The sequence below is a fragment of the Photobacterium lutimaris genome, assembly GCF_003025555.1.
Lineage (GTDB): Bacteria > Pseudomonadota > Gammaproteobacteria > Enterobacterales > Vibrionaceae > Photobacterium > Photobacterium lutimaris.
In genome coordinates this window covers 230,687-330,217 of record NZ_PYMH01000005.1, presented here as the reverse complement: position 1 = coordinate 330,217, position 99,531 = coordinate 230,687, and the positions used below count along the sequence as shown (strand labels likewise).

The 99,531-nt window shown below is 49.7% G+C and carries 67 protein-coding genes and 1 pseudogene (1 of these 68 running past the window's edge); 24 read left to right on the top strand and 44 right to left on the bottom strand.

Annotated elements, in window-relative coordinates:
- The first annotated feature begins 282 nt into the window (after nt 1-282).
- Entirely contained in the window at nt 283-822 is a 540-nt protein-coding gene (locus tag C9I99_RS13270) for a hypothetical protein (protein WP_107349360.1), read from the top strand.
- 565 nt (nt 823-1,387) lie between these two features.
- Here C9I99_RS13270 and C9I99_RS13265 read toward each other — a convergent pair.
- The 12 genes from C9I99_RS13265 to agaR form a co-directional block, all read right to left on the bottom strand.
- Entirely contained in the window at nt 1,388-2,113 is a 726-nt protein-coding gene (locus C9I99_RS13265) for a CBM9 family sugar-binding protein (protein ID WP_107349359.1), read from the bottom strand.
- Between the two features lie 100 nt (nt 2,114-2,213).
- Nucleotides 2,214-3,293 carry a glycoside hydrolase family 88/105 protein gene (locus tag C9I99_RS13260; RefSeq protein WP_107349358.1) on the bottom strand — a complete coding sequence of 360 codons (1,080 nt, stop codon included), beginning with the start codon at nt 3,291-3,293 and terminating at the stop codon, nt 2,214-2,216.
- Nucleotides 3,294-3,304: 11 nt separating this feature from the next.
- Nucleotides 3,305-4,069, bottom strand: coding sequence for a 2-dehydro-3-deoxy-D-gluconate 5-dehydrogenase KduD (kduD, locus tag C9I99_RS13255; RefSeq protein ID WP_107349357.1), 765 nt, complete (start codon nt 4,067-4,069; stop codon nt 3,305-3,307).
- 79 nt (nt 4,070-4,148) lie between these two features.
- Nucleotides 4,149-4,979 carry a 5-dehydro-4-deoxy-D-glucuronate isomerase gene (gene kduI / locus C9I99_RS13250; RefSeq protein ID WP_107349356.1) on the bottom strand — a complete coding sequence of 277 codons (831 nt, stop codon included), beginning with the start codon at nt 4,977-4,979 and terminating at the stop codon, nt 4,149-4,151.
- Nucleotides 4,980-5,022: 43 nt separating this feature from the next.
- Complete coding sequence (gene nagA, locus C9I99_RS13245) at nt 5,023-6,171, bottom strand: N-acetylglucosamine-6-phosphate deacetylase (RefSeq protein WP_107349355.1); 1,149 nt, start codon at nt 6,169-6,171, stop codon at nt 5,023-5,025.
- Between the two features lie 2 nt (nt 6,172-6,173).
- Complete coding sequence (gene agaF, locus C9I99_RS13240) at nt 6,174-6,617, bottom strand: PTS galactosamine/N-acetylgalactosamine transporter subunit IIA (RefSeq protein ID WP_107349354.1); 444 nt, start codon at nt 6,615-6,617, stop codon at nt 6,174-6,176.
- A gap of 171 nt (nt 6,618-6,788) precedes the next feature.
- Nucleotides 6,789-7,679, bottom strand: a complete 891-nt coding sequence (locus C9I99_RS13235) for a PTS system mannose/fructose/sorbose family transporter subunit IID (protein WP_107349353.1) — start codon at nt 7,677-7,679, stop codon at nt 6,789-6,791.
- On the bottom strand, nt 7,669-8,436 hold the full coding sequence (gene agaW / locus C9I99_RS13230; RefSeq protein WP_107349352.1) for a PTS N-acetylgalactosamine transporter subunit IIC: 768 nt from the start codon (nt 8,434-8,436) through the stop codon (nt 7,669-7,671). The genes C9I99_RS13235 and agaW overlap by 11 nt, the downstream gene beginning before the upstream one ends.
- A 48-nt stretch (nt 8,437-8,484) precedes the next feature.
- The gene (gene agaV, locus C9I99_RS13225; RefSeq protein WP_107349351.1) at nt 8,485-8,985 is read right to left on the bottom strand and encodes a PTS N-acetylgalactosamine transporter subunit IIB; all 501 of its coding nucleotides are present in this window, start codon (nt 8,983-8,985) and stop codon (nt 8,485-8,487) included.
- Between the two features lie 35 nt (nt 8,986-9,020).
- The gene (locus C9I99_RS13220) at nt 9,021-10,181 is read right to left on the bottom strand and encodes an SIS domain-containing protein (RefSeq protein WP_476742306.1); all 1,161 of its coding nucleotides are present in this window, start codon (nt 10,179-10,181) and stop codon (nt 9,021-9,023) included.
- Nucleotides 10,182-10,194: 13 nt separating this feature from the next.
- Nucleotides 10,195-11,472, bottom strand: a complete 1,278-nt coding sequence (kbaZ, locus tag C9I99_RS13215) for a tagatose-bisphosphate aldolase subunit KbaZ (RefSeq protein WP_107349349.1) — start codon at nt 11,470-11,472, stop codon at nt 10,195-10,197.
- A gap of 66 nt (nt 11,473-11,538) precedes the next feature.
- Complete coding sequence (agaR, locus tag C9I99_RS13210) at nt 11,539-12,315, bottom strand: transcriptional repressor AgaR (protein ID WP_107349348.1); 777 nt, start codon at nt 12,313-12,315, stop codon at nt 11,539-11,541.
- 446 nt (nt 12,316-12,761) lie between these two features.
- On the opposite strand from agaR, the gene C9I99_RS13205 reads away from it, so the two are divergent.
- From C9I99_RS13205 to C9I99_RS13195, 3 genes are read left to right on the top strand one after another with little or no spacing between them, the layout of a single operon-like run.
- Nucleotides 12,762-14,315 (top strand): sulfatase-like hydrolase/transferase, encoded by a 1,554-nt coding sequence (locus C9I99_RS13205; protein WP_243734625.1) that lies wholly within the window; start codon nt 12,762-12,764, stop codon nt 14,313-14,315.
- A 59-nt stretch (nt 14,316-14,374) separates the two neighbouring features.
- Nucleotides 14,375-15,106: a DUF6250 domain-containing protein gene (locus C9I99_RS13200; RefSeq protein WP_107349346.1), complete on the top strand. Its 732-nt coding sequence runs from the start codon at nt 14,375-14,377 to the stop codon at nt 15,104-15,106.
- Between the two features lie 19 nt (nt 15,107-15,125).
- Nucleotides 15,126-16,658 (top strand): sulfatase family protein, encoded by a 1,533-nt coding sequence (locus C9I99_RS13195; RefSeq protein WP_107349345.1) that lies wholly within the window; start codon nt 15,126-15,128, stop codon nt 16,656-16,658.
- A 140-nt stretch (nt 16,659-16,798) separates the two neighbouring features.
- On the opposite strand, the gene C9I99_RS13190 is transcribed toward C9I99_RS13195, so the two are convergent.
- From C9I99_RS13190 to C9I99_RS13165, 6 genes are all read right to left on the bottom strand, one after another.
- Nucleotides 16,799-17,467 carry an SPOR domain-containing protein gene (locus tag C9I99_RS13190; RefSeq protein ID WP_133638248.1) on the bottom strand — a complete coding sequence of 223 codons (669 nt, stop codon included), beginning with the start codon at nt 17,465-17,467 and terminating at the stop codon, nt 16,799-16,801.
- A 229-nt stretch (nt 17,468-17,696) separates the two neighbouring features.
- Nucleotides 17,697-19,037: a patatin-like phospholipase family protein gene (locus tag C9I99_RS13185; RefSeq protein WP_107349343.1), complete on the bottom strand. Its 1,341-nt coding sequence runs from the start codon at nt 19,035-19,037 to the stop codon at nt 17,697-17,699.
- Nucleotides 19,038-19,370: 333 nt separating this feature from the next.
- A complete protein-coding gene (locus C9I99_RS13180; protein WP_107349342.1) occupies nt 19,371-21,632 on the bottom strand; it encodes a hypothetical protein in 2,262 nt (753 codons plus the stop codon).
- A 265-nt stretch (nt 21,633-21,897) separates the two neighbouring features.
- Nucleotides 21,898-24,915, bottom strand: a complete 3,018-nt coding sequence (locus C9I99_RS13175; protein WP_107349341.1) for a chondroitinase family polysaccharide lyase — start codon at nt 24,913-24,915, stop codon at nt 21,898-21,900.
- A gap of 71 nt (nt 24,916-24,986) precedes the next feature.
- Entirely contained in the window at nt 24,987-28,127 is a 3,141-nt protein-coding gene (locus C9I99_RS13170; RefSeq protein WP_166645457.1) for a chondroitinase family polysaccharide lyase, read from the bottom strand.
- Nucleotides 28,128-28,148: 21 nt separating this feature from the next.
- On the bottom strand, nt 28,149-29,408 hold the full coding sequence (locus C9I99_RS13165) for an autotransporter outer membrane beta-barrel domain-containing protein (RefSeq protein WP_107349339.1): 1,260 nt from the start codon (nt 29,406-29,408) through the stop codon (nt 28,149-28,151).
- Nucleotides 29,409-29,695: 287 nt separating this feature from the next.
- Between C9I99_RS13165 and C9I99_RS13160 the strand changes: the two genes are divergently transcribed.
- Entirely contained in the window at nt 29,696-31,198 is a 1,503-nt protein-coding gene (locus tag C9I99_RS13160; protein WP_166645458.1) for an OprD family outer membrane porin, read from the top strand.
- A 45-nt stretch (nt 31,199-31,243) separates the two neighbouring features.
- Here the strand turns inward: C9I99_RS13160 and C9I99_RS13155 are convergent, their stop codons facing one another.
- From C9I99_RS13155 to malI, 4 genes are all read right to left on the bottom strand, one after another.
- Complete coding sequence (locus C9I99_RS13155; RefSeq protein WP_107349378.1) at nt 31,244-31,876, bottom strand: CatB-related O-acetyltransferase; 633 nt, start codon at nt 31,874-31,876, stop codon at nt 31,244-31,246.
- Nucleotides 31,877-32,339: 463 nt separating this feature from the next.
- Nucleotides 32,340-32,897, bottom strand: a complete 558-nt coding sequence (locus C9I99_RS13150) for a YceB family lipoprotein (protein ID WP_107349377.1) — start codon at nt 32,895-32,897, stop codon at nt 32,340-32,342.
- Nucleotides 32,898-33,116: 219 nt separating this feature from the next.
- Nucleotides 33,117-34,229, bottom strand: coding sequence for an NADH:flavin oxidoreductase (locus C9I99_RS13145; protein ID WP_107349376.1), 1,113 nt, complete (start codon nt 34,227-34,229; stop codon nt 33,117-33,119).
- A gap of 75 nt (nt 34,230-34,304) precedes the next feature.
- Nucleotides 34,305-35,333, bottom strand: a complete 1,029-nt coding sequence (gene malI, locus C9I99_RS13140; protein ID WP_107349337.1) for a Mal regulon transcriptional regulator MalI — start codon at nt 35,331-35,333, stop codon at nt 34,305-34,307.
- A 298-nt stretch (nt 35,334-35,631) separates the two neighbouring features.
- On the opposite strand from malI, the gene malX reads away from it, so the two are divergent.
- The 10 genes from malX (at nt 35,632) to C9I99_RS13090 (ending at nt 48,091) form a co-directional block, all read left to right on the top strand.
- A complete protein-coding gene (malX, locus tag C9I99_RS13130) occupies nt 35,632-37,203 on the top strand; it encodes a maltose/glucose-specific PTS transporter subunit IIBC (RefSeq protein WP_107349335.1) in 1,572 nt (523 codons plus the stop codon).
- A 112-nt stretch (nt 37,204-37,315) separates the two neighbouring features.
- Nucleotides 37,316-38,488, top strand: a complete 1,173-nt coding sequence (locus C9I99_RS13125) for a MalY/PatB family protein (protein ID WP_107349334.1) — start codon at nt 37,316-37,318, stop codon at nt 38,486-38,488.
- A gap of 630 nt (nt 38,489-39,118) precedes the next feature.
- Nucleotides 39,119-39,268, top strand: a complete 150-nt coding sequence (locus tag C9I99_RS27210) for a hypothetical protein (protein ID WP_166645459.1) — start codon at nt 39,119-39,121, stop codon at nt 39,266-39,268.
- Between the two features lie 720 nt (nt 39,269-39,988).
- The gene (locus C9I99_RS13120; RefSeq protein ID WP_107349333.1) at nt 39,989-41,989 is read left to right on the top strand and encodes an alkyl/aryl-sulfatase; all 2,001 of its coding nucleotides are present in this window, start codon (nt 39,989-39,991) and stop codon (nt 41,987-41,989) included.
- A 263-nt stretch (nt 41,990-42,252) separates the two neighbouring features.
- A complete protein-coding gene (locus C9I99_RS13115) occupies nt 42,253-43,023 on the top strand; it encodes a hypothetical protein (RefSeq protein WP_107349332.1) in 771 nt (256 codons plus the stop codon).
- Between the two features lie 66 nt (nt 43,024-43,089).
- Nucleotides 43,090-43,347, top strand: a complete 258-nt coding sequence (locus C9I99_RS13110) for a KH domain-containing protein (protein WP_107349331.1) — start codon at nt 43,090-43,092, stop codon at nt 43,345-43,347.
- 97 nt (nt 43,348-43,444) lie between these two features.
- On the top strand, nt 43,445-44,620 hold the full coding sequence (locus C9I99_RS13105) for an amidohydrolase (RefSeq protein WP_107349330.1): 1,176 nt from the start codon (nt 43,445-43,447) through the stop codon (nt 44,618-44,620).
- Nucleotides 44,621-44,729: 109 nt separating this feature from the next.
- Nucleotides 44,730-46,076: an MATE family efflux transporter gene (locus C9I99_RS13100; protein WP_107349329.1), complete on the top strand. Its 1,347-nt coding sequence runs from the start codon at nt 44,730-44,732 to the stop codon at nt 46,074-46,076.
- A 219-nt stretch (nt 46,077-46,295) separates the two neighbouring features.
- Nucleotides 46,296-47,177, top strand: a complete 882-nt coding sequence (locus C9I99_RS13095; protein WP_107349328.1) for an NAD(P)-dependent oxidoreductase — start codon at nt 46,296-46,298, stop codon at nt 47,175-47,177.
- 212 nt (nt 47,178-47,389) lie between these two features.
- Nucleotides 47,390-48,091: a hypothetical protein gene (locus tag C9I99_RS13090; RefSeq protein ID WP_107349327.1), complete on the top strand. Its 702-nt coding sequence runs from the start codon at nt 47,390-47,392 to the stop codon at nt 48,089-48,091.
- 76 nt (nt 48,092-48,167) lie between these two features.
- Here C9I99_RS13090 and C9I99_RS13085 read toward each other — a convergent pair whose 3' ends face one another.
- Both C9I99_RS13085 and nadS read right to left on the bottom strand, forming a co-directional pair.
- Nucleotides 48,168-49,658 (bottom strand): SulP family inorganic anion transporter, encoded by a 1,491-nt coding sequence (locus tag C9I99_RS13085; protein ID WP_107349326.1) that lies wholly within the window; start codon nt 49,656-49,658, stop codon nt 48,168-48,170.
- Between the two features lie 337 nt (nt 49,659-49,995).
- On the bottom strand, nt 49,996-50,211 hold the full coding sequence (gene nadS, locus C9I99_RS13075; RefSeq protein WP_107349324.1) for a NadS family protein: 216 nt from the start codon (nt 50,209-50,211) through the stop codon (nt 49,996-49,998).
- 192 nt (nt 50,212-50,403) lie between these two features.
- Between nadS and C9I99_RS13070 the strand changes: the two genes are divergently transcribed.
- Together C9I99_RS13070 and C9I99_RS13065 are read left to right on the top strand one after the other, a co-directional pair.
- Nucleotides 50,404-50,757 carry a hypothetical protein gene (locus tag C9I99_RS13070; RefSeq protein WP_107349323.1) on the top strand — a complete coding sequence of 118 codons (354 nt, stop codon included), beginning with the start codon at nt 50,404-50,406 and terminating at the stop codon, nt 50,755-50,757.
- A 65-nt stretch (nt 50,758-50,822) separates the two neighbouring features.
- Nucleotides 50,823-51,104 carry a helix-turn-helix domain-containing protein gene (locus tag C9I99_RS13065; protein ID WP_107349322.1) on the top strand — a complete coding sequence of 94 codons (282 nt, stop codon included), beginning with the start codon at nt 50,823-50,825 and terminating at the stop codon, nt 51,102-51,104.
- 151 nt (nt 51,105-51,255) lie between these two features.
- Here the strand turns inward: C9I99_RS13065 and C9I99_RS13060 are convergent, their stop codons facing one another.
- The gene (locus tag C9I99_RS13060) at nt 51,256-52,203 is read right to left on the bottom strand and encodes a LysR family transcriptional regulator (protein WP_107349321.1); all 948 of its coding nucleotides are present in this window, start codon (nt 52,201-52,203) and stop codon (nt 51,256-51,258) included.
- A 135-nt stretch (nt 52,204-52,338) separates the two neighbouring features.
- On the opposite strand from C9I99_RS13060, the gene C9I99_RS13055 reads away from it, so the two are divergent.
- Nucleotides 52,339-53,151, top strand: a complete 813-nt coding sequence (locus C9I99_RS13055; protein WP_107349320.1) for an enoyl-CoA hydratase/isomerase family protein — start codon at nt 52,339-52,341, stop codon at nt 53,149-53,151.
- A gap of 171 nt (nt 53,152-53,322) precedes the next feature.
- On the opposite strand, the gene C9I99_RS13050 is transcribed toward C9I99_RS13055, so the two are convergent.
- The 11 genes and pseudogenes from C9I99_RS13050 to C9I99_RS13000 form a co-directional block, all read right to left on the bottom strand.
- Nucleotides 53,323-53,709: a hypothetical protein gene (locus tag C9I99_RS13050; RefSeq protein ID WP_107349319.1), complete on the bottom strand. Its 387-nt coding sequence runs from the start codon at nt 53,707-53,709 to the stop codon at nt 53,323-53,325.
- A gap of 190 nt (nt 53,710-53,899) precedes the next feature.
- Nucleotides 53,900-54,181 (bottom strand): hypothetical protein, encoded by a 282-nt coding sequence (locus C9I99_RS13045; protein WP_107349318.1) that lies wholly within the window; start codon nt 54,179-54,181, stop codon nt 53,900-53,902.
- Between the two features lie 258 nt (nt 54,182-54,439).
- Nucleotides 54,440-54,784 carry a hypothetical protein gene (locus C9I99_RS13040; protein WP_107349317.1) on the bottom strand — a complete coding sequence of 115 codons (345 nt, stop codon included), beginning with the start codon at nt 54,782-54,784 and terminating at the stop codon, nt 54,440-54,442.
- Between the two features lie 189 nt (nt 54,785-54,973).
- On the bottom strand, nt 54,974-56,101 hold the full coding sequence (locus tag C9I99_RS13035; protein WP_107349316.1) for an anhydro-N-acetylmuramic acid kinase: 1,128 nt from the start codon (nt 56,099-56,101) through the stop codon (nt 54,974-54,976).
- A gap of 47 nt (nt 56,102-56,148) precedes the next feature.
- On the bottom strand, nt 56,149-57,141 hold the full coding sequence (locus tag C9I99_RS13030; protein ID WP_107349315.1) for a M23 family metallopeptidase: 993 nt from the start codon (nt 57,139-57,141) through the stop codon (nt 56,149-56,151).
- A gap of 9 nt (nt 57,142-57,150) precedes the next feature.
- Nucleotides 57,151-57,534: a PilZ domain-containing protein gene (locus C9I99_RS13025; RefSeq protein ID WP_107349314.1), complete on the bottom strand. Its 384-nt coding sequence runs from the start codon at nt 57,532-57,534 to the stop codon at nt 57,151-57,153.
- Nucleotides 57,535-57,800: 266 nt separating this feature from the next.
- Nucleotides 57,801-59,011: pseudogene (fabV, locus tag C9I99_RS13020) on the bottom strand (enoyl-ACP reductase FabV).
- Nucleotides 59,012-59,160: 149 nt separating this feature from the next.
- Complete coding sequence (locus C9I99_RS13015) at nt 59,161-59,622, bottom strand: methylated-DNA--[protein]-cysteine S-methyltransferase (protein WP_107349313.1); 462 nt, start codon at nt 59,620-59,622, stop codon at nt 59,161-59,163.
- Entirely contained in the window at nt 59,619-61,031 is a 1,413-nt protein-coding gene (locus tag C9I99_RS13010) for a DNA-3-methyladenine glycosylase 2 family protein (RefSeq protein WP_107349312.1), read from the bottom strand. The genes C9I99_RS13015 and C9I99_RS13010 overlap by 4 nt, the downstream gene beginning before the upstream one ends.
- Nucleotides 61,032-61,138: 107 nt before the next feature.
- Entirely contained in the window at nt 61,139-61,453 is a 315-nt protein-coding gene (locus C9I99_RS13005; protein WP_107349311.1) for a YbjQ family protein, read from the bottom strand.
- A gap of 144 nt (nt 61,454-61,597) precedes the next feature.
- Complete coding sequence (locus tag C9I99_RS13000; RefSeq protein WP_107349310.1) at nt 61,598-62,341, bottom strand: dienelactone hydrolase family protein; 744 nt, start codon at nt 62,339-62,341, stop codon at nt 61,598-61,600.
- A 153-nt stretch (nt 62,342-62,494) separates the two neighbouring features.
- Here C9I99_RS13000 and C9I99_RS12995 point away from each other — a divergent pair, with 153 nt between their 5' ends.
- Nucleotides 62,495-63,484: a glycosyl transferase family protein gene (locus tag C9I99_RS12995; RefSeq protein WP_275937929.1), complete on the top strand. Its 990-nt coding sequence runs from the start codon at nt 62,495-62,497 to the stop codon at nt 63,482-63,484.
- Between the two features lie 87 nt (nt 63,485-63,571).
- Entirely contained in the window at nt 63,572-63,940 is a 369-nt protein-coding gene (locus C9I99_RS12990; protein WP_107349308.1) for a hypothetical protein, read from the top strand.
- A gap of 37 nt (nt 63,941-63,977) precedes the next feature.
- Here the strand turns inward: C9I99_RS12990 and C9I99_RS12985 are convergent, their stop codons facing one another.
- Entirely contained in the window at nt 63,978-65,987 is a 2,010-nt protein-coding gene (locus C9I99_RS12985; RefSeq protein WP_107349307.1) for a methyl-accepting chemotaxis protein, read from the bottom strand.
- A gap of 546 nt (nt 65,988-66,533) precedes the next feature.
- On the opposite strand from C9I99_RS12985, the gene C9I99_RS12980 reads away from it, so the two are divergent.
- The 4 genes from C9I99_RS12980 (at nt 66,534) to C9I99_RS12965 (ending at nt 72,040) form a co-directional block, all read left to right on the top strand.
- The gene (locus C9I99_RS12980; RefSeq protein ID WP_107349306.1) at nt 66,534-69,122 is read left to right on the top strand and encodes a family 20 glycosylhydrolase; all 2,589 of its coding nucleotides are present in this window, start codon (nt 66,534-66,536) and stop codon (nt 69,120-69,122) included.
- Nucleotides 69,123-69,823: 701 nt separating this feature from the next.
- Nucleotides 69,824-70,789, top strand: coding sequence for a TDT family transporter (locus C9I99_RS12975; RefSeq protein WP_107349305.1), 966 nt, complete (start codon nt 69,824-69,826; stop codon nt 70,787-70,789).
- A 146-nt stretch (nt 70,790-70,935) separates the two neighbouring features.
- Nucleotides 70,936-71,322, top strand: a complete 387-nt coding sequence (locus C9I99_RS12970; RefSeq protein WP_107349304.1) for a DUF2799 domain-containing protein — start codon at nt 70,936-70,938, stop codon at nt 71,320-71,322.
- Nucleotides 71,323-71,860: 538 nt separating this feature from the next.
- A complete protein-coding gene (locus tag C9I99_RS12965; protein ID WP_107349303.1) occupies nt 71,861-72,040 on the top strand; it encodes a hypothetical protein in 180 nt (59 codons plus the stop codon).
- Between the two features lie 353 nt (nt 72,041-72,393).
- Here the strand turns inward: C9I99_RS12965 and C9I99_RS12960 are convergent, their stop codons facing one another.
- The 7 genes in view from C9I99_RS12960 to C9I99_RS12930 are tightly spaced (at most 28 nt apart) and all read right to left on the bottom strand, a layout consistent with a single transcriptional unit that may run on beyond the window.
- Nucleotides 72,394-73,098 carry a 4'-phosphopantetheinyl transferase family protein gene (locus C9I99_RS12960; RefSeq protein WP_107349302.1) on the bottom strand — a complete coding sequence of 235 codons (705 nt, stop codon included), beginning with the start codon at nt 73,096-73,098 and terminating at the stop codon, nt 72,394-72,396.
- Nucleotides 73,091-73,897, bottom strand: coding sequence for a thioesterase II family protein (locus C9I99_RS12955; protein ID WP_166645461.1), 807 nt, complete (start codon nt 73,895-73,897; stop codon nt 73,091-73,093). Before C9I99_RS12955 ends, C9I99_RS12960 begins: the two co-directional genes overlap by 8 nt.
- A 28-nt stretch (nt 73,898-73,925) precedes the next feature.
- Nucleotides 73,926-74,966 carry a linear amide C-N hydrolase gene (locus C9I99_RS12950; protein WP_107349300.1) on the bottom strand — a complete coding sequence of 347 codons (1,041 nt, stop codon included), beginning with the start codon at nt 74,964-74,966 and terminating at the stop codon, nt 73,926-73,928.
- Nucleotides 74,967-74,978: 12 nt separating this feature from the next.
- Nucleotides 74,979-78,854: a type I polyketide synthase gene (locus C9I99_RS12945; RefSeq protein WP_166645462.1), complete on the bottom strand. Its 3,876-nt coding sequence runs from the start codon at nt 78,852-78,854 to the stop codon at nt 74,979-74,981.
- Nucleotides 78,844-91,200: a non-ribosomal peptide synthetase gene (locus C9I99_RS12940; protein WP_107349298.1), complete on the bottom strand. Its 12,357-nt coding sequence runs from the start codon at nt 91,198-91,200 to the stop codon at nt 78,844-78,846. Before C9I99_RS12940 ends, C9I99_RS12945 begins: the two co-directional genes overlap by 11 nt.
- Nucleotides 91,197-97,868, bottom strand: a complete 6,672-nt coding sequence (locus C9I99_RS12935) for a type I polyketide synthase (RefSeq protein ID WP_107349297.1) — start codon at nt 97,866-97,868, stop codon at nt 91,197-91,199. Before C9I99_RS12935 ends, C9I99_RS12940 begins: the two co-directional genes overlap by 4 nt.
- Nucleotides 97,865-99,531, bottom strand: partial view of a non-ribosomal peptide synthetase gene (locus tag C9I99_RS12930; RefSeq protein ID WP_107349296.1) — the end only. Its footprint extends 2,506 nt past the window's final position; the window shows 1,667 of its 4,173 coding nt (coding positions 2,507-4,173); the start codon falls outside the window, past its right edge — the gene reads right to left on this strand; its stop codon occupies nt 97,865-97,867. Before C9I99_RS12930 ends, C9I99_RS12935 begins: the two co-directional genes overlap by 4 nt.

The window sequence follows — 99,531 nt, the reverse complement described above, 5'->3', positions numbered from 1 at the left end:
ATAACCAATCTTCGTTACATTGTCAGAGCCGCTACTTTATTCAGGCTCCTAGGTTCATCTGGTGATACAGATGGTTCACTCGTTGAGCGGTGAACAGCGCTTCATACGACCTCACGTCGCACGCCCCAAAACGTTTTAGTCGAGCTAACCGGGATCGTAAAGTAGATAGGTAAGTCTATTGTCTTGTATAACATCGACATCCATCAGGATTTATCACCCATCATTTGACATGAGTTTATGGCGTGAGTAGCATTCCTGAAACCTACTTAAGTCTATGATAATATGAAATTTAATATCCTAATACTCCTTGCTGTGCTTTCCGGCTGCAAACCTGCTCCAACCACAGACTTGGAGGAATTATTCGGTATACATATTGGTAAACCTTTACCTGAAGAGTATTCAAATACTGAAGTAACTGAATACCCAACGAAACTATTAAGCATAAAGATAAATAGTCATATAGATCTGGCAGAATTTTTTCATAATATCTCAGTTCAAGTTATTGCATCTGATAATCGAGTCTACTCAATAACTGCAGAAAGAGAGATAGTGAATATGACTGAATGTCAAAAAAAACACTTAAAACTTAGCAAGATTTTAGATAGGACTTACAAAGATTTAAGACAGCATCGCGAAGTAGAGCTAGGTGGCAAAGTAAGAAAAGTCGATGATGGATATAGATCTCTCGATGGAAGAAAACATTTACGTACAACATGCTCGATTACAGATAAAGACGTTGTAAAGCAATCTATATCTCTATGGGAGACTGAGCTAGCGAATTATTCAAAGGAGCTTTGGGATGAGTATTTGGCTCAAAACTAGCATTTTTGGTTATCGCAATTACCCCAATAAATTTGAACTAAACAATGATAAGTAAGTGTTTTTAAATTAGAGGTGATTTGTTATTTACTAAGGCCTGTAACTCAGAATTGTCCAGCGTCGTGCCAGCCTCTTCATCTGGCACACACACATCTAGCCTGTGTGTGATCCGATAGAACATCAATTGTCAGAAAGCCTAATTGGCTGAATATGACAAAAGCCTTCATATAGAAGGCTTTAACTTTTCCATTCACCGTTAATGAACACAGCTCATGTAGTTTTCACTGGCTGCGGCTTCGGGAATATTTGTGGCTGTTGTTGTCGCAGCCATATCCGGATACATCGGAATGGCAAGGGCGTTATTCTGTAGAGCTTATTTTCTTGTTTTATCCCTATACCCTGCGAGTGCTTTTTCCAATGCCTTGCGGTGCATCTTCTGTCTTAACTCTTCAAAGTCCATTTTTATCTTCACGTCGTTAGCGCTAAAAATATAAAAGCCCCTGCACTGCGTCACCCTCACAGTCGCACACTACAAAGGCCCCCCATCAAAATGCCTACTTGAAACCGGTTACTTCACTAGCTTACAGCTACCGAAGGTACCTGGGTTATGGAAGTTTGGTTTTGGCGTATTTGGATCAACCCAAGTCATCCAGCCCATATCCAGGCTGCCGTCAGGTTGGGGAGTAAACTCGGCGCGCATTAGGGCACACAGTAGCTCTGACTTGTTGTCATCCTGCCACAGCCCCAATTTGTCCAACGTCGCAAGCGGCAACTTGCCTTCTACGATATAGCCGTCATCTTTGATACTTGCTTTGGTTTCCAGCCCCGGCCATTGCCAGCTGCTATCAAGCGACGCGCGCTTCTTGGCTTCCATGTCATACGATGCCTTGGCGCTGAATACGCGGGCTTTCGGGTCGATTTCCATGGTGTAGTAGCTTGATAGCGTTGCATCTTTGGCTAAGAAGATTTCCGCACGGTCAGAGTCCAAAATAGCGCGTTCTGGATCGGTGCCAATTGCCAGGTGCTTATCGGCCACACGGTAGCGGAAGTACATTGCCTGCTCATCCCACAGCGCCTTGAACTCGGTTGCCGGTGCCATTTCACTACGCCAAGGGAAAGTAAACTGGGTTAACGTTTTTGCCCCTGCCCATGCACTATCTTCACCCTTGCCGTCAATCACTGGCGCTTGCTCGGTATATTGAACGTAATAGGTTGGCTGTCCCTCTTCTGCTGCCGCCTGACCGGCAACCATGCTACCCACTAACAGGGCTGATATTCCCAACAGCTTTTTCATTGTTATATCCTTCTTTTGGTAATTATAAAAAAGCTGACCTTATTGCGTTGAATAACATCAGCTTTTCTTGTTCACGTTTTGGTTAGTTATTCCTAGGCCGTTATTCCACCAAGGAAGCCATTTCTGTTGCCGCCAGCAGGAAGGCACCAGCGCCATAGTCAATGTTATGTTCGAACTTCACATCGCGCGGGTTGAATGCCGGTAGCTGCACCCAGCCCATCATGCCGTTGTCATGGATACAGCTTTCCAAAGCCGCCCATGCTTTTTCGACAACGGGCAGGTAGGTTTCACGGTCAAGGTGGCCATGATTGATCCCCCACGCTAGTCCATAGCAGAACAAGGAGGTCGCGCTGCTCTCTGGGGCTGGGAAACTGTCTGGGTCAAGCAGACTGGTACGCCAGAAGCCATCGGCCTGCTGGTACTTGATAACCTCGGCGGCTAAGTTTTTGAACAGATCAAGGTACGGTTGCTGCTGATCAAACTCGGCCGGGAATCGCGCCATCAAACGCGGAACAGAAGCCAGCATCCAGCCAATACCGCGTGACCAGAACACCTTCTCGCCGTTCGCTTCGCGAAGCTCTGCCCCACCGTCACCGAACTCATCACGGTACTTCTGGCCTATCTCGGTTGGCATGTAGCGGTAATCACGGTAAAACAGCTTGGTATCCGGATCGTAAAGGTGATCAACCGAGTCCCAGAACGCCGTATGCATGTAATCGACATACTTACGCTCACCCGTCACTTTCGACAGCGCGGCAAAGGCCGGTGGTGCCATGAACAGGGAGTCGACCCACCACCAGTCGCGATGACCCGGTTTCGGCTCATCGAGCATGATGTCGAATGCCTTAATGGTCGGCTCCAGCGCTTCAGGAATGTTGATTGTCGGGTAAACATCCAAATAGGCTTGGGTACAAACATGATCATCAGCAAAGCGCGGAAATGCCCCAGTACGGAAGCCGGTATGCAAGGTATAGCCCATCACCCCGTCAAGGTATTCGCTATCGTCCGTCGCCTTCCAGGCTTCCGCTACACATGACCAGAATACCCCACGCTCCCAGTCTGTATCCTTGATAAAACGGGTCGCGCCACTGCGGCGAATTACCGAACGAGTCTGGTTTGCGGCTTGGTAGCGGTAGACACGTTTTAGCTGCTTTAATACATTTTCTTTCATCAACGTCATGTCATCACCTATTATCGAGCCAGCCAGCCGCCGTCAACTGCAAGCGTGTAACCGGTTACGTAATCTGAAGCTGAGGAAGCCAGGAAGATTACAGGCCCGGCCATATCAGAAGGCAGCCCCCAACGCCCCGCGGGAATACGCTCCAAAATGGCCTTGTTGCGCTCTTGATCTTCACGCAGTGCCTGAGTGTTATTGGTTGCCATGTAACCCGGGGCGATGGCATTCACAGTGATATTATGCGGAGACAGTTCAGTCGCTAGGGCACGGGTGATCCCCATGACCGCAGACTTAGACGCCGTGTAGGAAATAACCCGGATACCACCTTGGAACGATAGCATCGACGCAATATTGATGATCTTGCCGCCATTACCTTGCGCAATGAAGTGTTTGGCAACTGCCTGAGACAGGAAGACAACCGCTTTTTGGTTAATAGCGATAACGTCATCCCAGTTCTCTTCAGAGAAGTCCACCAGATCTTCACGGCGAATAATGCCGGCATTATTTACCAGAATATCAACACGGCCCATTTCAGTTACCGCGTGATCAACCAGTGAGGTCAGTGCTTCTTTGTTCGAATCAGAAATCAGGTTGGCTGTGATATAGCGGAACTTACGTCCCAGCGCTTCAACTTTCTCGCGCGTTTCTTCAGCTGGGACATAACCAATACCCAGAATGTCAGCACCCGCCTGTGCAAGGCCAACCGCCATGCCTTGACCAAGGCCCGTATCACAACCTGTAACGATGGCAACTTTGCCTGATAGATCAAACATATTCATTAGGAGTTCCTATTTATTAGCGGGCAGCATGGCAGGCAGCGGAGGTTAGCTGTGCCATACCGCAAATTGTTAGGGAGGGTTATTTCAGGTCGCTCATCGCAACATGGTCCATATCGTGGAAGGTCTGGTTCTCACCGACCATACTCCAGATAAAGGTGTAAGCTGCCGTCCCCACACCAGAGTGAATCGACCAGCTTGGGCTGATCACCGCTTGCTCGTTACGGATCACGATATGGCGTGTTTCCTGCGGCTCTCCCATGTAATGGAACACCACGCTATCGTCCTGCATATTGAAATAAAGGTAGACTTCCATACGGCGCTCGTGGGTATGGCAAGGCATGGTATTCCATAGGCTTCCCGGTGCCAGTTCGGTCAACCCCATAGAAAGCTGGCAGGTCGGCAGTACCGATGGGTGCAAATACTTATTGATGGTACGGACATTACAGTTTTCTTGATTGCCCAAGGTCTCAGGAGCCGCTTGTTCACGGGTGATCTTGCGGGTTGGGTAGGCATGATGGGCCGGTGCACTGTTAATGTAAAAACGTGCCGGCTTTTGTGGTGAAATGCTGCTAAATTTTACTTCTTTGGCCCCTTTACCGATATAAAGCGCTTCACGAGTACCAATTTCAAATGTTTCGCCATCGACCAACATCACGCCCGGCTCGCCGATATTGATCACGCCAAGCTCCCGGCGCTCCAAAAAGTAATCAACACCCAGGGCTTTGCCACCCTCTAGCTCAAGCGCGCTGTCGGTCGGCACCGCGCCACCGACAACAATACGGTCAATGTGGCTATAGGTCAGGTTAAGCTGACCGGCCTGAAACATCTCTTCGATCAGAAACTGCTCACGCAGGCCAGCGGTATCTAACTGCTTGGCATGCGCACTGTGGATAGGTTGACGAATGTCCATTTTTACCTCTGTTATCATGATTATCAAAGCCAGCAGTCTGGGCCTACGCCTTAAATGCCCACTGCCCTTTGATCAGTGTTCCTTGCACATGAAGGTCAGCGTCCATAATGGTCAAGCTGGCCTCCATTCCCTGGGCAACGGTGCCCAAGCGTTCTGTCAGTCCTAGGTAAGTTGCTGGCACATGCGATGCCATTTGCACCGCTTCCCATACCGGTACACCGGTTAGGTTAACCATATTGCGCACCGCCTGATCCAAACTACAGGTACTGCCTGCCAGCGAACCACAAGGACTGCGAGCTTCACCGTTGGTCACGCTAATCATCTGGGCACCAAGTTGGTACTCACCATCACTCAGTCCACCGGCCCGCATGCAGTCGGTGATCAGGGCAATTCCCTGATATCCCTTGATTCGATAGGCCAAGTTCATCATCACCGGATTCACGTGCACACCATCGGCAATCAGTTCCGCCAGCATGTCGTGATACAACACCGCGCCACAGCAACCAGGCTCACGGTGATGAAGCCCCCGCATGCCATTAAACAGGTGCACCCCGCAGTCAGCACCGCGCTGGTGCGCTTCAGTGACTTGTTCATAGGTTGCATCGGTATGTGCAACGGAAGGCTGGATACGGTGTGTCGATAACCAACTGATCGCGTCCATCGCCCCTTCGGCTTCAGGGGCCAAAGCGGCCCTCAGTAGCGACGATCCCGCACTCTCTTTCAGCTGTTCCAGCTCAGCAACGCTAGGTGCTTTCAAAAAGGCCGGGGGATGAGAGCCACGGTGAGGCTCGGTGAAATACGGCCCTTCCAGAAAGCTGCCCAGCAACTCGGCACCCTGCTGCTGCGATTGCTCGGTAAATTGTCTAACTGCTGCCAAGGCATCGATAATGTCCTGCCAAGGAGCAGTCACTGTTGTACCGACCCAGGCCACGACACCGGTTTGTGGTAGCGCATCAGAGATAGATTGCAGTGCCTGATCGGTCGCATCCATCACATCAAAGCCGTTTCGGCCGTGGATATGGATATCGACAAAGCCCGGCATAATGGATTGCCCGGCTAAACGAACCACCTCGCAATCTGTCGGTATGGATGATGTAACATCAGCAATCAGGCCATCTTCAACAATCACCACGGTATCGGTTTGGATACCCGTAGGGGTAAAGACCTGATCAGCAAGCAAGGCATAACGCATAATTACAGTCCGTCTTCACATTCCAGTTCAGGCTCAGGTGCCATCACAGCTTCCAGCTCTTTACGCATGTTTTGTAGGCATGAGCCACCAATTTCCAGCAAGATCTCAACCAATTCGACCAACTCTGCGCCATCGCGCTCAAACGCCGCATTGGCTATCATTGGCAGGTTCACCCCAGCAATCAGCTCGATGTTGTCAGTGTCCATCATGATGGTCATTGCGCGGTTACACGGTGAACCGCCCGGAATATCGGTCAAGAACAGCACCCCTTCGCCGCCATCGACCTGCTTGGCAGCATCACGCAACGCCACTTCCAGCTCATCGGTTGACATTGACTCGACAAAATCCACAAATGCCATCTGATCTTGGTCGCCCGCGATGGCTTTAACGGCTGACGCCATGCCTGACGCGAAGTTGATATGGCCAGAAACTACAATCCCAATCATTTTTACATCCTTGAAACTCAATACTTAGGGCTCAATACCCTGAGACTAAAACCGTGAAGTGAATATCTTGAAGTTAGTACCTTGAAGGCCTGAACCTTTAAGCTAATAACTTGCAGCAAATAGTTTGAAAAATAGGGGGAGTTGCCTCCCCCTAGCGTTGACTTACATCACTTAAAGAATGCCGAAGAAGTGGCCTACCACACCCGCAGCAAGGGTGGAGAAGATGAGTACCGGAGGCTTGGCCCAGAAACCGGTGCCTTTCACCATCTTGAACATGAAGAACACCAAGCACAGCGGCAACAAGTTCGGCATAATCTTGTCAAACAGGGCCCCTTGCAGATCGACAACCTTGCCTCCGAGCTCCAGCGAAGCGGTCGTCTGCACCTTGATAAAGGTTGCCGACAGCGCACCAATCACGAAAATACCCATGATATTGGCTGCTTTGGCTAGCTTCTCGGTTGCATCACTCATGTTCACCATGGCTGCAGTACCGGCCTTATAGCCCATAAACATCAGGCCAAAGTACACTGCAAAGTGAACAATCTGGTACAAGAAGAAGAATACAAATGGACCGGCAATCGAGCCTTCCATCGCAATCGACGCACCCAGCGCAAGTGTCAGCGGCATTAGGGTCATATGGTCAATCGCATCACCAATACCGCCTGTTGGACCCATACCGGCGACTTTCATGACGTTAACGGTTGATGGCTTTTCCTTGTTCTCTTCCATAGCAATCGCAGTGCCGAGCAGGAAGGTGAACAGTTTCGGACTTGCATTAAAAAACTGCAGATGGTTCTTCAACGATTTCGCAAAATCACGCTTGTTGTCACCGTGGATCTTTTTAAGCGCCGGAATAATAGAGTAAGCAAAACCACCCGCCTGCATACGTTCGAAGTTAAAGTTACCTTCCATGAACAGACCGCGCAGTGAACACATCCATAGGTCACGCTTGGTGATAACTTTACGTGGCGTCGTGTCTTCGTATGAATCAATATCATCAACCAGACTTTCTACCTTGGTGTTTTTATCGGCTAGCTTGCCTGCAGTGATATCAGATGCCATCTTCAAATTCCTCGACTTGGTTGTTGTTAGATCCGTTGTTACCGCTGAAGAAGTAGTACAGTGCTGCTGCGGATGCGCCTAGGACTGCCACAGCCATGATTGGTAGCTTGAGGTAGGTGGTCATCACGAAGCCGATAAAGAACACACCCGCCACCTCTTTCGACCACATGATTTTAAGCAGCATGGCGAAACCGATAGCCGGAACCATCTTGGCCCCAATACCCAGGCCTTCTAGCAACACTTTTGGCGCGTTTTCATCAATCCAGCTTGCCGCATGCTCACCGAAGTACACCGTAATAAAGGCAACGAGTGAATACATAAGGGCACGCAGCGAAATCGTTGTGATCAATAAGCGATCAATGCCGTCGGAGTCGCCCTGCTCGGCAAAGCGGTCTGCTTTACCCATAGTGAAGGCTGTCAAAGCGAAGAAACCGATTACCAACATCTGCATCAGTACTGCGATAGGCATACCCACACCCATTGCGACTTCTGCTGACTGACCCGTCATAACAGCGAAGGCAACGGCGGCAATAGTGCCCAACGTTACATCAGGCGGCTGAGCACCGGCGTTAGGCACTAAGCCCAACCAAGCCAATTCCAGGGTAGCACCGGCAATCAAGCCGATTTGCATATCACCCATGATCAACCCGACAACCGGGCCGGTAATGAGCGGACGGTGGATGTTCAACGCGACATCGTATTTATCGATACCACAGAAGAACGCCCAGATTGCGACCAGCGTAGCTTCAAAAAACATGATTTATTCCTTTTGTAAATCTCTGTTTAGCGTGAATGTTAACTGCACTTAGGCAGTTTCTTTGGCCAGTTCAAGAACATTTACTGGCGTTTGATCAGGAGTGTTCTGCACCGTACATGCCACCCCACGGGCAACCATACGCTCGAACGCATCGATATCTTTGCTATCTACCGATACAGTTTTGGCGATCTGACGCTTGCCTTCATGAAAGTGCATATTGCCAACGTTGCAGTGAGTAAGAGGGACGCCACCTTCAACCAAACGGGCAACATCGGTCGGGTTGTTACACAGAATAAAAATTTTCTGTTTAGGCGATGCTTTGTGGATCACGTCGATGGTTTTCTGGATAGAGAAGAATCGCACAGCATATTCCCCACCCGCCGAAGCCTTCATGCCTGCCTGCATAAAGGCAGCGTTAGGGCCATCTGCAGCATCATCGTTAGCAACCAGAATTAAATTCGCCTCAGTATGTTTTCCCCAAGTAATACGAATTTGACCATGAAGAAGACGTTCATCGATACGCGTCCATACAATGTTAGGTGACGTCATAGTAGTTAACCCTTTTTTATTTATTTTGTGTGCTATTAATTAAGTTCGTGAATTGTTACACCCTGAACAACACGATTAACCTCACCGGTCGGACATGGGTTATCAGGCGTATTACCTAATATCAGTGATTGATGAAAAGCATAAATTTGGGCAATGATTAAATATGGGAAAATCAATTCAACATCGCTAGCGTTTTCCATACCATCAATATTAATAAAGTCTCCATTAATAACGACATCATCTTGCTGGGCCGTAATTGCTAATACTTGATTAGCAATTTTATCGCGACGCAATTCAGCTAATAAATCCAAATCATACTTACGCGTATAAGGATTATTCGAAATAAAGACGACGACTAATGTTTCATTATCAACGATCGATTTTGGTCCATGTCTAAAGCCAAGAGGTGAATCAAAGGTTGCCACAACCTTCCCTGCAGTCAGCTCCAGCAACTTAAGTGCCGATTCCTGAGCTAACCCTTGCAGGCTTCCACTGCCCAAATAAATAACTCGTTTTGCATTCTTATTAGCGATTATACTGATTGAAGAATTAATTTCTTTGATCAAAGCCTCAGATTGCTTACAAACACTTTCAATTTCTTTCGTGTAATCGTTATTACACGTCAATACCGAAAATGCGGCCAGCATCATCGAAGAGAAACTCGAGGTCATAGCGAACGACCGATCATTGGTTTCTTCTGGCATCAAGATCGCTAGTGAACCCTTGTCATTGCGGCATTCCTCATACAATTGACCTTCACTGTTACAAGTCAATACGAGGTGGTAGCACTCGGACAACAGTTGGTTAGCGAGCTCGACAGCGGCGACACTTTCGGGACTATTGCCGGAACGAGCAAATGAAACCAATAACGTTGGGATATTTTCGGCAAAATACTGATAAGGATTAGACACAATATCGGTAGAAGCTATAGCTTCTACCCGGCGATTTAGCACTTTCGACAGCGCCGGGGCCAATGCCCGTCCGGCAAATGCCGATGTCCCTGCACCCGTCATCACAATACGCAAGTTTGGCTTAGCATAGAGTGGCTCCAAAAATTCTTTGGTTACCGCTTTGCACTCCGTTACGATTGACAAGGTTTTTTTCCAACAGTCAGGTTGCTGTTGGATCTCTTTTGCAGTCCAAAAAGCTTTTAAGCTTTCAAGATCTTTATTATCAAGATCTAAATATTTCATGATACGCCCTATTATATTAAAACTGACAAGCTGCAGAATAAACACGAAGTACTTGCTGTACTTTATTAATTACGAAATCTTTAGGTGTATTTTCTATTTCACCGTTTCTCAGGGCATGGAATTGCTCAGGCAAATATTGACTGATTAAAGGCAATGGCATAGTTTGTTGCGACAAGTTACTAAATAACTTATCTTGTGCCTGCTGAATATTTTTATCCGGCCAGTAGTAACGAATACGGTCACTAAAACTATAACTGCGGGCAAAACGTTGCTGATTAGCATCACCATGATAGTATTTCTTCCAGAAATCGGGATCGATACACATAGTTTGTTCAATATGCTCTTTCAAATTAGAGCAATGAGCTTTCGGCACCATTTCTTCTTCGATAGCACATAAGTTAAACAGTGCTTCTCGCATCGCAAATGTCAGGGCTGGGCCCACTTTCAAAATAGAGAAATGATCTCGTACTAAATCTTGGTACGCCTTCTCAGGCTGATAATCGGTCGAGTGCGCCTCAAACACCAAGTGGTCATACTCTTCAACCACTCGGCTCAACGCTTGTGCCTTCTCTGGACAGTAATCAATCACACCGGTGTGATCAAACTCCACTCCAGGCTGTACGACCAGCCCAATAACACGCTGCCAGCAATCAGCAATACCCGCTTGCTCTAAGGCCGCTAGATGGCTCCGAATGGTCTTTTGTGCGGCTTCAGGATGAGTGACTGCGACGCCTTCCAACAGCTCAGCCGCCCCACCTGGTACCGGGACTTCTGTACCAATCACATATACAACATCACTTTTACCGAACGAGTTCACAGCCGTTTCTTCAGCGATCTTGGCAAGGCGCGCAGCACGTTCAGCCACAACGTCATCGGCCAGCGGTACCGGGTCACCAGAACATGACATACTGCAATCTAGGTGAATTTTCTTAAACCCTGCAGCCACGTAGGCTTTAATTAGCGCATCGGCATTCGCCATTGCCTCATCAGCAGATAAATCCTGCCAGCGGTTCGGTCCTAGGTGATCGCCCCCCAAAATCAACTGATCAGAGGGGTAATTAAGTTGCTCAGCAAGATCGAGAACAAAGTTGCGGAAATCAACAGGGGTCATGCCAGTATAGCCGCCGAATTGATCCACTTGGTTTGACGTTGCTTCAATCAGCAACGGAGAATGATCTTGCTTCGCCTGACGTATCGCAGCTTCAATCACAAAAGGATGCGCCGAGCAGACAGAATAAATACCATTTCTGCCGCCAGCCTTGTGACGCTTTACGATATCAAGAAGGGTGTTCATGTACTAACTCCACAATCAGCATCTGGGCTGCTGCTATGGAGTTAGCGCATCGCTTAGAGGAAGGAACTAATCTGTCTTATCAACAATGACCACATTCACTTTCATGTCTCGCAATCCTTGTAGATACTCTTCCGGAATACCGGAATCGGTCACCAAGGTGTCAATATGCCCAAATTCTCGGATCATATGACAACTGCGTTTGCCAAATTTACTGGAATCCGCAATAGCAACAACATGTTCGGAAATTTCACACATTAAGCGGTTTAGACTCGCTTCCTGCTCATTGTGAGTTGTAATTCCCGATCTAAGGTCAAAGCCATCCACACCCAAGAACACTTTATCAAAGCGGTAGTTTTTCAACCCGTTCTCGGCCTGTGAACCCGAAAAAGACAGCGCCTTCTTACGAAGTACACCACCTGTCATCAATACCTCAATACCCGGTTTTGACGACAACTCCATAGCCACATCCAGACCATTGGTCATTACCACTACATCCTCAACATTACTCAGGTTTGAGGCAATCTCGCGTGTAGTAGTACCCGAATCTAGAATGACTGTGTCACCATCTTCAATCAGCTCCGCCGCTGCTTGTCCCAATACCGTTTTCAAACCGGCATTTTGACGACGCTTTTCATGGACGGTTAGCTCTGCAATCACCCCAGTATTTGGAATCGCGGCACCGTGCGAACGCACAACATAACCGTTCTTTTCCAAAAAGCTCAGATCACTGCGAATAGTGACACTGGAGACACTAAATCTCGAAGCTAGGTCCTCGACACGCGCTTTACCTTCTTGGTTCACCACGTTGACGATTTCCATTCGCCTTTCGACAGCACTTTTCATTACTTAGTCTCCTGCTGAAACCAGACTTTCGTTTGGTTTCGATATAAGCTTACAATCAAAAACAAAAGGCACAATGGGCAGAATACAAACTTGCGATCTCTTTCACATACTTTCGTTAATTTGCCAGTTTATTTACACATACTTTCGATTCAAAGAAAAAAACAGCACTCCGAAAGAGCTCACTTGCCATAATGCATAAATAGTTGCCAGTAATAGTAAATTTATCGCAAATCAAACCGTAAAGCAAAACATACCCAGTTTCACTTTGAAAGCATACGACAGCTTGATGTTATCTTTTGTGATCAACAACAGAGTCAGCAAACTTTCGATAGTTTACGATATTAATATAAAAGCACCTAAACGTAAGAAAAAGAAACACTTTTACTTTCTTTTACCACTTACATCACACTTTATATGCAAATTGTAGCTTACTTTAAAGGAGACAAATGATGTCCATATCACGCCGTGACCTTTTGAAAGGCATAGCAGTCACAGGGGCGGTAGCTGCCACTCCGGCCTGCAGTTCATTGACGGGCAGTCAGCCCGCTGTAACCGCCAAAGCCGAAGGCAAAAAGCCTAATCTCTTGATTATCTTCCCCGATGAATTTCGAGCCCAGTCACTTGGCTTTATGGATCAGGACCGTTCATTGACTCCATATCTGGATAAATTTGCCAAGCAGAGTGTGGTACTGGATCAGGCTGTGTCCAACTTCCCATTATGTACCCCGTTCCGCGGTATGTTGATGACAGGACAGTACCCAAATCGTAACGGGATCCAAGGCAACAGCCATACCGCAATGCCTGGTAATTTCGGTGGCAAAGATTTCGGTATCGAGCTGAAAAAGAATACCCTGACTTGGTCCGACATAATGAAAAAGCAGGGCTACAGCATGGGCTATATCGGCAAGTGGCACCTCGATACGCCTGAAGCTCCTTTCATTCCAAGCTATAACAATCCAATGGAAGGGCGTTATTGGAATGACTGGACGGCCCCTGACCGTCGCCATGGTTTCGACTTCTGGTACTCATACGGGACCTATGATCTACACATGAACCCGATCTACTGGACCAACGAAACACCAAGGGACAAACCGCTTCAGATTAACCAATGGAGCCCAGAGCACGAAGCCGATATTGCGATTAAATACTTACGAAACGAAAATGGTCAGTACCGTGACAATGACAAGCCCTTTACTTTAGTTGTCTCAATGAACCCTCCGCATTCCCCTTATGACCAAGTTCCACAAAAATACTTAGACCGATTCAGCGGTGAAACGTCCGAATCACTCAATACCCGTCCAAATGTCGTGTGGGACAAGGACTACCAAGAAGGTTACGGACCAAAATACTTCAAAGAATACATGGCAATGATCAATGGTGTGGATGAACAGTTCGGCCGTATTATCAACGAGCTTGATCGGCTCAACCTTTCTGAAGACACACTGGTTGTCTTCTTCTCTGATCATGGTTGCTGCTTGGGTGCCAACGGCAAACCCACGAAGAATGTCCACTATGAAGAATCGATGCGGATACCGATGATCTTCCGCTGGCCGGGTAAACTTTCTCCTCGCCAAGATAACCTCTTGTTCTCAGCACCGGATATCTTCCCGACCATGTTCGGCCTGATGGGCATGGACGAATATATTCCAGACACTGTCGAAGGGGGTAATTTTGCCAACACCCTCCGTGGTGAAGCTGGTGATATCCGCCCTACCTCGCAGTTGTATACCTTCGTCCCTTACGGAGCGCAGTCTTACGGCCGCCGTGGCATTCGTACTGATCGCTATACCCTGATGATCGACCGGAAGATCGGCAAGCCGTTGACCTACGTCTTGCATGACAACGCTAACGACCCCTATCAGATGGCGAATATTGCCGAAGGAAATGATGCGTTGATCAGCCGGTTAATCGAAGAGGAGCTTATCCCTTGGCTTGAACATACTGGCGATCCTTGGCGCCCGGCCGAAGTGCCGGCCAGTGTGCTTAATGCCTATACCTAATCCATAACTCCCAGCCGCATGCTGGGAGTTACAGTTCACCAATAAGCCTAGAGAATAAAATGAATAGACTTAATATTGCTCTATTAGCAATCGCTATGGGAAGTAGCCTACCGACTTTTGCGATTGATAACCCTGAATCACTGATCAAAAAAAATGGAACTTTACTTTTCAGCGATGATTTCAGCCAAAACCTATCTCAGTGGGTGATTGAAAAAACAGATGCATCCGACGTGGGTATCAAGCAAGAGGCGCTCGACATTGATGACGGTGCCGGTGTTACGGTGTGGTTTAAGCACGACATTACCACACCGTCAGTGATTGAATTTGAAGGTACGGTAGTCATGGCTAACGGCCCAAACGACCGTGGTACTGACCTTAACTTCTTCTGGATGGCCCAAGAACCTGGGAGCCAAGATTTCTTTGCTAAGTCTGACTGGCGTGCAGGTGACATGCGAAAATACGATCCGATGCAACTCTACTATATCGGTTACGGTGCCAACGACAACAGCACCACTCGTTTTCGTCGCTATCCCGGGGATGGTACCCGCCCGTTGCTGCCTGAGTATGATGTAACAGACAAGCAGTTCATGAATATTCCCAACCACCCGACCAACATCAAGATCGTTAGCCTCGACGATCAAATTCTGGTGTTTAGCAATAACAACAAGCTCTATGAGATCAACGATAAAGAGCAGTTTAAATCCGGTAAGTTCGGTTTCCGGACATGGAAGAGCCACCTGAAAATCGACAATTTCAAGGTCTATTCACTCGATATGAAGCAACAAGGCTAAGTTTATAAGGAAGTAAACAATGTCACTCACTCGCCGAAACTTTATCAAAGGTGTCGCCGGTGCCGCCGCTGCTAGCAGTACATCTGCTGTAGTACTTACCCCATCCTCGGCTATGGCATCCCCGGCCACTCAAACAATCAGCAAACCCAAAAACATCCTGATCATTACCGCCGATCAGCTATCTCGCCATGCGATTGGCGGCTATGGCAACAGCGATGTATCCACCCCTACTATCGACAGCCTCATCGCCCGAGGGACGCGTTTCAACGCCGCTTATACCGCCTATCCTCTATGTGGCCCTTCCCGAGCCTCGTTCTGGACTGGCCGACTGCCGCATCAAAATGGTGTACATGGTAATAACAGTCCAAACATTCCTTCATCTATGCCGACCCTCGGCCAATTGTTCCGCGATGCAGGCTATGATGCGGTCCATTTCGGCAAGCGTCATGACTTTGGCTCCTTGCGTGGTTTTGACTGTGCGGAGCAAATCGAAATGGAAATGGATGCCCCCGAAGCGTTTCCGGTGAACTACGACTCGCGGGAAGATCTATACGCTGAACAGGAAAGTGTGGCGTTCTTGCACAAAAAACACGATAAGCCTTTCATTATGGCCGTTGACTTCAATAACCCGCACAATATTTGTGGTTGGGTCGGCGCGTTTGCCGGGCCTCATAATGAAATCCAAGGCATCGGCCCGCTACCGCCATTGCGTGATAATTTTGAAAACCTCGATCCTATCACCAACCGGCCACCAGCCGTCCAGTATCTGTGCTGCGGCCATCATCGCATGCACGAAGCCGCCCATTGGAGCCCGCTCAATTATCAGCAGTATCTGGCGGCCTACTACCACTACACCCGCATGGGCGACAATAGTATCAAGAGGGTTCTAGATGCCCTCGCGCAGTCAGATGCCGCCGACAATACGCTGATTGTCTTCTTCAGTGATCACGGCGATGCCATGGGTAGCCACCGTCAAGTCACCAAAATGAACTTTTTCTATGAAGAGGCAACCAACGTTCCTTTTGTGATCACAGGCCCTGGGATCCCACAAGGCCAACAAAATGATGAACTAGTTTCGCTGTGTGATCTTCTTCCTACCTTGTGCGACTACGCGGGCTTAAGTATTCCCGAGCAACTCTATGGCCGAAGTGTGCTACCGCTTATGGACGGAAAATCGCCTGATGACTGGCGCGAAGCCGTCGTCAGCCAATGGTACACCAGCCGCGAAACAACCATCGAGCCGGCTCGGATGTACCGCACAAAAAACCATAAATACACCGTCTACCAAGAGGGAGGTGAAGAACTGTTCGACCTAGTTCGTGATCCAGGTGAGCGCCAGAACCTGGCCAACGATCCGGCTTACCGTGACTTGCTTGACCAATACCGAGAAGGTTTTACGCATTACACCCACGAGCAAATCGATCCCTTCAAGACCCAAGCTGTCAATATCGACCCAGCCTGGCGCCACCATACACCGGGCTACCAACATCATCACGGCGACTGTGCCCTAGACGCCTACCTCAAAGCCAAAGAGGCTGACACAGTGACTTAAACGGCGCCGCAAATTGGCTAGGTAATCGCAAATAACAAAAATGGGCTCGTCAATCGAGCCCACAGCCTAATACATATAGGCAACAACACAACCTGGCATTAAATACTTATTTTACTCAGTGCGTAATATTGAGGTATCGACTAAATTTCATCATCACTGATATCAATGAAATGAGACAGCACAAATGCTGTGCTGTAATCACTTTGTTTATTTATTTCATTCACAACAAATGTAGTTTCATCTTTCTCCAGAGGACCAATAAGAATACGGTATATCCCAGCAGAGCGAATAACTGATGTTTGCTCGGGGAAAAATGACCTCACGTCCCTCAATACATTTTTAGCGTTATCCTCATCCAACGTTGCAAAAACCTGAACATAAAGCGCCTCTTCTCTTCCTAAGGTACTTGAGATTTTTCCTGTCGAAATTTGTACATCAGAATAATTTGATGAGGTCGTTTCCAAAGCATAAAATTGCCGCTCTTCAAGCTCCACTGAGATTGGTAGAATATCTTCAGATGTCATTTCAGGTATGGCATTAATCGCTGTAACCTCAACAGCAGGTCTGCTGGCAGTATCATCAAATGCAATATCATCATTATCTGTTCCAAACCCTGACTCACTGATTGTGTATTCAGCCGTATTTTCACTCAATGCTGGCTCATATACAGTTTCAGTATATGTCGTATTAATATCAGGCACACACTGGTCAGAATTTAAAGCTGTATGATATTTTTGATAGGGATCGAGTTGTATACACCCAGTAAGCATTATTGATAATATTAGAGATAGTTTAATTTTATTAACCATAGGATTAGCATTCTAATTTTTAGATAAATTTGGTATAAGTTTTAGTATCTAACATTAACATTCCGTGTTTAAGAAATGAAAAACCTTCTCATTGATACCATTCCAGTTAATATTATCAAACTTCTATAAGATGAGAATGAATAACAGTTATTCGTTAATGATGCAGATATTATAAAGTATTATATTTTATTACAATTTGTTATTCTATAACTAGCAAACAATTTAAAGGTTATTTATTTACCCTCAATAGACATTCGTTAATCTTTCCAGTCAATCCCGGTTCGATTCTCTCCCAATTAAAGTATTCTATATCAGAAAAAGAGTTATTCCATGGCTCAATACTCTGAAATTGGGAGTAATTAGGCAAATCGCTCTTCCAGTGATTATCGCTAAGACCCTGTGCATATCCATAACAATACATATACTGCATATATTTCTTGCTAAATGGTGCTTCTGACGGTGCATCTGGAATTCTATGGTCAATATATGAAGAATTGAACGATGCACCAATCAATTGACTTTGCTGATAAATATTCGTTAGATTACTCCGTCCTTGGTACTTTATCATCGTAGATATCGAACGGCCTGTAATATTAGTTAATGTTGGCTGTGTTGGTTCCCAAATTGCACCAATACGCGAGTTATTAATCATCCATATGTGACTTTCTCGCTCCTCTGGCAGATCTATACCTAGCTTGGTAAAATATCTATTTTCAATACTAGCAAATTCCTCAACATCCATATTTTCTGGGATAAAAAAGGCTTGAGCTATGACACCGCCATCAACATGTAACTCATCATATTGAACACCATTGATCTGCATCGGTATAAGAACCGGTTCAAAAATACCTGGAATTGAAGCTGAAGCTATGATCACACTTTGAAAGAGAAGCTCTGCCTCCTTTGTATCATGCATGGCGATCTCCCCCATATTCCATATGACTGGGCGCTGTGCATCAAGGTTTGTCGTTTTGACTAGAAAAGTTCTACCTCGCAAGTACTCTTCTTTGACTTTATCCAACAGGTCACGATCAATTTCCTCTCTTACCAGCTTCTCAAACCTGGCTGTATTCAGAAGTGAAGAGCTAGAAAATATTTCCCACACATATCGTGTCTGATAGAGATCTTGATCTGATAATTGTGTGTAGAAATCTCGTAGCTTGTGATCATACTCTTCACCTAAAAACGCGTATAACCCTATAATTGCTCCAGTACTAATGCCTGTAACCATCCGGTAATCAGGTCGTTTTCCACTATCTGACAAGCCATTGAGAAGTCCTGCACCATATGCACCATTTGCTCCTCCACCAGATATAGTCAAATAGTGTTGAGGTCTAAAGTTACCAGCCTCATCAACAATGATATTTTTATCAAATGTATTGCTTCGCAATTTCTCATCAAATACATATTGCTCAATTGAGAACGGTGTATCTCCCCAATGTCTAAGCGTTTTGGAGTTAAATAAACCATAATCCATATTTAAATAAGCAGGCGCTGGGTTTCGTTGTAAATCACTAGTACAGCCGATTAAAAAAGCGGATAAAATAAAAGCAATAATCTCTTTATTCATATCTATTCCAATAAAACCAGCACCAATTATCTTAAAATTATAGCAGAGTTTATTTAGTCTAAAATTACATACTCCATTTTAGAGCATAATAATTATTTGATATTATCATTCTCATTTCCAGTCGACTATGAATAAGAGATATTCAATTTTGGCAAATTGTTTTTGGGATGGTCATATGAAAATATTACAGTTTGGCGTTTAATTCAATATTGTGATAAATAGCACAATTATAGAAAAGCCCTCGATATTTCGCTCGGATGCTCACTTGAACTCTCAAGGTAACTCTCCGGCCGCAATATCAAGGGCAGGTTGCAGTATGTAATAAGATGGGGCTTAGCTAGCCGTTAACGATACGCAAGTGATCAACGGTGCTTGCTCCTCGGTATAGTTATTGGCCGTACCGCCATTCTGGTAAAAACGTACTACGTTGTAGTTCTGTGTTGCCTGATCAGCCGCCAAGCGACTGGCGCTACCATAAGGTAGTTGCACTGTCGCACCCAGCGGCCAGCCGTATACCGGTGATAACTCAACCTCCAGATCAACATTGGAAATCAACTCTTTGGTCAGCTTGATCATCGAGTTAGCGCTGCTTGCCGGCGGTTGGTTGCCATCGGCTTCGTAATAGTTGGGAACATACTTGCCCGCCGTGAACTGGCTGATCGGTAGGTGCCAGTCCCCACTGTTCTGGTAGAGGTTTCGGCACGCGTTTAACGCTGGTGTTTGGCCATTGGTGATCTGAGCAAACAACGCCCAGTCAATACCATTGGCAGCCAAAATCTCGCTCGCCTGCGGCAATCCGGCCCCTAGCTCACCTTTGTGGACAGTTTCTGCCTGGGTCAATGGACGATGGTATTTGTAACCGTTGAAGTCAACAATTCTGATTGGCTCAATGGCGCGCAGCGCTGCATTGCTGGCATCGGTCAGCAAACCGCCGGAAACACTGTCAAAATCGGCCGCTGACACACATTTAGCGCCATAAGACTGGGTATTCAAACAATATTGCACCCCTTTGCCGATAAAGTGTCGGGCATCCACGGTATGGCCCTGTGCCGCCCAGTCGTAATCATCAACAACACCATTGCCATTACCGTCGTTTCCTTGTGCCCGCACACCGATAATGTATTCATTGCCCGTTGCTTGTTCGGTCGGGTTGCTATCACCCGCCGGGCCATTTTGATTACTGGTATCAACCAGCCAACGGCCATCGGTATTGGCATCACCATCGTAGCCATAAACCACGGCCGTCAATTTTTGATCGTACTCAAGGGCACCGGTCAATGTGATCCCCATTGGCTCAACGGCCGGGGAACAATAAGCCTGATCGGCTGGGGTACCAAGGTAAGTTACCGGTGTCACACAGTATTCAATCATTTTTCCGAGATCATCACCCGACAAAGTGTACTGGCAGCTTTGTGCGACATCACAGCCCTGCTCGGAAACGTCACCATCGACTTTCCACTGGGCGGTCGATTGACCTTCTTCTGCGCCTTCAGCTTGCTCGTACTGGTATTGTCCCACCAGTGTTTCACCGACCTCGGGTAAACCACCTGACAACACAACCGCCTCGACACTGCTTGCCTGCGGCGGGATTTCTACCTTGACAGAAATGGCTTCATCCATTTGCTGGCAAACTTCCTCCCCTACCGTCGGCGATCCTGTTTCAGAAACAGGGCTAACGCAAAAAGACAGATAGTAACCGCCATCGGCATTGACGACCGAATAAGCCGTTTCCGTGGCACCTTCAATCGCATTGTTATCACGTAGCCAGCGATACTGACTGGTACCCTCAAGGTCACCATCTGCATCAAAATAGGTGTATTTCCCAGTCAACGTCGCCCCGACAAAGGGCTGTCCGTCAATCGCGACGCTGCCAGCTTCCACTTCCGGTGCCGAGCCAGGCTTCACTGCCACTGGCGCAGTCAGCTCAGAGCAAGCAATCTCGCCCGCGATCGGAAAATCCTGCTGCGTTTTAGGCTCGACACAAAATGCCAGCTGTTTGCCCTCGGTTTGATGCGCCAGCAAGGTTAGGCGGCTATCATCAGCGCCGCCTATCGCTTCGCCGTCAGCCAGCCATGACAAGACAGAATCACCTTCGGCAACTCCCTCAGGATGAAAGTACTGATACTCCCCTTCAATGACATCACCGACCATAGGGGCCATATCGCCAATGGCCACGTCATTGGCCTGCGGCGGGGTGCCCAACGGCGGCTGTACTTGCTTCGGCTCACTGCACGACTGAGCACCGATAGTATTGGCCGTCCCTTCGGCGACCGGTGTCACACAAAAGCGGACCTGCTCGCCCAAATGCTGTTCAACCAAATACAGCTCCTGGGCGACTCCGATTTCAGTATCATCGGCCAACAACCAGCGGTATTGACTGGCACCTTCCGGACGGGCAGCCGGATTGGGATCGAAATACTGGTAAATACCTTTTACACCGGCTCCGACATGCAACGCCGGTATGGTTACTTCGCCCCTTACCGTCGGCGGGTACACATTATCCTGCTTACCTGAGATATCCTTGTTATCTTCAGCTCCACAGCCTGCCAGCAAAGTGGCAATGGCCAGGGCCAAGGTAGAGTGTCTTACTTTCATAACCTTCTCTTTTCTGATTGGAAATGAATAGTCCGTTTACGCCGATTCCGATAAATGGCGAGCTGGGCTAATATTTCGTTATAGTCAAACGCAACCTTTCAACTATCTTCGATAGCTTTCGCATAACTATATACCCAATCAAAATTAAAGTTTACCTTTCGGTAACGCTTTTGTGATCATAAAAACGAAAGAAAACAAAAGCCAATTAAAAACGAAAAAAGCGCCTATCGCTAGGCGCTTACATTACGTTTCGAAAAAAATTGGCTTATATCTTTTGCAACCGTGTTTGGATCGGTAGACCATCCTTGCAACGGAAAGTCACCACAGTCTTTTTCCCCTTGTGCTTCACGGCAATCCGCTCATCAGCCTCCGCTGGGTTCCAACGCCCTTTCAAGGTAATAGCCACAGGGACTTCTTGGCTCAGGGTGTTTTTCTCCATGTTCAAATCAGGATTAGCAACACTCAGGCTCAATATTCCGTCCTGCTCTTTGGCCATGACCACGGAGGAGGTACTGATCGCTCTGATCCACTTGTCAGACGTTCTCACAAACTGGTACGCCGTATAGCCGGTTACGCCACTTTGATTATCATGAACAATGTGTGCCGTTCCGTCTTTGCGCAGCACCTGGTAGGGCTTATCCTGTGCCAATGCCATTGACGCAGCCAACGCCTGCATTTTTTCTGGCGTTGCATCAAGCATGATCATGTACTCGTATTCTGCACCGGACGGCGCATTACCGTGATTAATCCATGCCGATACCATATTGCCGAAGGTCGGCTCCTTGGATATGTTATCGCGCGACTCCTGATGTTGGCGCCTGATCTCAATACTGCCGCCTTTAACCACGAAATAACCGTTGCCCATACCATCTATCAGCCAGCCACCAGGCTCAACCGTGGTGCTAAACGGAAATGCCGTCACCTCCTCGCCATTGATGATCAGCGTCTGGGTTTTGTCAGTCAGGCCGTATTGAAATAAGGTGGTCTCAGTTGGGTACTCACTGCGGCCGTTGGCGATGTTACTCCCCACCATGACCAATCGGTTATCGAAGCTAAACACCGATTTCTTGGCCCTAAACGACGGGTCGATAAACGCCGGCCAACGGTCAGGGTTTTCGAGGGTAAAGCCAAAGGCACCATAGCGCCCGTCCAGTTGAGTCGAGCCATTGAACCGAACATTATTGGTCAGCATAGTGGTATGTTTGCGCGGCGCATCCAGCTGCTCCCACGGCAAATGGATCGTTGTCGCCCCCGGCATTCGGTTCCAATCCCAGCCATCTTGGCTAAAGCCGTAGTCTTCTTCATCGCCCCACTTTTGGATTTGCACACTGCCGTGACTCTGGTAGCGGCCATATCGGTTGGCATTGTTATAGATCTCCGACGACCACACATACCGGTTCCAGCCTTTCATCGTGACCATCTTGTCAGCGTATCGGTGGATCCCCATTGCGGCATAGTTGAAGCTATATGCACCTTGGGGGTGCGCTTCTGGCATCACCCGCTGACCGAATTCCCCGGCAAACCGCTGAGGATCATCGCCGCTGATCCGTAAATACGCCTGTGCCAGCTCGGTATCGGCCTTACCTTGCTCAGTCCCTGCCAGCGCCAGCCAACGGTAACCGTCAGCAATCTTATTGAGAGAAATGCCGAAGAACGGACGACGGCCATTCGTTCCAACGCCGGGGTTCGGGTTGCTATACACCCTCGCCGCCAGCATCACCTTTTTCAGGTACTGCCGCGCGGGCTCGGACAGCTCGTAAGGTGTTCCCCTTAGCAGGTAAGCAACATGGGCAGCCGAATTAAAGGCGGCAAACGAATACCCTGGGTAATTCCCCTTGTGACGAAATGCGGTGCCATCTGGACGGAAACCGTCTGCATAGCCAGCCGGTGTCTGCGCCATATTGCCGGAGATAAACTTACCGAACTTGTGCATCAGGGCCACTCGCTCCTGTGCATCAGGCTCCAGCAGCAGCATGATCATATGGGCACGAGCCAAGGTATTGTAGTAATCCATGTCGGAGCTTTTTGGCCCGACTTCCATATCAAAACCGCGCTCTTTGAATTCCCGCGAGTACCACAGCAGTGCCGAATGGATAGGCTCCAGCAAGCCGGCTTCTTTGAGCGGCAGCTCCATCAGCAGCATCGACGCATACCAGCTCCGGGTACTGTATCCCCAGTGGTGGGTCGCCACCAGCGAGCTACCATGCTGGAAGCCCTGATCAAGCAGGTGTTCGGACATCAGGAGGTATTTATCACGCATTTCAGCACGCACGGCAGGATCATCGGTAACGTGCCAAACCCGAGCCATCTTTTCCATGAGCTCCGAGAATTTGCGCAAATCGACATACGCCTTCACCCGGGCTTTATCATCCGGGCTCAAATGGGCTTTCTGATAAATTGTCAGCTGCTTCTTGGTCACGACATGCACGCCGTTAATGACACCATTTTCCTTGCTCAAGCCATACGTGCGATATTCCTTGCGGATAGCATCTAGCGCTTTCTTACCCACCTTCATATCACCGACGTAATAATCGAGTAGCTCTTGCTTGATCGTATCTACCGCAGCCAGTTCCTCGGCCGTGACATCAGGCAGGGTTTCAGGCAAACCGTAGTCAATCTCGGGCACGGTGATCCTCGTGGTCACCAAATCATCAGACCATTGGTAGCGAATATCATCAATGCTGACCATCAGGCGATCGATAAACAGCTCCCCTCCTTCCGCCATGCCTTTCGGGGTAATGGTCACCCCCTTGAGGGTCGAAGCCGGCATCCCCTGCATATCACGGTGAAAAGCCATACCTGGCGAGCGCCAACCGGTAAAGTCCAGTTTCATGGTAAAGCGGCTATTTGCAGCCGACCCGAACTGGAACTCAAGCTCACCGTCACTGGGCTTTTCATTGTAAATCCATACCGAGAATACCGTCGAAGACTTGCGTCCATAGGCTTGGAAGGCTTCTTTAGGCGTGTAATAACGGAACTCCGTATCGAGCGTTAGCGGCGAATCCGGCTGCCACTGCCATACCAATGACTGGTCCCCGTTTACCGCCCGGCGATCCGAGACTGAAACGGTCCCCTCACCAGCTACCGTGACATAGTCGGGTACCGCCTCCCCTTCAAATGAAATGATCTGTGCTTGCATCGGGTCGTATGAAGCGGCTTGTTCGACAGCACTGGCCGGGGTGATAGTGCCTGCACCCTCAGTCTGGCCGCCGGCATATACATTGCCGGATAACGCCAGTGAAACCGCGGCGGCCAATACCGATATATAACTAAATCTGTTCATGCCTTTTCCTTAATCATTACAAGCAAATTGCCTGTCGTGCGCGCAAGCAGCCACTTGCGCGCCACGTATCCTTATTGCTGGGTCAACAAGACTTGCAGAGGCTCTGCCCCAACCGTACTAAAGCGTATCTCCGTATGGCCGTTGGTCATGTCATGCAACGTAACCCCTGCTGGCAGCGCAGAAGCCGCCATCCACTGGCCACGCAGTACCATCCGGTTATCCACCGCCTTGAACGGGTTATCTTTCCATTTGCGGGAATAAATACTGACTTCTTGCAAAGTGCCTTCCGCGTCATACTGGGTGCCGTCCCGCCCCTGGTAGAGGTTGAGATCCGGATTCACCAGCGATAACTGTAGCTGACTCCCCTGTGTGGCAACCATGACCATGACCATGGCCGGTGCACCGACTTGTGCCACTAGCCCGGAGTCAAACTCGGTATCTGCTGCAAACACCGCGTAACCGGTCGTCTGGGATTCGCTATCACTCACGACATGGGCACGCTCATCCTGCTGGACGATCTGATAAGGCGCATGCTCAGCGCTTGATAGCTGGCGGGCGAAAGTGTCCAATTGTTCCTGCTCTGGCTTTACCAATACGGCATATTCATAGTGCCCATCGAGCGGCGCTTTGCCGTGGTCGATCACCGCTGTGGCGAAGATACCCTGAGTGGTCGAGCTGTTTTTCTGGTGTACCGACACCTGCTCGCCTTGTGACACCCTGACATCTTGCGCTGCAGAGACAAAATAAGCGTTGCCATCAGGGTCCCGTAACTGAAGGAAGCGTGTCGGCTTAACATCTACCTGTTGCTCAGAGGCGGCGAATGGTAGGCCATTCACCGTTGCCCGCTCGCCATCGTCATACACTGCATGCTGGAACAAGGTCGTCTGAGTGGGATAAGCGGTCTGCTCGGTGGTGATCCCACTGCCGAGCGCGACAATCCGGTTATCGAAGAAAAAAACCGACTTGTGAGCCTGAAAGCTGGCATCGTATTTCGGGTGCCCTTGCAGCACCATGGCATATAACCCGTTTTCCCCATTGCCCACCCCGCCAGCGAAGCTCTGCTCTGAAAGCAGCATCTCTTCCAACCCGCTAAACGTATCAACGTTGCGCAGCTTGGCATTGAGTGCCTCATAAGGCAGCTGGACGGCAGTGGTTCCCGGCCAGCGATTCCAGTTCCAGCCATCATGGCTGAACGCCCGGGCCTCGCTCTCGGGCCCCATGATTTCGAGCTGGCCGTAGTTGATATAACGGCCGTAGCGGTTGGCATTGGCATAGCTTTCGTGGCTGACCAGATAACGGCTAAAGCCGCGCACTGCCGCTACCCAATCAGAGCGGCGCTGAATCGTCATGCTGGCAAGGTTCATCACCCAGTTACCCTGCGGCGCGACCCCTGACTCCATCCCTTGCTGCACCAGATAGCGGCCGAACGCATCATCTTTGCCCGCCATCCGCAAATAGGCAGCCGCCATATCCAGATCAATAGCCTGAGTGCCATCAGGCGAGCCGGCTAACGCCATGTGCTTGAACGGCACCAATTCGATGGATTGCTCACCGTCGGGGTGGCGGCCAGTGACAGACATCAAGGTCAGCTGATCATTACTGTAGATTTCTGTCATCGCGACAGCGTGTTTGACGGTTTGGTGTGCCTGCGGCGTAACAGAAAAAGACGTCCCAGATAGCGCTTCGATCACAGGCGTGAGCCCTTTCAGCGCCCCCTTGGCATAGGCAGGATAGTGCTGAGCATGGTGGAACACCGAGCCGTCAGTTTTGAACCCACCCCCTAGCCCGTCGGAGCGGGTAATCGACTGGGACAACCAGAAACTAAACTGGGATAACCAAGCCTCTCGCTGCTGCGGATCAGGCTGCATCAGCACACTGTATAACATGCCTCGCAGCTGAGTATTCATGATATCGACATTGAAGTTGGTCATCTCCTCTACCGGACGGTAGATACGGCCAGTGCCGGAATACCACGCCATCATGTCACTGACTTGCTGCGCCAGGCCTTCCCTCGCCAAGAGATCCCTGCTGAGGTAATGGGCTTGGAACAAGGCCCTGAGGGTATACCCCATGTGGTGGGCAGTTCCTAGACCACTGCCAGCTGTATACCCTTGCGTAATCGCATAATGCGTAAGTTTCAGGTACATAGCCTCAATAGTACGACGGTCTTCATCGACCAAATCACCTTGCAGCGCTTGCGCCAGTTCAAGCATATACTCACCATACTCTCTGAGTAGCTTGATACCGAACACGGTATCGAACCCTTCTTGGTTCAACAGCCCCTTGTTGACCCCCTTATCGAGAAATGTCTTTAGCCGGTTGCTGTTATCTAATGGCAAGCCCGTGATCACCCCATTGTGCTCAGCGAGCTGGTAGCTGTCGTAGCGTACTTTAAGCGCCTGTAGTTGCTTGTTAGAGAGTGACTTGTCGTTGGCCAAAATAAACTCATCGAGGGTCTTTTCGATAACCTCAACCTCAGAGCCAACCGACACGGATCTACTCACATCACCATCAAGGACGCTGTGGGTATGCTGCTGAAGGAATTGAGAGTAGCGGTACAGTGCCAGCCAATGGCGGTTCGGTGCCACATCCGCTGCCACATTGACATAAGGCACGACGGCATCCCGGGTTGGCCAACGGGGGTCAACCGGAATACTGGTCATCAGCTGATCAAGGTAGATCTTGCCAGATCCCCCCGCTTGCGAAGTTTCGATAATCAACTGATCCATCTGTTTGCTCGGCTGACCCTGCATATCAGAAAACGGCACCAATAGCTGGCGCCATCCCACAAAGTCCATATTGATATCAAACCAACTCGCCTGCTGCCCCTGCGCCAGAAAAGAAAACCGCAGAGTCCCTGCTAACGGTGATGCGTTATAAATCCAGGTCGTAAAGGTGCTTTGCGACTGATCGGTATTGTTTGCCACAAACGGCTTGTAGCCAATCGGCTGGGTAAAAGTCAGCGTATTGCCCGGTGAAAATTGCCAGGCCAAACTATGCTGACCATCTTTTTGCAACGTACTCTCTATGGCAAGCAGGCTGTCGTCCGATGCAGTCACTGTATCGGGCATACCATACTCGAAGAAATACATGATACCGCCTGGCTGGCGATAGGATTCACTGTCCACCACCGCAGACTCTGCTGCCAACGCCTGGCCTTGCAGCCCCATTGCGACAGCCAATACCAACATTTTTACGTGATTCTTTTTCATTTTGCTGACTACCATCCCTGATTAAAACGAGTACGTGCCACGGCCGTAGTACATAGTGGTTTCCTGGCTATCGCTCCATAGGTATTGGGCCCCGATATGCCAGGAGAAGCTGGTGTTGGTTTCCCAAACCAGATCGAGGTGAGTTTCGTAAAAAAAGTCATCGGCCTCACTGACCGGCAGAGTGAAGCTGCCACCACCACTGGCCAGCCTTGCCGTAGTCGTCAGGTTGTGGTCAAGTAACTCCTGCTGCGCCTTGAGTTTTAGCTGGGAGGCAAACACCCCGACATTGGTATCAAGCCGGTGGGCAAGTTCCAGTCCGAACCCGAGGTTGAGGGTTTCATATTCTTGCTTGTCGTAGGCAAGCGCGGCCGGAGAACCCGATGACTTGGTCAACTCACCGGCTTTGTTATATTCACGGACATAGTTTTCTTGGTAGTCTTCGACCTTGACCAATGCATAGTCAGCATAAAGGGACGGCAGGAAAGTTACCTCGCCGAGATAGACCGGAAACTGCCAGTCAAGCAGCAGTGCAAAGCTTTGACTGTTGAATCGCGCTGTCGCTTGTGATTGACCACCAGCCATCAAACTGTCACCGATAGAGCGCTCGGAACGATTACTGTTCCAGCCCACCAGTCCCTGCGCTGAGAAGTACATATCATGCCAGTGGTAAGTACCATATAGCGCCGCTTGATAAGTATCGATATCCAGCTGCTGGTTATAGAGCCGGCTTTGACTATTGATTGACTGTTGACTAAATGCGACACCAAGGATCGAATCTTCGGACAGCACCCGGTCGTAACCTACTGCGATCCCCGATGAGTCAGCGTCATAACCATCAAAACGGTTGGTCCCTTCACTGGTTACAAACGAGGTTGAGTCCGTTCCGAGATAGGACACCCACAACGAGGTGCGAGCTGAATCACCCAGGATGTAGTCAGAAGTACGCTTGCGCACTGTGTTAGCAAAAACATTCTGCGCGGTAGCCACATTGTAGATGCTAGCGCCACTCCGGTCGGGGGTTATCTCTCCGGCCAATCTCGCCGCTTCCTCGCTAGTGGTCACCGCGGCAAACAAATCCAACAGCTCCTGGTTATTGTTTGCCAGTGCCTGCTCTTCCAACAATTTCAGGACATAAACCTCGGTCGAGTCTGCGCCTCCTGCGGCGGCGAGATCAGCAATGCCAGAAGACGCTGCCGCCGTGGCAGTGTATGCCAGCCCGATCCCTGTAAAAGCTAACCCAACGATCCCCCGGTGTAACCTTCTACCGCACTCAACAGCCATTCCCTATCCCTCTCAGCTGACACTTATCAAATAGCAACATACACATTTTCGCTTCTTTGTTATGAAGCAACCCTGCTTATGAAAAGCTTTATTATACTTACGAAAACCTTCGTTTAAGTGATCAATGTTTTAATTTGCTTATTTTTAGTTTTCTTTTTGTTTCGTGATGGAGAACACGAAAGAAAATGAAAGCAAAAATATAATAGACTCAACTTCTGCTGCTACAAGCAGACGGCTGAAAGCCACCTGAGGGTAACTGAATCATTACAATGGAGGTCCCGAGACTCATGTCTGTCGCTAAGGGAATACATCATCGACGTGTTAAACCAATTTATTCCGCAATGCTTGCCATGCTGGTGGGTATGTCTGCCATGCCATTAACTGCGATGGCTGATACGAAAGCGCTGTATAACCAATTCATCAAGGACGGTACGGTAACGGTTGTACTCCTCAACCACGGCAAGACGACCGAGAAATACTTCCGTGATACTAATAACGACATTGACGGCATGGATCGGCAATATGAATGGGGGCAATCTGTCGGCTTATTCTTCCGCTCAGGAAAGGTTCCAATCCTGAGCGACAACGTTACCCTAAGCGCCAACTTGGGCTACAGCTATATGTTCAAGCTCGGTGATTCCTATCCTGGCGATGTACATAACTGGAATGCCGGTGAAAAAATCTTTATCAGCGAAGATTGTTTTTGGTCCGGTGGCGAGCCGGGGAAAGGCCAATATAAATGCAATGAAACCAGTGGATACGGTAAGCTGCCCGTTGCCAACGTACAAATGAACTGGGGCAAGGAACGCAGCCAGAGCGGCTTTATGAAGATCGGTGATGGCTTCTACAATACCGGTATGATCACCACGGCCACTGATGATGACGCCTTGCTGTCGAGTTATCGCGGCGTCATGGTGCAGCAGCATTACAATGGCTATATCTTCGACGGTGCCTATGTGATTGGGTTTATGTCTGGTAACGACGATACCATGCGCGATCTAAGCGGTAATGCCAACTACTACGCGCCCGACCCACTGAGCTATGACTACCTCTATACCTTCAGAATGCGCAAGAAATTTGATGAGCCGGGCGGCTATCAAATCGCTTACGGCGAAGCAAAAGATTACCTACGTCGCTTCCACTCCAGCGCCTATTACACCTTAGGTATTACACCACAAACTAACTTATTCATGCAGGCGCAGTATTACTACAACCACAAGGCCGGTGATCTGTGGGATCAAGATGTTGAAAAAGGTCTGGCTGCGTTTGACGAATATGCCTCGGCACTCTCTTATGAGTTTCGACTCAACTATGACGCCTGGCAGTTGTTATATGGTTTTACCAAAATTAACGCCCCGCGTGAGAACGGCAGTGCAAATGGTGCCTTCAGCTATGGGTTCGGTAACGCTAAAGGTTACCTCAAGCTGCCTACCAGCGGGAACTACCACGGCTTCCGTCGAGATGGCGAGGAAGCGATGGTGGTTGGGGCAAAATACGACTTCCGCCACCTCGGCTTGCAAGATCTAAACCTGGAATACCGCTACCACTGGGGTAAGGCCCCAATTCAGAACAAATACAGCGGCGATACCGACTACGGCCGGGAAGAGGAACATGCTATCACCCTCAACTATTACCCGCGTTCAGGGTTATTACGTGGGCTGAATGTTAACCTCAAGCAGGCGTTTTACCGACCTGATGAAACATTAGGGCAACTGCAACCTGGGGACATCAGCGAAAAAGCCGATAAAACAGCAACGAAACTGATTGTCAGCTACAGTTTCCGGATCTAGGTAATTGGCGGTATTAAAAAAGGAGCCTATACGGCTCCTTTTTCCTTATCGTTGCTCAAACAAAGCATGCGCTTTTTCCAGCGCTTCTATATCATCGCTACAAATCAGATCTTTTAGTGCGTCAAACTTACTCTCGGGCCAATCGTAAATTTTCAGGGCCAACAGCCGTTTTATGGTATCAGGCGCAAAACGTGTACGAATGGTTTTAGCAGGGCTGCCACCGGCAATCGCATACGGCTCAACATCTTTAGTGACCACGCTATTGGCAGCAACTATCGCCCCTTCCCCAACAGTCACGCCCGGCATGATCATGGCGCGCATGCCTATCCAACAACCATCGCCAAGATGGGTATCCCCTTTCGACTGATAGGCCTCATCAATTTTGTCCATAAAAGGATAAAGTGAAAACCAATCGGCACGATGGGTATGGTTACCGCCCATCAAGATCACCGCCTCAGCGCCAATACAGACGTAATCGCCAATATACAGCTTATCGATTTCCCAGCGCGGTTCACGGTGGCAAGTTTGCTCGTCGCCATGGAGGTAACGTACGACAGAACGCTCGAAACCATTGTCGTAAGCATCGCTGTAGTAACTGTGAGTGCCTTTGATGGAAATATTTTGGTTTTTAACGGTCTCATGGAGCATTTCCATTTTCGACCAATGTTTGTTGTTCATCATCGCTTAGTTCTCATTTCTTTGAGGAGAAATACCAATCTGAATACACCGTTGATCAAGCCATTGAGCTTTTAACTAGCAAAACTGATCAAATATTTATGTAGATTGGAATAACAGTTAGCCAAAAAACAACACGCAGAGAAACGAGCATAGTCCAACCTGCACACGTTTCTTCATAAAACGAATGCGATAGTCTTTGTTCTCTCAGGCTGTTTTCTTCGGCAGTAAATAATTGAAGTTTATCTACTGCCTGCGCTAAGCGACTTGGGGCTGCTTGAGGTAAGCAATTTTGGCAACGAAGATGCACGCAAGCGTGCGAGTTAACATCAACATTTTGTGCACCTCCGTAATTGAATGGAATCGAATAATTCAAGAGTGGCTATCTTAGCGATATGCCGCTCGCAGTCAATCTGAACCAACCAGTTGCAAAAGAAAACTAACGTTACCGATACGTTAATAACACCTAATCAAACAGCTCTATCACTAACTTATTGTTCTTGATAACCAAATTAGGCTCAGCCGATTTTATCAAGGCTTCCTGCACGGTTGAACTATCTAGCTTGTACACCGGCTGTTTTGATAGCGCGTAGCCAATCATGGATACTGCTGGCTTTAATAGCTTTTTAACTTCAGGGGTCAGTTGTTTACTACTTTCATCAAAGCGCTCTAAACGCAGTGATTTCAAATACACCTCCCCGCTGTCTTTGTCATATTCCGGAATAGCGCTGAACTCGACATCCAAATCCAACCCCATGCTTTGCAGACTTAGCATCTGTACCTGCGCATTAGTGCTGGCGAACACAGACACCCGGTCGGCATCAGCCCGGCCAATTTTAACCTCGAGATCTTCAACCGCCACCTGGGCGTACATGACATTTTCGACACCCACGGATTGGTCCAGGCTGACGGAGTCTTGCAGGTAATTAGTCATATCCTGCTCACTGATGCTGTAACTGGCGCAGCCCCCAAGCAAAGCGGCAGCCAATGCCACAGAAAGTATTTTGGCTTTTGTTTTTATCATCATCACTACTCTTTGTTGTCTACCCTTCAATTGTTAGCACAACAATTGAAAAGTGTTTCACGCCTATTTTTGCTGGCGTTTTGTGTTAAAGCCATCAATACACTATCCCTGTCCGTATCACGTCATGGCGAGGTCAGTATTCCATGGCAACAAGCAAGATCAAAAAAGCCAGCAACACTCTGCTGGCTTTGCCATCAACAAGACTCAAATCCAGCCGAATTACATTTGAGCAAGCTGTGACTTTCTTTCCTTATTCACCACACAGAAGTTTCCGCGTTTGGTGCGGCACTTCGAGCAACGTTCACACTCAACCGGTGATCTATCCCCCTCTTTCCAACGCTTGACCAAATGCGGTTCAGACAGCAAAGGACGTGAAAGCGCGAAATATTGGATATTGGTGTTTTCGGCAATGTGTTCTATTGCCGCAATATCGGTTAGGCCACCGACAGTAATAACCGGAACACTGACTTCCTGACTGATAACATGCCCGTATTCATGGAAGTAACCTTCTTCCTGAAGCGTATACCCATCAAAAGACTGGCCTATCATGGTGTTGGCTTTGCCGTGAATATTGCCCGAGATGATGATGGCATCAACGCCAACTTCCTCAAGTTTTTGGCAAACAATGCGGGTTTCATCAAAGGTCTGGCCGCCGTCAAAAAACTCTGAGGCCGTCAGTTTGACGAGGATCGGAAACGCATCACCCACCAGCTTTCTGGTTTCAGCATAGATCTCCATCAAAAATCGCAGGCGGTTCTCTAGGCTACCGCCGTACTCATCTTCACGGCGGTTGTAGTAGGGGCTTAGGAACTGATTGATCAGATAAGTGTGGGCGGCATGGATTTCAATACCATCAAACCCGGATTTCTGCGCTCGCAAACTCGCTTCGGCAAACGCTTTGACGATGTAATCAATTTCGTCCTTGGTCATCGCTTTACCGCACGTTTGGGTACCGATCTCTGGTACTTCACTTGGCGCGAAAATGACCCTTTCACCGAGGTTAAACGTGGTCTTAGTGCCACCATAGGCCAGCTGCATGACAATTTTGGAGTCATAGTGATGCACTAACTCGGTCAGTTTTTTATATTCGTCGATAAAGGAGTCGTTGTAGATCCCCATCATGCCGGCATTGGGCTTCTCTTCTTCAACAATATTTGCATAACCCGTTACGATCAGGCCGACTTCACCTTGCGCGAGTTCTTCATAGATAGCGTAAAGCTTATCCGTCATATGGCCATCTTCTGTTGCCATATTTTCCCAAGTCGCGCTTCGCATAAAGCGGTTCTTCAATGCCATGTTGCCAATGCGGGTTTCTGTAAACAAAGTGCTCAAGACCAATCCTCTACAAATATCGTGTGGTACACCCAAAAAGCGGTGGCCGATAATACCGAGGATCCTCACCATAATCTATGCTGAGCCGCGGATAATCAGCTCAGGAGCCAATACCACCATCTCAACCGCTTGAGCTTGTTCGCTGAGTTTCATTTTCTGAACTAGACGCTTACCGGCTTGCTCGCCAATGTCTTTGGCTGTTGACGACATAAAGGTCAGTGGAGGATGGGTAAGTTCGGCTTCTGCTACATCATCAAAGCCAATGAGCGCAACTTGTTGGCCGATATAGTTATCGCGCCCGACGGTACGGTTAGCCCGCTCAACACCGTATACCGCCCCCAGCGCGGTGGCTGGCCGATGGCACAAGATAGCGGTGATTTTCGGATGTTGAGTCAACAGTTCTTGAACCGTATTGGCAGCCGCTTTCTGGCTGCTCTCACATTCAACAATCCATTCGCTTTTAAACGGCAGGCCATATTGGATCAAGGTCGTGCAATAACCGCCGATACGTTCTGCGCGAGTCAGTGAATCCCCTTGCCCGCCAACGTAAGCAATATGTCGGTGACCCTGCTCAACCAAATGCTGGGTAGCTAGCTTGGCGGCCAACGTATTATCGGGCACCACATAATCGATATCGTCATTGACGGTCGCCCGCGCGACACAAACCGCTGGCACTTCAGATTGTGCCAGCATATCAATCACGCTTTGACTTGCCCCTCGCAGTGGGCTGAATGCCACGCCGGCCACGCCTTGTTGAAGCATCGATTGTACGCATGCTTCCAGTCGCTCAGGAGAATCGCCGCACTGGGCCAAAAATAACATGAAGCCATGCTTTTCAAGGATCTGACTAAAACCTGCGGTGATCTCGGTATAAAAGGGATCGGTAATGTCCTTCAACACTAAACCGACCAAATTGGATTGGTTCGAGCGCAAATTCGCGGCAGCCTTATTACGCACATAACCCAAGGCCTTGATCGCATCATTAACCTTGTTAATCGTCGCCTCGGAGATCCGCCCCTTATTACCAAGCACCAACGAGACTGTCGATACCGACACCCCTGCATATTCAGCAACATCTGTGATTTTTACTTTTCTTTGGCTCATTAGCAGCACGTATCCGTCTTCGAGACACCAAGGATATTACATGCAAGTAAAACGTTCTATCGAGCTTTTCACACTTTTACCTCGATCACAGTTTAAATCACTCGTGGAAAACCGATCAGATTTCGTGATCCAACCAGCGAAATCAACTGATAAAACGTTTTATCCTATTTATGTGAACACATTTAGCACGCTGTTGCATGAACAAGAACGTCTCTGCACCAGCGTTTTTTTACAAAAGTTTGATAAAACGTTTTATCAACTCTACCTACGACAATAATAAGGTTAGGGGTTACCCACTATGTCCAATACTTCTAAGAAAACAACCTTATGGGAGTTTTTCCAAAGCCTCGGAAAAACCTTCATGCTACCGGTAGCCCTGCTGGCATTCTCCGGTATTTTGCTCGGTGTCGGCAGCTCGCTGTCGAGCAGCGCGGTAAAAGAAAGCATTCCGTTCTTGGATTTCATGCCACTGCAGCTACTGTTTATGTGGATGACCAAAATCGGCCTGGTTGCCTTCATCTACCTGCCAATCATGTTCGCCGTCGCCATTCCGCTTGGGCTGGCACGTGAAGAAAAAGGCGTGGCCGCCTTTGCCGGCTTCGTTGGCTACGCGGCATTGAACCTATCTATCAACTTCTACCTCACGGTGGCTGGTGTACTGGGTAATGCCGAGCAAGAAGCCGCTTACGGCGTGAAATCGATCATTGGTGTCGACTCTATCGACACCGGTATCTTGGGTGCGGTCATTGTCGGTATTATCGTGGCGAAACTGCATGCCCGCTTCTACACCTACAAGATGCCGGATGCGCTGGCCTTCTTCGGCGGCGCCCGCTTTGTTCCTATCATCACCACTGTCGTGCTGGGTGTGGTTGGTCTGATCGTTCCGTTGATCTGGCCTTACTTCGCCGCAGGCATCAATGGCGTCGGTACGGCGATTTCTCATGCAGGCCCATTTGGTCCATTCCTGTTCGGTGCGGGTGAACGCCTGCTTCTTCCTTTTGGCCTACACCATATTCTGGTTGCCTTAATCCGCTTTACTGAAGCCGGCGGCACTATGGACGTGTGTGGCAATACTGTTAGCGGCGCACTGAATATCTTCTACTCTGAGCTGTCTTGTTCAACCACTGACAGCTTCTCGTCTTCAGCAACCGCCTTCCTGTCTCAGGGCAAGATGCCAGCCTTCCTCGGCGGCCTGCCGGGTGCAGCTCTAGCGATGTACCATTGCTCTCGCCCAGAAAATCGCGGCAAAGTAAAAGCACTGCTGCTATCGGGTGTGGTGGCGTGTGTGGTCGGTGGTATCACCGAGCCGCTTGAGTTCCTGTTCCTGTTTGTTGCACCAGCACTTTACCTGATCCACGCAGTACTAACGGGCCTTGGCTTTATGGTAATGGGCCTGCTGGATGTCACTATCGGTAACACCGACGGTAACATTATCGACTTCTTCATCTTCGGTATTTTGCAGGGTACAGCCACCAAGTGGTACCTAGTGCCTGTTGTGGCCGGGATTTGGTTTGCGGTCTACTACTCGGTATTCCGTTTTGCCATCACCCGCTTCAACCTGAAAACACCGGGTCGTGAAGTGGAAAGTGCCGAGCAAATTGCCGCTGCTGTAACCGGTGAGAAAACCACTGGCTATAAAGGCGATATCATCCTCGAAGCCCTTGGCGGTGCCGATAACATTGAGTCACTGGACAACTGCATCACTCGCTTGCGTCTTTCAGTAACAGACATGTCGCTGGTTAACGATGCGGTGCTTAAAGCCAACGGCGCTTTGGGGGTGGTGAAGCTTGATGCCCATAACCTACAGGTGGTGATTGGTCCTCAGGTTCACTTGGTGAAAAATGAGATTCAGGGCCTGATGCCAGCTTAATCTTTCTCAGCCAAAACCATTATATCGGCGGGGAGCCCAACTCCCCGCACGGTATAAGACTGCGCTTTGCCTAATCAGAGCGCAGTCTTATACGTTGTTCTGCGAGGCACTTATGTTTGATTTCTCAACTCCCGTTAACCGCTATGGCACTTACTGTACCCAGTGGGACTATGTCCAAGATCGCTTTGGTGAGGCCGACTTACTCCCCTTTACCATTTCCGATATGGATTTCGAAACCGCCCCCTGTATCCAACAAGCCTTACAACAACGCCTAACCCATGGCGTACTGGGTTACAGTCGTTGGAACCATGACGACTTCAAGCAAGCCGTTACGGGTTGGTTTACCAAACGCTACCAGGCAGATCTTGACCAAGAAGCCCTCGTCTACGGCCCGTCAGTGATCTACATCATTTCCCAGCTCGTTACGCAGTGGAGTCAGCCAGGTGACGGCATTTTAGTCCACACCCCAGCCTATGATGCTTTCGGAAATATGCTTGAAGCCAACCAGCGCCAATTGCTGCCAAGCCCGCTGCTCAAAACCGCGCAGGGGTATGAAATAGACTGGAAGCAATTTGAACAACAAGCGGCGCGGCAAGAATGCAAAGTCCTTTTGCTTTGCAGCCCGCAAAATCCGACAGGCAGAGTATGGCGCAGAAATGAACTAGAGCGAATGGCTGACATTTGTCAGCGCCATAGTGTGAAGGTGATCTCCGATGATATTCATATGGACATGGCTTACTCCCAATACCTTCCATGGTCTGAAGTCGCAACGAACAAGGATTGGGCCTTGGTGAGTTCAGGCTCAAAGTCATTCAATATTCCGGCTCTGACCGGTGCTTATGCCTTTATCCCCGATGCGACATCACGAGAGCAGTACCTAAAACAACTCAAGGCGGCACATGGGTTATCATCACCTTCTATTCTCGGCGTTATCGCCCATATCGCCGCCTACCAGCAAGGCGATGAGTGGCTGGATGCACTCAAGGGCTACTTACAGCAGAACTTAATAACGGTGGCTGAGCGCCTTAACAACGCATTCCCGGAAATTAACTACCAAGTGCCAGAAGGAACCTATTTGGCTTGGATTGACCTCAATCCACTGAACATTGATATGGATGCCCTACAACGAATCCTTATTCACAATCACAACGTCGCGATCATGCGTGGTGATACCTATGGTGACGAAGGAAAAGGTTATATCCGCTTGAATGTCGGTTGCCCACAAAGCAAAGTGGATGCCGGGTTGGATGCCCTGATCACAGCAATTAAGCAGCTTCATCCATAACCCAAACCAGATAGCGATGCCAATACAATATACATCAGTGTTAGTATCGCTACCTCACAATTTTATTCCGCAACAGAATATTCACAGTGACTAACCATTCATTTTTGATAACCTAATCGCTCACCTCTCGAAGCGATTGCTTTCAAACTGTTGCACCAGTTGAAGCAATCAGAGGCCGATAACCGCTCCCTTCAGCTACGGCTTGAAAGCAAACGCCAATTTATCTTGGAAAACTGGGGCGGTATGAGCTCCCATATTTTTCAGAGCCTTAACGGCACTAAGGCACAACCCCCCTCTTAGTGCCGATCAGCGCTACAGTGCGACACGTCCATAAATACTGCCACAAGCAATATAGCAATGTGTACCTATACGAACCATTTTTCTCACCAAATATTTAATATCTAACATTAGTCATTTGTAATAAATCACTTCAAAATAAAAACACGAACACAAAAATAAACATCAAACAAAATTAAAGCGTTTTGAACATGTTTACTTCACCTTTTCATGGCATCAAGAACTAAATATAAAGTTATATAAATAGATGATGGCCATATAACATAAGAAATTAATTTTTCCCTTAATGAAATCTTAACAAGATTTTTTCTAACAATTTTATTCAGGCGTCTTATGGAAAAATCAATCAGCCTACTTTTATTTTTAATTACTCGTTATCCGTTAACCTCCCGTGCAGCTTTCGCAGGTGATTATCGTATTGGCTTTGGTGTGAGTCAATTTGAGGCACTTGGAAGTGTAAATACAGAAAGACTTTACTCTTGAGTATAAATACAGTTGGAATGATATTGTTGAACCTCAATTTTAATTTCACAAGGTGCTAAAACACGCTTCACTACAGCATCGGAGGAGCAAATATCGATATAGACCAAGTTAGGTTAACCGCTTAACTCGTAACATTGTTATGAGCATACGACATTCTTGATTATGTAATAACTAAAGTATTCCTAGCAATGCCAGTTGGCAGCCCCCGCCATTGTTGCGGGGGAATTTTTTATTCTTTAAAATCAATAATGCTAACAGTTTCATATGATTAAGTTAGCTTACGTAATTACATTTATTACGTATAAGTTTGATCGCTAATTTAGGCCAAGAATAAATATGCATTTAATGTATCATAAAATTGAGCAAAACCATGTGCAGAGCAATTTTCACATTGCAACCTAGTCGGTTATTCAAATTACAATTGGTTATGACCAATATAACTATATTAATAAGCTCACTTGTGTTGATGCTTGGCCTCGGAACGCCTATCGGAAGTGTAGCCGGATTTATATTATTGATTGCTACCATCTACAGAGTCATTATTGGTTTGTATAAATACCATGTGTATGAGAAAAAAACTTTAAACTAGATTAGACAAATCGTTATCAAGCCAAATCTGTAACACTTTAAAATTTAATCACATAAGCAAAATATATCTTATTGTAGATATAAGTTGCGTATTCCCGAAAAGTTAATGATACAACCCAAGAGACTACCAATATGAATAAAACACTATTGTCTGTCGCAATTGCAGTTACCTCATGTGCAGCAGCAGCTGATTATGATTCATTAGAGTACATAGGTAAGCCAGCAACAAAACATACCATCGAAGCCAACAGTGCGTTAGACAAAACGCTACCGTGGCATGACACATCAGCCTTTGAACGATCTGAACGTGGTTTGATTGCTGCTTTTGGAGAGCATAGCGCAGCAGAACTGCGTAATTCACGCGGCTATCTGGAAGTAGACGACATCCGTCGTGATCGCCCTGAGACGGTAAATCCTTCAATTTGGCGCCAAGGGGCAATGAACTACGCCTCTGGGGGGCTGTATGAGGTGACAGACGGTATTTACCAAATCCGAGGTGCCGATCTTTCAAATATGACAATTTACCGTTCTGATAACGGTTACATCATCCATGACCCACTGATCACAAGAGAAGCAGCTTCTGCCGCTTGGGACTTTGCCAAACAGCACCTGCCGGCAATCAACGGTGAACACAAAGTTACAGGCATTATCTACTCCCATACCCATCCGGATCATTACGGTGGCGTCCGCGGCTTATTTGAGGATGGTCAGCTGCCTGAAGGCGTTGATGTCTTTGCCCCAAAAGACTTCATGGAAGAATTGCTTAGCGAAGGGCTACTCGCAGGCAACGCTATGGGCCGTCGCGCGCAATATCAATATGGAAACACCTTGCCTGACTCGGCTTACGGTGTTGTGGATAATGCCCTCGGCATGGGTATGTCCAAAGGTGAAATCACCTTGATCCCGCCGACAGTGATCATTGAAGACCGTGAAGAAACGATCACTATAGACGGTTTGGAAATGTTATTCATCAATATGCCTGGAGCTGAAGCACCTACAGAGATGATCAACTATGTTCCAGCTTATAACTCGCTCAACACTGCGGAGTTGACCTATGACGGCCAACATAACATTTACACATTCCGCGGAGCACAAACCCGCGATTCACTTGCCTGGACCAAGTATCTATCCGAAATAAAACTTCGATTTGCGGATAAGGTTGATAACATCCATGCGGCCCACTCAGCGCCGGTTTGGAACAACCCCGGTACAGACGAAAATGAAATCGCTGAATACCTAACCATGCAGCGTGATAATTATGGCTTCATCCATAACCAGACATTACGACTTGCTAACCAAGGGGTGAAGATTAATGACATTGGTCGCGCGGTAGAGCAAATTGTTCCTGATTCACAGCAACAGACTTGGGCTAGCCGCGGCTATCACGGTTCATACTCCCACAATGCGCGTGGTGTGATTAACCTGTATTTAGGTTATCACGACATGAACCCAACCAACATCAACCCTTTGACCAACGTTGAACGCTCATGCTTATACGTACAAACGGCAGGTACGGACACAGTGTATAAGCAAGCTCAACATCACTTTAATCAAGGTGCCTATCAAGAAGCCTCTACACTATTAAACGATATCGTCAATTGTGATCCTTCAGATACCAAAGCACGTGAATTGCTTGCTGATAGCTGGGAGCAGCAAGGTTACCAATCTGAGACCATGGCATGGCGCAACTCTTATTTACAAGGCGCTTCAGAACTTCGCACCAATCATATTCCAGAAGCACTAAAAGCGGTTTCGTCTGACATTATGTCGCAAATGACGACTGCTGGGTTCCTGGATTTCATGGCCGTATCAGTTGATGCCAGCAAGGTTCCAGCTGATATGGCATTCAACTTCAACATTATCCACCCAGAGATAAATGAAGTTCATTATGTTGAATTCAGCAATGCGAACCTAGCACCGCTTCAAGTTGAAAAAGCTATCAGCGATGTTGATCTAACGCTTTCAATTGAGCGTGCTGATTTAATCGCAATTATCACGGGGCAAGCTTCACTCGAACAACTTATTAAAGAAAAGAAAGTCAACGTGAACGGTGACATTTCTGTAATTAATAAATTGAAAAGTGTATCGGTACATTTTTCTCAAAATTTTGAAATCGTCCCAATCATAAAGTAATCGCTTCTGGGGGAGCGCCATCACCAGGTTCGTAGACTCCCCCTTATTTCAAAATGGTAATAATTTATGGTGAAGTACATAAATCGTAACACCCTTGAATTTATTCGTGAAACAAACATTTTAAGTAAACGGCATGAACATTCACTTATCAACATATATATAATTCGTGCCAAATGCTTAACGTGTGAAAAGATTCATTCAATCCCTAGTTGCGATTTTTATTATGCGCTTTGTACTAATGGCTGTAAAAAGCAGAGGAATAAATGAAAACAAATACTAACAACTTAATCGTGACTATCTTTGCAGCCATATCATCATGCTCTGCCTTTGCTTCACAACAATCAGATACTTTACAAGATATGTCCGACCCGATGGCTGTATTTTCTCAATTTGGTGTAGGTTATGGCGACAAAGGTATTAATTTAATGTTAGGCCATGCTTATGACCCTGGAATTGAAAACAGAAAAGCCATGCACATTTTTGAAATGAAAGGTATCGGTGGAGAATCTATCGGATGGCGTAGTGATAATAATAATTCAGTGAGTGAACTTCGCTATCGTCATTTTGAAGTAAGCCTCGAAACAGGAACTGGCACCAATCTTGATTTGAATTACAACATTGATTCAGGCATTGGGACCGGTACCTATGGCTTAATTCAAGCCTTGCCAGAAATCAGGAATTTTCAAGCTTATCCGATGCTTGCTATCGGGGGTGCCGTTGTTGATCTAAATAAAAATAACGCTCGTATCGAGACGGAAAAAGGGGCTATTGGTGGGCATCACTTATTAGGCTTTTACGGGCTTGCTGGCATGTATAGTCGATATAATGTCACAGATAACATTTGGCTCAACTATAACCCTATGTCTCTAATGGGAGCCTCGGGAGAACTATCAGGAGAAACACGTTTTATGCACGAGGCAGCTATCTCATATCAGATAACCTCTCGCGCTAACATTAGATATTTTGCTAACTGGTCTGACAAAGTCAACTATGCAGATGGCGACCACCGGATAATGTATACCTATCAAATTTAAATGAACTTTTCAGGTTATATTATTCACACATAAATAACAAATTTTGGATGTAAGTATGAGGGCCTAATGAATAGTGTTAATACTGTGTCACATTTGACTATTTTAAGTTATTTGGTGCTAACACTTGGTGTTTGCTTGGGATTTTTTGGTTTAGCTTCCCCAAGCATCGCTAAGTTAGCATTTTTCTTAACCATGCTGTCAATTCCACTTTACCTATTCGGAAAAGTCATTGAAGCAATAAAAGAAAATACCAACACGAGAATAGATATTTTTAACGAGAGCAAAGATGACATGCCTGTGATTATTAGAAAAAATGTCATATAAATTCTTTCTAACAGGATACCTGAGATAACTATCACATTTGCTCAAAATAAATCGGCGTAATCTATGCAACTTATACATTATCACTGCACAGAAAATTATGATTACGCCGATTGATTCCTTTGACCCTATCAACTTTCGCCATTTCCTTCATCAATACCCAGAGCTTTCACACCATGAGCGTCAAACCGCAGCGCTGATCTGCCAACAGCTGCGTCAATTTGGTCTTGCCCCTAAAACTGACCTCGGAGGCCACGGTATTGTGGTGAAATTCGACAGCAATAACCCCGGTGAAACCAGCCTGTTTCGCGCCGATTTCGATGCCCTGCCGATCCATGAACAAGCATGCCACCATTATGCCTCCTGCCATTCGGGGATCATGCATGCCTGCGGCCATGACGGACATACCGCTTCCTTGATGATGGTCGCCAAATACCTCTGCCTACATCCACCAATCACAGGCAAAGTCCTGTTACTGTTCCAACCAGCAGAAGAAACCGGCACCGGCGCTGCAGCCATGTTGCAAGAGCCCTGGCTCGCCCAGCAACATATCGATAATGTCTTTGCTTACCATAACCTGCCCGGTTACCCGCTCAATACGCTTGTCATCAAGCCCAACACGTTCGCTTGCGCCTCAACCGGCGTGACTATCGAGCTGTTTGGCAAAACCTCCCATGCCGCCAAGCCCGAAGATGGTTTAGCCCCAACCTTAGCGATGACGGAAGCCATCAAGCTGATCCAACACTTGCCAGAGCAGTTTCCCGATGTGTTCACACTCACCACAGTGGTTCATGCCTCTCTTGCCGCAACAGCTCAAGGGGAGACCGGGTTTGGTACCGCACCGGGTTATGCCAAAGTACTTGCGACACTGCGCAGCGATAACAGCCACACCTTGTTTGCCATGAAGTCCCTTATCGAACAACAAATCGCTGCCCTGTGCCAGCAAGAGCAGCTTGGCCTCGAAGTATCGTGGCAAGAATGGTTCAATGCCGCGGTCAACTCACAGCCACATTGCCAGCAGGTTATCCGCCAAGCCAGATTGCTAGCGTTGCCGGTCAATATTATTGAAGAGCCAATGCGGTGGTCGGAAGATGTGGCGGAATTTCTGGCTAAATGGCCCGGTGCACTGTTCTGTCTTGGCAGCGGTGAACAACATCCGCAGCTGCATAATCCCGACTATGACTTCCCGGACGAACTTATCGCCACAGCGAGTCAATTGTTCTGTGCATTGATTAAAGATAAACATAGCAACGTAAGTGAAATGGCGGTCGATTAACAAATCGGAACGATTAATCGGCAAGAAGGCTCTAGAAGTTAGCAGAAAGATTGAAATATAATAATACAATTCATGACTTCTGATAACCATTTTAAGCCAAGGAGCCCTCTTGCACCTCTCTCCATTTGTTAAGAAAAACCTCACAACGGCATGGCCATTGGCCATGAATGCACTGTTGATGCAGTCGATGTTATTGATCGACACAGTATTGATCTCACCACTTGGAGAAGCTCCTGTTGCAGCCATTGGTATTGCCACTGCCATTGTTGCTTTCCTGCTCGGTTTTCAGAATGCGCTAGCAAACGGCACCCAGTTGGTGATCAGCCGGGCATATGGCTCAGGCCGCTCCGACGCGCTGAGCGACTCGATCCTAAGCGGAATAGCAATAAACTTAGGTGTTGCAATGCTGTTTTCGATGTTGCTGTTTGTGTTCGGAGAGCAATTGGTTGGCTATATCACCCAAGACCCTGAATTGCTTAAATTAACAGTCGGTTACCTTAATATATCCACCTTAACCTTGCTGTTCAGCGCCATCACCCAAGTCATGATTGCCGGTTTCAATGGGTTGGGTAAAACCAAGATTCCTTTTAAGGGCTATCTGGTTGAATTACCAATCAATACCGTGGCAACTTACCTACTGATCCACTCATTTGGCTTTGGTGTTACGGGGGCCGCATTAGGCAGTTTAGTCGCGATAGTGGTACGCACCAGTTTCCTTGCTTACTGCGCCAATTTGGATGACATGTTCACCCTGCGCAAGCCAGAGAAACTCGGTCATTTCGCTGACCTTACCAAGCGCCATTTTGTCGAAATTTTTCCGATTGCGGCCAATATGGCTATGCTGGCGGTCGGGGCAACGATCTACCAACTGCTTTACTCGCAACTAACTCTTTACGCCTATGTAGCCATCACCTTGATTATGCCGTGGATCCGCATGGGGACCCAAATGACAACAGCGGCAGCCCATTCAACGGCTATTCTGATCAGCCAAGCCATCGGGGCCAATAATCTTGATGAACTGCGGGAAAATGTTGATACCAGTATTAAAATTGCAGTAATCCTGTCTATCATCACTTGCGGCTTGTTCTTTGTGCTCAGTTTATGCCTGCCGTTCATCTATCCAGAAATGAAGCAGGAAACCTTTCAAGCTTTGGCAATCATAGCCCCACTCTACATCTTTCTGCCCCTAGTTCGTGGCTATAATACCGTCCACGGCCACGCCTTGCGGGCCTTGGGCAAGACCAAAGCCGTCTTTGTCATCAATTTCTCCGGTCAATGGTTGGTATCATTACCGCTGCTGGCAATCTTGCTCCAATTCTTCGAGGCGCCGCTGTTCTGGGCGTTTGCCATCATGCCATTCGAAGAATGTATCAAGGCAATTCCCTTCCGCCATTTGGCCCGTAAAACTCTCAATGAGTTCGATAGAGACAAAGCAGCAGCGTTGAATTACCTCTAGAGCAAAACGATTCCCAATACAAAACACCAAGTTAGGTGTCTCTATTGGGCTTCTGCGCTACTTTTTTACGTCAAAATTTAACTAAGGCCTAGATTTGGCTCAGATCAAAAAACTGTGAACTGGCGATAATTTCAAAGCATTCTACGATTGCTTTAAGACGGACAGATGTATATCCTTAAGCCATATAGTCATACAATAGTATTTTATTAGGAGTCTTAAATGACTAAACCAGTAATTGGTTTCATCGGTCTTGGCCTTATGGGCGGCAACATGGTTGAGAATCTTCAAAACCGTGGTTACGAAGTTAACGTAATGGATCTTAATAAAGATGCAGTGGCAGCAGTTCTCGCTCGTGGCAACGCATCTGAAGCGGTTTCTGGTAAAGAGCTCGCTGAGAAAAGTGATATCGTTATGCTTTGCCTGACAACGTCTGAAGTTGTTGAAAAAGTAGTTTACGGCGAGATGGGTATCCTAGCGGGTATGTCTGAAGGCAAAACGCTAATCGACTTCGGTACGTCTATCCCAGCTTCGACTAAGAAGATCGGTGCTGACCTTGCAGAGAAAGGCGCAGGTATGATCGATGCTCCTCTAGGTCGTACTCCCGCTCACGCTAAAGATGGTCTTCTTAACATCATGGCTGCTGGCGACATAGAAACGTTCAACAACGTTAAGCCAGTTCTTGACGAGCAAGGCGAAAACGTATTCCACCTAGGTGCGCTAGGTTCAGGTCACGTTACTAAGCTTGTGAACAACTTCATGGGTATGACGACTGTTGCAACTATGTCTCAAGCGTTCGCAGTGGCTAAACTAGCAGGCGTTGACGGTCAGCAACTATTTGACATCATGTCAGCGGGCCCTTCTAACTCACCGTTCATGCAGTTCTGTAAGTTCTACGCTGTAGACGGCGAAGAGAAACTGGGCTTCTCTGTTGCTAACGCCAACAAAGATCTTGGTTACTTCCTTGCGCTTTGTGAAGAGCTAGGCACTGAGTCTCTAATTGCACAAGGTACTTCTACAAGCCTACAAGCTGCTGTTGATGCAGGCATGGGTAACAACGATGTACCAGTAATCTTCGACTACTTCACTAACCTTAAGAAGTAATTCGAACGTTATTTGACTGCGGTGCTGTGGCTGTAATGGCTACAGCACCGCTGTTTATTTAGGCCCAATATCTCCTGCTCCCAACCACTCAACCACTCAACCACTCAACCACTCAACCTTCTCTAGTTTGTTGACCGGATTAAGAAATTTTGTCACTGCTTTTTCCTTTTATATACTTATAACCTAATCGTACCGACCAAAGAGCAAGAGAAATGTTCAACCGCGAATTAGGAAAGATATGCCTGTTCAGCTCACTTCTTCTCATCGGATGCAGCGCAACCAAGAGTGTCGATAGCAATAGCCGTGCCTCAGCTAACCAGACGGTTAACGCCAGTATTATTGCCCAATGGGTTGATGACAGCATCTTAGCACCCGAAGGGCTTTCGCTTGAGCAAGACAATATCCGTTACCTTACCGGCAGTGCGGATCTTAACAACGATGGCGTTGCCGAGCATTTTGTCTTGATACAAGACAGCTACTTTTGCGGCAGTGGCGGGTGTACTGCAGCTATCTTCGACCAAACAGGCAACATCATTAGCCAGATGTCAGTGGTAAAACCCCCAGTCCTTTTAACGGATAGCACCAGCAACGGTTGGCAAGATTTTATGGTGTGGAGCAACGGCGCTTTCCGCTTGATTAAGAACAACGGTGTTTCATATCCAAGCAACCCCTCGCTCGAACCCAGTATTGATAGAACAGCCAACCAACAATCTGCTATGGCAAAAGTGATAGAGACGGAGCTCTACCAGCAAGATGGATATGACATAACGCCTTTTAAAACTTTAAAAATATGGGCTCCAGCAAACGTTTATGATTTTACTTTCAAACATTACGGAGACCCGCATGCTGTTTATCACGCGGATGTTGATATGACGAGCGGGAAAGTAGACATCAAAGCGACTGCATCAGAGTAGCTGTCGAATAAAGCGGGGGAGTTCAAATGGCATATATGCCATTTGAACATTTGTCACACATATTCCTTCTTAATAATCAGTGGCCAATAGCCTGATTCGCCAGTTTTTCGGGTTTGTCGAATATGGCGAACTTGGTGATCATCTGTTCAGACTCTTCATTCATTCCCACGACATCAACCATAGAGCCTGCCTCCATAAACTTGATGATCACTTTATCTAGTGCCCCAACGGCGGTGATATCCCAGAAATGCGCATCAGACAAGTCTATCGTGACGTACTTCGTTGGGTGTTTGAAGTTGAACATATCGATGAAGTTGTAGGCTGAGGCAAAAAATATCTGACCATGCACCTTATGTATTGTATGTTCATTGAGAACCACCACATCATCTGTCACCTTCATGATCTTGCGGCTGTGGTTGGCATAAAAAACGGTCGAAACAACCACACCGACGACGACACCAATCGCAAGGTTATGGGTTAGGACGACGGAAACGACAGTCGAAATCATCACTGCATTGGCATTCAGTGGGTGATGCTTGATATCAATGATCGACTTCCAAGAAAACGTACTAATAGAAACCATGATCATGACAGCGACCAATGCTGCCATCGGAATTTGTTTCAGGTAATCACCAAGGAACACAACCATAATGAGTAAGAAAACCCCGGCAGCCAAGGTAGAAAGCCGCGTTCTACCGCCCGAACTCATGTTGATCATCGACTGACCAATCATTGCACATCCCGCCATACCACCGAACATGGCAGAGACCATATTCGCGATCCCCTGGCCTTTGCACTCAGCATTGTTGTCACTTGGTGTATCGGTAATGTCGTCAATGATTTTTGCCGTCATCATCGATTCAAGCACGCCGACCACTGCCAATGCGAATGAATACGGGAGGATAATGTATAGCGTTTCGATTGAAAACGGGACATTTGGGATCAAAAAGACAGGAAGAGAATCAGGCAGTGCCCCCATATCCCCCACAGTACGAACATCAATCTTAAACATGACGGTACAGACTGTGATCGCAATGATACACACTAATGGAGAAGGCAATAACTTGCCAAGCTTAGGGATATACGGAAATAGGTAAATAATCCCCAACCCAGCTCCTGTTAACGCATAGACATGCCAAGTAACACCTGTCAGTTCTGGCAATTGCGCCATGAAGATAAGGATAGCCAGGGCATTCACGAAACCTGTCACAATGGAGCGCGAAACAAAACGCATGAGATCACCCAGCTTGAGCAACCCAATGGTGTATTGCAGGATCCCAGCCAAAAAAGAAGCGGCTAATAAGTATTCCAGGCCATGCTCTTTCACTAATGTCGTCATTAGCAAAGCCATTGCACCTGTCGAAGCGGAAATCATGCCCGAACGTGAGCCAGTGAAAGCAATGACTACGCAGATTGAAAAGGATGCATAGAGGCCAACTTTAGGGTCTAAGCCTGCGATGATTGAGAATGCGATAGCTTCTGGTATGAGGGCTAATGCCACCACAATTCCCGATAATAAATCTCCTTTGATGTTGTTGAACCAATTTTCTTTATAAAAACTCAGCATAATATCTCTTTTATATTTCATGTATTTAAAGCGAAAAAAAGTAGAGATATTAAGGTTATGGCGGCGTGATAATACGCTTACCCTCCATTTAAAAGAATAATAAATAAATAGCGAATATTATGATGAAAAGTATTACTACATTGAGGTGTCGAAAATTAAGGAAATCATCGCTAAGAACAAAGTCTATTCCATCAATGGATTTATTTATTTCTTCAATATTTTCAAAGTATAAGTCAAGTTCATATTCATCATGTTTCAATATTTGACCCTTGTATGTGGCGAAAGAAATGACCAATAGCACCTTGCAGGAAGGAATGAGATGCCATCGGTCATTTGTTCAGTTGAACTTAAATCTATAATAAAGCTCAAGATCTTTTTCCATCAGCTTAAGAGCTTTCTTCGCTAAACCAGTAGGATTACGGCGCCCTTGCTCCCAGCTTTTGATCGTTTCTTGGCTTAGTCCAAGTGCTTCGGCAAATTCATGCTGGCTAACTTTTAGTCGCATTCTTATAGACTTGATATCAATATTTTCACTATGACATTCACTACCCATAATTAACCTCCAGCCAGCACAGGAGGTACATTGTACTCAGACTTTTTTTTATTACAACAGGAAAAATGAAAATAAAATGCTTATCTAACATTCCAAAAATTATCAGTTGATATAATTACTCTTTAAGGTAATCATATATTAGTTCTAAAAAGATGATTTAATAAAACAATATATTTAAAAAGTTTAAATAATATGAACTACGCCCATATCACTGAATTAAATGAACTTAGTGAGGAAGCCAAGGCTTTTCTCGTGTACTTTGTGTCACAAGATTTAATCAATGTGGCAGAGAAACTTTACTTTATAAGGAATGACGTCCCATTTGGAAATCAAACGATTAAGTACATGACAACCTTCAACAACGACTTAAATGGCCGTATTGAATACTGGATAGTATTCGATAATGATCAAGCAGCCGGTGTTGCCCAGCGCCTAACTTACGATGATAACTTTGAGACCTCGTTTATCCACTTCAAGATTAATCCAGAGGAAGATAAATACCTAGCAGCAAAAATAGCTAGCATGCCGCCAGTAAAGATGGATTAATGTGTCTCCCTTCCCCTGACAAAAATGTTTTTTTTAATAAATAGTAATAATGGTGACTAGATTTGATGAGTATTAGCGGTTTTAAAATTAGGGCACTAAGGCTTCACAAGAAAATGAAAAGTGAAGAGTGTGCCAGCCATCTTGATATCACGCCGACATACCTTTCTCTTATCGAAAATGGTAAGCATACCCCCTCAAGAAAAGTGATCGGCAAAGCGGTTCGCTTGTTTGATGTACCACCGAGCTACTTTTTAGAGCTATCTGAACCACTTCGCGAAGCCATTACGGTTGCGAAAAACCTCAGTGATGTAGAAAAGTTGTACTTAAGCTCGATGCTGCTGAAATAAGCATCGTACCTTAGCTCATTGACCCCTCATGGTATATGAAGAACACATAGAGGGATCCCGTGTTTTTACAGACACACATTGCTTGTTAATTTTTCCGTTGGGCTAAAAGCCTGACATCCTCGCCCTTCGGCGAGGATCAGTGGTTAAGCGGCTATTGGCGTCCATACATCTGTTCAAAATGAGGGATCTGTTTCTCCCATACCGGTATCTCTGCACCGATAATGGATTTGAGCGTCTCGATAAACAGTTTCGTTTTGATGGGGGCATCCCGGTGTGGATATACAGCATAGAACGTGCCAAAATCATCGAGATGCAGGTGAGTCATGATCGGAATAAGTTTGCCTTCCAAGATTTCACCTTCAATCATCTGCGCAGTAACAACCGCCAACGTGTTCCCAGCCACCGCACTCTTTGTCACCATTTCAACATCATTCACTCTATATGCGACTTTTAGCTGAAAAGACTGCTGCTCTTGGTTGTCATCGACATAACTGAATGTATCTAGCAACAGTCCCGGGCCTGAATACACGGTAGCGGGTAATGACTCCAGCTGTTCAACTGTATTTATTTCACCGTAATTTTGAATAAAAGCAGGAGAGGCGACAATCAACAGTCTATTACGCGCAATTTTCCTCGAAATCAGACTAGAGGCTTTCGGCTTACCGATACGAAATCCGATATCAAACCCTTCGCTGACCATATCGACCACACGATCTTCTAAGCGTAATTCAATGTCCACATCAGAGTATTGTTGCTGAAAAGCCAACACGGCTTGCTGAACATGTTGTCGGCCGAACAAGGTTGAACTGGTAATGCGCAATACGCCTTTAGGTTCGGCATGGTAATTCTGTGCCAACCGATGGGTGTTGCTCAACAAAGTCCGCAATGACTTGGCTTGATTCACCATTTCGTTGCCAGCGGCAGTTAAAGAAAGCGAACGTGTTGTGCGATTGAGCAATCGCACACCCAGCTCCTCTTCCAACCGGCTTATATGTTTAGAGATCACCGATCTATCAACGTTTCTTTGCTCGGAAACTTTGGTAAATGAGCCGAGCTCTACCACCTCAAGTAACAGCAGTAATCGAGTGGGAAAATCCATACATCCTCTTTGTTGCCTTTTAAGCACCAATTATATGCCAATATGAGCATTTTTCTTCATCTATTACAAACATATAGTAACCACATATTGAGGGCATACACTTAACAAGCCTATTACGCTAAGTGAGGAAATACCATGAGCAAGTTATCGATTAACCATGACAACGGCATTGCAACAGTAACCATCAACAACCCACCGGTAAATGTATTAACGATTGATTTAATAAATGAAATCAATGCTTTTGTGTTATCACTTACAGATGACCGAGAGACAAAAGTCGTCGTGTTCAAATCACTACACGCGCAGTTCTTTTTGGCTCACTTAGATTTGAATGTGATTAACGGCACGCAGGGTGGCCAGGCAGCATCGATTGAATTCAATCATATGATTGCCAATATCAAAGCAATGAAGCAGGTATCGGTAGCCGTTGTCGACGGTGTCGCTCGAGGGGGCGGTAATGAGTTCGTTATGGCGTGTGATTTGGCCTATGGCACGGAATCTTCAGCGTTTGCTCAGCCAGAAATTCACGTAAATATCCCGACAGGCGGTCAGGGTGCCGTACAGTTTGCCCGAAGAATGGGGAAAAATAAGGCGCTGCAAGCCCTACTGATGGGGAATGATTTTACTGCCCAGCAAGCAGAAGCGCTGAACATTATTACCCAGTATGTACCAAAAGCTGAAATGGAGAGCTTTCTCGCCCAAGTACTTGGTGTGATCAGCCAATTAGAGATCCGCGATATCGTGATGTACAAAGAGATCATCGAGGCGTCAATTAAAGATGAAAATGCAGGATCAGAGCTAGAGCTACGCTACTTCCTAGACCGGGCAAAAGAAGAAAAGACCCAAGCCATTATTTCAGCCTTTCTGAAACACGGAGGACAAACGGAACGAGAAGCAAAAGATATCCAAGGCATCTTTGTCGATACGGCTGCCGATTTGGCAAAATAACCGCAAGCCCCCAAGTATATAGGCAAAAGCCGCCATAACATTGTGTTATGGCAGCTTTTCGTCAACGCTGAGAAAGCTATTTAGTTAAAATAAGTCCCTCACCATTTGGCGAACAGTAATGTGTCAGATATTGAAATGAAAGGATGACGACACAAAAACTGATTCCGACACTTAGAAGTAGACTCGAAAACCCGCTCTTGCTTCCAGCTCGATATCCAGCTCATCCAAATATACCGCAGGCGTCAAATCAACATAGAAGCCCATAGGACGTACGCGAAATTCCGCCCCGATACCCGGTGTGATCGCAACATAGTGTTTGTTTCTGTCTACGTATTGTCCCCCAAGAAAGAGGTAAAGAGGTGTCCCTTGTACACCATAGGTTTTATTCACACCGACCCCGAACTGATCATCAAGGCTGACATTGACCCGAAAGCCATTGTGTTTCATATCTAGCCCCCAGAAAGGGTCGCCAACAGACACGCCGATCCCGGTCCCGGCATTGGCATTCATTGACGCGCACAGCCCGAAAGCGAGAAGGAGGGGCATTATCTTTTTCATGTTATTTCCACTGCGATAAAAGGCAGGATCTTAAAGCGACGGAAACGATTAAATGTTAAGGAACAAGAGAATTAACCGACATTTTACACTGCCGGTTGATATTTCAGCATCGGTGGTCAAAGACCAACCAAATTAAAATTAATTAGGCACTTAGGAACACCGAACAATGCGTATTGAATAAGATTACCAACTATTTTTTGCCTCGGATCGCTTTAAATGTCTCGAACATAAAAGTCGCTATACCACCAGCGGGATGTGAATTGGCATAGTCCTCTAGAGGCGCGACGAAGTTTGATTTGAATTTGTCTACAGCCTCATCTGATGAATCCGCATAAATCACATCACCCTCAACCTCGAAACCCACTTCCAATAACTGCTGTTTCTCAGCAGAAAAGCTGTTGCTTGCCATTTCAATATACGTAAACGCTTTACGGTTTGAATCTGGCTTACAAAAGAATTGATACTTTGCCATTCGTTTTTCCCTGCCACTTTCGTTGATAGTTACTGCACTTCATCATTCTATATGAAGGCGTTTACAGGGATGCATTGAAAGCTATTTTTTGCGAGCCATTAGGGGCATAGAGATATTCATCTACCTAAAGTGTCCCCAAAGTGACCTCAGGTATGGAGCATAACCCCATGAATGCGTTTGCTTACCGATTAATGGCATAAAAAAGGCTCACCGAAGTAAGCCTTTCCGCTGCTAAGAAATTTCCGACAGTCACACAGATTAATAGCTGAGTTCAAATTTAACCGCGCCGCTATCGATATCAACCGTGCTGTCATCGACCATCGCACCACCCGCCTCGACAGAAATACTAAAATCATCCGTCGCATTGAATTTCAGGCCAGCCCCGAATTCGGTAGGATCTTCAATATTCTTATTTTGATAAATACTGTAATTATCCCGTCCTGTATTATCGACTGGGCGGCTACCCTGACCGATAAACTCTAACGGCTGCTTCAATTGTGATTCTTCGATAAAGATCTCGCCCAACTCACGCTCTTTAACCGCGTGCGCACCACCAGATACCAGCAACAATACCAACAATCCATGTCGCCACAGAACCATCATGCATACTCCACAACTAACAACTCACAACATCCCACGGTAAAAGCTCATCACCACATATTTTCATGACGGTGATATATGAAGTCACATGGGTATATCTATTTAATAAACCATCATCCGCAGAAAAACAATCCTATTGCAAGGCAATTGCAGAAAGTAGTGACAAATAGGTATCAGTAACACTGCAACCTATTATACCGGATAGATAACCCCCAAAGACGCAAGCTGTGATGCTCCTGTGACTTCCGGTAGATTACTTGGTTGACCATGGATACGCTGACGAGCCAACCAGGCAAACGCCATGGCTTCCATATAGTCAGGGTCAATGCCAGCATCACAAGTATTGGCCACAGACCAAGCAGGCAATAGCTCAGCAAGGCGAGACATCAGAAACGGGTTATTCACCCCACCACCACACACCAACAAACGTGGCTGCTCACCATGGGCAAAACAGGTTACCTGTTCGGCAATCGTTTGTGCAGTAAACTGCAACAGGGTTGCCTGCACATCCTGCTCTGGCACCACATTACCCAAGCGGGTCAGTTGCTCTTCCAGCCAGGGTAAATTGTAGTGCTCGCGTCCCGTACTTTTCGGGTATGAGCGGCCCAGGTAGGGGTCTGCCATCAACTTGGCAAGCAAAGAAGGATTAACCTTACCTGACGCAGCAAAGGCACCCTCTTTGTCATATTTCTGGCCATGATGGAGGTACACCCAAGCATCCATCAACATATTGCCCGGCCCGGTATCGTAGCCAATTACTGGCTGTTCGGGTTGCAGCACCGAGATATTGGCAATACCGCCGATATTCAATACCACCGTTGTCGAGTCTTGTTCGGAAAACAAACCTTGATGAAATGCAGGGACTAAAGGCGCCCCCTGCCCACCTAGCGCCATATCTTTACGGCGAAAATCGGCGACGGTGGTAATGCCGGTTTTCACGGCGACGATATTGGCATCTCCCAGTTGCATAGTAAATGGGCATTCACCATCCGGTTGATGGTATACCGTCTGCCCGTGGTTCCCCACCGCAGTAACGGCGGAGGCATCAACCTCAGCTTTTTCCAGCAGTTGATTTACCGCATCAGCGAACAGGTGCCCCAATTGATGATCCAACTGTCCAATCTGCCTGAGGTTTGTCGCCTGCCCGATGCAAACGTCAAGCAATGCTGATTTCAATGTATCAGGCATCGGATAAGCATCGGTTGCCAACAGTTCAGGTTTTGATGCTTGGGCTGCATGACTATCAAAGGCCACCAAAGCAGTATCGACACCATCTAGGCTGGTACCTGACATTACACCAATATATAGTTCACGGGTCATAGCGTTTCCTTTCACAGACGCGACGAATTCAAGGACAAGCCGATGAATTAACCCTCATCCCCTTCCTGACCTTTTTCATTGCTTGCCGTTTGGATAGGACGCGCAATATGAGGTGACTGGGTAAGCTGTACCTGCATCGACACCACATTATTGATCATATTAAGCAAAGAGGCCCATTGAACGGTTTTTTCTTTTTCAAACAGGCTCTCGAAATTATCCGGAGTCCACTCCACAAACGGTCGTGGATTCAAGGCTCGTCCCAAAAAACGGATCTCGTAGTGCAAATGGGGGCCTGTCGACAAGCCGGTATTGCCCGTCCAGCCAATCAATTCACCTTTGCGGATAAACTCACCACGCTTCACATTGAATTTCTTCAGATGAGAGTACGTTGAGGTGAAGCCCATGGTGTGATCCAGCTTGAGGAAGTTTCCCGATCCCTTGTTGCTTGGACGGATCACCTCTATAACGCCGTCTGCTGGTGCGTATATCTCAGTACCGGTATTGGCGGCAAAATCCAAGCCCAAATGGCGCTTGCGCTTACCGGTAACCGGGTGGACCCGGGTACCGAATTGCGATGACATCCTGATCCCCGGGGTCGGGTTGCCATTGGGGATCATGCGGAACAAGGTCCCCCTTACCGCCGAGCTGATCGCGGCGCTGTCTACCCGCTCCTCAAGGCTGACAACGTCACCCTCTTCGGCGGTTTGTAGCCCAAGGATGGTTTCTACATCATCAATCCGTAGAGAAAGCGCATCGAGTTCTGCTTTCTTTTCATTGAGCTCTTCAATCAATTCACGGTTACTGGCACTTTCCTCAGACAAGGAAGCACTGAGCTGCTGGGCCTGAACATTAAGAAGATTAAGCTGCTGGTTGGAATGAAGCTTCTCTTGATAAAGGGTATATACATTGTACCCACCAGCTGCAGCGGCAGACAAAATAGCCGTGGTCGCAAGGGCGATATAACGTTTTTTGAAGCGGTTAATAAGATAATGTGAGGTGCCACGATGATCGGACACCGAAATACAAATATTTTCTGACATGATGACTATTCACGACTCGTCGAGATGTTGCTGCAAATCAGTTAGCTGTTCCAGCTCACGATGTAATAGTTCATCAGTGCCAACATTTAATTCGACCAAACGCCGGAGGTGCCCGGCACTTTCTAAATCAATATGGAAGATATGCATACGTAAATAAGCAGCATCATGGTGAACCAACTGGGTTTCCATCCGCAGCTCGATATCACAGTCGTGCAGGCAAAACGATAAAAAATATTTATCGTCAGCATCTTGTGCAGACCAGCTCTCCGGCTTGGCCAGCAAGATCCCCTGCAGGGACAGGTCTCGTACTTCCGCTTGCCATTCACCATTGGCATTCATCAGCGTAGCCGGAGCCTGATATAAAATACGACTAAAGTGACGACGTTCAACCATAATCACTGCATTCTTTGTTGTTTTATTAAATTAATTGTAATGATTATTCGCTGATTAAACCAGATTTATCCGGATACCGAATTCAACTATATTAAGATTTTATGATCTCAATACCGATAAAACACTGTTCAAAGGGTAAATTCACCGGCAGGAAGTGTTCGATTAATGGAAAATTAAAAATCGCCATTATCCTAGCCAATATTCAGGCGACAAAATAATGACGATTGTATCAATAGTTCTGCATATCGTCGTGATGGTCCCAAGCGCTACGGCTGTAATGCTTTGAGGCAATCCAGGGTTATGTCTTGCTGATAATCAACCCCAGCGAAGCCAAAACCATTGAGCTCCATGAAGTCCTGTTTATAGCCCGTATAATCACCCAACTCAGTGAAATTTTCAGCCGTCATCTCGGCCATTAGCTCGCTGACCTGTTGCTGCACATCAGGCGCTAATTCCCAATCATCCATCCGGATCAGGCGATGCTCATCGGTTGATACACCTTGCTGGGTGTTTTTATCGGTATAAAATCGCGCATTGAACAATCGCTGCATTTGTTCAATGCAGCCTTCATGGGTGCCCTTCTCTTTCATCACCTTGAACAAGGCAAGAATGTAGGGCGTAAAAGCCGGGATGAACACACTGGCTTTGGTCACCAAGGCTTTACACACCGCGACATGGGCTTGCCCACCGATCGCGGCAAGCTGCATATTGATCTCTTCGGCAGTGTTATGCATGTGCTCTTTCGCCCGGCCTAAGGTGCCGTGGTGATAGATAGGATAAGTCACTGCTGGGCCTATATAGGAATAAGCCACGGTACGGCAACCTTGCGCCATAACGCCAGCGTCAGATAAGCACTGTATCCAACTGGCCCAGTCTTCACCGCCCATGACTTTGACCGTCTCAGCAACCTCGTCATCGGTCGCGGTTTCAACGGTCATTTCCGCCAGGCTATCGGTTTCCAGGTTCAACGTTGGCCCCACCACTGGCTTACCCGTGGTTTTGATCACCGAGCGCCACATATCACCGGTTTCAGGGTTCGGTCGTACGCCAGTTGCCAGGCTATACACCACAAGATCAACCTGGCCGCCAAGATCGTTTCTGATCGCCTCGATCACTTGCTGGCGAACCGGTTGTGAAAATGCATCACCAACAATATTTGTGCAATCCGGCCGGCTTTCTCGGCTTCCTGCCTGAAAAAAATATTGTTATACCAACCCGCACTACCAACCCCTTTGTCACTAGGGCCGCGCTCAAACGACACGCCAACGGTGTCGGCTTCGGCACCACCAAAGGTATGAGCAATACGTGAAGCCAAACCAAACCCTGAAGAGGCTCCCAATACCAACACCCGCTTCGCACCTTGTTCAATCGGCCTGGCCTGTTTCACATAATCAATTTGCTTTCGTACCGCTTGCTGGCAGCCATAAGGGTGGGCTGAGCGGGCCACCACGCCTTTGATCACTGGCTCAATAATCATTGTTTACTCCAAAACGAATCACTAAAAACCACAACTTATGCCACCCTATCGAAATTTTATGGATAGCAATAGCAAGGAAATCAATAAATGCCGAGAGCCCACTATTTAATTGATGCACAGTAATTTAACGCCGAGGTACTTGGAGCCCACTATTCACTGAAATGCTGCTTTTCATGTTCAAGTAGCCAAACCTTGATATCCAGCCCACCGGCATATCCCGTCAATTTACCTGAGCTCCCGATCACCCGGTGACAAGGCACAATAATGGGAACCGGATTTTTGCCGTTAGCCGCCCCGACAGCTCGAACCGCTTTGGGGTTACCAATATCATTGGCAATATCACCATAAGAGCATGTATCTCCGTACCCGATGCCGTTCAGCGCCTGCCACACTGTTTTTTGAAATGCCGTGCCTGTCATAGCCAGTTCAACGTCAAACTGCTCTCGCTGACCATTGAAGTATTCTGTCAGTTGCTGGCAGCACTGCTCTGTTGTCTCAGAAGGCTGCTGTTGTAGTTCAGGATCAGCGGCAAACTCAATCGCGGTAATCGCTTTCGCACTCGCCAATACATTCAGCCAGCCGATAGGGGTATTGATCAGTTGGTTGCTCATAATGTTTTCCATAAATATAAGGTTAAATAACTTTGCCAAGGCGCAGCCAACTCTGGCTGGAAAGGCTGCATACCGGGTTTGTCTTGCCGCTGTTCTTGCAGTTGCTGCAGCGCTTTTTTCACCCCCAGATCACCGACAAGGAAAATATTGGGATCACTTAAGCCACGCATCTTCAGGTAATCCACTGTCCATGGCCCTATTCCAGGCAGAGCCAATAACTCATCCGGCTCCTCAATACCCTGCTCAGCGACATAACGGCCAAAGACCCGCAAGGTCTCCCGACGACGCTCAGGCATACCCAGTTGGTTCAAGTCATAGTCACCAAAAGCATCAGGCTCTGGGAAGAACAATCGCTCAGGAAGATTGTCCGGATTCATTAAAATCAGCTTCTCAGTCAGATTACGTGCTGCTTTTACTGATACCTGCTGGCCCAAGATAGCTCGAATGCCTGCCTCAAACGGACTCCAAGTCCCCGGCAGACGCAGGCCCGTTTGGCTCAAGACTTGCCCCATTGCCGCTTCAATCGCGCTATCAATCAAGCCTGAATCCGCATCCAAATCCAGACAGCGGCGAATATTGGCAATCGCTCGAGGTAGGCACTGTAAATCAGACAGACATAACTCAACCCGAAATCGCGCTTTGTCTGCTTCATGAAAAGCGGTAAACCAGCCCTGCCCGTATTCTTTGCCGAACGTCCTGCCATAGCTGTTTTCGTCCAGCCACTCCAAGCCTGCAATCAAACGAGAGGCAAAAAACGCTTGCACCGACTCCCAATCATAAGGCGGGCGATACGACAGGGTAACCGTCACTGTCTGAGTTTTGTTTTCAGTATGACGACCCAGCTCTACGTCATTAAGCTGCTTACGCACTTGCGACGGCGTCAGTGAAAAATGTTTGTGGAAGCAATCATTGAAGCGGCGGATGCTGTTAAAGCCGCTCGCCAACGCAATGTCAGTAACGGGCAATTGGCTTTCATGCAGCAACTTTTTAGCCAGCAGGCATTGTTGATAGAGGCTATAGGTCTTAGGAGATAAGCCCATCTCATCATTAAACAGTTTTCGCAGGTAGCGATCGGTTACGCCTAGGCGTTCGGCCAGTTGCACCAAGTCACTGTCGATCAATGCCCCTTCATCAATCAAACGCTGCGCCCTGACAAAGGTTGTACTCTTGCCCTGCCATGCCGGAGAGCCTGGTGCACTGTCCGGACGGCAACGCAAGCAAGGTCGGTAACCTGCCAGAGCGGCAGCCACCGCCGAAGGGAAATACTCAACGTTTTTTTCCAATGGGGAGGGCGCGGGGCATATCGAACGGCAATATATACCGGTGGTTTTCACGGCGGTAAAGAACAGTCCGTCATAGCGTCGGTCACGCGCCAAGCGGGCTTGCTGGCATTGGGCGGGGGTCATCATGGTAGCGTATCCTTCGGCTCGAGATCGTTTGCAGGGTGATTAATGCTTCTTTTAGTCTACCCCGCAGCAAGGACAATACTAGCCATTTCCGGAACCAAATAGATAACCTATCTCAGTTTCACCGCCGTCCCATAAACTAAGATCTCAGAAGCCCCCTGCATGATCGCACTGGTGGTATAACGGACATTGACTATCGCATCGGCACCTAACGCTTCAGCTTCAGCAATCGCTCGTTGGGTCGCCTCTTGCCGAGCTTCTGTCAGCATTTCGGTATAGCCACGGATTTCACCACCGAAGATGGTTTTGAACCCGGCCATGATATCGCGGCCAACATGCTTAGATTGCACCACATTGCCTGTGACGGTGCCTAGCACTTCCTTGATGTCGCGGCCATAGACTTCTGGTGTCGTAACATAGAGCATATTCATCATCCTTATCTATTCATACACAGCAATCATTTTTGACTGTGGCTCATTACAAAGGTTCAGATAGCAAAAAGCCAGCAGAGATACTGCTGACTTCCAATCTATCCATGCAACCTCTTATTTGTCGAGGGACATCTCTGATTACCACTCCACGTCATCAAGATAAGTCAACAAGCGCCGCCACGACTTATAATCGGCATCCTGACGGTAGTTGTCTGACCCATACACAGTGAACGCATGCGGCGCACCACTGTATACAATCATTTCATTGCTCACGCCGGCTTTTTCAAGCTCGCCCGATAACACGGCAAAATCTGACATCGGGATAGCCGTATCCGCGGCACCATGAAGGATCAGGATACTCCCTTTTGCTTTTGTATAATCTTGTCCTTCAGGGGTTTTCAGCCCGCCATGGAAAGTGGCAAAACCTCTCATGTCTGAACCGGATCGGGCCAATTCCAAGACGGCAGCACCACCGAAACAATACCCCACCGCAACGGATTTATCGGTATTGGCCCCCAGCGAGTCCGCCATTTGCAGCGCACCATTCATCAAATCACGCATTTTCTGCCGATCTTTGTAGAGCTCTCCGGTATGCTGGCGCTTATCTATCACTTCGGTCGGCCGTACACCCGCTCCAAACAGATCAGCAGCAAACACCGTATAACCCTGTTCTGCCAGCATCTCAGCCCGCTTCACTTCATAGTCAGTCAAGCCATCCCAGTCGTGGATAAGCAACACTAAAGGCGCATCCTCCGAAGGTGAAATATAGTATCCCTCATAGGCCTTATCATTGACCTTGTACTCGACCGCCCGACCTTCGGCTGCATTCGCCCCTAAAGACACCACTGTCAGCAATGCACCCAGCATCAAATGTGTTCCCATAGCCTGCTCCGATTGTCCTTATTAACGGTAAACCACTGCGTTTCCAGAAATAAGTGTAGGCAAGCACCGCCAAAAGTGTAGACATGACCAGGCGACAATCCTGTTTCATTGTGTGAATAAATCCATTAGGTTAGTACTCAGAGACTTGGGTACATTGACACGGAAGACACCATGACAGCCTTTTCAGAATTTATTAAACACGTTGGCCGCGGAGAAAAGGGGCGACGCTCGCTCACCCAAGGCGAAGCGCGTGAAGCGCTGGATATGTATCTCGACGGCAACGCCGAGTTATTGCAACTTGCCACTCTACTGATGCTGCAACGAGTCCGTTGCGAAACCAGTGAAGAGGCCGCCGGGTATATCCAATCATTACGCGGCCGTATTTCACCAAAATGGCAGGAGCTAGATGTCGACGTTGACTGGCCTTGCTTTGCCGGTAAACGCCGCCAACCACCTTGGCTCCTGCTGGCTGCTAAGTTGCTCGCACAAAATGGTATCCGTGTGATGCTGAGCGGTCATATGGCTATCGATGTGATCAAATACCAAGTTGAAAGTGCTTGCCCTGCATTAGGTATCTTACAGGCCAAGACGCCGGATGAAGCGAGACGGATCCTCGCCGAGGAGAATATTTGCTATATCCCCCTCTCAAGCTACTGCGAGCCACTGATTGACTTGCTGGCACTGCGCAATTTAGTGGGACTGAGAACACCGCTTAACACCGTAGCCCGGGCACTCAACCCGACAGCTGCACCTTATGCGGTTCATGGCATTTTCCACCAAGGCTATGAACAGCTCCACGCCGAAGCCGCCCAATTGGTGGGAGACAAAAATATGGTCGCCTTCAAGGGAGAAGGCGGCGAGAGTGAACGCAACCCACGTACCGCATGCCGTTTATCGGGTGTCACTCAAGGTCAGCTTTTTACCGAAGAATGGCCAACTTACCTGGAGGGCGCCTCTGGTAAACACGGCGAGATCAGTGGTGATTTCTTACAGAAAGTCTGGCTCGGCGAGGCAGAAAACCATTACGGTGTATACGCGGTAATTTCTACGTTAGCGATTGTGCTGAAGATGATGGGGATTTGCAGCGGTCAAGAACAAGCACTCACGATGGCCCGAGAGTGGTGGGAAAAGCGTTCAAGATAATTCGCTGAATAACTGAAAACCACATTTGGTAGTCGAAAATGGGTAAATTATCTGCATTCCCGACCTCTTTGCCACGAGATTGAATGTATGAAAAGCCAAAGACTACCAAGTGTCCTCCTAGCCCTAACGTTAAGTTCGATATCAGCCACAAACGCCTCAGCACATTCTCTGGCTGCCGTCACCTCGGCCGGACAACTTCATGGTGTGCTGGACTCATGCCAATTCTTTGAAGCGTTGCCGGAGATGACGATTCAGCGTGTCAGCGATTACCTGATCCAAACGACACTCAAGGCAGACAGTACTGATCATCACATCGCATGGGTTGAAGCACGCGTTGAAGGGCGGCAATACGCTGATAAGCTGCATATTGCCAATGACAACCTGCATCATGCCAAATGCAACGGCATTGTAGAGTCATTCTGGAGTGGAACCTTACCTACAATAAACAGGGGCTAAACCGCCCCTGTTTATCATCCAATTCAACGGCCACCACCTACTTGTTCGGAGTACGGATATGGAATGTATCGACTTCTGATGACAGCTCCATCATACGCAGTTTGATCGTATTCATCTCATCATGAATATCGGTGATCGCCGCCATCGTATTACCCGTCAGTTCGAGCAGACCATCAACATCCGCATCCACGCTCTTCGCTGTTTGAGATTGCTGGCTCGCCGCCGTGGCAATACTAATATTGAACTCGGCAATTTCATTGACGTTGCCAATCAGTCCTTCGACCAATAATTTGGCTTCTGACACTACACCTTGGGTTTCCACGGTGGCTTCACGGCTCTGTTGCATGTTGGTATAGGATACTTTGGCATTCTGGGTAATACCGTCGAGTAAATGGCGAATATCTTCGGTCGCGGTTTTGCTACGCAGTGCCAAGGCCCTAACTTCATCGGCGACAACAGCAAAGCCTCGCCCTTGCTCACCCGCCCTTGCCGCTTCAATCGCTGCGTTCAACGCCAATAAGTTGGTTTGTTCAGAAATGGCATTGATCGTATCGAGAATAACACTCACCCCTTCCATCTGCTGCTCAAGCGTCTCTATGCACTGATACGTTTCATTGACACTGCCCAGTAGCCGCGAGGTCGTCTGTTGAGATTGTTCACTCTGGACATAGCTAGACTCCGCACTTTCACGAGCCAATTCGGTACTGTGTTGCGCCTCATGGGTAATACCGGCAACCTGTTCACTGGTTTGCGCCATTTCTGTCATTGCGGTGGCAATACTGTCACAACGGGTATGTGTTTGCTGACTGTCCGTACTTGCCAGTGCAATTAACTTCACCATCTCTGCCATCTCTTGCTGGGTTTGGCGCGCGACACAATGTGCCTTGTGAAGCGTATCGCTTACACTATCCGATAATCTATCCAGTTTCTTACCGACCTCCCCAATTTCATCAACACGGCGATCAGCAAGGCGAATGGTCAGATCTTTCGTTGCCGCCATCTTTGATAGCTTGTCTGAAAAGACAGTGACACGCAGAGCTAACCGCTTGAGAGAAACAATGGTGAACAAGATCAAAGGAAGAATAACGAGTGCAACGAGACAGGCAAAGAACCACAATTGATTCGTCACCTGCTTCCTCTCCGTTTGCGCTTTTGCTGTTAATTCAGTCGCCATCTGATCACGCAGGCCTTTTACAGCAGCAATTCTTTCTGTGGCTAATTCAAACCAACTCGGTGCATTGGGCCCTTCCACTGCCGCTAATGATGTTTGCTGGGCAAGAAACTGCTGTTGAATAGTCATCACTCTCTGCCACGTCGATGAACGAATGATGGCTTCAAGTTGCTGTGAGTTTTGCCCACTCAGCAGTAAGCGGGCCTGACGGGTGGCGTAGGCTTCATCATTGATATACGTCTGAATTTGCGCATAACGGCCGAGGTCAGCTTGCTGGCTGGCGAATACACCATTGAGTGCCCCGCGCGCCATCCCTGCCTGCTCTTTGGTGATCAACAACTGCAGCAAGCCCTGTAATTCCTGCTTGAGTTCAGCATTGGTTATTTGAGCCAGTAATATGGCGAGGTTATCCAGTGCCAAGCGGTTTATATTTGAGTAATAGCCAAATGGGGAGTCGACCAGCTGCAATGTATCTACTTGCTGCCGGATTGCACGGCGCCTATCCAATTGCGAGCGAACCGCCTCCAGCAGCGGCTCAACGGCTTGGCTATCCAAGTACTCGGGGGTGAATGCCAGCAATGACTGATAAGCATTGTCCGCAAGAGTCCTTTGTTTTCTTAAAGCTTGAACCTGAGGGCCCACCCCTTTACTACCGATCACACCCGCTGTTAATCCACGCTCAACCGCAAACTGATGGGCCACCTCATCATAAAGGTTAAATAATACAACGGTTTCCTGAGCGATATCGGCTTGAGAGCGTTTATCCATTAATTGATGGGTTTGCCAACCAATTACAGACAACAGCAGCAATGTGGGAATAATGAAGGTAACGAGTAAGGTTTGGCGTATGGTCAAAGAGTTGAGCGTGCTGGTCATAGTTAACCTCTTGATATGTGCAATTCCTTTTACGCATTCAAGATAGCAAATTGTAATAATAATATCTGATGGTTTAATCACCAATTGAAAAAATAATGAGTAACATCCCAAAAATGGTGAAACTTACATTACTCCCATTTTTTTCTCATAGCTGCACCAAATGCTGACATAATATAAAACCCAATCAATTAATTACCATACAGCGGCTTCTGCTTTGCGAACAATCAATAAAAAAACAAATTAAAACATAACATTGCAATTCAAATAATCATTTCCTTCCACCATTACGGATAGAATCCCCCCTCAAGGTATACTGATAATCCTAACAGCAATAACCGTTACAACTAAATAGCCTTAAAATATATTGTTGTGCTATGCCTCGGAAAATAATAGTCAAAATTGTCACAAGTCATAAGTAAATTATCGAGGTGATTAATATATATGAATATAAAAATACACAATGACAGATAATAACTATTGCTTATTCTGCTTTTTATTTACCCTTTCGTGGCTCAAAATAAATCTTAACGGGAATAAGGAATAAAGATGATAAGGAAAACACTATTATCAGTCGCTCTTGCTGCTGCGTGCAGTGTCCCTGCTTACGCCATTAGCGTTGATGACATCAGTCAACTAGGCAACGGTCTACAGGTCACTTACGGTGTTCTTGACAACACCCAAGATGACTGGCGTACGTTCCGCGGGGAGATATCTTTTACCAACACCAGTGCAAAAGAGCTGCCAGCTTCGGGTTGGGCTATCTATTTCAGCCATATCCGAATGATGAAAACACTTGCTACACCCGCTCTAAAAGTCACCCATATCAATGGGGATATCTTCAAGCTGGAACCTACGGCACATTTCACTCCTTTAAAGCCCGGTGATACCTTCCATTTTGAGTTTGATGCTGGAGACTGGCAGGTTGCTAAAACCGATGTCATGCCTAACTGGTACCTTGTATCAGAAGACGCTGGTCAAGAAGTCACAGCACTGATCGCCAGCACCAGTAATAAAATCAACGGTAAAGTTCCAGTCAAACCTAGTGAGGAACTACCGTTTGTCGCGGACTTTGATTCACCTGAGAAGTGGAAGCGCTACGGCAGTAATTTAATCACCGATTATTATGATCCGTTTACCGCACAGAACCGCTTCGCGCGTAATGCCGATCTCAGTGTAGTAGAAAACATTCGCGGTGTTATCCCTACCCCAGCTTCAATAACCATCGGCACGGATCAGGTTAGCCTCGATAGCTCCTGGGTCGTAGTTTTCGACAATGGCTATGAAGAGCAAGCCCAATACCTTGCCAATCAGCTCGGCTTATCAACCGCAGCATGGTCACCGCAAACTCAAAAGATCATCCATATTGGCTGGGGTCAGATTGCCATTGATGGCAATAACAAGTGGGCCGAAGCCTACCAACTAGACGTTGATAGTGCAGCAGAAATAATCAGCATCAAAGCTGTTGATGAGGCTGGCGCATTCTATGCTGCCCAAACCTTGCTCCAGCTCAAAGATGGCCAAGCTATCCCTGCCGCCAGCGTTGTCGATGCACCGCGATTTGCCTACCGTGGGCTTTCGGTCGACTCCAGCCGAAACTTCCGTAGCAAAGACTCGATATTGCAGCTTCTTGAGCAAATGGCAACTTTCAAGCTCAACAAGCTTCACCTCCGACTTGCTGATGATGAAGGCTGGCGTATTGAGATCGCTGAGTTACCAGAATTAACCGAGGTCGGTGCCAATCGCTGCCACGATCTGACAGGCACACAGTGTATATTACCTTTCTTGGGGGCTGGCCCTGACGGAACGACAGAATCCAATGGCTATTACACGGCACAAGACTATAAGGAAATCCTTCGCTATGCCAATGATCTAAATATCGAGGTAATCCCTGAGCTTGATATGCCTGGCCATGCCCATGCCGCTATCAAAGCAATGGAAGCCCGTTATACAAACCTAATGGCGCATGGTGACATTGCTGGTGCCGAGCAGTATCTGCTCACTGACCTTGAAGATAAGTCTGATTACCTCTCAGTTCAGATGTTCAAAGACAACGCAATGAATGTCTGTATGGACTCGACCTACCGTTTTGTCGATACCGTCGTGGCCAATCTAGTCTCGTTACACCAAGATATTCAACCTCTTAAAAAATTCCACTTCGGTGGGGATGAAATCGCCGGTGCGTGGAAAGACTCCCCGATCTGTCAAGATTTCATTGCCAACAATAGCGACGGAATTAACAGCGTTGCCGATCTTAGCCGTTACTTTGTCGAGCGTATTTCGACAATCACTGCCAACTACGACCTCAACCTCGGTGGATGGGAAGATGGTCTGATGAACGAAGGGAAAGTTTACCCCCGAGCCCAACTGGCGAATACCAAGGTATCCGGCAATGCATGGCAGAATATTTGGGAGTGGGGTGTCGCTGACCGTGCCTATAACCTCGCAAACAACGGCTTTGATGTGGTGTATAACCAAGCGAGCCACATGTACTTTGACCACCCTTACGAGCCGGATCCAAACGAGCGTGGCTACTACTGGGCGCCTCGATTTACCGATACCCGTAAAACCTTCGGCTTTATGCCGGACGATCTGTATGCCAATGCTGATTTCACGCGTGCTGGTGCGCCGATAACCAAAGAGCAAGTGATTGACGCTGCAAGCGTGAAATCACTTACACGTCCAGAAAAAGTGATTGGTTTACAGGGCTCACTGTGGGCTGAAACAGTACGTACCGAGGAACAATTCGAAGGCATGGTATTCCCTCGACTACTTGGTGTCGCTGAGCGTGCCTGGCACCGTGCTCCTTGGGAAGCTGATGACCTAGCGAAAGTGGTTGTTGACGAAGAGGCAAGAAAGGCTGACTACAACCATTTTGCCAACTTGGTTGCACAAAAAGTATTCCCGAAAATGGAAGCTGCAGGCATTGCTTTCAATCTTCCTGTTCCGGGAGCCACTATCAAGTCCGGTTTGCTGCAAGTAAACTCTCCCTTCCCGGGTCTGGCCGTTGAATATTCGACAGATAATGGGAACAGCTGGACCGTGGTGGATCTTCAGGCACCGCCTACCGTCACCTCAGGAGTTAAAGTTCGCTCAGTCTCTGGCGAACGGACCAGTCGAGTCACAACTGTGCGGTAAATTATCAGCCCCAGAGTAAACTTAGGGGCTGGTCCCCCAGCAAAACGACCAACCGGTTACCCTCTACGGTTTTATACGCCCAAGTTACCCACTGTTTTTGTGGATAACATAAAACAGACGTTTAAAAACAGCAGGTTAGTATTTTCAAGAAAATAGCGATATTTTTTAGCTGCAAAATAAAAGCCGCACCATTGCAGTGCGGCTTAGTTTTATCTCTATTCTGTTGCCCCAGTCTACCTCGCAGTACACACAGAGCGGTGATTGAAATACAACTTGAGGCTTCGCCACTCATTACGTTGAGTATGCCGTATCCGATATAGTCACAAATTTAAATCGGACATCTTTTGTGTTTGGCGAAGAAGTACTTTCGTTTTTTGTCACTTAACCAAATTGTAAACTAAGCAATACCGACGCTTAGTGCGGTTGACTCACATCAACCTATTACCTGTACCCTTGAGCCACATGTACGAAAACAGCTCATTCCTCCGAAAGCTAAATATAAATCAGCTCATTTACAGGTCACAAAATAAATATGGTACTAAATTCCACTTTTAGCAACCTTGATTCGCCAAATCTTCTACCAAAATGTGATCAAACCCAAACTGTGTTTTGATCCCCCCCCCGTAACCTCACAGTCAAACTGGTGTAGAATGCCCCTTCTCAAAATCTGTTTTACGCTCAACGAAGGTTTTAATAGCTAAATGACAGCATTCACCAATGCTTTGATACATATTCCTACGGCCCAAGCCGCGCTGGCCCTAGCCTCGATAGGGACTGGGCTCGCCTGGTCACTCTACTTCCCTGACCATGCCGATTGGTACCGCGGGATTGGTGCGCTGATCGGCGCGATCCTGCTTATCCCCGTCATTGTGAAGTACCTGCTCAACCCCAAACGCTTTATTCAGGATCTCCGCCACCCTCTATACGGTAGTTTGATGGCACCAATGTCGATGACTATGCTGGTCTTATCTGACTACCTGTCTTCACTCCATGTTGAAGTCGCTCGCTTTCTTTGGTACCCGGCACTGACCCTGCACATGTTTATGATGGGTTTCTTCTTTTTCTGCCAAATCAAAAACTTTCGGTTAACCAACATGTACCCTAGCTGGTTCTTGTATCCAGTAGGGGCAATCAGTGGTACTTTGGCTGGCCCGCAACTTGGCCACCACGATTTCGCCCTGGCCATGACCGATGTTTGCATCGCCATTTACTTCTTGATGCTGCCCGTTGTGCTCTATCGCCTGTGCTTTGCTGGACGCTTACCACGACCAGCTAGGCCGACTCTTGCGATCATGGCCGCTCCGGTCAATTTATCCCTGACCGCTTACCTATTGAATGTCAGTGAGCCAGACCCTGTCTTGACCGGTGCCTTGGCTGGTGTGGGGATCACCATGACCATCCTCGTCTACCTGTGCTACTTCAATTTGCTAAAGCAACGATTCCAACCTTCACTGGCTGCCGTCACCTTCCCGTCGGTGATCAGCGCCGTTGCCCTTGAGCGCCTCACCGATTGGTTTGCTATCTATTACCCGCATTGGTCATGGCTTGAGCGACTAGGTATTTTTGAGATGGTCGTTGCCACCGGCCTCGTCCTGTGGGTTGGCTGGAACTACCTAGGCTACTACTGGCCTCGCACAGCCCCTTCCAGATTGCTTTCTAGCCATTGAGACTAAAACCACCGTATTGAAGCGGGCTTTTATGCCCGTTTTTTCATGGGTATATATACTTAAAGTGTAAGACCTGTCCAGCAGTCAGATAGCCTGTCTATTGACGCGAACAGGAACAAATTCACATTTGCTTGCGGAGGTAGACGATGAAACACCTCGTTTTAGTTGTAGCTGTCCTCAGCTTAGCGGCTTGTAGTGGCCAGTCCTATGACACAGAACTGGCGAAAGAAAACCAATGGAAAATGCTCGGTGTCAAAGACGGTGAAAATGGTCGACTAGTGCGCACCGAGCCAGAGCTCAACAAACTTAGCGACTTGCCACAGGGAGCTATTGACGATTATCGCCTTGGCTACCAACAGGGTATTGAAGATTACTGCCTGCCTTACAAAACATACAAGCACGGTAAAAAAGGACAACAATATACAGGCCAATGCCTAAATACCGAAAATGAAAAGCTTGCTATTCAAGGCTGGGAAGCCGGTTATAAAGAGTATGTTTCAGAACAAGATCTACTCTGGTTAAATAACGAGTAAACATATTAAAAAAGCGGCTCATCTTCATGAGCCGCTTCTTCATTTATACCTTCACCGATCGCCAAAGGGACGACAGTTCATTGTCATTTTATTTTTTAGCGTCTTTTTGCTTCGCTTTCTGCTCTTCTGCTTTTAGACGAGCCAGGTAGATTTGCGGTAATGCTAACATCTCAATCATTTTGCCACCTCATCGTGAAATTATTCATCAATAAACGGCTAAATAGTATCCCGAAACGTGACGGAGCTCAAATTAATCCATTGCTTTCATGTAATAAAACAACAAAAATTGGCAACTTGGACGAGAAGACATATTTTAATCCAATCAGAAAGCCCCCAGTAAACACAAAACAAAATAAATTACTTTTACTTGAAAAAGACACTTTCTAATGTTTACCGCACCAAGAGATTCTGCATACATCACACAAATAAAAAAAGAACCCTAGACAACCAACCAAATGCAACTAATTGAGCATCTGTGTCAACTTATATTCAGGTAAGACTACTATGCTGGTATCAGTATCTGTTTAAGGAGAGAACGATGAAATTATCTGATATCAAGAGCCTCCGGCAGCTTAGCAGCCACTACCAAAAAAATACGCAGGGCAGTCTTCATCGTCGAAGAAGAAGCCGGGTGAGAGAAGAAAACCCAATTGAAGATTTGGCCGACACGACAATTTGGTCAGGACGTAACCGCCGTTACAATACCGCCAATACTTAAGCCTGATAGACGCCTTGCCCTGTTATTTGTGTAGACAAGAAAAAACGGCCCTGAGCTTTCGCTCAGGGCCGTTTCCCGTTCCTAATACCCTGGGTTCCAATCAGGATATTCACTGGGCTTCCCCAGCAGGTCTCAATCACGCAAATGCATTAACAGACCTTTACACCACCCTCCCCCGTTCTAAGGAGAGTGATCATTTTATTCGCAATTTGATGCTCTCAAATCTTGAAAGCAATTTATCACATAATTTTATTAATGCAAAAAAAATTTGATCAATTACTGTTTTTTTTGATTTAACCCCTGATATATAGTCAAAGCATCACATCAAGCCCAGATTATGCACAAGATTCAACCTAAGTTGGCCATTCAAGATGCCTGATCAGCGGAGCTGCACGATTAAGTGTTGCCCAAGACACAGTATGTCCCTGCTGCTGAGTGCAACCGAGCTTAATGTACCGATCCTTCTCTCCGGCAACCTCCACTGCAATCGGCTCATCAATTGAAAAACTCAACTTGGCCAAATCGTAATACAATCCCCACCCTTTCTGCTTCAAATAGGCTTCCTTCAGAGTCCAGAACCGCATAAAACCTTCACTCTTTTGGTCTGCCGGCAAACGCACTAGGCTTTTGCGCTCAGCATTCGTCAGCACGGCATACTTAAGTGATTCAATCTCGCTCACGGACATACGGCTCGTCGATTCAACATCGACCCCCACTTCGCCATAACGGCTTACCACCAAGGCGCTGCACTCGTCACTGTGGCTCAAGTTGAAAAACAAACCTGTCTGTCCGCTTAGGTATGGTTTGCCATAGGGGCCTTGGGAAAAGACGAGCTCGCTCCTGGTGCAACCAAGATGGTCGGCTAAAATCTGACGCATATACCAATGGCTGACCGTATACCTCGCTTTGTCCTTCTCGAACACAAACCGATCAACTTGCTCCTGTTCGCACATTGCAAGATCACGATAAAGCCGAGGCCAGCTATCGACGTTATTGGCCATGATATAGATGATATCGTGAGCCGATATATCATCGGCGTAACTCTCCCCCCTAGGCACGGAACCTTCTCCGGTCTGAAGTCACACTACCCATCTGCGTTTCTACCAAACCACAGATCCGGGGATACTCGGCATTAAGGAAGAAGTGCTCGCCGTCGAACGCCGTAATCGCAAACGCTCCTTGAGTATATTTTTCCCAGCCTTCGATATCGTCCCTATCGGCAACTTCATCGGCGCGACCATAGAGCGCATGAATTGGGCAGCTGACCGACTGAGAGGGATCAAAACAATGGGTTTCGTGCATCTTGAAATCGCCGCGAAGCATCGGCAATAGCAGCAGCATAGTTTCTCGATGCTCAAGGATCTGCGGTACCGTCCCGCCGTATTCACGCAGTTCACTGACAAACTCAGACTCAGACAAGGCATGCAACTGTCGCTTCTTGCTCTTCCTTTCGGGTGAACGAAAGCCTGATACGACTAAGAGTTTAGGTGAGCAACCGTAATGTTTTTCCATATAACGGGCCAACTCAAAAGCAATCAAAGCCCCCATGCTATGACCGAAGAACACGCATGGCTTATCCATCAAAGCCTTTACTATCGGTGCCAGCGTTTCAACCAACAGAGCAAGGTCGGTTATCACCGGCTCGGAGAACCTGGCCTCCCGACCCGGTAGCTTCAACGCCCACACTTCCGTCTGTGGCAGGTGCGCTGGCCACTGGCGATAGATGTTGGCACCGCCGCCAGAAAAAGGGAAACAAATCAAACGGTAATCACCATTGTCGTGATTTGAAAAATTGGCAAACCACGTTTCGATAGCTTGCGCTGGCTTTTCATTGACAACTTTCAACTGAGCTTTCATTTTTACTTTCAACATCCTATGTTTAATATCACTGTTCAAATACCACAAATTGATCGGGATAGCGGGCTATTTCTTCAATCGCCCTGGCCGGAAAATGCCGCTTGTAGGGCCGATATGTCTTGGTGATTATCCGACGATTCTCATGGTATGAATAAGGGGTCATATTCGGCTTACCACCACGATCGGATGATAGGTGGAGATCACAACATAAACGCTCCTGGAGCGTATCAAAGGCCCAGTCATCCAAACTAATTTCAAACCCGCGACCATTGGCATACCGGCTAAATCCCATGCTCCTCTTGCCTGGAGTGAAAATGATCTGCCAGCAAGTCCTGAAACTGCCTGCGCCGCAAAACAACTGCAGCAGTGAGTCCCAGCGCTTACCCGCAATCGCCACTCTAGCCAGTCCCTCGCTGACAAATTGCTCGGGGGCCTCACCATCCTGAAAGGTCTGACTGTAGTCAAACAGCCGGCAATAACGGGCACTTGAGGTACTGGAGCAAGGTATCGGCTGCTTCGATAAACGATACTGTTGATAATACTGGCGACTGCTGGCCAAGCTATGATTGGTCAACACGAGTGGCTTGCCGGCTTGAAAGCGACTCACCTCTATCTCGCCGTGGACAAATTCAATCACTGCGCCTTGCCCGGTACTATCGGCAATCACGTAGTGAAGCGGGATGAATTGGCTATGTACCTTGATAGTCGTCAGACCTGCCAGCACCTCATCAATGTTGGCGCAGGTATCGAGTTGGTACTGGATCCATTGCAACTCGCTCAAGGTAGGCTCCAGCAAACTCAAAGGCGGATAGGCAGCATCGCGCTGCTCGAGCAAGTGGATACTCAGTCCCATTTCGTTGATTCCCCCGCAGGGGAGCTCGCAGCCGAACTGAACCAATGTGACGGAACCATAGCGGCTGTGCCAGCGAAACTGCCCTCCAAGGGGCAGTTCGCTCCATTTGTGCAGGTTGCGGGGATTGATCACCACCATGCCATGATCAAACTGAAAATCATAATTGACACCCAGTACCGAATTTCCAGTGGCCATCAAGCCCAATGCCGAGCACATCACTATTCTCCTCTATACCATAGTCAACGCCTGAGGTTGCTCATTCTGGCTGTGGGCTTCAGCCAGCACAGTCGATAATGTCCGTGCCACCTCTCTAACATAGGGGGCAACAACCATTGTCATATGGGTCCCGGGAACCATACGGCATTCGAGATCCGTAGCAACATGATCCCAACCGAAAGCCGGGTTCTTGATATCCGGATGCTCGCTATAGCCGGTAAACTCGTAATCGTCCAAATCCTGCACCCGAATAAGCTTTACTTTTCCATGGTACGGTTGTGGCTGATATTGACGTTCTGCACTATCGGCTACCTTGAACATATCAATAATTTGTTCCAGCTGCTCACGCGCAGCCCCGCTCTCGGACATATCATTGATGCTTCCCGCTTTTTCTAGTACTCGTTCGAACTGAGCCTCAGGCTCTAGTCCGTTGAGCTCATTCGGATCAATATCCAAGCTATTGCCAAAGATCTGACCGATCCCCCGTCCAAGGAATGTAAAGATCCCGGCAGCATCGAACTCATCTCGAAGCAAATCTGCACCATAAACGGCTGACGGCACTGGCGTATCCATCATTACCAACACAGCCACCTCTTCGCCCATTGCAACCAACTGCTGCGCCATCTCATAGGCAACGGTGCCGCCAAAAGACCAACCGCCGATATAATAAGGCCCCTCAGGCTGGACCTCTCGGATTGCTTTGATGTAGTACTCAGCCATCACGTCAAAGCGTGTATATGGCTCGCACTTCCCATCAATGCCTGGGTGTTGCAAGGCATAAAAAGGCTGCTCTTTACCCAACATCCTTGCCAGTTCGATGTAGCAGTGAACGATCCCTCCGGCAGGGTGAACGCAGAAAAACGGTGGCTTGCTCCCTTTCGGTTGGATCCTCACCACCGGCGAATGGTTGACGACCTTCCCTCCGCTACGGCGCGCTTCGGCAATCCTTTCCGCCTGCTCGGCAATCGTTGGGTACTGCAACACTTCAGCCAGCGGCAACTCTATCTCGAAGAAAGATTGCAATTCCGCCACCAACTGAATGGCCAACATCGAATCCCCGCCCAGATGGAAGAAGTTTTCATGAATACCGATCTTTTCTAAGCCATACAAATTCTGCCAGATCGCCGCCACTGACCATTCGATATCGTTCGTCGGCATCACCACTTTATTATCTTGCGCTTCCGAAAAGAGCGTTTCGTGCTCCTCGCCAGCATCGCTCCCATCATCCGTAAGCCAATAGCGCTTGCGCTCAAATGGATAGGTTGGCAACGGAATACGTCGCCGTGACCGGCCTTGGTGCAACGGCTCCCAATCGAGAGTCCCACCGCGGGTCCACAACTCGCCCAGTGCACTCAGAAAATGGTCGTCAGCCCTGGTCGCCTGATCGGCACGCGGTAATGCAGCGATAACCGGCCATTCTTGCTCCGCGTTTTGTTTCATGCTCTGTTTTGCCAGTGTCGACAGAGTATTTCCTGGGCCAACTTCTACAAATAACGGGAACTCCAAGTCCAGTAGACTATCAATACCTTCAGCAAACCTTACAGCCTGCCTCAAATGCTGCCCCCAGTATTCAGGGTTGGTTGCCTGTTTTGCCTCGATCCAAGTCCCGCTTACATTGGAAATAAACGGTATGGTCGGGGCCTGTAATTGAATATTCCTTACCGCTTTGACGAAAGGCTCAACCGCCGGTTGCATCATAAAAGAGTGGAAGGCGTGCGATGTTCGCAGCTCTTGGCATAGCTCTCCCTCGTCTTCCAGTGCTTTCACCAGCAGTGAAATAGCATCACTCCGCCCTGCGACCACACAAGCATTCGGAGCATTGACCGCGGCGAGGGAAATATCCTCCGACAACAGTGGCTCCACCCGCTCCTCAGACATGCGGATCGACAGCATCGTACCCTCAGCCATTCCTTGCATCAGCTCACCACGGTAGGCAACAAGGCGAAGGGCCTCGTGAAATGTCATCACCCCTGACAGGGCTGCGGCAACATATTCGCCAATACTGTGCCCGATCAACGCCTTTGGCTTGATCCCGAAACTCATCAATAACTTGGCTAAGGCATATTCGACAACAAACAAGGCTGGCTGGGTTAATCGAGTCTGATTTAATTCGACAGCAGAGCCAAGCTCCGTGACAAATAACAAGTCACGAATACCCTGCCCGGCTTGCTCGACCAGTAACACCTCAGCTTCATCGATCACTTCGCGGAAGGCGGGATAAGCCTGGTACAGTTCCTTTGCCATACCAGGATACTGACTCCCTTGACCGGAAAACATGAAAACGATATCAGGTTTATGATCAGTTAGCCCTCCGGCAACCATGTCGTTATGCCACTGATCACGCATAATGGAAGCTACATCATCTTTTTCGCTGACCGCAAAGGCGGCACGATATTCAAATGGCTTACGCCCGACCTGCAGCGTATAGGCGACATCGTCCAAATTCACCTCTGTATTAGCCCTGAAATAATCAGCAAGATCCTCACAACGCGCCTTCAATGCCGATGCGGTTCTCGCCGAGCATAACAACAACTGCGTTTGCCTAGATGGCACCGAGGCTACCTCAGGCGGTGCTTGCTCCAGCACAATATGGCCATTGGTGCCGCCTATACCAAATGAACTGACGCCCGCCCGACGCGAATGGTTATCCTCTGGCCACGGTTTGCGTTCACTGGGAACATAAAACGGACTCGAGGCAAAATCTATGCGGGGGTTCGGCTGACTGAAATTGGCATTGGGCAATATCTCAGCCCTGTCAACCGACATGGCTGCACGGATCAAGCCCGCCATTCCAGCGGCTGTATCCAAGTGGCCGATATTAGATTTTGCCGAGCTGATTGCACAATATTGTGTCTTCTCCGTTTGCTTGCGGAACACCTTGGTAAGCGCCTCGACCTCTATCGGATCGCCAAGGGCGGTCCCGCTGCCATGACCTTCAATGTAACGAACTGTCTCCGGGCTGACTTCCGCAATAGCCTGCGCAGAGCGGATGGCCGCCGCCTCACCCTGAACGCTTGGCGCGGTAAAACCAACCTTGCTAGCACCATCGTTGTTAATTGCCGTCCCCTTAATCACCGCATAAATCCGATCGCCATCCCTTTGAGCATCTTCTAGTCGCTTAAGCACGACCACACCGCCACCGTTACCACTCACGGTTCCGTTCGCGTCCGCATCATAGGCACGACAATGGCCATCCTTGGAGAAAATCGATCCCTGCTGGTACCAGTAGCCCGCATTCTGGGGCACCCTGACAGCAATTCCCCCTGCCAGCACCATATCCGACTCTCCACTGATCAAGCTCTGACATGCCAAGTGGGTGGCAACCAAAGAGGTCGAGCATGCCGACTGCACATTGACACTCGGCCCGCGCAGATTCAGCTTGTAGGAAGTGCGCGTAGCGACGTAATCCTTGTCGTTATTAAACAGATGCTGTAAGGCATTCTCTTGGGTAATGAACGACGGATCGATAGTCAGCTTCATCACCATGTAGGAGTTGAAGCCGGCCCCGGCGTAGACACCAACGGGGCCGGGTACCGCATCTGGGTTGTAACCGGCATTTTCCAGAGCGGTCCAAGACAACTCCAAAAAAAGGCGGTGCTGCGGATCCATGATTTCCGCCTCCCTCGGTGCAATACCGAAGAAAGCAGCATCAAAATACTCCGGCTTATTAATCACCCCTCGTGCTTTGATATAGTTGGGATCCTTAACCATCGAAGGATCGACACTCTGGCTATCGAGCTCTTCATTGTTAAAAAAGGTAATCGCCTCCTTACCCTCAGCCAGCAATTGCCAGTACTGCTCGATATCCTCAGCCCCCGGGAATTTTCCGGCCATCCCTACAATTGCGACTTCTAAGCCATTTTCCGGCAAAAATTCCTTATTTGACATTCTTCGAGAACTCCTTGTCATTACTTGTACCCGCCGACAGTGAACGGCGGCGCATCAATCTGTTTGTGCCGATTTTGCGGCGTTCGTTATGCTGTGTTTCGCGCGCTTTTTCCTGCTCGGCTTGCGCGGCCTGCTGTTCATCAAACATGTACCCCACCAGGGCAGAAATGGTCGGATACTCAAACAACGTCACCAGTGTGATATCTCTGCCAAGTCGCTCGGCAATCAGTGACTGCACTTTGATCAGTGATAACGAGTGACCTCCGGCTTCGAAAAAGTTGGTGCTTCTCCCTATCACATCTACCCCGAGGACCTCTTGCCAGATGCTGGCAATACACGCCTCCTCCTGGGTCTTCGGCAGTACCGCATCCGTCACCTGTGGGCTAAAGGCTGGAACCCGCAAGGCCTTGCGATCCAGCTTCCCATTCGGGGTCAGCGGCATGTCGGCCAGCATCACGAACTGGCCCGGCACCATATAAGCCGGTAATGAGGCCGCCAAAGCGCTGCGCAATGCCGGCTCATCGAACCCACTGCGGTCAGTCCCGGCGACAAAAGCCACCAAACGCTGCCCGCCGGCATCCTCATGCAAAACAACGGCAGCCTGACCTGAGCAATGCTGGCTGATTGCGGCCTCGATCTCGCCCAGCTCAATCCGCTGGCCTCGTAACTTAACCTGAAAGTCCAACCGGCCGATGTACTCGATCACCCCAGGCGCGGAATAGCACACCTGATCCCCTGTCCGGTAGAGCCTCTGGCCGTCCTTATCACTAAACGGATCGGGAACAAAGCGCTCTTCATTCAATTCAGGACGATTCCAATAGCCCCTCGCCAGCTGACAGCCCCCGATATACAACTCTCCCTTGGCGCCAAATGGCACCGGAACCAGATGTTCATCAAGGATATAAAGCTTGGTGTTCGGCACAGCACGACCAATCGGCACCCCCTTGCTTGGTGATGGCTCGCTGCATTTCCAGATAGAGACATCAATCGCCGCTTCCGTCGGGCCATACAGGTTTACCAGTTCCGCCATTGGCAGCTTGGCCGCCACTCGCTCAGCCAAATCGCGCGGCAGCGCCTCGCCGCTGCAAACCACATTGGCCAACGAACGGCACTGTTCGACGCCCGTCGAGTCGATGAACAGCTGCAGCATGGAGGGCACAAAATGAATAACCGACACCCCTTTAGACTGGATAAGCTGGCGCAGGTAGTTGTTGTCAAGGTGCCCCCCGGGACGAGCAACCTCCAAGCGGGCACCGATGATCAGCGGATTAAAGAACTCCCATACCGACACATCGAAGCAGAACGTCGTTTTTTGGACAAACACATCGCTACGATCCAGCCCCAGCATTTGGGTCTGCCACTGGAGTCGGTTCCATAATGCGCCGTGACTATTGACCACGCCTTTGGGCCGTCCGGTCGAGCCCGAGGTGTAAATCATATAAGCTGCTTGATCCGCATCGAACTCGGCCTCCAGTGCGCTTTCGGTATAGGCCGCCAGCTGGCTGTCCATTTGGTCAAGGCAGCATAGCTGCATGGCCAGATCGTCGGGCAGGCGACTGATCAGCGCGCTTTGGGTCAGCAGCACCGAAACAGCGGCATCCTCCAACATATAGGCCAAACGCTCGGCAGGGTAATCCGGGTCGAACGGCACATATGCGCCTCCCGCCTTAATCGTGGCCCAGATCGCAATAACCATCTCCAACGACCGCTCGGCACAAATCCCGACAAAGGTTTCCTTGCCGACGCCCTGCTCTCGCAGCCAATGGGCAAGCTTATTGGTTTGCCTATTGAGCTCGGCATAACTGAGCGTTCGGCCGTCAAACGTTACGGCCTCGGCACTGGGGCAGTGCTCAGCCCAATAGCGAAGGGCATCAACAACATTACCGGCGGCATACTCGCTATCGGTCTGGTTCGGCTCAACGACCACCAGTTGCTGCTGTGCCGCCGGCAAGACCTGCTGCCGTGACAGTGGCTGGTGGGGGCTATCGATCATTTTGCTCAGCAGCTCGACGAGATACTCCAGCAAAGATGAAATCGTGCCGTGCTCAAACCGGCTGTCGTTGTACAGCAGCTTGAAGTGCAGCCCCTCGCCAGGATTGACTATCAGAGTTAGTGCATAGTTCGTCACTTCATGGAAGCTGATCTGCGAAATATCGAAGCCGTCATCATGCTGCTTGAGGATTTCATCAACCGGGTAGTTTTCGAACACCACAATACTTTCGAACAAAGGCAGATCGAGCGGCACGTTTGTTAGCCCTTTGATCTCAGCCAACGAAGAATATTCGAACTGGCGCATCCCGGCCTGGGCCAACTGGATTTCCTGCAGCCATTCGAGCAACGGCTGGTCAGGATCAATGTCAAACCGGACCGGCAGGGTATTGATAAACAGGCCGACCATTTCCTCGACCCCGGTAAGCTCAGCCGAGCGCCCCGACACCGTTGAACCGAACACGATATCGCGACAGCCAGAGTAGCGGTGTAACAGTAGCGCCCATGCTCCCTGTACCAATGAGTTCAGCGTGATATGGTGCTGTCGGGCAAATTGCTCAAGCTGGCGTGTCTGGCTGGCAGACAAACATTGATGGCGCTCATTGTTCGGCGCGGTGGCGGCTCCCCTCGCCGTATCCCGGGGCAATGGCGTCGGCTCGGCGAACGTTCCCAGCTGCTCACGCCAATAGGCGTTTGCCGCTTGCGGATCCTGATCCGATAGCCACTCAATGTGGCCTCGGTAGGCGTGGTAGCGGAACGTCGGCACTGGCAGAAATTCACTGGCATAGGCGTAATCGGTAAACAGCTCCTTAAACAACTGAGCCATACTCCAACCGTCCATCAAGATATGGTGATGGCTCCAAACAAACTGGACAACATCGTCGGCCATCCGGATCAGGCTCAAGCGCATCAAGGGGGCTTGCGTCAAATCGAACCCTTGCTCTCTGTCCGCATTCAACCAGGCCGCGAGTGCCTGTTCCTGCTCTGCGGTAGACATATGACGCCAGTCCAATTCAGTCCAGCGGATGTCCGGCCGGCTCTGTACCACCGCAACCGGCGCGGCAAGCTTTTGCCAAACATACCCGGTTCGTAGCACCTCATGGCGACCAATAAGCCTTCCCCATGCCTCCTGGAAGGCGTCCCGCTCAAAACCGTCACCGAAGCGGCAGCGGAATTGGTTTACATAGACACCGCTTCCCTGCTGGTAAAGGCTATGGAACAGCATCCCCTGCTGGGTCGGTGTGAGCGCGTAGATATCATCGATATCACTGGCAGCAAGCTTGTCCAGTTGCTGCTGGTTGAGCTCAACCGTCGGGAAGTCCGATGGCGTATAGCCAAGCTTAAGGCTATTGCCACAATGACGGGCAATATCAGTCAATGCCGTGCGGAAGCGGCTGGCCAGCTCGGCAATCGTTGCTTGGGCATGCAAACAGCGGCTATAGCTCCAGCGAACATGCAACTGCCCCTCGACCAGCCATGCATCTATGACAATCTCATGTCGCCGATGGTGATCCGCTGCCCGGTTCGGCCCGGCACTGCCGTATTCCAGCTGGAAGGGGGTGTCCGCGCCTTCCGAGCCATCAAGCCTACCGAGGTAGTTAAAGGCGATCTGCGACTGACAGTCCAGCGCATCATCTTGCTGCAGATACCGTAGCAAACCGTAACCCAGTCCACCGTCTGGTATTGCGCGAAGTTGCTCCTTAACCGCTTGGATCTGTGCTTTGAGCCCAGTCTGCGGCAGCTTCAAGGCGACCGGGTAAAGACTGGTGAACCACCCAACGGTACGGGATACATCTAAGCGGCTCCCCTCTCGGCCATGCCCCTCGAGATCAACGCGCACCCTGCCGCTAGCGCCAGCAACGGCCAGCGACAATGCCGTGAGCAACAAATCATTGACCTGGGTTCGGTAAGCCTTGTTGGCCGGGCCGACGATCGCCGCCGAGACCTCGGGCGATATCGCGTCAACCCAAGCATCCACTGAGGCTTCGACATTGTCCTCGGGCGCAGAGGTGACATCATGCGCCACAACCTCCCCTTTGGCCTGAGCGGCAGCTAACCAGTAATCATGCTGGTTTTCGACACCTTGGCTCTGTGCACGATCTGCCAACTCTTCAGCCCATTCGGCCACCGAGTGCGTCTTCTCCGGTAACGCGATCGGCAGCCCGCTGACAGCCTGCTGATAGGCCGTATTGAGATCCTCGATCAGTACACGCCAAGAAATCCCGTCCACAACCAAGTGATGGACGATCAGGGCCAACCGGCCAGCACCGCCGACTCCAGCGTCGAACCACAGCAACTGGATATTTTGCCCTGCCGACGGATCGGTCTGCGCCTGATGCCGCCCTGCAACGTGCTCTATCTGCTCAGCCCAACCGCCTTCGTCGCCGGCAACATCGTAGCGGTGGACGGGCACCTCCATTACGGGTTGGAGGATATGGGTCTGCCACCTCCCCCCTTCATGCTCCAGCGCGGTGCGCAGTGCGTCGTGATGTACCACTAGGGCATTGATCGCCACCTTCAGTGCCCCCGCGTCCATCCCTGCCGGAGCCGAGAGCAGCATCGCCTGGTTGAAGTGGGTGGTTTGGGCGGGCTGTGCCGACAGCCACCAATGGGCCATCGGTAACATCGGTACCCTTCCCACCACCGCAGCCTGCTCCGCTTTGGCTACGCCACCACTTTCACCAGTACTGGCAATCTGTGCCAACTGGGCTATTGTCGGCTGTTCAAACAGCTGTTTTGCCGTAAAGAGGTACCCTGCCTGCTTCGCCCGGGAAACAAACTGGATTGACAAAATAGAGTCACCACCGAGTTCGAAGAAGTTATCGTGAATCCCCACTCGACGCGTTTGCAACAACTCCCGCCACAACTGTGCCAGCACGTCCTCCCGCTCATCGCGTGGGGCAACGTAATTGTCGTTCCCCGCTAGGGCCAAGTCCGGGATTGGCAATGCCTTTCTGTCTACCTTGCCGTTCGCGTTCAGTGGCCAACACTCCAGCTGGACCCACAACGAAGGAACCATATAGGCAGGGAGGGACTCGGTAAGTTTCTGTTTGAGTTCGGCTTCATCAACCGGCCCGTTGTCCTTAACAAGGTAAGCCAGTAATTTTTGATCCCCTCTTTCGCTCAGGAAAACCGTCACTAGGGATGTCGCGCCGCAGGCTCGGGTGATCGCCGCCTCGATTTCGCCAAGCTCAATACGCTGACCACGTAATTTAACCTGAAAGTCTACCCGCCCGAGATACTCGATCGCTCGGTTTGGCAGATACCGAACCAAATCGCCGGTTTTGTACATCACCGCGCCTGCCTTGGAGGCATAGGGATCGGCAACAAACACCTTCTGGCTGAGTTCTGGCAATTTGTGGTAGCCCGTTGCCACCTGCTCACCGGCAATGTACAACTCACCGGTCATGCCGGCCGGCAGCAACTGCCGATCCTTGTTGAGCACGTACAACTGAGTATTCGGCACAGGATAACCAATCGGCACGATCTCCCGGCCGGCATCGTCACCACAGTGCCAGCGTGAAACTTCTATTGCTGCTTCGGTCGGGCCGTAGAAGTTGAACAATGAGGCACCAAGACGGGCATGGAAACGTTGCTTCAAGGAATAACTCAATGCCTCACCACTACATACCACCCGCTGCAATGAGGTACATGTTTCCACCCCGTCAGCTTGCAAGAAAACCTCGAGCATTGACGGGACGAAGTGCATCAGCGTGATCTGTTCGTGCCGGATCAATTCGACCAAATAGTCAGGGTCAAGGTGTCCGCCGGGCTTGGCCATGACCAAGGTTGCACCGGCGATCAGCGGGCTAAAGAGCTCCCATACCGACACATCAAAACAGAACGTGGTCTTTTGCAGCAGTTTGTCATTCACCCCCAGCTGGAACTGCTCTTGCATCCAATGCAGGCGGTTACACAGCCCTCGGTGGTGGTTAATCACCCCTTTGGGCCGCCCAGTCGAGCCTGAGGTATAAATCAGGTAGGCTGCATCGTCCATCGCGACGGAGACATCAACGGGCAGGTAAGAGTACTGGCCGATACGGTCCCACGCTTCGTCCACTGCGCACCATGTCACTTCCCGCAGTGCCAGCCCCTGTAGCCGCGCAAGCAGCTGTTGCTGAGTCAGTACTAGGCGTGCCTCGCAGTCCTCCAGGATGAAACCTAGCCGCTCGGCCGGGTAGTCCGGATCCAAGGGTACGTAGGCACAACCGGCTTTCATGATCGCCAGCATCGAGATGACCATGTCTACTGACCGCTCCATGCACAGGCCAACCAGATCTCCCTTACCGAGCCCTTGCTCCACAAGCCAGTGGGCCAGCTGATCACTCTTTTGCTGCAACTGCAAATAGGTCAGCGACTGATCCGCGCACTTTAGCGCCACGGCACTGGGCGATAAGCTCACCTGCTGCGCCACCAACACCGGTAACGACAGTGATGGATACTCAGCCTCTTCACCCCGGCTCATCGCCAGTAACGCCGCCGCTTCGTCCTGTGGCAGGTAAGCAAGCTGTGAAACCGCACGATCCGGCTGGGCGGCAATGCTCTCAAGCAGGCAAATGAAATGGCTCAGCATCGTCTCCGCAGCATTCGCTGCGACTTTCTCCGGATCGAACACAATCTTGAAGGACAGCTGATCGCCAGGCATCGCAATCAAGGTGATGGGATAGTTCGTGATCTCATCGAAGCGCACCGACCGGATCGCCAAAGGCCCTTCCTGCTTCATTAGCACATCACCCATCGGGTAGTTCTCAACCACCACGATAGAATCGAACAACGCCTCGCCGTTTGCCAGCGGCGACCAAGCCTGAATATCCACCAACGGCGTCTGTTCGTGCTCCATGATCTTCACCTGCTGCTTCTGGATAGCCGCCAAAACCGAGGTGACTGAGCTTGCGCCCTGGATATCCATTCGCATCGGTACGGTATTGATGAACAGCCCGACGATTGACTCGATCTCGTCCACCTCAACCGGACGGCCTGCTACCGTCATCCCGAAGACAATATCTGACTCACCGCTGTACTTGTAGAGCAACATTCCCCAAGCAGCCTGGATCAGTGTGTTTAGCGTACACTGCTTGTCCTTGGCCAAAGCGTTCAGTGCCGAGCCCAGGGCACGATCACAGTGCTGGACATACAGATTTAGACCGTCGGCCTCCCGGCCGCCCGTTGCTGCCGGGGCGGTATCGACCATGATGGGCGTCGCCGACTCCATGCCCTCGAGCTGGCCGCGCCAGAATGCTTCACTGTCCTTGTCGCCTTCCTGAGCTCGCCATGCAATATACTCTTGGTACGATTTGACAGGGGCGAGCTCGGGAGCCACACCATTTAACAACGATTCATAACAATGGAACACCTCACCCAAGATCTGAGCCAGGCTCCAGCCATCAAACAGAATGTGATGGTGGGTCCAGACGAACAACCAGCTCTCACGGTCGGTCGGCAGCAGGTGCATGCGCATCGGTACGGCATTCAGGTCGAGCCCCTTCTCACGATCAGCCGCCAGCCACTCGTCCAACGCATCCATTTTCAAAACAGCCTGAGGCTGCGGTGCAAAATATCCCGCCGAGCGGTCCACAACGATCTGGGTGGGCTCGTCACGGTCCTGCCATAAGAAACATGAACGCAAGGCCGGATGCCTTGCCAGCACGCCTTCCCATGCCAGCTGGAAAAGTGACACCTCTAAATTGTCACCGAATTCACAGCAGAACTGATTCACATATGCATCATCGTCGTTGTCATAGAGACTATGGAACAACATCCCCTTTTGAGTCGCACTCAGTGGGTACGCATCGACCATATCAGGGTATTCGGCGACCAACCTATCGACCTGACACTGGCTGAGATCCAGCAAGGGAAAATCGGACGGCGTATAACCCTTGGCATCCGGAGCACAACAAGCTGCCGTAATTTCAGCCAATTGAGCGAGATACCCTTCAGCTAGCCGGGCAACGGTCTCGTCACGATGGATGGCACTGCTGTAACTCCAGCGGAATGTCAGCTGCTGATCCGTTTCCCAGGCGTCAATGATGATATGGTGTGAGCGGCGATTATTTTCGTCCGCAGTCAGTCCCACCTCATCATCAACCAAGCTGAACCCTTCGTCTGCACTGGTTGGAGAGAAACGGCCAAGATAGTTAAACGCAACCTGCGGCTGGTAAGAGAGCGAGCTCTCACCCACCAGGAAGTTGAGAAGGCCAAAGCCCAATCCTTGCATCGGGACACGACGCAGCTGCTCCTTGACCGACTTCAGCAGCTCGACGCCTCCGGTCTGGCTGACCTCTAGGCATACCGGATAAATACTGGTAAACCACCCTACGGTTCGAGAAATATCGAGCTCCGGGAAGATATCCTCCCTCCCGTGTCCTTCTAGATCGAGTCTGATCGCGGTATTGCCAGACCAGACAGCCAGCGACTTGGCCAGACCGGCAACCAGAATATCGTTCACCGATGTCTTGTACGCCTTGTTCGCATCCCCGAGAATTTGTCGTGTCGTCGTCTTATCCAACGTCACGGTATGGATCTTCTGCGAAGCGTATACATTGGCCTGCTCACCCTCGAAATCGGTCGGCAGAGGTGCAAGATCAGCGCGGGTGGCCGCCTGCCAATACGGAAGCTGTGCTGTGATGCTCTCCGACTGCGCGAAAGCCACCAGCTTCTCGGCCCAGAGTGAATAGGCATGGGTTTTGTCCGGCAGCGCCACATTTTCGCCTTGGCAGATCTGGTGGTAAGCAGACATCAGATCATCGAGAAGAATACGCCATGACACGCCGTCCACGACTAAGTGATGGATAGCTAGTACCAACTTCCCTGAATGATCATGCTGTGGAGGGATCCATGCAGCCCGAAGGTTTCGCCCGTCAGCCGGACGGAGGCTGGCCTGGATACGCTGGCCAACTTGGCGGATATATTCACGCCTTTCCTCACCCGTCGTACCACTGCGGGCAACCTCGACACTGACAGACTCGGCCTTAGCCATGATGTCGGCTCGGTAGCGACCATCACCTTCGACGAGCCGTAATCTCAACGCATCATGATGCCTGATGACGGCATTCAACGCTGCCGTCATCGATTCAACACAAAAGTCCTGCGGCGTACGCATGACAAAGGCCTGGTTATAATGGTTAGGGTTCTCAGGCTCCAATGCCAGCCACCAGCAGGCCACTGGCATCAGCGGCATTTCCCCGGAGACCACCCCTTGATCGACAACCTCAACCTCGCGCACGGTTGCATCAAGGTGTTCGGCAAGCCCCGCAATCGTCGGATACTCGAACACCTCTTTAGGCGCAATTCTCAAGCTGTGCTTCTTGGCCCTGGCCACCATCTGAATACTCAGGATGGAATCCCCGCCCAGCTCGAAAAAGTTATCATCGATGCCAATCTGGGTAACCGACAGCAGCTGGCCCCAGAGCTCGACCAGTACTTTTTCGGTGGCGGTCACAGGCGGGCGGTATTCACCCGAAGCTTGTTGCCCCAACTCAGGGGCAGGAAGCGCTTTGCGGTCAACCTTGTTGTTAATTGTCAACGGCACCGTCTCCAGCGGAACGTAAGCCGCCGGCAACATGTAGGAAGGCAGGACATTGTCCAGCTGCTGGCGAAGCGCATGATGATCCAGCGCCCCCCCCGCTTCGGCAACGTAGTACGCCACAAGCTGCTTTTGCCCGTTTAGCTGAGAGGCGGTAACCACCGCTTCACTCACCCCGGGCAAGGCGCCTAACGCACTTTCGATCTCACCCAGCTCGATCCGAAATCCCCGGATTTTGACCTGCTGATCAATCCGCCCGAGATAGTCTAGGCTACCATCCTCCAGCCAACTGACCAGATCCCCGGATCGGTACAGCCTTTCCCCATCCTTTAGTTGCGGATGTGAAATAAAACGGGCCTGGTTGAGCTCGGGACGCCCGAGGTAACCCCGGGTAACCCCCGCACCGGCCACACACAGCTCCCCAGGTACCCCGACAGGAACAGGCTCTAGGTGATCATCCAACACCATGACCCGCAGATCAGGAATCGCCTGCCCAATCGCGCTGGCGGCAGCAGACTGTCCAAGATCGGCCTCTCTGATCTCCCGGTAGGTAACATGGACGGTGGTTTCAGTGATACCGTACATGTTGATCAGGGTGGGCTGATCATCGCCATAGATCTCAAACCATGGTGCCAGCGCCTGGTAATCCAGCGCCTCCCCCCCAAAAACCACGTACCGCAGGGCAAGCTGCTTGGCTTCCTGCCGCGGCAAGGACTTGGCGACCGCTGTCAGCTGGCGAAAGGCCGACGGCGTCTGGTTAAGTACGGTCACCTGCTTATCAGCCAACAAGGTGAAAAAAGCGTCCGGCGAGCGAGAAACCCAGAACGGGACCACCACCAGCTCGCCACCATAAATCAGCGCCCCCCAGATCTCCCATACTGAGAAATCGAAAGCCGCCGAGTGGAATAGGGTCCATACGTCGTTGGCGGTAAAACCAAACCAGTGGTCGGTCGCCGAGAACAAGCGCACAACCTGGCGATGTTCAACAACCACCCCTTTCGGGTTGCCTGTCGAACCTGATGTATAAATGATATAAGCCGCATTCTGCGAACTGACATCCACGGCCAGCTCAGCGGAACTGTGCGCCGGGCTAAGTGACGACTCACTCATGACCTGACAGATCCCCGGGGCGATATCCGCCTTCTCTTCAGTCGCGATCAGCACACGCTTGAGGCCTGCATCCTCGATAATGTATTTCAAACGCTGGGATGGAGCATCCCCATCGAGCGGGACATAACATGCCCCCGCCTTGAGCACGGCCAAAATGGCAACGATCAGTTCGGTCGATCGGGGAAGGCAGATCCCCACTTTGTCTTCCGGTTTGATCCCATCAGCAACCAGCTTGTGCGCCCAGCGATTGGACAGCCCATCGAGCTCGCCATAGGTCAACGAACCGGCCTCGTCACTGACGGCCACCGCCTCCGGCCTTAGTTGAGCCTGCTCGGAAAACAGCTGATGAAGACATTGTTCAACAGGAAAGCACTGTTCATCCTTGCCCGTCAGCGCCATGACCTCAGCCAGCTGGTGCTCAGGAACCCACGGCACCTCACCTACCGGCTTGTCCATCTCGCCGGGAAGGTGACACAGGATATGGCGGTACTGCTCCAGTAGCCTCGTCGTTTCAGCTTCAGCGAAACGCGAGGTATCGTAGCTAATGCGCAGCGCTAACTGCACACCGGGCTCAATCACGACTGTCAACGGGTAATTAGTCGACTGGTGTACTTCAAGCTCAGCCATCCGCCCGGCATGGGAGCCGATCGGATAGGTTTCAACCGCCAGCATACTGTCAAACAACGCTGTACCTTGCGGCACCTCACTCCAAGACTGAATATCTTGCAACGGGGTATATTCGAACGGCTGGGTCTTCAGTTGCTGTTTCTGCACCGTCTTGAGCCAGTCCGCGACTTTTTGCTCGGGCAATATCGTCGTTCGAACAGGCAGGGTATTGATAAAGAGGCCAACCATCTTATCAACATCTTTCAGTTCGGCTGGACGGCCGGAGACGGACATCCCAAAGACGATATCGCTGTCCCGGCTATGGTGATGCACCAGCAGCGCCCATGCCGCCTGCAGCAGTGTATTGAGTGTCAGCCGCTGCTTTTTTGCGATCGCCTGCAGGCTCGCCGTCTCTTCCGTCGATAACTGGTTAACCAGCGTGTGGTACACCGGGTTATCCTGCTTGACCGCTTGGCTGCCATTGCCCACCACATTGGGGGCATTGAATCCATGCAGGTAATCGCGCCAGAACGTTTCGGCCTGGTTTAAATCCTGCTTCGATAGCCAGCTAACATAGTGGCTATAAGGCGGCAATGCCGCGAACTCGGGCTGCTGTCGGTCAAGCAGCGCTTGGTAAGCACTGAAGACATCCTTGAGCACCAAATACGACGACCAGCCATCAAGCAGCAGGTGATGATAAGACCAGCAAAACCAGTAACGGTCGTCTTCGCGCTTGATCAACGCCGCCCGCATCAGCGGCGGCTTGTTGAGATCAAAGCCAGCCTCGCGATCGGCCTTAAGGTGCTGCTTAAGCGCCGCTTGCTGTTCCGTTTCAGGCAAGTGTGACCAATCAAACGTGGTAAACGGCATCGTGACATCACGGAAGGTCACCTGCATATTTTTTTCGGCCTGTTCCCAGAAAAATGCCGTGCGCAGTACCGGGTGGTGGCTGATCACCTGTTGCCAAGCCTGCTCAAAAGCCGGCACATTGGCGATGTCCGCGGGCCATGTGAACTGCTCGCAATACATCCCGGAGTGGGGGGCATATAGGGTATGGAACAGCATCCCCTCCTGCATCGGTGAGAGCGGGAAGATGTTTTCTACTGATGTTTTATTCATTTTTCTGTCCCTTGGAACAAGTCGCTCATAAAGCTATTGAGTGCATCTTTATCCATCCCGGCATCAGGGAAGTCGGTCGGGGTGTAAATCGTTGACTGCGCCGTCTGTAACTGATCCAGGCTGCGGTTGAGCTCACTCACCAGGCTGTCATGCAAGCGCTGAATGACACTGGACGCGATCCGTTCTCCATCGTACAGCCAGAGCACCTCCCAGGACCGGTCAGGCTTGAACATGCGCAGCTGGATGGGGTGTTCCGCCACCAAGCGAGTCTCTTGCAGGGCAGGCACCACTGTCAGCAGATCGCCATCTGCCCCCCTCTGTGCTAATTCGAAGTCAAACAGGATCGGCGAGCCAGGCTGCGGCCGTGCTTCGGACCCATTGTCAAGGCTATCAGCCGCCTGCTGCCGGTATGCTTCCTTCACCTGCGTCAGCAACGTGAGCTGATCAGCGCTGGGATCAAGTTGGTATGAGGTCGGTGTGACGACAGCCAAGTTGCCGAGGGTATCGTCCCATTGGCCTGATGCATCCAGGCGGCGGTAGCTATTTTTCACCGCCAGTGCGGGTGACGGCTGCCCGAGCACCTCAGACACTGAACTAGCCAGAGCTGCCAAGATCAGCTCCCCTGCCGCAATGTGGTGCTGGGCAAGCAGGGCCTCTGTAAGCTCAAAGTCGGCCGGCAGGGCCTGCTGCAAGAACTTGGGCTCTGGCGCCTGCGACGCCGCGGTGATAGGCCAGCTGTCAGCCATCGCCAACGCGTTCGGGCTTTGGGACGAGTACTGCTCATGCCAACGGGCATAGCCCGGCCCTTCCGGCAGAGACGCCGGCTGGCCAGCCAGTCGTGCCCCCAGGTATTGCTGCAAAACAACAACCGTTGACGCATCGACCAATGCCCCGCGGAACAAAACAGTCAGCCTTGCTCCGCGATTATCACTACGGTAACCGGCTGCAAACGGCAGCTCGGGATGCGCGGCCAACCGTTCAGCCAAGAGCGGCCACACCTCTTCGCCGGCATCAAGTGTCTCAAGGCGAATATCCAAAGACTCGGGATGGACAGGGAGCAATTGCTGTTCGCCGAGCTGATAGCGGAAACAGCTGGCCTCCGCCACTATGCTCTCAAGCGCCTCGACAAGGTTTGACAATGCCAGGCCTGGGTCGAGGGCTAGCTCAATACCACTGTCGACGCTGTGAACCTGAGCCGGAGACAGCGGCAATGAGGTCACCTCTTGAGCACCGCCCTGCACTTCAAACACCGCCTCAGCAACCTGCGCCAGTTCGGCGATAGTTTGATGCTCAAACAATTGCCCGGGATTAATGATGACCCCTTTTTCACGGGCCACAGATACAATCTGTACCCCCAACACCGAATCGGCGCCGAGATCAAAGAAGTTGTCATGCCGACCGATCTGGTTGAGCCCCAGAACTTGCTGCCAAATCGCCGTCAGAGCCTGCTCAACCTCGCCTTCCGGCTCAACATAGGCGGTATCAAGCTCGGGCCTGTCGTGCATAGTACGATGGGTCGACTGACTGCTCTCGTTGGCGCTTTCTGCACCGAACTGCTGGGAAGCAATCTGCTCAAAGAGCAGTGGCAAATCGGTGGTGGAAACCACCAGCTGCTCGGTATGCTCGCCCGCTAGCAGCCTTGCGAACACTTCAGCCCCCTCGGCCGGCATGATAGCGGCCGACTCCTCATCGCCCCCTGCAAACAAACTGCTCTGATCGTTCGCGAGCGGTTCGGCGGACACGCGGCGAAGCACGAACTGCTCGATTTCCGCGAGCAAGATACCGTCGCTGTCGAGCAACTCGATAGCGAGCGTCACACTATCGTTGTCGCTCTGCGCAGCCTGGTAGCGCATATGGCTATAGAGTGATTCCGTCAACGGCCGGTAAACCCGCATCCGCCCGTATGAAGCGGGAAGGAATAGGGCGCCTTCCGCGGCAAGGTGGTCTGGCACGCAATAGCCAGCCGTCGGTCCAGTCGCGACATCCAGCAGCGCAGGGTGGAGGAAAAAGGCGTCGGCATCGTCGCGGCAGTCCGGCTGGAGGGCAAGACGGATCAAGGCCTCACCATCGCCGTAGGAAACCGCCTCGACGCTCTGCCAGTGCTTGCCAAACATGATGGCCCCCGACTCGCCGTCCTGATCGCCACCAATCGACAGCCCGTCGCTGATGTGGTGGGCTAAACGCTGCCTGATACCCGCCAAATCACGCTGTTTCACCTCAGCCGGTTCAACCGCCGCCAGTTTACCGAAGACGTGGGGGTGGCCGGCTTCGTCCTTGACATCAAACACCCACTCGCCAGACTGTTCGCCCAATCCGAGAACCATATGCTGCTTGGCCCCTGGGCTCAGTTGCAGCGGGGTTGTGAAGAAACAATCTCGGAGCTCGACCACCGCCTCCGGGGCCAATTGCTGGTGATGAACGAAGGCCGCCCGAGCCAACTCAAGATAGAGGGTTCCCGGTACGGTCGGCATATTGTTGATCTGGTGCTCGTTAAGCAACCACTCGCTGGCAGGATTGAGCACCATGGTATATTCACCGGTTGCAGTATCCCCACTATGGAGCAAACGGTGGGAGATATTGCTGGCTGGCAGGGCAGTCTGCTCAGTTTGACTCAATTCGCTCAGCATGTTCTTTGCCATGCCCACTTCTTGCCATGCATCCCAATTGACCGATATCACTTTGCGGGCATGGGCAAACTGGCCCGACTTCGCCATCACATCAAGGAAATTGTTAGCGGCACAATAGTCGACCTGGCCAACGCCGCCACTGACGGCAAACAGCGATGAGGCCAACATGACAAAATCAAGCGCCTCGCCCTGCGTGACCTTGGCCAGCACCGAGGTACCGTATAATTTGGCATGAAAGACTTTTTCGGCCTCTTCTCGCTGCTTAAGCTGGATCAGCCCGCCACCGGCAACCCCTGCACAGTGCACGATGCCATGGAGTCCACCATGACGCTGCTTGATCCCTGCGATGAGAACTTCCATCTCGGTCTCATCGGCCAGATCAGCAGCCGCGACCTCGACCCGGCTACCCAGCGCCTCGATGGCCTTGATCTTCAACAATTTCTCGACAAGCTCCGGGGAAGTATCGCTAGCACCGAGCAAGGCTGCCCACTGCTCGCGCGGCGGCAGGGCCGAGCGGCCAAGCAACACAAGGGTTGATGGCTTGAGGGTGGCGAGTTTATGCGCATGCACCAAGCCGAGGCCACCCAGCCCTCCGGTGATGAGGTACACCCCGTGTTCACGCAAACTTTCAACACCATCGTCACTCGGCAGCACGTTGAACGGCTGGTAATCAAGTGTCCAGCGATGACGATTGCGCAGCGCCGCATCTTCGCCGTCGCCTGACAGCAATTCCCGGCCCAATAAGGCGGTATCGAGTTGCAGGACCTGTTGGTAAACGGCAATATCAATGATCCGACAAGACAGGCTCGGGAATTCCAGCGGCAAAACCTTGCGTGGGCCCAGCACGGTCGCGACCGCTGGGCGCAATGATTCACTGCCGAGCACGTCGTAAAGGCCCGATGTCACGATCTGAACTGACATCGCGGGTGGCTCAGCTAAGCTACCCAGTGCCTGGCTGAGCCAAAGCAGGCTGAAGAAGCCTTTCTCCTGCTGCGCGGCCAACTCCCCCGTTGCGTCGGTGTCGGGTTGCAACGTCAGGGTATGCACCACGCCTTCTGGCAGCCGATCTTCTGCGGCCAGTTGCGAAATCAGCTCAGCGAAGTGCTCGGATCGGGTCACATCGAGCGTGAACGCATGGTCGGCCTGCTTGGCAAAAACCTCCCCCTTGGTACATTGGGCGTCGATAAGTGCTACGCCCTGTCGCTTGAGCTGCTCTGCCAGCGCCCGCTCCGAGGCGGACCCGCCGTGGAGTAACAACAACCGCTGTCCGCTAACCACTTCTCTGGCCGGCATGCCACGCGTCCAAGACGGGGTGTAGAACCACTCCTCAAGCGGTTTCCTTTTACCCGCATCCAGGGCCAACGCCGCTTTTCTCTCACTTTGCGTCTCAACCCAGTAGCGAGTACGCTGGAACGCATACGTTGGCGCGGACACCCGCAATCGACGTTGGAGGCTGTAGAAGGCATGCCAGTCAGGCTCGTGGCCAGCACACCAGAGATTCCCCACCGCTTGCAAAAGGCTCTCAAGCGCATCTGTTTTCATTTTCGGGTGTGGCAGACAGTTGGCCGTTACCGACGCCCCCTGCCCCGCCAGGCTCAAACGCGTCAATCCGGACAATGAGGTTCCCGGCCCGACCTCTAGGAAGATACAGTCTCCCTGCTCGAGCAAGGAGTGGATGCCTTTGGCAAATTGCACCGTCCCACGCAGGTGGGCCAGCCAATATTCTGGATCCATCGCCTGCTCGGCGGTGATCCATGTACCGGACACATTGCTCACGAACGGGATCGTCGGTGGATTTAGCTGAACATCTGCAAATTCTCGGCGCAGAGGATCCAGTACCGGCTCCATCATGGCGGAATGGAAAGCATGGGAGGTGTGCAAGGGCTGCACCGTTACCCCCTTCGCCGCCAACCTGTCTATTGCCTCGTGACTGCCCGACAGCACACACAGCTCAGGTCCATTGACTGCAGCCAGATCCAACCCGTGGCCGAGCATACCCTCAGCCTCCGAGGCCGACACCCTTACCGCCGCCATGGTACCCGGCTCCTGTTGTCCCATCAAACTGGCGCGCCTGGCGACAAGTCGGATAGCATCATCGACCGAGAACACGCCAGCAAGGCAAGCTGCCACCCATTCGCCGATGGAATGGCCAATCATCGCTCCGGGAGCGATCCCCCAGCTAGCTAACAGTTTGGCCAGCGCGTACTCGACCACGAACAATGCCGGCTGGGTGATTTCTGTCTGCTGCAGGCGAAGCGCAGCCTCATCAACTAGGTTTTCAGTAAAGAGGATGGAGGCCAGATCAATTCCAGTATGGACGGCCAACACACTGGCACAATAATCAAACGTTTCCCTAAAGACAGGCTCACTGTCATACAGCCCCTGCGCCATACCAACATACTGAGCACCTTGGCCGGGGAACATAAACACCAGTGGTGTAGTTTCGGGCATTGCTGGAGACCGCGGCGAGTTAAGGCCTTTTCTTAACTGTGATATCGCCTCGTCGGCAGTGCTGGCGACGCACTGGAACCGATGCTCAAAAGGATGACGGCCGATATGTAGGGTATAAGCGATATCGGCGAAATTGAGATGTTTGTTTTGCTCCAGATAATCAGCCAGGTTACCTCTCTGCGCATCGAGCGCTTTTGCCGACTTAGCCGACAGAGAGATCAGCTGATAGTGGCGACCATCATCCGACGGTAGGACCACCGGCGCTTCCTCAACAATGGCATGGGCATTGGTGCCACCCACGCCAAACGAGCTTATCCCTGCCCGCTTGATCCCGCCGACCCCATGCCACGGTACCAGCTTGTCGTTGACGAAAAACGGGCTATTGGCAAAATCTATTCTTGGATTCGGCTTGCTGTAATTCAGGCTTGGCGGTATTTCACCATGCTTCATCGCCAGGCTGACCTTCATCAAGCTCGCCACCCCAGCGGCAGCGGCCAGATGGCCTATATTGGTCTTCAGCGAACCGATGGCACAGAACTGGTTCAGATCGGTGTACTCGCGATACGCCTTACTCAAGGCCTCGATTTCAATCGGATCGCCCAGTGGCGTCCCCGTACCATGGGCTTCGACATAACTCAGCGTATCTGGAGATACGCCCGCAACCTCTAGCGCCTCGGTGATCACGGCAACCTGGCCGTCGACTCCCGGCGCGGTATAACCGACCTTGTCCAAACCATCATTGTTGACCGCAGTACCTCGGATCACCGAGTAAATCTGATCACCGTCAGCCAACGCTTCATCCAGCCGCTTGAGCAAGACCGTGCCAGAACCGCCAGCAGAGAAAACCGTTCCTTTAGCCTTGGCATCAAATGCTCGGCAATGTCCGTCCGGTGCTGTCATCGACCCCTCTTGATAGAGGTATCCCTGTTTATGGGGGACCTGCAGCACCGAGCCGCCCGCCAGGGCCATATCACATTCACCGTTGAGCAAGGCCTGGCAGGCCAAGTGAATCGCAACCAGCGAGGTCGAACACGCGGTCTGCACACTGACGCTTGGCCCTTTTAGGTTGAGCCGGTAGCTTACCCGTGTTGGCAGGTAATCGACTTCATTGCCGATCCCCACCAGAAAATCACGCTCAGAATGCATCAAGTGGAATACGTTATAGAGCAAGTAACGGCTCATCAGAGTGCCCGCATATACCCCGACTCGGCCGGGGTAACGGTAAGGATCATAACCACCATCTTCCAGTGCCTCCCATGAGGTTTCTATGAAGATCCGGTGCTGCGGGTCGATCAGTTCTAACTCGCTGGGATTGAAGCCAAAAAATCCGGCATCAAATCCTTCCGTTTCTTCGAGGAAAAAACCGGCATTGACGTAATTGGGGTTCTTCATCTGGCGAGAAACATATTGAGCGCTGATCGGATCCAGCCCTTCCAGACATCCACGCAAATCCTCTTTAGACAGTGTCGTAACTGACTCGACCCCTCCTTGGAGATTCTGCCAAAACTGATGGTGGTTTTCGGCACCGGGAAAGCGCCCGCTCATACCAATTACCGCAATACGATCATCAAATTCAGTCACATTGTTCATTTTTTCAAATCCATTTGATTATTTTTTTTCCTCTCCAGCGCAACCTTCCTACGCTGCCCCTGTGCTAAGCGGCGCTTTTCTCCCACCGAACGGCCCTGACGTGTCGGCGCCGTTGTGACCGCTTTCTCACCGCTCAGTTTCTGCGCCAGTAAGCGAATACTCGGTAGAGTGAAAAACATCTCGACCAAGGTCATATCAGTTAAAAGTTCACGCTTTAACCTGTTATGAACTTGCACCATCTGGACGGAGTTCCCGCCGATATCGAAGAAATTGTCATCGATACCGACACTATCAAGACCGAGCGACTCGGCCCAAGCTTGGGCTATCACTTTTTCAATGTCGGATGAGGGGGCCGCTTTAGCGACATTTAGAGTCTGCTCTGTACGGTCACTTTCCGGCTCAGGCAAAGATTTACGATCAACTTTGCCATTGGCGGATAAAGGTAAGGCATCAATCATCATTATGCTCCCGGGTACCATGTAACGTGGTAATTTTTGGGCCAGTGTGTACTGGACTTTCTCAGGCAGGGACGCCGTCTGGTGGCTTGCCACCGGCTCTTCGTTACTCGCTGCAGGGTGCTGTTTAATCGGCCCGCCAACCAGCATATGCAGGTAGCGGTGACTGCTATCGAGGTTGAACAGTTCTGCAATACGGCTGAAATCAAAAGCACCAATCTGGCATAGCCCGAGGTTGTGTGTTTCAGCCTCGGTCTCCAGCAGCTGGCTAATAAGGCCGGCTTCAATCAAGCAGAAATCCTCGGCATGATGGCCATAGAGAGGGGTTATCGCCTGCTCCTGGGCAATCAAGAAGATAGAAAAAGCTGACTGCTCAACGGCCTGGCGATTGAATTCGTCGTGAACGCTGCTCTGTATCCGCGCATCACGGTTAAGCGGTACCAAGCTATGCCGCTCAGGGTGGAAGTAATATATCCCGCCCACGATGCCCTCAATTCTATTAGGCTTGACATAGACATATGCCTGCACCGGATAGAGTCCGCCAGCTGAACCAAAGCGGTATTTTAGCTGCCCGTTGTTATCGATTGCTGCCAGGCCTTCGATCAAGGCTGCAAATTCAGCCAACTTCACCTCCGTGGGGGCAAACTGGCGGTGGGTCCGGCGGCTATAAAAGACACTGTGGTCCTCGGCCAAGTAGTCACCAAGGAGCACCTCGCCATCAAATGCCTCGCACTGCCGGATCCCGTGCCTGGCTAATCGAAAAGCAAGCCGCTTGCCCGCATCGAGGATCACCCCGTCATCGCTGACCTCGGCGGCTTCAAACGCTGCCTGCGTAGCAGGAACTACATAAGCCACCAACCGCTTATTGCGCGTACTATCGCCGTACACGGTGACCACTGAGCTACTCACCTCTTCCATTTGGTTAATAACTGCTTCGATCTCGCCCAACTCGATGCGGTGCCCCTGCAATTTGACCTGGAAGTCCTTGCGTCCCAAAAACTCAATGTTGCCGTCGGGCAGCAGTCGGCCTAGATCTCCGGTACGGTAGATTCTCTCCCCCGAGAAAGGGTTGGTGACAAACGCGGCATTCGTTTTCTCTTTATCCTTCCAGTAGCCGAGGCTAAGCCCTATCCCGCCGATACAGATTTCACCGGGCACCCACACCGGGCACGGTACGCCTTCGCTGGACAACACTTGCATGGTTTGGT

Excerpts from the sequence above, each read along its gene's own strand:
- kduI (WP_107349356.1), bottom strand. The coding sequence starts at position 4,979 with ATGGACATTCGTCAACCTATCCACAGTGCGCATGCCAAGCAGTTAGAT.
- C9I99_RS13180 (WP_107349342.1), bottom strand. The coding sequence starts at position 21,632 with ATGAAAGTAAGACACTCTACCTTGGCCCTGGCCATTGCCACTTTGCTG.
- C9I99_RS12980 (WP_107349306.1), top strand. The coding sequence starts at position 66,534 with ATGATAAGGAAAACACTATTATCAGTCGCTCTTGCTGCTGCGTGCAGT.
- C9I99_RS13005 (WP_107349311.1), bottom strand. The coding sequence starts at position 61,453 with ATGCTCTATGTTACGACACCAGAAGTCTATGGCCGCGACATCAAGGAA.
- C9I99_RS13095 (WP_107349328.1), top strand. The coding sequence starts at position 46,296 with ATGACTAAACCAGTAATTGGTTTCATCGGTCTTGGCCTTATGGGCGGC.
- agaW (WP_107349352.1), bottom strand. The coding sequence starts at position 8,436 with ATGTTTTTTGAAGCTACGCTGGTCGCAATCTGGGCGTTCTTCTGTGGT.
- C9I99_RS13155 (WP_107349378.1), bottom strand. The coding sequence starts at position 31,876 with ATGAACAACAAACATTGGTCGAAAATGGAAATGCTCCATGAGACCGTT.
- agaV (WP_107349351.1), bottom strand. The coding sequence starts at position 8,985 with ATGACGTCACCTAACATTGTATGGACGCGTATCGATGAACGTCTTCTT.
- malI (WP_107349337.1), bottom strand. The coding sequence starts at position 35,333 with ATGAGCCAAAGAAAAGTAAAAATCACAGATGTTGCTGAATATGCAGGG.
- C9I99_RS13040 (WP_107349317.1), bottom strand. The coding sequence starts at position 54,784 with ATGATGGTTCTGTGGCGACATGGATTGTTGGTATTGTTGCTGGTATCT.
- agaF (WP_107349354.1), bottom strand. The coding sequence starts at position 6,617 with ATGATTGGGATTGTAGTTTCTGGCCATATCAACTTCGCGTCAGGCATG.
- C9I99_RS12965 (WP_107349303.1), top strand. The coding sequence starts at position 71,861 with ATGAAATTATCTGATATCAAGAGCCTCCGGCAGCTTAGCAGCCACTAC.
- C9I99_RS13265 (WP_107349359.1), bottom strand. The coding sequence starts at position 2,113 with ATGAAAAAGCTGTTGGGAATATCAGCCCTGTTAGTGGGTAGCATGGTT.
- C9I99_RS13045 (WP_107349318.1), bottom strand. The coding sequence starts at position 54,181 with ATGGCAAAGTATCAATTCTTTTGTAAGCCAGATTCAAACCGTAAAGCG.
- C9I99_RS13165 (WP_107349339.1), bottom strand. The coding sequence starts at position 29,408 with ATGGCTGTTGAGTGCGGTAGAAGGTTACACCGGGGGATCGTTGGGTTA.
- C9I99_RS13055 (WP_107349320.1), top strand. The coding sequence starts at position 52,339 with ATGAGCAAGTTATCGATTAACCATGACAACGGCATTGCAACAGTAACC.
- C9I99_RS13170 (WP_166645457.1), bottom strand. The coding sequence starts at position 28,127 with ATGAAAAAGAATCACGTAAAAATGTTGGTATTGGCTGTCGCAATGGGG.
- C9I99_RS12975 (WP_107349305.1), top strand. The coding sequence starts at position 69,824 with ATGACAGCATTCACCAATGCTTTGATACATATTCCTACGGCCCAAGCC.
- C9I99_RS27210 (WP_166645459.1), top strand. The coding sequence starts at position 39,119 with ATGGAAAAATCAATCAGCCTACTTTTATTTTTAATTACTCGTTATCCG.
- C9I99_RS12970 (WP_107349304.1), top strand. The coding sequence starts at position 70,936 with ATGAAACACCTCGTTTTAGTTGTAGCTGTCCTCAGCTTAGCGGCTTGT.
- C9I99_RS13270 (WP_107349360.1), top strand. The coding sequence starts at position 283 with ATGAAATTTAATATCCTAATACTCCTTGCTGTGCTTTCCGGCTGCAAA.
- C9I99_RS12935 (WP_107349297.1), bottom strand. The coding sequence starts at position 97,868 with ATGAACAATGTGACTGAATTTGATGATCGTATTGCGGTAATTGGTATG.
- malX (WP_107349335.1), top strand. The coding sequence starts at position 35,632 with ATGTCCAATACTTCTAAGAAAACAACCTTATGGGAGTTTTTCCAAAGC.
- C9I99_RS13120 (WP_107349333.1), top strand. The coding sequence starts at position 39,989 with ATGAATAAAACACTATTGTCTGTCGCAATTGCAGTTACCTCATGTGCA.
- C9I99_RS13090 (WP_107349327.1), top strand. The coding sequence starts at position 47,390 with ATGTTCAACCGCGAATTAGGAAAGATATGCCTGTTCAGCTCACTTCTT.
- C9I99_RS13205 (WP_243734625.1), top strand. The coding sequence starts at position 12,762 with ATGATGTCCATATCACGCCGTGACCTTTTGAAAGGCATAGCAGTCACA.
- agaR (WP_107349348.1), bottom strand. The coding sequence starts at position 12,315 with ATGAAAAGTGCTGTCGAAAGGCGAATGGAAATCGTCAACGTGGTGAAC.
- C9I99_RS13065 (WP_107349322.1), top strand. The coding sequence starts at position 50,823 with ATGAGTATTAGCGGTTTTAAAATTAGGGCACTAAGGCTTCACAAGAAA.
- C9I99_RS13190 (WP_133638248.1), bottom strand. The coding sequence starts at position 17,467 with ATGGTTAATAAAATTAAACTATCTCTAATATTATCAATAATGCTTACT.
- C9I99_RS13060 (WP_107349321.1), bottom strand. The coding sequence starts at position 52,203 with ATGGATTTTCCCACTCGATTACTGCTGTTACTTGAGGTGGTAGAGCTC.
- C9I99_RS13125 (WP_107349334.1), top strand. The coding sequence starts at position 37,316 with ATGTTTGATTTCTCAACTCCCGTTAACCGCTATGGCACTTACTGTACC.
- C9I99_RS13160 (WP_166645458.1), top strand. The coding sequence starts at position 29,696 with ATGTCTGTCGCTAAGGGAATACATCATCGACGTGTTAAACCAATTTAT.
- C9I99_RS13070 (WP_107349323.1), top strand. The coding sequence starts at position 50,404 with ATGAACTACGCCCATATCACTGAATTAAATGAACTTAGTGAGGAAGCC.
- C9I99_RS13195 (WP_107349345.1), top strand. The coding sequence starts at position 15,126 with ATGTCACTCACTCGCCGAAACTTTATCAAAGGTGTCGCCGGTGCCGCC.
- C9I99_RS13085 (WP_107349326.1), bottom strand. The coding sequence starts at position 49,658 with ATGCTGAGTTTTTATAAAGAAAATTGGTTCAACAACATCAAAGGAGAT.
- nadS (WP_107349324.1), bottom strand. The coding sequence starts at position 50,211 with ATGGGTAGTGAATGTCATAGTGAAAATATTGATATCAAGTCTATAAGA.
- C9I99_RS12990 (WP_107349308.1), top strand. The coding sequence starts at position 63,572 with ATGAAAAGCCAAAGACTACCAAGTGTCCTCCTAGCCCTAACGTTAAGT.
- C9I99_RS12955 (WP_166645461.1), bottom strand. The coding sequence starts at position 73,897 with ATGAAAGCTCAGTTGAAAGTTGTCAATGAAAAGCCAGCGCAAGCTATC.
- C9I99_RS13015 (WP_107349313.1), bottom strand. The coding sequence starts at position 59,622 with ATGAGCAACCAACTGATCAATACCCCTATCGGCTGGCTGAATGTATTG.
- C9I99_RS13105 (WP_107349330.1), top strand. The coding sequence starts at position 43,445 with ATGATTACGCCGATTGATTCCTTTGACCCTATCAACTTTCGCCATTTC.
- C9I99_RS13260 (WP_107349358.1), bottom strand. The coding sequence starts at position 3,293 with ATGACGTTGATGAAAGAAAATGTATTAAAGCAGCTAAAACGTGTCTAC.
- kduD (WP_107349357.1), bottom strand. The coding sequence starts at position 4,069 with ATGAATATGTTTGATCTATCAGGCAAAGTTGCCATCGTTACAGGTTGT.
- C9I99_RS13035 (WP_107349316.1), bottom strand. The coding sequence starts at position 56,101 with ATGACCCGTGAACTATATATTGGTGTAATGTCAGGTACCAGCCTAGAT.
- C9I99_RS13200 (WP_107349346.1), top strand. The coding sequence starts at position 14,375 with ATGAATAGACTTAATATTGCTCTATTAGCAATCGCTATGGGAAGTAGC.
- nagA (WP_107349355.1), bottom strand. The coding sequence starts at position 6,171 with ATGCGTTATGCCTTGCTTGCTGATCAGGTCTTTACCCCTACGGGTATC.
- C9I99_RS12985 (WP_107349307.1), bottom strand. The coding sequence starts at position 65,987 with ATGACCAGCACGCTCAACTCTTTGACCATACGCCAAACCTTACTCGTT.
- C9I99_RS13185 (WP_107349343.1), bottom strand. The coding sequence starts at position 19,037 with ATGAATAAAGAGATTATTGCTTTTATTTTATCCGCTTTTTTAATCGGC.
- C9I99_RS13000 (WP_107349310.1), bottom strand. The coding sequence starts at position 62,341 with ATGGGAACACATTTGATGCTGGGTGCATTGCTGACAGTGGTGTCTTTA.
- C9I99_RS13010 (WP_107349312.1), bottom strand. The coding sequence starts at position 61,031 with ATGATGACCCCCGCCCAATGCCAGCAAGCCCGCTTGGCGCGTGACCGA.
- C9I99_RS12945 (WP_166645462.1), bottom strand. The coding sequence starts at position 78,854 with ATGTCAAATAAGGAATTTTTGCCGGAAAATGGCTTAGAAGTCGCAATT.
- C9I99_RS12950 (WP_107349300.1), bottom strand. The coding sequence starts at position 74,966 with ATGTGCTCGGCATTGGGCTTGATGGCCACTGGAAATTCGGTACTGGGT.
- C9I99_RS13030 (WP_107349315.1), bottom strand. The coding sequence starts at position 57,141 with ATGTCAGAAAATATTTGTATTTCGGTGTCCGATCATCGTGGCACCTCA.
- C9I99_RS12940 (WP_107349298.1), bottom strand. The coding sequence starts at position 91,200 with ATGAATAAAACATCAGTAGAAAACATCTTCCCGCTCTCACCGATGCAG.
- C9I99_RS13115 (WP_107349332.1), top strand. The coding sequence starts at position 42,253 with ATGAAAACAAATACTAACAACTTAATCGTGACTATCTTTGCAGCCATA.
- C9I99_RS13110 (WP_107349331.1), top strand. The coding sequence starts at position 43,090 with ATGAATAGTGTTAATACTGTGTCACATTTGACTATTTTAAGTTATTTG.
- C9I99_RS13150 (WP_107349377.1), bottom strand. The coding sequence starts at position 32,897 with ATGATAAAAACAAAAGCCAAAATACTTTCTGTGGCATTGGCTGCCGCT.
- C9I99_RS13175 (WP_107349341.1), bottom strand. The coding sequence starts at position 24,915 with ATGAACAGATTTAGTTATATATCGGTATTGGCCGCCGCGGTTTCACTG.
- C9I99_RS13025 (WP_107349314.1), bottom strand. The coding sequence starts at position 57,534 with ATGGTTGAACGTCGTCACTTTAGTCGTATTTTATATCAGGCTCCGGCT.
- kbaZ (WP_107349349.1), bottom strand. The coding sequence starts at position 11,472 with ATGAACACCCTTCTTGATATCGTAAAGCGTCACAAGGCTGGCGGCAGA.
- C9I99_RS13235 (WP_107349353.1), bottom strand. The coding sequence starts at position 7,679 with ATGGCATCTGATATCACTGCAGGCAAGCTAGCCGATAAAAACACCAAG.
- C9I99_RS13050 (WP_107349319.1), bottom strand. The coding sequence starts at position 53,709 with ATGAAAAAGATAATGCCCCTCCTTCTCGCTTTCGGGCTGTGCGCGTCA.